Origin of the sequence: Chitinophaga sedimenti (assembly GCF_023156195.1) — a bacterium.
In the GTDB taxonomy this organism is placed as follows: domain Bacteria; phylum Bacteroidota; class Bacteroidia; order Chitinophagales; family Chitinophagaceae; genus Chitinophaga; species Chitinophaga sedimenti.
Window position 1 is genome coordinate 5,419,761 of sequence record NZ_JAKUKA010000001.1, and the last position, 111,760, is coordinate 5,531,520.

A 111,760-nucleotide genomic window follows, 5' to 3' on the forward strand; every position below is an offset into this window, starting at 1 on the left:
TTATCCAGCGCTAAGCGGTAGATGCGCGGATTTTGTGCGCCAGTCGGGTAATCCGGGCGGGTGCGGTCAGAGGAGAAATAGATGTATTTGCCATCGGGCGACCAGAACGGATCGCTTTCGGTAACACCGGTTTTGGTCAGGTTCGTTACTTCTTTCGTAGCGATATTATACAACATGATGTCCGATTCGAAGTTGCGGATCGCGTTAAAGCTGATGTATTTATCGTCTGGCGAAAAGCGTGGTGTGTTGCTGTACAACGCCCAGATCTCATCCGTTACGATGTTTTTGCTCTCGAAAGTTTTGGTATCCATGAGGCGCACTTCGTCGCGGCCACTGAGATATACTGCCTGGCTGCGGTCTTTGTTGAACGACAGTGCACGATTGTTCTTTTTATCAGTTGTCAGTTGTTTGGCTTTACTTTTTCCATCTGCGGAAATCGTATACCAGTTCATATAACCATTCAGCGTTTGGCTGAAAAGCAGGGTGCGATTATCTTTTAGCCAGAATACCTCGCCCGCTCTTTCTGTCGTTTTGGGTAATTGCTGAATGAACTTTCCTTCGATATCGCTCACAAATAGTTCACCACGGCTGATGAAAGCCAGCTTTTTACCATCGGGTGATACGTCGAATGCGGCTACTTTTCCATTCACATCAAACACCTGTTGCTTGCTCAGCGTAAAGTTGCGCGTCATTTTCAACGGCACTTTGGCCGACTGGCCCGAGGCTACATCGTATACATATACCTGGTAGTCTTTCTCAAAAACAACTTTTCCTCCATTGGCCGCTACAGACGGACGTTTGATGGACGTAGTGAATTTTGTGAGCGGCTTCTTGGCGCCTTTGTCAAAGGTGTAAAGATTGTATTCGCCATTCGCTTCGTCGGATACGAAATACACGTTGCCCTTGCGGTCAATGGTAGTCCAGAAGTCTTTACCACGGTAATCTGTATAACGCTTGTACGCTTTGGTCGCAGGAATATAAGACTGGATATCGGGGTTAAAGTCGCCTTTGTAACCTTTACGGTTGCTCATCGACTCACTTTCCCAGGTATCGTTAAAAAGATTTCCCCGGTAGTTGGGTGCTCGGCCAGGTTGTGCACCTGGTTAAAATAATGGTTGAACAGCCGTACCGGGGTGCCGCCGTCAATACTCAGCTTATAGCCGGTGGAGGCGCCTTCACGGCCGGAGCGGATATAAATTGTTTTGGAGTCCCATGCCCAGTTTTCGACTACGTCGCTGGTGCTGTGGAACGTCAATTGTTTTACATCACCGCCGTCGATCGGCATCAGGAATACATCCGCATTACCAAACTGGTAGCCGGTAAACGCTATCCATTTGCCGTCCGGCGATACTTTGGCGCCGGTTTCGCTGCCGGGCATGGCCGTGATGCGAAGGGCCTGTGGCCGGTCAATGTCAGCTTTCCAGAGGTCGCCTTCATAGCTGAAAATGATGGTTTTACCGTCGGGCGTAAGGGTGGGGCTGGTGGTGAAATATGCTTCACTGTTGTTTTGGGCGGCAGCAGCCTGGCATAGGAGCGCGCCCAGAAAGGTTATAATGGTAGTTCTCATTAAGGAGGTTTTACGGGCTCAAAATAAGAAGGAAAGCGGGCAAAACGAAACCGTTCCTATAAATCACGTCCTTCTATCACCTGGAAAAGCGCGTCACGATAAGTATCGCCTATAGGCAGTACGTCTTTCCCGATAAAAATCCGGTTCCGCTCAATGGTGTCGGTCTTTTCGAGCGATACGATGTAGGATTTATGTACCCGCATGAAACGGGGCGCGGGCAGTATCTTCTCCATCCGCTTCATGTTCTGGAGCGTGATGATTTTTTCTGTGGTGGTTTGGATGGCGATGTAATCCTTCAGCCCCTCTACATAAAGAATGTCTGCCAGCTGGAGTTTCACCATTTTGTTATCTGTTTTAACAAAGATGAATCCCGGTGTATCGGTGGCCTTTTCAGCCACGGGTAAGGGCTGCGCGGGACGAATAGCGCCCAGCGCCTTTTGTGCCGCTTTGTAAAAACGATCGTAGGCAATAGGTTTCAGCAGATAGTCCACCACATCATGCTCATATCCTTCGAGCGCATATTGCTCATAAGCCGTGGTGAGCACCACGCGGGCCTTGCCGTGAATGATTTTCATGAACTGCAGGCCATTCAGCTGCGGCATCTGTATATCGAGAAACACGAGGTCTGCATTGCCGCCTTCTACGTATGGCAAGGCTTCCAGCACGTTGGTGGTACTGAAAACCAGTTCGAGGAAGGGTGTTTTGCGTACGTAATCGGTAATTACGTCCAGTGCCAGTTGTTCATCGTCAATTGCAATGCAGCGGAGTTTTTGCATATCTAAGCCAGTTGCAGGTTCAGTTCACAAATATAGTAGTCGTCCTTGTTTTCAATGTGCAGGGTGTGTTTACCGGGGTACAGCAGCGCCAGTCTTCTTTTGATATTGGCAATGCCAATGCCGCCCGTCTGGTCCTTGACGTGGTGGTTGATGCGGTTTTGCACGTACAGCTGTAATTGCAGGCCGTTGACCGTCAACTGGATCATTACCGGGTCGTTGGGGTCGTCCAGTACACCATGTTTGAAGGCATTTTCCACGAACGCGATCAGCAGCAGCGGCGCAATTAACTGACCGGCAACCTCACCTTCCACCAATATATCCGCGTACATATTGTTATTGAAACGCAGTTTCTGTAACTCCACAAAGTTATGCAGGTAGCGGATTTCCTTGTCCAGCGGAGCCTGTTTATCCTCGGTGTCGTATAACATATACCGCATGATTTCGGATAGCTTCAAAATGGCTTCGGGTGCTTTTTCATTATGTTGATAAGATAGCGAGTAGATGCTGTTCAACGTATTAAACAGAAAGTGCGGGTTAATCTGCGACTTCAGGAATGATACTTCGGCCGTCAGGCGCTGTTTTTCGAGCTCGCGCTGTTGCTCGCGTAACACAAACCATTGCTGCGTAAAGCGGATAACGCTGCCGACGATCACCCAGGTGCCGAAGCGGAGATAATTGTCTTTATAATAAAATCCGAGCGTGGTACCATCAAAGTAATTGTGGTAGCCAAACCAGCGGAGGTACAATATTTCTTCCACCAGGTACCGCAGGGAAATCGCACCTAATACCAGGGCCACAACGCCTAATACCCACCAGGCATACTTCTTCTTTGTCAACAACCGCGGGTGCAGCCATTGGTAATTAATATAAAATACTGCCAGTTTAATGATGGTGTAGCCCACTCCCCATATGCTGAATTGCAGGTCCACGCTGATATTCAGGTAGAAGTCGACCAGCAGCACCATAAGGAACAGCAGGATGGCGGATAAGCGTTGTTGTTGCGTTTGCGTCATATGTCAAAAGTACCGGCAGCCTGGTCCCGGCAGCCCTTTTGTTCGACAAACCGCCTTTTCTATCCGACGAACGCCCGGCGGTGCGGTTCGTCGTACGGGCGGGGCAGTTGGTATAAATGGCGGAGTGCGGCCGGGTAAGGACAGGCACCTTTGTACTGTTCTTCAATTTAAAGATTATGAAAGCAATAATTACCCTGCTCCTCGTTTTTTTACAGGTTTATTCTTTTGGCCAGGCTCGCGTAACCGGTCGTGTAACCGGCCCGGCAGCGCCCTATTCTACCATCGCCCTGCTAAAAGCCGGCGATAGCAGCCTTGTAAAGGGCGGACAGTGCGATAGTCTCGGCCGCTTCGCCCTTGCAGCGCCTTATGGCAGTTACAGGGTCGCTGCCGGCAAAACCCGCAGTGCCGTATTTACACTGGACAGTGCGCATCAGCGTATTGAACTGCTGCTGGAACCCGCGGCCACCGACTTGAAAGAGGTGAACGTCAGCGCCAGCAAGCCCTATGTGGAACAGCAGATTGATAAACTGGTGTTAAACGTGGAAAACAGTGTGATGGCCGCCGGTAATAACATATTCGACCTGCTGCTGCACGCCCCCGGCATGCGCCAGGACCAGGACGAAAATTTAGTCATGATGGGCAAATCCGGCGTACAGATTTGGATCGACGGCCGTCCCTCCACGCTTACGGGCGACGGACTGCGCGCCTGGCTGAAGAACCAGCCGGCCGATGTAGTGGCTAAAATAGAATTGATTGCCCATCCTTCCTCGCGGTACGATGCGGCTGGCGGCGCAGGCATTATTAATATCAGGCTGAAGAAAAATGTACAACAGGGCGTTAATGGCAATGTGTACTCGTCATTTTCGATAGGCCGCTACCCCAAGGCCAGCGCCGGTTTAAACATGAACTACCGGAAAGACAAATGAATTTCTTTGGCAACTATAGTTACAGCTATTCAGAATCCTATAACTACCGCACGCAAAGTACCACTACCAGCGGCAAAACCACGATGGATTACGACAACTACTGGCACCCGATCGGTAACTATCATTACCTGAATGGTGGCGCCGATTATAAACCGACAAGCCGTACCACCATTGGATTGCTGGTCAATGGCAACCTTAGCTCCACCAATGCCGTAACCGACGCGAATACGCTGGTATATGACGGCGGCCGCGCACTTAAAGCGGTTTCTAAATCGAGTGACCGTTGGCACCGCCTGGGTTACAACCTGAACCTGCTGCACGAAATCGACTCGCTGGGTAGTACGTTCAACATGGATGCGGATTATTCCCGGTACGATAAAACTTACCGCGAAAGCATTTCCAACGACAACGGCCAGCAGGTGATCGATCTGCGGAATGCAACGCCGGTAAACGTTTCGGCAGCGGCTTTGAAAGCAGATTATGTAAAATACTTTTCTAAAACCCTGCGGGTGGAAATGGGTTTTAAAGTAAACCGGGTACGGACAGACAACGATATCCGCTACGACTCACTGTTACTTGGTAAATGGGAACTGGACGAGAACCGTACTAACCAATTTGTATATACGGAGCAGATACAGGCGGCTTACCTGACTGTTGGCAAGGGATGGAAGAAGTTTTCGATACAGGCGGGGCTTCGTGCAGAAAGAACAGATGCTACCGGTCATTCCATCACACTCGGACAGGAAGTGCAGCGCCGTTACATAGGCTTTTTCCCCAGCCTTAACCTGATGCAGCAAATCAATGATAACAATACCCTTAATTTCAGCTATTCGCGCCGGATCGACAGGCCCTCTTATCAATCACTGAACCCGTTTACCGTGGCAATTGATCCATATAACAGGGAAACCGGTAATCCTTACCTGCAGCCCTCTTACAGCAATACGTTCGAACTGCGCCATGGCTTCCGCCAGTTTTTGTGGACAACGTTGTATTACCGCCGCGGTACCCACGATGTGAACCGCATGTACCAGCAGGATACGGTAAACAATATTCAAACGGTTACCTACCAGAACATCGGCAGCAGCGACTACGGTTACCTGGGCGTGAGCCTGAGCCTGCCCGTGAAAAGCTGGTGGCAGCTGGATTTTAGTGGTGGTGCCGGCTATGCGGCATATCGTTCGGCTACCTTTTCCAATGGTAACTGGGGGCGGAAACCAACCTGGATAATACTTTCACAGTGGCAAAAGATCTCCGGCTGGCAATTAGTATTTTCTATAATACTGCGGCGCCGGGCGCACAGCGCTTACAACGAGCCCAGTATGGTGGCCGCTTCAGCGTAAGTAAACCGGTATTCAAGAAACGTGGCCGTGTTAGTTTAAACGTGCAGGACCCTTTTAATATGCAGCGTTACGATGCGGATATTTATACGAACAACTCCACAATCCGCTGGATTAACCGTTGGGAGAGCAGGAGAGTGGGGGCAAGTTTCTCATGGAAGTTTGGCAGCCAGCAGATTAAAGCGGCGCGCGACAGGAAGAATGGTTTGGGCGATGTAGAAAGCAGGGTGAGTATGTAGGTAGCGTTTAAGTGAGAGACTACCGGGGCCGAGCAGCGCTCCTTCCGCAGGAAAAAAAAGAAGGGGCTGACCAAAGAGTAATGGTCAGCCCTAATTTATTCGGGTACCTGATGGAGACCTGTTATCGTTTATGTGATTCTCAAAGCCTTGGTCAGCCCCCTTTGTTTTATATAACGATGTTGATCATTTTCCCTTTTACGAAGATGATTTTCTTCGGTTCTTTTCCTTCGAGCCATTTTTGTACGATCTCGTTGGCCAAGGCTATTTTGCCGGCTTCGTCGGCTTCCACGTCCAGCGAAATATTAATCGTGGTACGCATTTTACCGTTGATCGATACCGGGTATTCTTTTGCACTTTCGGTAACGTATTGTTCGTTGAATACCGGGTAAGCCGCGTCCAGTATCGATCCGCTGTTGCCGATGAGACTCCACAGTTCCTCGCTGATGTGCGGTGCGTACGGTGTAAGCAGGATCAATACGTTTTCGAGAATGGCTTTTTATGGCATTTGAGTTCGCTTAGTTCGTTTACGCATACCATGAAGGCGCTCACTGCCGTGTTATAACTGAGGCGCTCGGAATCGTCGTCGATTTTGCGAATGGTTTTGTGTAATGTTTTCAGTTCGTCGGCCGTGGGCGCGTCGTTGGTGATGATTAAGCCCTTTTGCTCGTCGGCGAACAGGCGCCAAAGTTTTTTCAGGAAACGGTGTACGCCTTCAATGCCCTTGGTTTCCCAGGGTTTGCTCTGCTCTACCGGACCGAGGAACATCTCGTACATACGGAAGGTATCTGCGCCATATTTCTCTACCAGCGTATTCGGGTTTACTGCGTTAAAGTAACGCTTGCTCATTTTTTCGTTGAGCGTGCCGCAGATGTATTTGCCGTCCTCGAGAATGAACTCGGCATTGGCATAGTCGTGGCGCCATTGTTTAAAGGCTTCGGTGTCCAGCTCCAGGCCGTCGACCATGTTCACGTCTACGTGCAGCTCGTCGGTTTCGTACTTATCTTTCAATCCTGCAGATACAAACTGGTGCGTGCCGCGAACGCGGTATACCAGTCGGCTGCTGCCGGTGATCATACCCTGGTTTACGAGTTTTTTATAAGGTTCGTCGAAACTAATGAAGCCGAGATCGTAGAATACTTTTGTCCACAGGCGGGAGTACAGCAGGTGACCTACCGCATGCTCGGTGCCACCGATGTAAAGGTCCACCTGGTTCCAGTAATCAGTCACCGCGCGGTCTGCAAAGGTGTCGGCATTGTGCGGGTCCATGAAGCGCAGGAAGTACCAGCTGCTGCCGGCGTAACCGGGCATGGTATTGGTTTCGCGCAGACTTCCGTCGGCCAGTTCTACCCAGTCGCGCACGTTCGCGAGCGGACCTTCGCCTTCGGCGCCGGGTTTGTAGTTTTCTACGAAAGGCAGTTCAACGGGCAGTTCATTTTCGGCTACTGCGTAAGGAATCCCGTTTTTGTAAACGATCGGGAACGGTTCACCCCAGTAGCGCTGGCGGCTGAAACCGGCGTCGCGCATTTTATAGTTGATCTGGCGTTTGCCTTTGCCGGATTTCTCCAGTTCGGAAATGACCAGTTCCATGGCCGGTTTCATATCCATGCCGGTGAGGAAATCGCTGTTTACGAGTTTGCCTTCTTTGGTCGGATTGGCTTCTTCGCCGGTGTAGGCGTCGCCTACGATATTGGTAATGTGAATATCGAAGTGTTTGGCGAAGTTAAAGTCGCGCTGGTCGCCACACGGAACGGCCATGATAGCGCCGGTGCCGTAGCCCGCGAGCACGTACTCGGAAATCCAGATCGGGATCTGGCGGCCATTGAACGGATTAAGGGCATAAGCGCCGGTGAAAGCGCCGGTCACCTGTTTTACTTCGGCCATGCGCTCGCGTTCAGAGCGGCTTTGCACATAGTTTTTATATTCGTCGATCGCCGCGCGTTGTTCCGGTGTGGTAATCAGTTCCACCAGGTCGTGTTCCGGCGCGAGTACCGGAAGTCCACGCCGAAGATCGTATCGGGACGTGTGGTGTAGCACACGAGTTGCTGTCCTTCCACATTTTCAATGTCAAAAGAAATCTCTGCACCCCGGCTTTTGCCGATCCAGTTGCGCTGCATGTCTTTCATCGCCTCGCTGTACGCCACCTGCTCCAGTCCTTCGAGCAGGCGATCGGCGTATTCGGTGATGCGTAAAAACCACTGGCGCATTTTTTTCTTTACGACGGGGAAGCCGCCACGTTCACTCACGCCGTTGATCACCTCATCGTTGGCAAGTACGGTACCCAGTTCGGCGCACCAGTTTACTTCGGCGTAAGCGAGGAAGGCAATACGGTATTGCATGAGGATGTCGCGCTGCTCAGCTTCAGAAAAGCCTTTCCAGCCCGCGGCAGTAAAGCGGATAGAGCGGTCGCCCGGGCATTCGTGGTGAGCGTTGCCTTCGTTTTCGAAGATGGCCACGAGGTCGGTAATGCGCTGTGCTTTGTTCAATTTGCGGTTAAACCAGCTTTCGAACAGCTGGAGGAAGAGCCACTGTGTCCATTTATAATAAGCCGGATCACTGGTACGGATTTCGCGTTCCCAGTCGTAGCAAAAGCCGATATTATCGAGCTGGTTGCGGAAGGCGTTAATATTGTTTTCGGTCGTTACGGCCGGATGCTGCCCGGTTTCGATGGCATATTGTTCGGCGGGCAGACCAAAGGCGTCGTAGCCCATGGGGTGCAGCACGTTAAAGCCTTTCAGGCGTTTGTATCGGGCGTAGATGTCGGAGGCGATATAACCGAGCGGGTGACCTACGTGCAGGCCGGCGCCGGAAGGGTAGGGGAACATGTCCAGCACATAACACTTCGGTTTGGGGCTGTTATTCGGCACGCGGTAGGCGTGCGTATCTTTCCATCGCTGCTGCCATTTCTGTTCGATCGCTCTGAAATTGTATTCCATATAACTGAGGTGTTCTGAAATTTACGCGCCGCCCATGCACTGGAACAGCGTTCAATCTATATATTAAAAAATAAAAATGTTAAAATGCCGTTTAAGATGGCAAAAGTAAACATAACTGCTAATTTTTATTATTTTCGCCAATAAACTAAAGATTAATGGCTCAACCCGGAAAATCGTCAGCTAAGAAATCGAAGCCTTCCTACATTTACTCTATCGTCGGCGTAGCCCTCGTGCTGCTTATGCTGGGCGTACTCGGCCTCATCATGATCAACGCCACTAAATTGAGCGTATATTTCAAGGAAAGCATCGTGCTGAACGTTATTTTCAGGGATGATGTACCCGAACAACAGGCGCTGGCTTTAAGGGACACCCTCGCGGCACAGCCATTCACCAAAAATATCAAGTATATCTCCAAAGCGCAGGCGGCGGAAGATTTTAAAAAGGAATTCGAGGACTTTTCTTCTGTGCTGGACTATAACCCACTGTATGCTATCGAAATCAGCCCCAATGCTGCTTATGTAAACCCGGACAGCCTGAAAATAATCGAGCAGCGCCTGACAGCGCGGAGCAATGTGCGGGAAATTTACTATCAGCGTACCCTGGTGCAGCAACTGAACGAAAACGTACGTAAAATAGGCCTGGTACTCACGGTGATCAGCATTGTGCTGGCCATAGTGGTACTGGTGCTCATCGATAATACCATTCGATTGGCGATGTTCAGCAATCGTTTCCTGATTAAAACCATGCAAATGGTAGGGGCAACGCGGGGCTTCATTGCCAAACCGTTTGATGTGCGCAGCATTATCAACGGCGCGGTGAGCGCACTGCTGGCAATTATGGGGCTCATTGCGATCATCTATTTTATGGAAACGCAGGTGCCCGAACTGAAGAATATGCGCGACTTCTTCCTGCTGGGCGTGCTGTTCGTCGGCCTCATCATCCCGGGAATCGGCATTTCTTTCCTGAGCACGCATCGTTCGGTGATGAAATACCTGAAACTGCGGCTCGACGATCTTTATTAATTTTGATAACTTATTCTGAAATAATTATTTATGGCTAAAGAAGCTGCAAAAACAACTACATCTGAAAGCCCGAGAGGCCTGTTCAGCAAAGACAATTACATTTATATGCTGGCCGGCGTAGTGCTGATCATTATTGGTTTCCTGCTGATGATGGGCGGTGGCAATTCCGACGGTTCTTTCGATGCGAAAGACGTGTACAGTTTCCGCAGAATTACCCTGGCGCCAATCGTGATCCTGATCGGCCTGGGTGTGGAAGTATACGCGATCATGCGTAAGCCTAAAGCATAAACCTGAACATATTTCTTATAAATGAAGCCAAAGCGATGAATAGCTCATCGCTTTTGTTTTGATAAGCACTAAAACAGATGAGCATTTTTGAAGCGGTTGTTATCGCCATTGTAGAGGGATTAACCGAATTTATCCCCGTTTCGTCCACCGGGCACATGATTATTGCAAGCGCCATTATGGGCATCAATAAAGATGAATTCACCAAGTTGTTCGAGGTGTGTATTCAGCTGGGCGCTATTTTGGCCGTAGTGGTGTTGTATTGGAAGAAATTTTTCGACTTCTCCCGTTTCCAGTTTTACATCAGGTTGATATTTGCGGTGCTGCCGGCATTGATCCTCGGCTATCTGTTGGGCGATTACATCGATGCGGCCCTGGAAAACCCCATGGTGGTGGCAGTGATGCTCGTGCTTGGCGGCGTGGTGTTATTATTTGTTGATAAGTGGTTCAATAAACCCGAAATCGATTCAGAAGAAAAGATCAGCTACTTCCAGGCCATTCGTATCGGCCTGTTCCAGTGCCTGGCCTTGTTGCCGGGGGTGAGCCGCAGTGCGGCCACTATCATCGGTGGTATGCAGCAGAAAATGACACGCAGTGCGGCAGCAGAGTTTTCGTTTTTCCTCGCAGTGCCTACCATGGCGGCGGCCACCGGGTATAAGATCCTGAAAGGTCATGAGCTGTTGACGGCGAATCCCGAAAACTGGAAACTGCTGGCCATCGGTAATGCCGTGGCGTTTGTGGTGGCCATGTTGGCCATCAAATTCTTTATCGGCACCCTGAAGAAGTATGGATTTAAAATGTGGGGTTACTACCGTATCGTGGTGGGACTGGCCATCATCGCTATTCTGCTGGCAGGTTATTCATTGGAAGTGTAAGCACATCTACATAAAAGCAAAAGCCCCGGAATTCCGGGGCTTTTGCTTTTATCCTTTTACGGCGAGCAATAACTCCAGGTCCGTATATTTTAATTTGAATTTTTCACTGAGGTGATAGTTGGTCAGTGCGCCTTTGTACAGGTAAATGCCATTCCGCACGCCGCGTTTGATCCACACCAGGTTTTCGAAACCACCATCGTCGGCGGCTTCGAGGAGCAGCGGCATCAGCACATTGCTTATCGCCTGCGAAGCCGTACCGGCAAAGCCAGAAGGAATGTTAGGCACGCAGTAGTGCAACACATCGTACTTCTTAAACACCGGGTTTTCATGGGTGGTTACTTCCGAGGTTTCGAAACAACCGCCGCGGTCAATGCTCACGTCTACGATCACGGAGCCGGCTTTCATGTTGCTTACCATGGCTTCGGTGACCACGATGGGCGTTCGCCCGCTTTGAGAAGATAGGGCGCCCACGGCCACGTCGGCCGTTTTGAGCTGATCGGCCAGCGTTTTGGGTTGTATCACGGAGGTGAATACCCGAACGCCAATGTTGTTCTGCAGCCTTTTCAGCTTATAGATATTGTTGTCGAATACTTTTACGGAGGAGCCAAGGGCCATGGCCGTACGGGCCGCAAATTCGCCTACAATGCCTGCACCGATGATCACCACCTTCGTTGGCGGAATACCGGTAACCCCACCCAGCAAAATGCCTTTACCACGATTGCTCGTGCTCAGGTACTGACCGGCGATCAGCATGACCGCGCCACCGGCAATTTCGCTCATCGCCCGTACAATGGGGTAAGTGCCCGCATCGTCTTTCAGGTTTTCGTACGACAGCAACGTGATGCGTTTATCCATCATCTTTTGTACCTGCGGCGCCTTTAACAGTGCCAGGTGGATAGGGGAAATAACGATCTGGTGAGGGTGGAGCAGTTCAATTTCTTCGTCGCTCAGCGGGGCTGATTTAACGATGATCTCGGCCTTGTAAACTTCCTTTTTATCGTACACGATTTCGGCGCCGGCTTCTGAATAGTCGGTATCGTAAAAGTGTGAGCCGTCGCCGGCTTTGTGTTCCACCACAATGTGGTGGCCGTTGTTACAGAGGATGCTCACCGCGTCCGGCGTTAACGCGATGCGGTTTTCCTGAAAAGACGTTTCTTTCGGGATACCGATGAACAGCCGCGGGTTTTTCTGCCGTATGTCAAGCGTTTCTTCCAGAGGGGAATAAGTAAAGCCAGCACTCACAACAGGTTTTTGCCTTTGCTCCATAAACTGTGAAATATTTCGGTAATGTTAGGTCCTGCCAAAGATAAGCTAATTTGTTAAACAGCTGCACCGGCTGTCAGCCGCCTTTTTGATCGGGCAATACTTCGAGGTGCAGGTGTATCGTGCCTTCGGGAAGCAGTTCTTCCACAATCTCCGGCCACTCCACGAAGCTGATGGCGTCCGGCTGGTACAGCGTGTCTTCCACCCCTGCTTCCACAGCCTCCTGTGCGCTTTTCAGGCGGTAGAGGTCCGGTGAAAGATAGAGCGGGCCCGGCCGGCTGCATCGTGGTACCTATATTCGTTTATGATCGAAAAGGTAGGACTGGCGGTGGCGTCTTCCACGCCCCTGGCAGCGCACAGGGCATTGACGAACGTGGTTTTGCCGGCGCCCATTTGTCCGTGCAGTACAAACACCCGTTGTTCGGGGAACTGTTCCCAGAAGCGGGCGGCCGTTTGTCCTATTTCATCGAATGAGAAGATCATTTCCATTCCGCAAAAATACACGCTGGTTGCATTAAAAGTTCGGTCCTTAAAGCCATGGTTTGGTAATTTTGTCGAGGCCGCCCATTGGCCCGCAACCCCGGTGCAAACGAATCAGGCTATGCAAACCATCAACTGTAAGGTGAAAGGGATGAATTGTGCCAACTGTGCGCTTACCATCTCCAAATACCGGAAAAAAAGGGGGTAGACAATCCCGTTATCAGCTTCGCAACAGAGGAACTGAGCTTTTCGCTGCCGGCGGAAGCAGATGTCACGCCGGTGCTGGAAGGCATTAACCAGTTGGGGTATGAGGTGGTGCTACCGGGCGCCGAAGCGATAAAGCAGTCTTTTTATAAGACGCTTGCTTTCAAATTCTTTTTCTGTTTGATATTCACCTTGCCCTTGTTATTGCACATGTGGGTAAGCTGGCACTGGCTGCATAATCATTGGGTACAGCTGGCATTAAGCACGCCCGTATACCTCGTTGGCATGGCTCATTTTGGGCGCAGCGCGTTCCGTTCCTTACGTAACGGGGTGGCCAATATGGACGTACTGGTCACGCTGGGCGCCACGGCGGCTTATTTTTACAGTCTTACCGGTACGCTGCTGCAACTGGGCAGCGACTACCTGTTTTACGAAACCGCGGCCGCCATCATCACCCTCGTTTTCCTCGGCAACCTGCTGGAAGAGCGCTCTGTAAAACAAACCACCACCGCCATCGCCGAACTGGCGCGGATGCAGATTACCACCGCCCGCAAAATTCACGCGGAAAACGGCTCGGAGCATATTCATGAAATTGATAACCGCGAGCTGCGTGTAGGCGACCAGGTACTGGTTAACACGGGCGACAAAATACCAATGGACGGCACTATTTACTGGGGCAGCGGCCATGTGAATGAGTCGATGATTTCCGGGGAAAGTGCGCCGGTGGCCAAAAAGGAAAAGGATAAAGTGATTGGCGGAACGATCCTGGAGGAAGGCAGTATCAAGTTGTTCATCACCGCCACCGGCAAGGATACTGTACTGTCCTATATCATCGAACTGGTAAAACAGGCCCAGGGCAATAAGCCGCCCATGCAAAAGCTGGCCGACCGCATCAGTGCGGTATTTGTGCCGCTGGTGCTCGGGATCGCCGTACTCACGTTCGCCGGCTGGTACTGGATCGGTAACACGCCTTTCAGTAGTGCGATGATGCGGAGTATAGCCGTACTCGTGATCGCCTGTCCCTGTGCGATGGGATTAGCTACCCCCGCTGCCGTCATGGTCGGGCTGGGCCGCGCCGCCCGCAACGGCATCCTCATCAAAGGCGGACATACGCTCGAAATGTTCCGTAACATCCGGCAAATCGTATTCGATAAAACGGGGACATTGACGACAGGTAAGCTGCAACTCGGCGCTTATAAGGCGATTGGGATGGACGAGCAGCAATTCAAAGCGATTGTCATCAACCTGGAAAAATACTCTTCGCACCCGGTGGCTAAGTCCATTACGGCACAATGGAAAGGTGCGGGCGATTATCAGCTGCAACAGGTGCGCGAACAAAAAGGTGTGGGAATGATGGCCAGAGACAAAGCCGGCAACGAATGGCGGCTGGGTTCCTATAAAATGGCCGAAGGGCTCACGGAGGAAAAAGCACACAACATCTACCTGGTAAAAAATAATGAGCTGGCAGGCTGGATCGACTTCACGGACGAACTGCGGCCCGAAGCAGTAACGGTTGTTAGGCAATTAAAAGCCACCGGTATCAAAACAATATTACTGAGCGGCGATATGGCTTCCAAGTGCTACCATATCGCCCAGCAGCTGGGGATCGACGAAGTATATGCGGAGCAGAGTCCCGCCCAGAAGTTGCAGAAGGTGGAAGAACTTATGAAAGTGGCGCCCCTGGCCATGGTGGGCGATGGCATTAACGACGCGCCCGCACTGGCGAAAGCGGCTATCGGCATTTCGCTGAGCGATGCCACGCAGGTGGCTATGCAGAGCGCGAACGTAGTGCTGCTGAACAATCATCTCGGCGCCTTGCCCCTGGCCATGGGATTGGGGAAGCATACCTACATTACCATCAAAAAAATCTTTTCTGGGCTTTTGCGTATAACGTGGTGGCCATACCGGTAGCAGCACTGGGCTTTCTCAATCCTATATTGGGCGCGGCGGTGATGGCGGTATCGGACATTGTACTGGCCATAAATTCCGTACGGTTGCGGTTCAAGAAAGTGTTGTAACATTGCGTACTTAATCTTTCGTTACCGCCATGATGATCTATTGGATCGATATTATCGGCACGTTCACGTTCGCCATATCCGGCGCGCTGGCTGCCTGGGACAAAAAAATGTACCACGACCTTTTCGGCGTGTTTTTTACCGGCTTTATCACGGCCATCGGTGGCGGTACTCTCCGCGATGTTACGCTGGGCGTGCATCCCATCGCCTGGGTAAAGGATGCTTATTACATTCTCGCTATTTCAACGGGTGTGCTGCTCACTATCTTTTTCAGAAAACGTCTGCAGCAGTATCGCAAATCATTATTATTGTTCGATACGATCGGCATTGGTTTTTACACGATCCTCGGGGTGGAAAAGTCCCTGCAATTCGGTGTAAATCCTTTAGCGGCGGTTATCCTGGGTATGATGTCGGCCATCTTTGGCGGGGTCATCCGTGATATGATGGTGAACGAAATTCCGCTCATCTTTTCACGGCAGATCTACGCTACGGCTTGCCTGGCCGGCGGTGTTATATTTGTTTTACTGCGCCAGCTGGGCGTTCCGGAGAACGTGAATGAAATTGTGGGCATCATTACCGTCATTTCCATCCGCATCATCTCTCTAAAGAGAGGCTGGTCGCTGCCACATCTCAGCAGGAACAGCTGATATTCCGCATTGCGTAAATTGTTTTCCTGAATGTATAAAGGGTTTTCCGGGAGATAAGGTTTCTTTGTAACCGATAACACGCATACATTGTTTATTACTCCCGAAAACCCTGGTCCTGACTTTATACCTGACGTATAGCTTGCACGGCAATACAACCGTTCCATATGGAGCGGTTTTTTTATCCGCTGAAAGTTTCTGTATTTTTAAGCCGCTTTGGCTTCACCTGTTTCCATACTACAAAAATACTGGGGTACGATCAGTTCCGGCCCTTACAGGAAGATATCGTGAACTCCGTGCTGAATGGTCATGATACGCTGGCTTTGCTGCCCACGGGCGGAGGAAAGTCCATTTGTTTCCAGGTGCCGGCCATGATGCTGGATGGCATTTGCCTGGTAGTAACGCCGCTCATCGCCCTGATGAAAGACCGGTACAAAACCTGGAGAAGCGCGGCATTCCCGCCATGGCTATTTATGCCGGTATGTTTTTTAAGGATGTGGAAAAGGTGATGGACCTGGCGCGGAATGGCAAAATCAAGTTTTTATACATTTCGCCGGAGCGCCTGCAAAGCCCGAATTTCCAGGCGCATTGTGCTACGCTGGATGTAGGACTCATCGCCGTGGACGAAGCGCACTGTATTTCGCAATGGGGCTACGATTTCCGGCCAGCCTATCTGAAGATCGCAGAAATCCGCAGCTATTTTCCCGAAGCGCCCATATTGGCTTTAACGGCTACGGCTACGCTAAAAGTGAGGGAAGATATTTGTGAGAAACTCGAGTTCGACAACGGCAAGGTTTTTACCAAGAGCTTTGTACGCAGTAATCTGTCTTATAGCGTTTTTGAAGAAGAGGCGAAACTGAACCGCATCCGGCATATCCTGGACAGGGTACCCGGCAGTGCAGTGGTCTATTGCCGCAACCGCCGGCATACTAAAGAAATAGCCACGCTGCTGCAGTCGCAGGGCATCAGCGCGGATTATTACCATGCCGGTTTACCCGCCGCAGAACGCGCCAGCAGGCAGGAAGAATGGATTACCGGTCGTACCCGCGTAGTCGTATGTACCAACGCTTTTGGCATGGGGATCGACAAGCCGGACGTACGTTCGGTGATCCACTATGACGTACCGGACAGCCCGGAGGCCTATTACCAGGAAGCCGGCCGCGGCGGCCGTGACGAGCAAAAGGCGTACGGCATCCTGTTATATACGCAACAGGAACTGGCCGAAATGAAAGCCCGCATTCCACTGCAATTCCCGCAGCTGGACGAGATCCGCGAGGTATACCAGGGGGTGGTGAACTATTTGCAGGTGCCGATCGGCAGCGCCGAAAATGTGTATTTCGACTTTGATATTAATGACTTCGCGCGCAAGTTCGGCCTGAACATTACCGTGGCCTACAGCGCTATGCGCATTCTCGAACACGAAGGCATCGTGCAGCTGAGCGAAAGCGTGTACATGCCTTCGCGCGTGGAGTTCATTACCAATAAAGAAACACTATGGGAGTATGAGCGGCATGGCTCCAACCTGGAACCGTTGATTAAAGCGCTGCTCCGCACCTACCAGGGGATATTCGATAATCCGGTACCCATATACGAAAAGCAGCTCATGCGCATCCTGCGTGCCGATGAAGCTACGATCCACGATTGGTTGCAGCGCCTGCACCGACAGGGGATTATCCGTTACCAGCAACGTAAAGACGAACCGCAGCTCTGCTTTTGCAGGAGCGCGTGCCCGTACAATACCTTCGTATAGACATGCTTCGCATTGCCGAACGCCGCCGCATATACGAAGCCAAGATCGATGCGGTACAGCACTACGCCACGAACCAGGAGCTTTGCCGTACACAATCGCTGGTCAGCTATTTTGGGGAAAGCGATGCCACGCCCTGCGGTGTTTGCGACATCTGCCTGAAGAAAAATCCGGCGGCCTGAGCGCCCCGCAGTTTGATAAAATAGCGGTACTGGTGCTGGAGCAACTGGAGCAGCCTTTAACGTTTGCCTTACTGGTGGAAGCATTGCCCGGCATAAAGGACGACTTGCTACTGGATACGGTGGAGTTTATGTTATCGGAGGGGATGATCGTACGGGACAAAGACGGGGTGATCGGGCGGAAATAAAAAAGCCGCCCCGGGTACCGGGACGGCCACGAAAATCAGAACTTCACGACAACACCTTCTGCGCTGCTCTTAAAGCCAGCCTCAATCTCTCTCACCACATCAATGCCCTGCTCGGGTGTTACCGGGTTGGGTTTACCTTCTGCCAGCGCGCCATACACGTCTTCATAGAAGCCCATGTAGTTTCCATTCGTAGATGGCAGGTATTTCTTCACTACCTCGCCATTGATCTCGGTATGGAGCAAACCCCATTCGTACTGGGCTTCCGCACCCCAGTCCGCGCCTTCGGGCAGCAGCCCTTTCAGCAGTAACGCTTCCTGTACGTCGGATTTCGACTTGATGAAGGAACCTTTGCGGCCATGCAGAATATACGCCGGGAGCGGTTCACGCACGAGGTAACTGCTCTTCAGGCGTACGCGCAGCTGATCGTAGTACAAAATCAGTTCGAAGTAGTCATCCACCAAAGAGTCTTTACGGATGATGCGCACGTCGCCGAATACGGCTTTCGGGAAGCCGAAAAGCTGCAAAGCCTGGTCAATCAGGTGTGAGCCAAGGTCGTACAGCACGCCGGTACCGGGTTGTGCTACTTCTTTATGTTTCTTATAACTCAGTTCTTCTTTAAAACGATCGTAGTGGAATTCCGCTTCCAGCACATCGCCTACAAGTCCTTCCTGCACTACTCTTCGGATGATCTTAAAGTCGCTGTCATAGCGGCGGTTTTGGTAAACGATCAGCATCAGGTTTTTCTCCTTCGCCAGTTTGGCGAGTTCCCGGCCCTCGGCGGAATGCACGGTGAACGGCTTTTCAACGATCACGTGTTTGCCGGCCATCAGGGCGGCTTTGCTGTATTCGTAGTGCGTGCTGTTAGGCGTATTGACTACGATCAACTGCAGGCTTTTATCGTCGATCATTTCGGCCACGCTGCCATACACCTTCACTTCGGGAAAGCGTTGCTGGGCCTGGCGTTTGCTGCGCTCCACGATGGCAGTGAATTCAAAACCCGGGTGCAGATGAATAAAGGGGGCGTGGAATACATAACCGCTGTGTCCGTAGGAGCACAGACCGGTTTTAATGGGTACGTGCATGCGTTCTGTTCTTTTTAGCAAGATAAAAATTATTAAAACCAGCTGCTCTTCTTTTTACTGCTGCTGCGCCCACCCAATCCCAGCGCGCCTAACAGGCTGCGGGTAATGATGTTGGCGGCCGTTCTGCCGGCCTGCCGCGCCGCACTGCTCGTGAGCACCTGCTCCAGGATACCTTTTTCTTCCTTCTGCTTTCCACTGGTTTTAGCCGGCGCCTCTTCCGCTGCTTTGGCGGATTTTTCAGCCGCTTCCTCCAGTTTAGCGGTCAGAATTTCGTAAGCGCTGTCACTGTCGATGTCTGGTTGTATTTTTTAACGAGTTTGCTGCTGTTCACCAGTTTGTCCAGCTCCGCGTCGGTCAGTATGTCCATACGACTGCGGGGCGACGTGAGCATAGTGGCGGCCAGCGGGGTAGGTGTGCCTTTTTCGCTGAGGCAGGTCACCAGCGCTTCGCCAATACCGATCTGGGTAAGCAGCTCGTCGGTTTTGTAGTATTCGGAAAGCGGGTAGTTTTCCGCCGTTTGTTTGATGGCTTTGCGGTCTGCGGCAGTAAACGCGCGCAGCGCATGCTGAACCTTCAGGCCCAGCTGTCCGAGTACCGAAGGCGGCACGTCCATCGGGTTCTGTGTGCAAAAGAAAATACCAACACCTTTTGAGCGGATGAGCTTTACAATGGTTTCGATCTGCTGCAGCAGCGCCTCGCTGGCTTCCTGGAAAATCAGGTGTGCCTCGTCGATGAACATCACCAGTTTCGGTTTGTCCAGGTCGCCTTCTTCGGGCAGGGTGGCATATAATTCCGCCAACAAGCTCAACATAAAGGTGGAAAACAGTTTCGGCTTGTCCTGTATGTCCGTTACCCGAACGATAGAGATCACGCCACGGCCGTCGTCGCTGATGCGCATCAGGTCGTCCACTTCAAACGAAGGTTCGCCAAAGAACTGTTCCGCGCCTTCCTGTTCGAGTGCGATCACTTTACGCAGGATGGTGCCGGTAGAGGTGGTAGATATCTTCCCATACTCTTTTTCTACCTCCGCTTTGCCTTCGCCGCCAAAGTACTGCAAAACCTTCTTGAAATCTTTCAGGTCGAGCAGCGGCAGTTTGTTGTCGTCGCAATACTTAAAGATCATGGCCACAAGGCCCGACTGGGTATCATTCAGCTCCAAAATTTTAGATAACAGCACCGGCCCGAATTCACTTACCGTAGCCCGCAGCCTTGCGCCTTTGTCATGGCTTAGCGACAGCAGCTCCACAGGGTAAGCGGTCGGAACGTAAGTCCCGCCTATCTTCCGGTATCTTTCTTCGATTTTTGGGTTGATGGCGCCGGCTGCTGCGATACCGCTCAGGTCACCTTTGATGTCCATCATCAAAACGGGGATGCTGGCATCGCTCAAACCTTCGGCAATCACCTGCAGGGTTTTCGTTTTACCGGTACCGGTAGCGCCCGCAATGAGGCCGTGGCGGTTCAGCGTTTTCAGCGGCAGGAGCACGTCCGCGCCGGTCACCACTTCCCCGTCGAGGATGGCGCAGCCCAGTTTAAAGTGTTCACCTTTAAACGTGTAACCCTTTGGATGTATTCGAGAAAGGCTTCTTTATTAGCCATAGCGAAAGTTTTAGGGAGATGTGGAAAGCATACGGCAGTCGTTGGGGGACTGCCGTACTGGTTATTTTTTCAGCGCGGTCTGGGCATCGCTGATGGCAGTTTTGATCTTTTCTTCCACCACTTTCACTTTTTCCAGTTCTGCGTGCAGGTATGCTTTTTCGCTGCATCGTCTTTTCCTTCCATGTCCATGTCATATGCGTGCATCCAGCTGTCCATGGCGGCGTTGGCTGAATCCAGCCCGATCCTTGCTTTGGTGAACGCATCGACCGCTTTACCCGATTTCTTGTCGGCAGTGATCGCGCTGTCCAGTTCTTTTTCAGGCTACGCATTTTCATGGTGCCCACCATGCCTTCGTCGTGACTGTTCATCACTTCTTCCGACAACAGTTTTACAGAATCTACCTGCGCCTGTTCACTGGTCACGGTGGTATCCTTACCTTCTGTTTTTCCACCCTGCTGGCAGGAGCTGAAAATGGCCAGCATCAAAGCTGCACCGGTAATCATCATTTTTTGCATCGTATCGCGTTTTACAGTTCTTCGTCCCGCTCCAATAACAAAATTGAGTTCTGCGGAACGATATAATATTTTTCGCCCTGGTATTCCACTTCTGTGGATCCACCCACTAAAAAGATGGCCAGATCGCCTTCGCGGGCTTGCAGGGGAATATACTTCACTTTTTCTTCCTCCGGTTTCCAGCTTTCGTCGGGCTCCGATGGAACGGGGATCGCGTAACCGGGACCGGTCTTGATCACGTATCCCTGTTGTGTTTTTTCCCTTTCGGCCACGCCGGGTGGCAGGTATAGGCCGCTGGCGGTACGGTCGCTCGGTGTGGTCGGTTTTATCAGCACCCGGTCGCCCACCACGATCAATTTCCTCAATTTGTTATCAGGTGTAATATGCATAGCCAGTTTACAGGGCGCTCAGGGGGAATGCTTCTCCCAGGCGGATCCCTTTTTCAGTTTGTTGCAGCACGCCACATTCATTGATGGGGTCATGCTCAAAATAAAGAATGTATTTTTTGTCCAGTGCTTCCTGCAAAAAGCTTTTCTTTTCATCGAGGGTAAGCAGCGGGCGTGTGTCGTAGGCCATCACGTAGGGAATGGGAATATGTGCCGCGGAGGGCAGCAGGTCCGCCATATACACAATGGTCTGGTCTTTATACTTGATCTGCGGCAGCATCATGGCGTCCGTATGGCCGTCCACGAAACGGATGCTGATGTCATCGGTAAAGGCAATGCCTTCTTTCGAGGTCACAAATTCCAGCTGGCCGCTTTGTTGTATCGGTAAAATATTTTCTTTTAAGAAAGATGCCTTTTCCCGATCGTTCGGTTGTGTAGCCCATTGCCAGTGCCTTGCATTGCTCCAGTAGCGTGCGTTTTTAAACGCGGGAACGAATGTATTGCCCTCGCGCCGGGATACTGCCGCCGCAGTGGTCGAAATGCAGGTGGGTGAGGAATACATCGGTAATATCATCGCGATGGAAACCGTGTGCTGCCAGCGATTTCTCGAGCGTATCATTGCCATGCAGGTAGTAGTGCCCAAAAAACTTTTCGTCCTGTTTATCGCCGATGCCGTTATCGATCAATATTAAACGTTTGCCGTCTTCGATGAGCAGGCAGCGCATGGCCCAGGTGCAAAGATTGTTATTGTCCGGTGGATTCAGTTTCTGCCAGATGGTCTTCGGCACTACGCCAAACATGGCGCCGCCGTCTAATTTGAACATCCCGGTATTGATGGTGTATAATTTCATGCTGTCGCTGTTTGACTCTCTACTGCTAATTTACGTTGTTTGAGCAAAGCAGAGAACAGCCATATTAAACCGATGCTGAAAAACACGATCAGTACGAGTACGGAGTTGCGCATCGACTGCGTAACCTGTTCAATGAACCCGAAGGAGAACGTACCGATCACGATGGCCAGTTTCTCCGTTACATCATAATAGCTGAAAAACGAAGTGGTGTCTTTGGTTACCGGGATCAGTTTGGCGTACGTAGAGCGGCTGAGTGACTGGATACCGCCCATTACAAGGCCTACCAGTCCCGCGAGAATGAAGAACTGTGTTTGCGTATGCGTAAAGTACGCGCCGGTGCAAACGCATACCCAGAGCAATACTACAGCGATCAATACCTTGAAGTTGCCGAACTTTTCGGAGAACTTCGCCATGGCCCAGGCACCCAGGATGGCCACCAGCTGTATCACCACTACGGTGAAGATGAGCATCTGGTCTTCCATCTGCAGTTCTTTTTTACCGAAGATGGTGGCGGCGAGCATCACGGTTTGTACGCCCATGCTGTAAAAGAAGAAGGCGCGCAGATAGGTTTTGAGTACAGGCATTTTCCGCACCTGGAAGTATACCTTCTTCAGTTCCACGAAACCATCTTTGAAGATGTTGCCCTTTGGCTGGTCCTTCGCGAAGTGGCTCGGCAGGCGTTTAAATGTAATCTGCGCAAAGCTGAACCACCAGATGCCCACCAGCAAAAATGTAAGCGTGATGGCGGTGGTAGTATCGATGCCGAAAGGTTTTACCGCGACGAGGAAGAAGCCTACCAGTTGCAGGATCACACTGCCAATGTAGCCGTAAGCGTAACCGCGTGCACTTACACGGTCGCGGTCTTCCACCGGTGCAATTTCGGGGAGATAGGAGTTATAAAATACCAGGCCGCCGGAATATCCCAGCGTGGCGATAACGAAGCAGATCACACCGTACTCCAGGTACCAGGCGCCGATCATGCTTTCGCGGAAGAAGAATAAAGATGAGCAGCCCAGTGCACCGATGGTACAGAAAAAGCGCAGGAAGCCCTTTTTGTTGCCGCGTGTATCGGCGATAGACGATAAGATGGGCAAACAAAGCACCACCAGCAGGTTGGCGAACGACAGGGCATAAGTGTACAGCGAAGAGTTGAGTACATTGAGGCCAAAGAAGTTTACATAGTCATTGGTGGCTTCGTTTTTGTAATGCCTACAAAGTAGGCCGGAAAAAAGGTAGTTGTAATGACCAGGTTATACACCGAGTTGGCCCAGTCGTACATGGCCCAGCCGTTAATGACTTTTTGTTGCTTGTGCTCATAGGTTAAAAGCGTGGAGGGTTTGCAATCCCGGGCGGAAAAATACACAATCTCCCGGGAAAGCGCGTGTTTCCGGGTCTATATTTAACAATTTGGGAAGATGTGCTATTTGTAATCTGTGATTCGCAGCAGCTGCTGGCAGAAGTTGTATTCGTCGGGGTCATTAGAGCTGACGATCACGGTGCGTTGCATGGCATGTTCCGCTATGAGCCGCTGGTAAAGCGCTACACCCTCGGCGTCCAGGTTGGTGCAGGGTTCGTCCAGCAACAGGAGCGGCACATCCGAAAAAATGGCCGGGGCTAATTTGGCGCGTTGCTTCATCCCGGAGGAAAAGTTACGCACCTGTTTATTGACCGCTTTTTCCAGTCCCACGGCTTCCATGATCTGCCCGGGCTTAAAACCGGGTATAAAACGTTTAAAGGTCTGGTGAAAGTCGAATATCTCCTGCAAGGTAAATTCTTCCACCAGTTCGAGGTATGGAGCAGCAATGGCGCTGTGCCGGAACAGGTATTCCTGTTCCAGCGCAGCGCCATCATGGGTATAAACTAATTTTCCTTCGTTATGATGAAGGTGACCGCTGATCACCTGCAACAGCGTTGATTTTCCGGAACCGTTGTGGCCCAGGATAGCGTACTGCTGCCCTTCGCTGAACGTATGCGTTACACCGCGGAATATCCAGTCGTAATTGAACCGTTTTCCAACGTTGTTAAGCGAGATCGTCATTGGACTTGGTGCTGTAACCTCTCATAATACCACGGCCGGAATCGCGGATGAAAGAAAGGATTTCATCCCTTTCGTCCGTAGCCGGAAACTCGGCTTCAATGATGCGGATGGCTTTGGATATATTATTGCCTTTTACGAAAATGATGCGGTAAATGTCGAGGATGTGGTTGATCTTTTCCAGGGAAAAGCCGCGGCGTTTGAGGCCCACGGAGTTAACGCCCACATAGCTTAATGGCTCACGTGCGGCCTTTACGTAAGGCGGTACATCTTTACGTACCAGCGAACCTCCTGTTACAAACGCATGGTCACCGATTTTACAGAACTGCTGTACGGCTACCATGCCCGCCAGCACTACGTGACTACCCACTGTAATGTGGCCGGCCAGCGTCGTGTTGTTGGAGAACACGCAGTAATCGCCTACTTCGCAGTCGTGTGCAATGTGGCTGTAAGCCATGATCAGGCAGTTGTTGCCGATGCTGGTCTTCCATTTATCTTTGGTACCGCGGTTAATGGTTACATACTCACGGATGGTGGTGTTATTGCCTATTTCTACTGAAGTCTCTTCGTTGGCGAATTTGAGGTCTTGCGGAATCGCAGAGATCACGGCGCCCGGGAAAATGCGGCAATTGCTGCCGATGCGCGCGCCTTCCATGATCGTCACATTGGAACCTATCCAGGTCCCTTCCCTATCTCTACGTTTTTGTGGATAACGGTAAAAGGATCGATTTTAACATTGGGCGCAACTTTGGCGTCCGGATGTATGTACGTAAGCGGATGGATCATTAAGCTGTTTTTTACCTTATCTTGATTTGATGATTTGTGCAATGAGATCGGCTTCGGTAGCCACTTTATTGCCGATGAAAATCGTTCCGCGCATCTCCACGATACCGCGACGGATAGGACTCAGCAATTCCATCTTCATCACCAGTGTATCGCCGGGCAGTACTTTCTGTTTAAACTTACAGTTATCGATTTTCAGGAAATAAGTATCGTAATTTTCCGGGTCCGGCACGGTATTCAGCGCCAGCATGCCACCCACCTGCGACAATGCCTCGATCTGCAACACGCCCGGCATTACCGGGTTGTTCGGGAAGTGACCCTGGAAGAAGTACTCGTTAAAGGTAACATTCTTAATGCCCACTACCATATTGTCCGTGAGGTCAATGATCTTGTCGACCATCAGGAACGGGTAACGGTGGGGCAGGGTGCGCGCAATGCGGTTGATGTCAAACACGGCAGGCTGGTTCGGATCGTAGATGGGAACATCCTTCGCGTGTTTATTCTTTTGATATATGCCTTGATCTTTTTAGCAAACTCCACGTTCGAAGCGTGGCCTGGTCTGTTCGCAATGATATGCGCCTTGATCGGGTAGCCAATCAGCGCCAGGTCACCTACTACGTCCAGCAGCTTGTGACGTGCCGGTTCGTTCGGGAAACGGAGCGAAATGTTGTTCAGGATGCCTTCGCGCTGAACGCTCATTTTGTCGCGGTTGAAGATCTTCGCCAGGCGGTCCAGTTCTTCTTCCGTCATCGCTTTATCAACTACTACGATCGCGTTGTTGATATCGCCGCCCTTGATCAGGTTGTTGGCTACCGGTACTCCAGCTCGTGCAAGAAGCAGAAGGTACGGCAGGGCGCAATTTCCTTTTTGAAATCGTCCATGTGCTTCAGGTTCGCGTGCTGGGTGCCCAGCACTTGCGAATTGAAGTCGATCAGCGTGGTGATGCGGTAGTCCACAGACGGTAAAGCCACCATTTCCACTTTCTTCACATCATCATAATAGCTGATGTTGGTATCGATGGAATAGTAGATCTTTTTGGCATCCTGCGGCTGTATGCCTATTTCTTCGATGATATCGATAAAGGGTTGCGAACTGCCGTCCATTATAGGAATTTCCGGACCGTTCAGTTCTACCAGTACGTTATCCACGCCACAACCTACCAGTGCTGCCAGTAAGTGTTCTACGGTGCTCACCCTGGCGCCGTTGTGCTCAAGGGTTGTGCCGCGTGCGGTGTCTACAACGTAGTCCACATCCGCTTTTACTACCGGCTGGTCCGGCAGGTCTATGCGTTGGAACTTGATACCAAAACCGGCAATGGCCGGCTTAAGGGTCATATTCACATGGGCGCCGGTATGTAAACCAACGCCGGATATTGTAACCTGGCTCTTAAGGGTTTGCTGGTTGGGCAACTGCGTATTTTCCATCATCATAATTAATAGCTATAAAAACGTTCCTTACAAATGTTTAAACACCTTCTCTTTCGGATAGTAATTGCTTAACCATATCCTCGAGTTCTTTCACTCTTTTTTCCAAATCCGGCAAATTTCTAAAAATTGCCTGACTTTTCAGTGAACTTTTATAATCAAACGCCGGTGAACCGGTGAGCGATTTATTAGGATCTGTAATTGATTTAGATAATCCGCTCTGGGCATTGATCTTGGTGCCATCCGCAATCTGGATGTGCCCAACGATACCCACCTGGCCACCGATAATACAGTTACGGCCTATTTTGGTGCTGCCCGAAACGCCGGTTTGTGCTGCAATAACAGTGTTCTCGCCGATTTCCACATTGTGCGCGATCTGGATCAGGTTATCCAGTTTTACGCCCGAGTGAATGATCGTAGAGCCCATGGTAGCCCGGTCGATGGTTGTGTTGGCGCCGATTTCCACGTTATCGTGCACCACCACGTTGCCGATCTGCGGCACTTTCTTGTAGCTGCCATCCTGCTGCGGTGCAAAGCCAAAGCCGTCACCACCCAGTACGCAACCCGCATGCAGAATTACATTTTTGCCGATCTGGCAAAAGTCGTATACTTTAACACCCGGAAACAAACAAGTGTTATCCCCGATCTTCACATTATCGCCCAGGTATACGCCGGGATATATTTTTACATTATTGCCGATCGTTACGTTTTCGCCCAGGTAGGCAAAGGCGCCAATATATACGTTTTCGCCCATTTTCACCGAAGCGGGAATGTGCGAGGGCTGCTGGATGCCTTTTTTATCGCCCGCCATCTGGTTGTATTTTTCCAGTAACAGGGCAAAGCTGCTGTATGCGTCCTTCACGCGTATAAGCGTTGGCGTTATAGGACGCTCCACCACCAGGCTGTCGTTTACAATTAATATAGATGCTTGCGTAGTGTAGATAAATTCTTCGTATTTCGGGTTGGCGATGAAACTCAACAGCCCTTCGCCCGCCTCTTCAATTTTAGCGATGTTGTGTACTTTAACGTCCGGATTTCCTTCCAGCTTTCCATTCAGAATGGTAGCCAATTGTAATGCGCTAAACTGCATAGTTATAATTTGAAATGTTACCTACCAGGCCATCACCGGATAATATAAACGTAATATATAACGTGTTAATTCTTTTATAAAACGTTGTTAGCCTAGATTTTCGGATGACAAATGTAGAATTTTTTTATCGGTATAGCCAATGTATGGCTGATTAATGCATTATCTATCGACGAAATGTCCTTAAACGTGCCATCTTTAAAAAGTATATTGATTTTCTCGTCCGTCATGTTATAAGCGCGCAGCGTGGCGTCGTCGGCAAATACGAAATAGTCGAGTTCGGCGCCCGTAAAGCCCCAGGCCGCCGCTACTTTGCTTTTCAGCACGCCGATCGTCTCCGGGTCAAAAGCCTCGTTACTAAGTACCACGCGGAACAAATCCCTGTTTATCAGCATCTTGCTAAGTGTGCTCAACACCCTGTCCGGGTGCCCCGCCCAAGCTTTAATAGCGCCCATCACGTCGTAGTCGTCGAGCAGCACAAACATGGCCAGGCATTCCGGATCCTGCTCGAACTTGCTCTTACTCACCTTGTTATATAAGAAATAGCGCAGGGCGGGGGAGCAGAACAGTTCCTGGCCGCTTAAGGCCAGTTGTTTCGCGCGGGACAGTACTTTGACCAGCATGTTTTCCGCACTCAGTACGGTTTTATGCAGGTATACCTGCCAGTACATCAGCCGGCGCGACACAATAAATTTTTCTATGGAATAGATCCCTTTTTCCTCTACCATCAGCTCGTCATGGTGCACTGTCAGCATTTTAATGATACGGTCGTAGCCGATCACGCCTTCCGATACGCCGGTAAAAAAGCTGTCCCGGTTCAGGTAATCCATCCTGTCTACATCTAACTGGCTGGAAACCAGCTGATGAAGGAACTTCTTATGATAAATGCCGTTAAAAATCTCAATAGTGAGGGTTAATGCGCCGTCCAATTCTTTATTAAGCGCTTCCATTAACAGGCGGCTGATTTCCTCGTGCGACACCCCTCCACGATCGAGTGTTCCGGGGCGTGCGAGTAGGGGCCATGCCCGATATCATGCAGCAAAATGGCCATTTTAGCCGCCAGTTCTTCCTCTTCGGTGATCTCGAACCCTTTGCCTTTTAATTCTGATAAGGCGCAGCTCATGAGGTGATACGCGCCCAGGCTGTGATGAAACCGGGTGTGCATAGCACCCGGATATACCGTTTGGGCAAGCGCCATCTGGTGAATCCGACGCAAACGCTGGTAATATGGGTGCGATACTATTTTGAATATCAAGGGGTTGTCGATGGTGATGAAACCATATACCGGATCGTTTATAATTTTACGTTTGCGTTCAGCCATTCAATAACTTTTTCGGAAGCGGTACAAAGCTAACGTACTAATCGTTCATACCCCACTTTTTTAATGATATGACGCTTGTGTTAGAAAATACCCCTACCTGTTTTTGCGTTCTTTCTTTTTTATTGGATGAGCACGGTGACATCGGGGAATGGTTTTTGACGAAATGGACGTAAATTTAAAATCACATATATAAAGACCGAATGAGCAAAATCAACATACTTTGGGTGGATGACGAAATTGAATCGCTTCGCTCGCAAATCATGTTCCTCGAAAACAAAGGCTACCAGGTATCGGCTCTTACCAATGGCTACGACGCACTGGAGTTCCTCAGGGAAAATATTGTAGACGTGGTGCTGCTCGACGAATCCATGCCCGGCATTACCGGCCTGGAAACTTTGGGCAAAATAAAGGAAATAGACCAGCAGATACCCGTAGTGATGATCACCAAAAATGAGGCGGAGAACGTGATGGACGAAGCCATCGGCTCACAGATCACCGATTATCTTATTAAGCCGGTAAACCCTAACCAGGTATTGCTCTCGCTCAAAAAAATCATCGACAACAAGCGCCTGGTGTCCGAAAAAACCACCACGGCCTACCAGCAACAGTTCCGCGAACTGTTCATGGCGCTCAATGATAATCCCGACCACCGCGGCTGGGCAGACATCTACAAGAAACTGGTATACTGGGAAATGGAAATGCAGAAAGCCGATTCGGAATCCATGACCGAAGTGCTGGCCTCGCAGAAAGCCGAAGCCAATACGGAATTTGCCAAATACATTGCCCGCCATTACGCCGACTGGCTCAAGCCTAACGCGAAAGACGCACCGGTGCTGTCGCATACGCTGTTCCGCGACAAGGTGTTTCCTTACCTGGACCCTAACGTTCCCAACTTTTTTATATTGATCGATAACCTGCGGTACGACCAATGGAAAACGATCATGCCCATCTTTTCCGAATCGTTCCGCGTGGTGGAGGAAGATACTTTTTACAGCATTTTACCCACATCTACCCAATATGCCCGTAACGCCATATTTGCCGGCATGCTGCCTGTAGACATAGAAGCGCGCTTCCCGGAAGAGTGGAAAAACGACGATGAAGACGGCGGTAAGAATCTTTTTGAAGAGAAATTCTTCGCGGGCCAGCTCCAGCGGCTGCGCCACGATATGCGTTTCTCTTATACCAAAGTGGTGAACCATAATGATGGTCAGCACCTCGTGAACAACATTCACAACATGATGAACTTTCCGCTGAACATTATCGTGTATAACTTCGTGGATATGCTCAGCCATGCCCGTACGGAAATGGAAGTGCTGAAGGAGCTGGCGGGCGATGAAACGTCTTACCGCTCTATTACGGCCAGCTGGTTCGAGCATTCGCCGCTGCACCAGGCGCTGAAGAAGGTAGCGGATAAAAAGATCAACCTGATCGTGGCTACCGATCATGGCAGCGTAAGGGTGAAAACGCCCGTTAAAGTGATCGGCGACAAGCAAACCACCACCAACCTGCGTTACAAACACGGCCGCAACCTTAACTACGATCCCAAGGAAGTGCTGGCATTCCGCGATCCGAAAGATGCCGGGCTGCCGCGTCCCAACGTAAACTCATCGTACATTTTTGCACGGGAAGACGGGTACCTGTGTTATCCCAATAACTATAACTATTTCGTGAACTATTACCGCAATACCTTCCAGCACGGCGGCATTTCTCTTGAGGAGATGATTGTGCCCGTGGCGCGGATGGTGAGCAAATAAGCCTTTTGTTACATTTGCAGCATGAATCTGAAAGTCACACCCAACAATCTGGCGAAGCTGGAAAAGATTTTCGAGGAGTCAAAGTACCAGATCCGGTACGAGAAAGGCACGTTCATGTCCGGCTACTGCGTACTCGAGCATAAGAAAGTAGTGGTGGTGAATAAGTTCCTCACCCTAGAGGGGCGTATTAACACGCTGCTGGACATTTTGCCCAATATCAGGTAGATCCCGACTTTATGAGCGCCGAGTCGCAGAAGCTATACCAGCAGGTGCTGGACAGCAAAGCGATTGCCGATGCCGAGAACGCCGCGGCAACCGAAAATGCAGACGAAAACCCCGCTACAGAATAAGTTGTGAGCAACATCCAGATTACATTTTTAGGAACGGGAACATCCCAGGGCGTGCCGGTAATAGCCTGCCCCTGCGAGGTGTGCGCTTCGAAGAACCCGAAGGATAACCGCCTGCGCAGCAGCATCCTGGTGGCATCGGAAGCGGGCAATATTGTAGTGGACACCACGCCGGATTTCCGCTACCAGATGTTGCGCGCCAACATGAAACACCGGAGTGCGTGCTCATTACCCACAGTCATAAGGACCATATCGCCGGTATGGACGATATCCGCGCGTTCAACTATTTCCAGAACCGCCCGATCGATATTTATGCGAGCGACTTTTCGCAGAACGTGATCATCCGCGAGTTTTCGTACGCCTTTGCGGATTTTAAATACCCGGGCATTCCGGAAATCAACCTCCGCACCATTCCCGACGATCCCTTTTCGATTAATGGCCTGCACATCACGCCCATTAACGTTATGCACCATAAAATGCCGGTGACCGGTTTTCGCTTTGGTGACTTTACCTACATTACCGATGCAAACTACATTGCGCCGGAGGAAAAGGAAAAGATCAAAGGCTCAAAAATACTGGTGCTCAATGCGCTACGCCACGAAAAGCATATCTCGCATTTTACCTTGAATGAGGCCATTGAAATTGGCCGCGAGCTGGAAATACCGCAATTGTATCTTACCCACATCAGCCACCAGCTTGGCTTGCATGACGAGGTGGCGAAGTCGCTGCCCGATGGTGTGGCGTTGGCATACGACGGTTTACACATCGAAATTTAGCGTACATTCATATCGCTAAATTTGTTAACCCATGCTTCGAAAATTTATTCGGGAGTACCTCGACTTTTCCGCGCGCGAACGTACCGGCGTGCTGTTGTTATTGCTTTTTATGTTGATGATCTACGCCGTGCCTTATGTGGCGCCGTATGTCCTTACCAGGCCCATTGTCGATACTGCCGCGTTCGAACGGGAGGTCGCGCTGTTCCTGGCAAGCCGCCCGGCGAAAGAAACGCCGCCCGCGGTTAAAGCGCCTCCGGCATAAAGCCGGTCATGGCGCCCTTCGATCCCAATCATGTATCAAAAGAAGACTGGATGAAAATGGGGATAAAGAGCGTACTGCCCGCGCCATCTCGAACTTTACAACAAAGGGCGGTCGCTTCCGGAAACCGGAAGATTTGCAGAAAATATACACGCTGTCCCCCGAGGACTATCAACGCCTGCTGCCGTATGTACGCATTGCTGAAAAGCGGGATACCATTTACAAAAAGACCTGGGAACCCCGCCGGGGGCCGGAAGCCGTTGATGTAAACGCGGCGGATTCCGCAGCCTGGGAGCAGTTGCCCGGCATCGGCCCGGGATTTGCGAGGAGGATTGTGCGGTTCCGGGAACGACTTGGAGGCTTCTACTACCCGGAGCAAGTGAAAGAAACCTATGGCCTGCCTGATTCGGTTTTTAATAAAATTCAACCTTTTCTTCGCATGGGTAGCATTTCTCTAAGGAAAATCGATCTCAACCAAACAGATGAGAAATCTTTAGCACAACATCCATACATCAACACGAAACTGGCGGTACAGATTATCCGTTACCGTAGTGTTCACGGGCCTTTCAGGGCGCTTGAAGAGTTGAAACAGCTGCCATTGGTGGATGATATTATTTATCGTAAACTTGAAAATTACATCACGATCAATTAAACCACTTTTCCTGTTATGAATTTTGAGCCTACGGAAATGCAACAACAGATCGCGCAGATGATAAGGGATTTCGGAAAAACGCATATGCAACCCCACATTATGGACTGGGATGAAAACCAGACCTTCCCCATCGATCTTTTTAAACAACTCGGCGGCCTGGGACTCATGGGCGTACTTGTGCCCGAAGCGTACAACGGCGCCGGACTCGGTTATCTCGAATACGTAACCGTGGTAAGCGAAGTTTCCCGGATTTGCGGAGCAATAGGCCTGAGCGTAGCCGCCCATAACTCGCTTTGCACCGGCCATATTCTTCAGTTTGCGAATGAAGAACAGAAAAGAAAATACCTGCCTAAACTCGCCACCGCCGAATGGATCGGTGCATGGGGACTCACAGAGCCCAACACCGGCTCCGATGCCATGAACATGAAATGTGTGGCTAAACAGGACGGCGACCATTGGGTGCTGAATGGTACCAAATGCTGGATCACGCACGGTAAAAGCTGCGACGTGGCGGTGGTGATTGCCCGTACCGGCGAAGTGCGCGACAGTCACGGTATGACCGCCTTCGTCGTGGAAAAAGGCACGCCGGGTTTCAGCGGTGGTAAAAAGAAAATAAGCTCGGCATGCGTGCCTCCGAAACCGCCGAAATGATTTTCGACAACTGCCGTATCCCGGCCGGCAATGTGCTGGGCGCAGTGGGAGAAGGCTTCATCCAGTCGATGAAAGTGTTGGATGGCGGCCGCATATCTATCGCTGCCTTGTCGCTCGGTATCGCGAAAGGGGCGTTCGATGCGGCCTGCAAGTATGCGCAGGAACGCCATCAGTTCGATAAACCTATTGCTTCCTTCCGGGCATTTCCTTTAAATTGGCGGATATGGCCACGGAAATAGAAGCGGCCGAACTGCTCACCCTGCAGGCGGCGGATATGAAAAACCGTAAGGTACCGATGACCAAGGAAGCGGCCATGGCCAAGTACTATGCATCAGAAGTGGCCGTGAGAGCGGCTAACGAAGCGGTGCAGATATTTGGTGGTTATGGCTACACGAAGGACTTCCCGGTAGAGAAGTTTTACCGTGATGCGAAACTCTGCACCATTGGCGAAGGCACTTCCGAAATACAAAAGATCGTAATTGCAAGAGAAGCCCTCAAAAAGTAGCGAAAACGTTTGCACAGTTTTAATGTGAAGGCCGGTGGGATTTCCACCGGCTTTTTCTATCTTGCCCGTCTCAATCAAACAGTTATGGAATTCGAAGAACAGTTAAACCGTATCTTCCCCGAAGCAAACGCTATCCCGGAAGCCTTCCGCCTTTCCAACGAAATGCACCAGCGCGAATATTTGTCTGGCGGCGAAATGAAACCCTGGACAGGTGATGTACACACCGTATTGTCTCCCATCTGTATAAAAACGGCCGAAGGCCTGCAACGAAAGGTGATCGGTTCCTATCCGCTCTGCGGGCAGGAAGAAGCCATGGCAGCCCTCGATGATGCCGAAAGGGCGTACAACAATGGCCGTGGCGAATGGCCCACTATGTCCGTTTCCGAAAGGATCGGCTGTGTGGAAAAGTTCACCGGCAAAATGATTGAAAAGAAAGACGAGGTGGTAAAACTCATTATGTGGGAAATTGGTAAATCGTATGCCGATTCGCAAAAAGAGTTCGACCGTACCGTTGAATATATTCACGCCACTATCGACGCGCTGAAGGAACTGGACCGCAAGTCATCGCGCTTCGAGCAGGAGCAGGGCATTATTGGCCAGATACGCCGCAGCCCCCTGGGTGTGGTGTTGTGTATGGGGCCCTTTAACTACCCGCTCAACGAAACCTTTACCACGCTGATACCGGCACTGATCATGGGTAACACCCTGCTCTTTAAACCGCCGAAGCACGGTACATTATTGCATTACCCGCTGCTGGAAGCGTTCCGCGCCTGTTTCCCCAAAGGCGTGGTGAACACGATTTACGGTCGCGGTAATGTGATTATTCAGCCGCTGATGGAATCTGGCAGAATAAACGTGCTGACGTTAATCGGCTCTTCCAAAGTGGCGAATCAGCTGAAGAAAATGCACCCGAAAGTAAACCGGCTCCGCGCCATCCACGGGTCTTGATGCAAAAAATGCCGCGATCATTACAGAAAAGGCGGATATTGACTGGCGGTGCAGGAATGTGTACTGGGCTCCCTGTCCTTTAACGGCCAGCGTTGCACGGCGATCAAGATCATATTCGTACACCGTAAAGTGGCCGATCAATTCCTGACGAAATTGTCGGCAGCCATTGAGCAACTCCCTTTTGGTATGCCCTGGGAGAAAGGCGTGGCGCTGACGCCGCTACCCGAACCGCAGAAGCCTGCGTACCTGCGGCAGGTAATCGAAGACGCGGTGAAACACGGCGCTAAAGTGATCAACAAACACGGCGGCGCCACCAATGAATCGTTCGTGTATCCGGCGGTGTTATACCCGGTAAATTCACAGATGAAGATGTACAGCGAAGAGCAGTTTGGCCCGGTGATCCCGGTGTTGCCGTTCGACGATATCGAAACACCGATCGAGTATTTGATCGAATCGAGCCACGGACAGCAGGTGAGCCTGTTCTCGAACAACGCCGCGGAACTCGCGTCGCTGATCGACCCGCTGGTGAACCAGGTGAGCCGCGTGAACATCAATTGTCAGTGTCAGCGTGGTCCGGATATCTTCCCTTTCACCGGGAGAAAAGACTCCGCGGAAGCCACTTTGTCTGTTTTTGACGCGCTGCGCGCATTTTCGATCCGTTCACTGGTGGCCACAAAGCAAACGGAGCAAAACAAAGCGCTCATCAATAAGATTGTTAGTGATCAAACATCTAACTTTTTATCAACAAAATATATATTCTAATTAATCGCATGTTATAAAGTGTCACGATATCAAACGTGACACTTACTTTACAAGCGAAAAATAATTACATGTTAGTGTGATGGTTTTCTGTAAAGAGAACGTTAAATTTGGGTTAATTACTTTCCTTACCAATTTATCAACCTAACAAAACCACGAAAACATCGAGAAAAAATCTACTCCAAAGAAACAGGCTGTAAATCTTTTACAGCCTGTTTTATTTTATAGCTAGCGCAGTAATTTCCCCGGGCAAAAGCCATACATCTTCTTAAACGCCGCCGAGAAATGGTTAGGGGTACTGTAACCGAGTAACTCCGCGGTTTCATTCACATTCATGTTTTGCGTCATCAGCATATCGCGCGACAACTGCATTTTAAGTTGATGTGCGTAACCGAAAACCGTTTGCGCAAACATCATCTTAAATCCTTTTTTCAGTTTGAATTCGTTTAACCCGAATCGCTGGCAAAGCAGTTTGAGGCTGAGATTATCGTCGAGGAAGTGCTGTTGCACATACGCCTTTACGCTATGCATGGCGCTGATGTCGGCGGGCTTCAATTGATAGTGCGGGCGTGGGCGACGCACAGGTAGAGCCATTTCGGTGAAAAATTTGTAATGCGCGGTACCGGCATGTAAGTAGGAGTAGGGAGCGCTAACGTTTGTTGTTGTCTGGGGTGTCATTGTAAATCCGTTTTACGTATTTGTTAATCCGTTGTACGTACCCGTTGGCAGGGTACGCCGGGATATTTTTGCAGGGTAAAATTAGTTGGAAGCCATGGTTCGGAAAATGATAAAATGGATGGGCATTTTGCTGGCGGCAGCCCTGTTAGCGGTTCTGCTGGCGCGCGTCCTGAGGTTGTACGCCGGTTGGCGCGGCTGAATGCCCCTATTACCGGGCGTTGTCCGTAGTAATACGGAACTGGTGCGTTTGGATACATCTACGTAAAGCCGTAAAACCAGGAGAGGCGGGTAATGAATATGATAATCGGCTTTTAAATAGGATGGCCGGCTGAAAGAGTCAGCCGTATCTGAAGAACCAATGTATGGGCGGTCTTGAAAGGAGGCCGCCCTTTTTTATGCGCGTTTCGATCCGTTATTCGTACATCTTACTCCCCGTTTCGTACCACTCACACAAAAGCCGACCGGTAATTTTGTACCGTTAAAATTGCATACCCCATGATAAGGAAGATTCTCAAATGGACAGGCATTACCCTTGCCTCGCTGCTCGTAGTCATCATCGCCGCCTGGCTCGTCGCTTATTTCAATGTGCGTGGCCGGCAGAACAAAGTGTACGAAGTAAACCTCCGCGAAATAGCGATACCTACCGATTCGGCTGCTGTTGCCGCAGGTAAACGGGTGTTTGAAATGAAGGGCTGCGGCGGATGCCACGGCGCTAAGCTCGAAGGGCATACAGAGCTCGATGATCCCCTGGTAGGCCGCTTCTCCGGTCCCAACCTCACCCGTGGTAAGGGCGGTGTGGGCAACGACCGTACGGATGCCGACTGGCTCCGGGCATTGAGGCATGGTATTAACAAGGAAGGCAAGTCCCTGTTCATCATGCCTTCGTATGAATATTATAAAATGTCGGACGAAGATATTGCCAGCGTAATCGCGTTCATTAAGGCGCAGCCGGCGGTAGACAGTGATCTGCCAAGGGATAAACTGGGTCCGCTGGGTATCGTGCTCTCCGCACTTGACAAAGTGCCCTTCGCACCGGCCGAAATGATCGATCATGAATATGTATCGAAGCCAGTCGTGAAAAAGGAAGTAAGTGCGGCTTACGGAGAGTACCTGTCAATGTCATGCACCGGTTGTCACCACCCGGACTTTAAGGGCGGAGAAAGTCCCATTCCGGGCGGCAAATTCGTGGCGGATATATCAGCCTCGGGAAAACCTGGTAAATGGTCACATTCGCAGTTTATAGCCGCTTTACGCACGGGAAAAACACCTGAAGGTAAAGAACTCAATAATGCGGAAATGCCCTGGAAAATGACCGCCACTTATACGGACGATGAGCTTACGGCCCTGCATTTGTACCTGCAAACTATCAAGTAACTTAGAGAGAGGCTAAGTAAAATGGCAAACAAAAAGGCGGCTCCTGCGAGCCGCCTTTAATTTTTTAATCGAGGAAATCGTCTTCCTTGTTTTCCTGTTTGGGTGCGCCCGACAGGCCATTGAACCAGGTATCTACGTTGCCGGCCAGCATGGGCGGCAGTTTGCTCTTCACGAAATCCTTTACTGCCTCGATAGCCTTTTCTGCCTGTTCCGCCGAAATACCGGCGCTCTCCTGTACTTGTTGAATCAGTTCCTGCATGGAAAAATGTTTTTAGGGTGTTGGTAAAAAACAAATGCCGGCATTACCCGGCATTTGCATATTTATCTGGGTAAGATATTAAGCTACTTTCAGTTTCACCAGGGTACTCTGCTCCAGTTTTTCCTGTGCGTAAGCGCGGGTGAGTACAAAGGTGGTTTCGTTGCTCGAAGGCAGTTCGAACATCGCATCGCTGAGCACCACTTCGCAGATAGAGCGCAGGCCACGGGCGCCGAGTTTGAACTCCATTGCCTTGTCTACGATATACTCTACTGCGTCGTCCTCGATCTGCAGGTCGATACCTTCTACTTTGAACAGTTTGCGGTACTGCTTCACCAGCGCGTTTTTAGGCACGGTAAGGATTTGCATCAGCGCGTCTTTGTCCAGCGAGTTCAGGTAAGTTACCACCGGCAAACGTCCGAGCAGCTCCGGGATAAGCCCGAAGGTTTTCAGGTCCTGGGAATTTACATACCGCAGGATATGTTTCTTCACTTCTTCTTCCCTGTCCTTGTTTACGTTGAAACCGATGGAGTGGGTCTGAATACGGCGGCTGATGATACGGTCTACACCGTCGAATGCGCCACCGCAGATGAAGAGAATATTTTGAGTATTTACTTTGATGAGTTTTTGCTCCGGGTGTTTACGACCGCCTTGCGGGGGAACCAGCACCTCGGTACCTTCCAGCAGTTTCAGCAGGCCCTGTTGCACACCTTCGCCGCTCACATCGCGGGTGATGGACGGGTTATCGCTTTTACGGGCAATTTTATCCAGTTCGTCGATGTACACGATACCGCGTTCGGCGGCTTCCACATCGTAGTTGCATACCTGCAGCAGGCGGGAAAGGATGCTTTCCACGTCTTCGCCCACATAGCCGGCTTCTGTAAATACGGTAGCATCTACGATAGTGAAGGGAACGTTCAGCAGTTTGGCGATGGACTTTGCCAGCAGGGTTTTACCGGTACCGGTTTCGCCTACCATGATGAGGTTGGATTTTTCAATCTCCACTTCATCGTCGCCTACCTGTTGGTTCAGTCTTTTATAGTGATTGTATACGGCTACCGCCATGATTTTTTCGCATCGTCCTGACCGATCACGTACTCATCCAGGAATTTCTTGATTTCCATCGGCTTGGCCACTTTCGGCACAAAGTGCGAAGCGGTCGCCTTCTTGCTGCCTTCTGGTGAAACAGCTCCTGTTCTATAATCTCTCGGGCATTTGACACACAATTCTCACAAATATGTCCGTCTGCGCCCGCAATCAGTATTTGCACCTCATCTTTAGAGCGGTTACAGAACGAGCATCTGATCTTGGAATCTTTCATCTATTAGTTTTTAAGTTTGCCCCCGGGGTGGGGAGCTTACAAAATTACGCATTTTTCAGTTAGATGACTGTTAAAATGACGCGCGGCGAATGGGGGCGCCGTAAATAAAAAGTCCCGGCGTAACCGGGACTTTTCAATATTACTGCGGATTTTCGGCCGCTTTCTTTTTAGGATTTTTGTCGAGTACGTCATCGATAATGCCGTATTCTTTTGCTTCGTCAGCGGTCATCCAGTAGTCACGGTCACCATCTTTCTCCACTTTTTTAACGGGCTGGCCGCTGTGGGAAGCGATGATTTCGTTCAGCTCTTTCTTCAGTTTGATGAACTCACGCGCAGTGATTTCGATATCTGAAGTTTGGCCTTCCGCACCACCGTGGGGCTGGTGAATCATTACACGGGCGTGTTTCAGGGCGGTACGTTTGCCTTTGGTGCCTGCTACCAGCAGTACAGCGCCGAAAGAGGCGGCCATACCGGTACAGATAGTGGCGATATCGGGCGTTACCAGCTGCATGGTATCGTAAATACCTAAACCGGCATAAACGGAACCACCAGGGCTGTTAATGTACATCTGAATGTCGCGTGTACGGTCTGTTGATTCGAGGAACAGCAACTGAGCAGTGATCACGTTAGCCACGTAGTCGGTAACGGGGTCGCCCAGGAAAATAATGCGGTCCATCATCAGCCTGGAGAATACGTCCAGCTGAGCAATCTGCATCGGGCGCTCCTCGATGATATAAGGAGTCAGCGAATTGATCTGGTGTTTGGCATAACTGTCAACCACCAGGCTGCTGATGCCGCGGTGCTGGATCGCATATTTTCTGAATTCGTTATTAATGTTCATGATGGTGATGTTTATGAGGCAATTTTACAAATTCTTCTGCAGTGATATCCTCGTTTTTCACTTTCACCTGAGTCTCCGCCCAATCGAACAGTTTGGTCGTAATCATTTCGCGGTAAGTCTGATCCACTTGTTTTTCGTCCTGTAACAGACGCTCCATGTAGCTGTCTAACCACTCGGGGCCTCACCGGCGCCGCCTACCTGGCCAAAGTAGCCCATGATTTTGGCTTTCATGTTTTCTTTCAGTTCATCGAAAGAAACTTCCAGTTTATTATCGCGGATCAGTTTGTCGCTGATGAGTGTCCAGCGCAGCTGATGGTCGAAGTTCGGGTATTCTGCGGCTGCTTCTTCAGCAGTCTTCGGCTTTTCGCCGCCAGTTTGCAACCAACGAAGCAAAAATTCTTTTGGCAGTTCGATCGGTGTTTCGTGCACCAGGGTTTCGAACAAATCGTTGTGCATGTGGTTTTTAGCTTCCTGCGCCCAGTATTTCGTCATCTCTTCTTTCAGTTTTGCACGGAAAGCGTCTTCGGTGGTGATATTCTGGCCGGGATAAACTTCATTAAAGAAGGCTTCGTTCAGTTCTCTTTTAGCGATCAGACCAACTTTGGTGATGGTCAGCGTAAAATACTTTTTCGCAGCGTCTTTATCAGCGGCATCCAGGCCCAGATCCTTCAAAATCCATTCCAGTCTTTCTTTATCGAAAGCTTTAGACAGCTGAATTGTGAGGGTATCGTTCACCTTTTTGCCCTGCAGTTTCTCCTGGATAGCAGCAGTAAAGTTTTTAACGAGGAGGGAGTTCTCCTTTTTGATGCCACCTTCGGTCAGGGTTCCTTTTGAATCCGACTCATCAAATGTAACGGTTATTACGTTATCTTCTGATGTTACACTTTCAGGTTCGCTCATTTCGCCACCTTTTAAGCGCATACGGTCAATTTCTTCATTCACCGCTTCTTCGGTAGGAGTTACGTTATATTTGGTGAGGGAAGTTTTGGCCAGCAGGGGAGCTACCTCAAATTCAGGTTTCAGACCTACTTCAAATTCGAAGTTGTATTCAGCAGGAGCGTTATGATCAAAGTTTACGGAATTGGTTTCCAGAGGAAGCGGTTGACCGAAAATCTCAAGTTTCTCTGTTTGCAGGTAGCCAGTCAGCTCTTTCTCGATGGTCCTGATTACTTCGTCGGCGAACAGCGCCTGACCATGCATTTTTTTAATCATGCCGGCAGGTACCATGCCTTTACGGAAACCAGGGATGTTGGCCGTTTTCGAAAAATGCTTTAAAGCCTTGTCAAAGTTCGGAAGATAATCTTCCTGGCTCACTTTCACAGTGATCTTATCATTCAATAAACCAATGTTTTCTCTGGTTACAGTTGCCATTTTGTTATATAATATTAATAATTAAAACACGTGTTTTGTTCTGGCCGGTGATACACCTGCACGAAGATTGTGCCATGAGCCTGCAGGGAGAGTGGACCCTGCCTTTTAGCAGGTTTAAGTGCCCTGCCCCTGTTTTTGAGGGCGAATTTGGCATGAAACTGAAAAAAGTGCGGGTGATAGGACTCGAACCTACATGCCGTGAAGCACCAGATCCTAAGTCTGGCGTGTCTACCAATTTCACCACACCCGCATTTTATAAGAACATATTACCCCTGTAAAAAGGGTTTGCAAAGGTATTGTTTTTTAGGAATTATAAAAATTATTGCCATCGCACCGAAATCGTTGATTGATAATGGTCTTTTTCGTAATATGTAGATGCATTTACCTTCACCGGGATTACTGTATAAGTGTCCAAATGGAACCTTTACAGAACTTTCGTAATTTTGATACGTATGGATACAGCGGTTGTTAAAAAATATAATCTCGACGAAGAACAGGAAAAGAAAGAGATCGTCCGGCACTACCGGGCCCTGATGCGCGCACTCAAACCCCGCTTCATTAAAGGCGGCGACCGCGAAGCCGTGCGTACCGCCTTTGAAATGGCCGCCGATGCCCATCGGCACATGCGCCGCAAATCCGGGGAACCTTACATCCTGCACCCCTGGCCGTAGCCCAGATATGCGTGGAAGAGATAGGCCTCGGCGTACGCTCCGCCATCTGTGCCCTGCTGCACGATACCGTGGAAGATACCGAGGTAACGCTCGAAGACGTGGAGCGCGAGTTCGGGGGAAATCGCCCACATCGTTGACGGGCTAACCAAAATCAGCAACGTGATCGATGGTAACAACAACTCGTCTACCACCACGGCACAGGCCGAAAACTTCAAGAAAATCCTGCTTACCCTGGCCGATGATCCCCGGGTGATCCTTATTAAGCTGGCCGACCGTATGCACAACATGCGTACACTCGACAGCATGGCCCGCGAAAAGCAGCTGAAAATAGCCTCCGAAACGGTGTTCATTTACGCGCCGCTGGCCCACCGCCTTGGTTTGTACAACATCAAGAGCGAGATGGAAGACCTGGCGATGAAGTATACCGAACAGGAAACCTACCGGGAAATCGCGAAAAAGCTGAAAGAGACCAAACGCGAACGCACCCGCTACGTCAATGAATTCATTAAGCCGATCAAGGAAGTACTGCAGGAAGAAGGGTTCAAGTTCGAAATTTACGGACGCCCCAAATCCATTCACTCTATTTCCCATAAGATAAAAACCAAGGGGGTGAAGTTCGAGGAGGTGTACGACCTCTTCGCCATCCGCATTATCATGGACAGCGCCATTGAAAAGGAGAAGTCCGATTGCTGGAAGGTATACTCGATCATCACCGACTTTTACCATCCCAGCCCCGAGCGCACGCGCGACTGGCTCAGCAACCCTAAAAGCAATGGTTACGAGGCTTTGCACGTAACGGTGATGGGCCCCAACGGTAAGTGGGTAGAGGTGCAGATCCGCTCCAAACGCATGAACGACTATGCCGAAAAAGGGCTGGCTGCGCACTGGCGTTATAAGGAGGGCAGCAGCAATGTGCAGGAGTCCAAATTCGATCAGTGGTTTACCCAGATCCGTGAGATCCTGAACAACCCGGATTCCAATACGCTCGACTTTCTCGCCGATTTCAAGAGCAACCTGTTTACCGAAGAGATATATGTATACACGCCGAAGGGAGACCTGCGTATTTTGCCCGTAGGCTCTACCACGCTCGATTTTGCATACTCGATCCACTCCGCGGTAGGTAATAAATGTATTGGCGCCAAGGTGAATTACAAGCTGGTGCCGCTCAGCCACAAGCTGCGCAGTGGGGACCAGGTGGAAATTATCACCACCAATAAACAAAAGCCATCGGACGACTGGCTGAACTTCGTCATCACCGCCAAGGCCAAAACGAAGATCAAGGATGCGCTGAAAGAGGAAAAAGGATCGTGGCCATGGACGGCAAGGATCAGCTGGAACGTAAGCTGAGTCACCTGAAGGTGCCCATGAGCCAATACAACATCAATGAAGTAACGCAGTTTTATAAACAATCTTCGCCGCTGGATCTCTACTACCAGATTGCGGTGAAAAACATTGACCTGAGCGAGCTGAAGGGCTTCTCAGTGCTCGGCGACCGCCTTGACCCGCCAAAGCCGGTGAAGGCGCCGGAGCCTGAGCACGTGGAGGATTCGCATAGCAAACACCAGAAGAAGGACGCGGAGCTGATCATTTTTGGCGAAAGCTCGGACAAAATCGCGTACAAGCTGGCGAATTGCTGCCGCCCTATTCCCGGCGACGACGTATTCGGCTTTGTAACGGCCAGCGAGGGCCTCAAGATTCACCGGACGAACTGTCCGAATGCCGCGCAGTTATTGGCCAATTACGGTCACCGCGTGGTGAAGACCAAGTGGGTGAAGAATCGCGAGATATCGTTCCTTACGGGCCTGCGCATCATCGGTATGGACGATGTGGGCGTGATTCACAAGATCACGAACATCATTTCCGGCGAGCTGAAGGTGAACATCGCCGCGCTCACGATCGAGAGCCGTGAGGGCCTTTTCGAGGGCCGGATCAAGGTGTTCGTACACGATAAAGAGGAGCTGGAAGAGCTGCTGCAGCGCCTCAAAACGCTGGACGGCATCCAGGCCGTCACGCGCTGGGAAGAATAAATACCAGATTGCCATATTTAAGAGGGGGCGGGGCCGCAGGGTTCCGCCCTTTTTTTTGGTAACGGGGCACCGTCCGTCCTAATATGTTTGCAAGCGTAGGTTGACGGCGCACACCCGACCCGTCATCATATGTTTGCAAGCGTGTGAGGACGGAGTTGTCCGAAAGCCGTCATTGCGACGCGCGAGCGGAAGCAACCCTCGTGCTTCCCCTCCGCATCAGTAAAGACACGCTGCCAATAATCACTGATGCGAAGACTGCACACGAAGATCGCTTCACTCCGTTTGCGATGACAGTAAGGATGACGGTACGGATGAGGCTAGTTATGACCTGGATGGAGGAAATTCCGGGCACTGATAGGATTTTACCGAAAACGCTCAAAGCATAGGTAAAGCATGGTGAAAGCATGGTGAAAGCATGGTGAAGAGGTGGAGGAGATGGTTAATATAGTACAGGGATCGTAAGAGGATCCTAAGAGCATCCTAACTGAATGGTAACTGAATCTCTAGTGTTTTAGCGCTATTCAGCTACATTTTAGTTACAGTTAGTTACGATCCTCCCGGGATGGTCTAAGGATTTGGCGTCAAAGATCCTTCGACGATCCTTCGGTGATGATTCGGTGTTGTTCGGTCGCGACGCGGCTTTGACGGGCTTTAACCGAAGGATGACCGAAGGATCACCCAGGGATGACCGAAGGATTATAGGGGGTACCCCGATTTCACCCCCACTTTTAAGCGCATTCACCACAATTTTGGACTGCATTCACCACCAATTGCTTTTTAAGGTTACCTGGGTGCGCTACTTTTGGCTGAGAAGAGAGGGACTGTTGAAGGGAGTGACACAAACGGCGGCCGGGTAAAGAACAGCTATTGGGGCAAAAATTTCTTTTTACTTCTCCTTTTGCAGCTTTCGCTTATTTTTGCCTTTCGTTTTAAAAACCGCACAAGAAATATTTAAATTTTAAAGTATCATGGTAGATGTATTGTTAGGTCTGCAATGGGGCGACGAGGGCAAAGGCAAAATCGTTGACTACTTCGCAGGCAAATATGACGTGATTGCCCGTTTCCAGGGTGGCCCGAACGCAGGGCATACGTTGTATGTTGAAGGCCGGAAAATTGTTCTACATACTATTCCTTCCGGAGTTTTCCATTCCAATACCATCAACCTGATCGGCAACGGCGTGGTGCTGGACCCCGTTACCTTCAAAAAAGAGTGCGAAAAAATCGCCGCTGAGGGTGTGGACCTGAAGAAAAATCTCTTTATTTCTGAGAAAACGCACATCATTGTACCTACGCACCGCGCGCTGGACAAAGCTTCCGAGCAGGCTAAAGGCAAGGAGAAAATCGGTTCTACCCTGAAAGGTATTGGTCCTGCTTATATGGACAAAACCGGGCGTAATGGCATCCGTGTGGGCGATGTAATGTCACCCAATTTTGAAGAATCTTACTCTAAACTGAAGGCGAAGCACCAACAATTGCTGGCGAACTACGACTTTAGCGAAGATATCAGCGAGTGGGAAAAGGAGTTTTTTGAGGCCGTAGAATTCCTGCGTACCATGAACGTGGTAAATGGAGAGTACTTCCTGAACAAACTGCTGAAAGATGGAAAGAAGGTACTGGCAGAAGGTGCACAGGGTTCGATGCTGGACGTGGACTTCGGTACCTATCCGTTCGTAACATCGTCCAATACGATCTCTGCGGGTGTTTGTACCGGTTTAGGTATTGCACCACAATGGATTAAAGAAGTAATAGGCGTAACCAAAGCATATTGTACCCGTGTAGGCAGCGGTCCGTTCCCGACAGAACTGGAAGATGCTACCGGCGGAAACACTGCGCCAGGTTGGCGGCGAGTTTGGTGCAACAACGGGCCGTCCCCGCCGCTGTGGCTGGATTGACCTGGTAGCACTGAACTATACCTGCATGCTGAGCGGCGTTACCGAACTGGTAATGACCAAAAGCGATGTACTGGATGCGTTCGACGAAATTGAAGCTTGCGTGGCTTATGGCATCGACGGCAAGGAAACAAAAGAACTGCCTTTCCAGCTTAATGGTCTGGCAATCAATCCTGTGTTGAAGAAGTTCCAGGGCTGGAGCAGCAAAACAGCAGATAGCAAAACTTATAGCGAATTGCCGAAAGAAATGAAAGAATTTCTGATATTCGTGGAAGAATACCTGGGTGTACCTGTAAAGTTCGTGTCTAACGGCCCTGGCAGGGATCAGATACTGGAAAAATAAGTCCAAAAAAGTACGAAAAAAATAAGGGAAAAAAATTTGGCAAAAAAAAAAATTCTGTTAAAACTTTACGCTAGAAACATATAAGTTACACTCATTATGAAATCAAAATCTGATAAAGAAAAAGAGACCAAGAAACCTACTTCGCCGAAGCCCGCCCCGGCAAAAAAGCTGCTGAAAAGCCGAAAAAGAAGTAGACGAGGATGAGGACGACGAGGACGATGAAGAGGAAACTCCGAAGAAGTCTGCTGCTTCCAAAAATCAGATAAATCCGCATCCAAATCACGCCGTAAAGACGATGATGATGAAGATGGAGATGATGAAGAGGAAAGTGATGATTTAGGTGATGACGAAGATGATTCCTGGGGTAAGGCCGATGACGATGATTATGATCCGGACTTTGAGGAATTTGACATGCCAAAGGCAAAGGCGAAGCGTGGCCGCCCAAGTACTAAAAAGGGTGACGACGATGATGATTTAGGTATTGACGACGAGTTTAAAGACATGTTCAACGATCGTTACGACGACGATGACGACGATGATTTTTAATCATTAAATAGCTAGGATATCAGGACGTTCCATAAATTTCCCGTAAACAACCTGACCGAATTTAAACGACAAATGTTGAGCTGGGGTAACCGGTTCAACATTTGTTGTTTTCTGGACAGCAACGCATACCAGTTTCCCCACAGCGAGTATGAAGCCATACTGGCCGCCGGTTCCGTAGCCAGTGTAAGCTGCGAGGCCGGAGATGCCTTTGAGACCCTGCGCGATTTTCATGAGGAACACCAGGATTGGCTGTTTGGCCACCGGCATACGACCTCAAAAATGAAACGGAAGCCCTCACTTCAGAACTCCCCGACTTTAAGAATTTCCCTGACCTGCACTTTTTGTGCCCGACATACTCATGTTCCTCCGCGACGGGGAAGTGGAAATCGGCGGGCATAATGTGAACCGGAAGTTTGCGAATTCTATCTATGAAGACCTGTTGGAACTCGGCCCTGAAAAGGACGGCAAGAAAGAAAAACTGCCCCCTTTACAGCTACGCGTAAACGAAAAGTATTACCCGGAGGCGGTGAAATCGATCCAGGAGCATATTGCCAAAGGCGACTGTTACGAGCTGAATTATTGTATAGAGAGCTACGCGCAGGGAATTGCCCTGAAGCCGTTGCCTCTCTTTAACCAGCTAAACGCCTTGTCGCCCGCGCCATTTGCAGCTTATTATAAGAATGAAGATCAGTACCTGCTCTGTTCCAGTCCCGAACGCTTTTTGAAAAAGAAAGGCGATCAGCTGATATCGCAGCCCATCAAAGGCACGGTAAAACGTTTGCCCGACCCGGCGGCAGATGCAGCCGCAGCGGCAGCTTTGCAGAACAGCCAGAAGGAACGTTCGGAGAACGTGATGGTGGTCGACCTCGTGCGGAACGACCTGGCGCATACGGCGCTGCAGGGTACCGTAAAGGTGGAGGAACTGTATGGTTTGTACGCATTTCCGCAGGTACATCACCCGGTATCTACGATAACGGCTACACTGGATCCAAAGTACCACTTTACCGATGCGATCCGGCATGCATTCCCGATGGGATCTATGACCGGCGCGCCTAAAGTAAGGGTGATGGAACTGATAGAGCAGTACGAAAAAACAAAGCGGGGACTGTACTCCGGCTCCGTAGGCTATATAACGCCGGAGGGTGATTTTGACCTGAACGTGGTGATCCGCAGTATTTTATACAACGCGGAGAGCCAGTACCTGAGTTTCCAGACCGGGTCGGCCATTACGGCTTACAGTGATGCGAAGAAAGAGTGGGAAGAGTGTATGCTGAAGGCCGAAGCCATGCGGAAGGTGCTGGGATACGAGGAATAAATTCGTCTGAAGAGATTGCGACGGTGTATACAGTTGGGTATACACGTTTTTTTTATGCTACTTCTTAGGAAAGAGCTGCTCCATGGCCTTGTCAATAGTAGGATAGGAGAACTGGAAACCGGTCTGCTGTATTTTTTCGCTGGAGGCTTTTACGCTCTTCAACACTTCCACGCTCATTTCGCCCAGTGCTATTTTTAACGCAAAAGACGGTACGGGTAGGGGGATGAAGCTGCGGCCCTTGGCGGCATGCGCCATGGCCAGCACCAGGGTTTTATGCTTTACGGGAAAGGGAGCTACGGCATTATAGGGGCCGCTTTCCAGGTCTGTATTGACGATTGCGTTAAAGTACAGCCGCACCATGTCCTGTATATGAATCCAGCTGATATACTGCTCGCCGCTGCCAAGAATAGTGGCGAAGCCGAACCGTAAGGGCTTGTAGAACTCTTTGAGGGCGCCGCCGTCCGGGCTTAACACGATCCCTGTCCGGAGCAGGATAACCTTTTACCGAGACTTTCGATCTGCCGCACGCTCTGTTCCCACGCCTGGCAAACCGTGCCCAGGAAATCGCCGGCGGGTGCATCGGTTTCGCGGAAGGGGCGGTCTTCGTCCTTCGTTTCGCCGTAGTAGCCGGTGGCCGAAGCGCTGATGATTGTTTTTACTTTATTGGGCTGGGTTTTCAGCAGCTGGTACAGGAAATTGCTGGCCTGCACCCGGCTGTCGATAATCTGCTTTTTATAGGTATTGGTCCACCGATGCTCGGACACGCCCGCTCCCGCCAGGTGAACAATATGGTCGGCCTGCTGCAGCACGCCCGCTTCCAGCACGCCTGCGGCAGGGTCCCAGTGCGCATGGGAAAGATGATCATTATCTGAATAACCGGGTTTCCGTGTCAGAATCACCACCTTATAGCCCCGTTCCAGCAGCCACGCCGAGAGCGCTCTGCCTATCAGTCCCGTACCACCGGTAACCAATATTGTTTCCATGCCGTTGTATCTTTTTTAAATTTTAACTAAAAATACACAATAAAAGCGCAGCTTTGGAATTATACAAGTATCGATCCACGTAAATACATTTAAGAGGAATAGCCTTTGCAAAACGTAAATTTTCGTGTAGGTTTGGTTGTGGAAGAACCTGTGAAAGGTAAGGACCTATTTCCCCGTATCATAAAAACAAAACTCGCAATGCGCAGCTTATTTCGTTTACAGTTGGCCGCCCTGCTGCTTTTTGCCGGCACGGCTGCGGCGCAGAAGGTCACCTATTCCGAACCGGAGAGAGATGATTACAAGACCACGGAATTTGAGATCCTGGGTAAAATCGGGGGAAACATCCACGGTATATAAGGCTGACAAAGGCGAGTACGCCATTTCGGTGTACGATAACGGCATGCAGCTGAAAGACCGTGTTAAATATGACTTTCTTCTAAAAAACTGATTACGGTCGATTTTGTAGCCTATCAGAATAAAGCGCTGATGTTGTACCAGTTCCAGCGCAGGGACGTCGTATACAGCTTTTGTGCGAGGATCAACTCGGAAGGGCAATTCGATAAAGCGCCCATCATGATCGACAGTACGCACATCGGTAATTTAACCAAAGAGAACAAGGTTTATTCCGTGGAAGTGTCGGAAGACAAGCAGCGGATCATGGTGTATAAAATCAACCAGGACCGGGAAGATAACCACGTGTTTTACACATTCCTGTACGACAGTGCCTTCGCCCTGGTAAACAACAGCCGCCTGTCGCTGCCGATGGAAACGAAAAAGAGCTTCCTCAGCAACTTTAACTTAACGAACGAAGGTGATCTGCTGTTCACCAAACTGGAGCGCACAAGTAACCGGGATTACATCATCAATGGTAACTTGATCCTGAAACGCCCGACAGTAGATGCTTTTGAAGTGGTTCCTTTTGAGTTGAAGAATGCCCTGCTCGATGAAGTGAAAATGAAAATCGACAACCCGGACAAACAGGTGCTGATCACCGCCTTTTATTATAAACAGAAGCGCGGTAACGTGGAAGGCCTGTACATTAACCGGATGGACTATGCTAACCGCCGCATGATGATGGAGAAAATGTCGCCTTTCAGCGCGGAACTCAAAGGCAGTGCACGCGGAGAATCTTCTACTGCAGCAGCTTTTAACGACTACTTTATCCGTAAGATCGTGAATACCAGCGATAACGGCTTTTTGCTGACCGCTGAGTCTTATTATACTTCCAGCCGCTACCAACCCTGGAACCGCTGGAACTACCTGTATGGTCCTTATGGCGGCTACGGCCCCTACGGCGGTGGATGGGGCGGCTATTCTCCCTATTATTCCCCTTATTCCAGCTACTATAATCCCCGGAGCTGGAACGATCAGCAGGGCACCCGTTACCACTATGATAACGTAGCGGTACTTTCGTACAACGCCGACGGTGAATTAAGCTGGAGCAATTTTATCAATAAGTCGCAGTTCGACGACGGCGCCGATCTGTACCTGAGTTATATGCTGGTAAACGTGGGCAGCGAGCTGCGTTTCCTGTTTAACACCCTGGACCGCAGGAATTATGTACTCACCGAAAACAGCATTGGGCCGGACGGCAAGATCAACCGGATGCCTACCCTGCGCAACTTGGACAAAGGCTTCATCTGGATGCCGCGTTACGGCAAGCAGATCGGGGCGCGTACGGTGGTGATCCCAACGATCTACAGGAATTATATTTGCTTTGCAAAAATTGAGTTTTAATCACACCTTTGCATCGTGATAAAATTTTTCCGCTCGGGTAATCCACTGACAGTGTTGCTGTTGCTGGTGTATACCATCTTTATCAAGTTTTACTATATCCTGCATCCCCAAACCTACATGGCGGATGGGAGCGAGGGCATATTGTACCGGCTTATTACGGGCTGGTTTGACCGGCTGGTGGCTGGTAACGCGGTGTTTTACACCATGTTGGCCATCCTGTTACTATTTTTGCAGGCATTGCTGTTAAACCGCATTGTCAATTATCACCGTCTCTTTTCCAAGCCTAACCACCTGCCGGCGATGTGTTACATCCTGTTCACGTCGCTATACCAGGGCTGGAACGTGTTCAGCGCAGCGCTGCTGGTCAATACCATCATGCTCTGGATCATTTCCAGCATCACGGAATTATACAACCGTTCTTCCGCGCGCGACGTATCGTTTAACATCGGTTTTGCACTAGGTATTGCGGGATTGATTTATCCGCCCGCGGTGCTATGCTGCGCCCTGCTGTACGCCGGTTTGCTCACGATGCGCGCCTTCCGCCTGGCGGAATGGATCATTGCGTTGCTGGGGCTTATTTGTCCCGCTTACCTGTTGGGAACTTACCTTTTCCTCGCCGATAAAAATGTTTGGGAGGTATTACCCAGGCTGGGCCTGGAAATGCCTGTGATCAATGATTATAAAGTGTGGGGCGCGCTGATCGCCAGCGTATTGTTCTTTGCGCTGGGCTGGCTGCTGCTGCAGCGTACGTTTAAGAAAATGCTGATCCAGGGCCGTAAAATATGGGCGGTTCTGGCTATTTATGTGATCATCGCCATGCTCGTACCCTTTTTCAGCCTCCATTTTTCCCCGGCCAACTGGGTGCTGGCGCTGTTGCCGCTGAGCATGTTCGCGGGTAACGTGTTCTGGTCCATCAACCATAACGGGTTGGCTAACACGGGCCATTTCATTGTGCTGGCCTATGCCATCGTGATGCAGTATTTCAGCCATTGATTTGATAAATGGCGGTTGCTGTGGCCGTTCTGCCGTATTGCAAATTGTTAAAACGGGATGAATGGTGATGGAAAATTCCTCCAATGGAAGTAAATTTGTAATCTTTTCCGAAAAGGAAGCAATTAAAACATAGAAATTAGATCAAATATGAAGTTTGGCGTAGTTACATTTCCGGGTTCCAACTGTGATCAGGACATGATTGATGCATTAAGGTACGACCTGAACCAGGAGGTAATCAACCTTTGGCACAAGGAGAAAGACCTGAGCATGTTCAGCACCCAGGACTGCATTTTGCTGCCGGGTGGTTTCTCTTACGGTGATCACCTGCGTTGCGGTGCTATTGCCAAATTCAGCCCTATCATGCAGAGCGTGGTGGAATTTGCGAATAAAGGCGGTCGTGTGATCGGCGTATGTAACGGTTTCCAGATCCTGTGCGAAGCAGGTTTGCTGCCGGGCGTATTGCTGCGTAACCAGAACCAGCAGTTCATTTGCAAAAACGTATTCCTGAAAAGCGAGAACACGACTACTGCTCTTACGAAAGACGTGACCGGTCGTCCGCTGATGATTCCCATTGCCCATGGTGAAGGTCGTTACTACGCAGACGAAGCTACGATCGAAGAGCTTTTCAAAAACAACCAGGTGATATTCCGCTATTGTGATGAGTTTGGCAACATTATTGAACATGCTAACCCGAACGGGGCATTGCGCAATATCGCCGGCATCAGCAACAAAGGCAAAAACGTATTTGGGATGATGCCGCACCCTGAAAGAGCAGCCAGCTCAATCCTCGGTAATACCGACGGGCAGTTGATCTTCCAGAGCCTCATCAATAATAACTAGATAAACAGCAAACCAATCAAATCAACCAACCAGAAAAAAAAAGTAGCTATGAAAAAATTGTTCACCGCCCTGTGCCTCTTTATCTTGCCCCTGCTGGCATCTGCACAGGAAGACAATCCGGTTAAATGGACTTTCTCCGCTAAAAAGCTGGACGCTCAAACCTATGAGCTGACCGCTAAAGCCACTATCGAAAAAGGCTGGCACCTGTACTCCCAGTTTACTGGCGAAGGTCCTGTGCCTACCGCATTTACTTTCGCTAAAAAAACCCCTGCTTACGCTGGACGGTAAAGTGAAAGAAGTGGGTAAAATGAAAACAGAATTCGATCCTAACTTTAAATCCGACATGAAGTTTTACGAATCAAACGTAAGCTTCGTACAGAAAATTAAAGTGAAAGGTAAAGCGAACGCGCAGGCAAAAGGTACCGTGGAATTCATGGTGTGCGATGACCACCAGTGTCTGCCTCCTACCGAAGTACCGTTTACGGTTAGCCTGAAATAGTACGAATAAAATCTACTTAAAAAATAACCGGGAACGAGTTCTGTAAAGGGACTCGTTTCTTCGTTTTATCTCTATAACAATCTGTTAAGTCTATATTCTATATGAAGTATATATTACTGCTGATAGCGAGTGTGGGGCTGTTATTCGGCCAAAGTGCGAGTGCGCAGGAGACTCATAATATTTTCCTGGTCCTACTCCGCTGAAAAGAAAGGCGAGCAGGCTTATACACTGCATCTGAAAGGCACGATCGCCCCGGGATGGAAAGTGTTTTCCAAAGCTGCCGGCGACGACTTTGTACCGGTACTGGAACTCGACAGCGCCAGCCAAACACACTGGACCGTTGAAGGTTTCACCGAGAACGGCGCCGCGAAAGCCGAGCATAACGATGTGGTTGAAATGGACATCAAGTACGGAGAATGAAGTGGAGTTTGTCATCGAAGCGAAGAACACCAGCGAAGGACAGGCCTCCGGTGTGATCAATATCTTCGCCATCAACGGGCAGGAAATTGTTGGCCCCGAAGCGGTGCCTTTCCGTTTCAAGCTGAATGCTGATGGTACCGTGGTGGGTGATAATAACACCATTGCCGCTGTAGAAGATCCCAACCAGGACCCAACCCGCCGTCCTAACATCGACATGAAAAACCCCGTACGCAACATTGGCGGCATCGACAACGGTCAGGGTAAAGGCCTGTTCGCTATTTTCGGACTTGGTTTCCTGGGCGGCCTGATCGCACTGATCACTCCCTGCGTATTCCCGATGATCCCGATGACGGTGACCTTCTTCACGAAGAGCGCACAGGGTAAAAAAGGCGTATTTAACGCAATGCTGTATGGCTTCTTCATTTTCGCTATCTATGTGCTGTTAAGCCTTATTTTCTACATTCCCGGCGTTAGCTCTGACCTGCTGAATAACATTTCCACCAATATTTACCTGAACACTTTCTTCTTCGTGGTGTTCGTCATATTTGCGATATCGTTCCTTGGTTTCTTTGAAATTTCACTGCCGAGCAGCTTTGCCAGCAAAGTGGATTCCAAAGCGAACATGAGCAGCGTGGTAGGTATCTTCTTCATGGCCGTTACCCCGGCACTGGTATCGTTCTCCTGTACCGGCCCTATCTTGGGTTCCCTGCTCGTGAGCGCACTTACGACTGATGGCGGTCCCATTCAGCTGACCATGGGTATGGGTGGTTTCGGCCTGGCCCTGGCCCTGCCGTTCGCATTGTTTGCCCTGTTCCCGGGTATGATGACCAAACTGCCAAAATCCGGCGGCTGGCTCGATACCGTGAAGAAAGTACTGGGCTTCCGGAACTGGCGCTGGCTTTCAAATTTTTATCCAACGCCGACCTGGTAGGCCACTGGGGTATTCTTAAAAGAGAAATATTCTTTGGTATCTGGACACTGATCGCCCTCGGTTTTGTAGCCTACCTGTTAGGCTGGTTGAAACTGCCGCACAGCTCACCCGTTCAGAAATTCACCCCCGGCCGTATCGGCACCATCGTAGTATTGCTCGCATTTACCGGTTACTACCTGATCCCGGGCATGCTGCCGATAGATTATACCAACCGTGGCCTGATCAGTGGCTTCCCGCCGCCGCAGAGTTACAGCATTTATAACAGACATCACGGTGTAAAACCGAATGTGGTGAATAACTATGAAGAGGCATTAGCGCTGGCTAAAAAAGAAAATAAGCCCATTTTGCTGGATTACACCGGCTGGGCCTGTGTAAACTGCCGTAAAATGGAAGAGGAAGTATGGCCTGAAGCCGACATCCGCAAACTGATCGAAAAGGAATACATCCTGGTGTCGCTGTACGTGGATGACAGCAAGGGGCTGAAAGAAGACCAGTTCTTTGCCTACAAAACCAAAGACGGGCAGAAGGATGTGAAAACCGTAGGTGGCAAATATGCCAGGATGCAAGTGGTAAACTTCGAGAACCAATCGCAACCGATGTATGCGGTGATTAGTCCGGACGAGAAGCTGATGACGCTCCCGGTAGCTTATACGCCTAATGTGAAAGAGTATCTGAACTGGCTGCAGGCTGGTGTGGATGCCTTCAAAACAGGCAAGTAACGATAACGCGAAAAGCCGGATGAAAAAAACATCCGGCTTTTTTTTGTAATTCCGAAAAAGCAGCTACATTTGCAACCTCGAATGACGGGGGATTAGCTCAGTTGGTAGAGCGCTTGCATGGCATGCAAGAGGTCAGCGGTTCGACCCCGCTATCCTCCACAAGAAAAAGCCGGATCATTTGATCCGGCTTTTTTCATTTTATCAACTTGAAGGTTGCGGGCAATACACCTGTTATTTGATAAGCTGCTCACTGATTCGGTAGTAATCAAAGTCTGCATACCCTCCAGCCGTTTTGGTAGCGTAGTTGAACAAGCCAAAACGGTAACCCATAAAGTGCGGTATCGTGTAAGCCATATTCAACCGTTCGCCTAATGACTGCCATTTTTTCCGTCCGTACTGTAAAAGAAATTGGCTTTGTCTGCTCGATTTGTAAAATCGCAATCCGCCCGCAGGTACACCAGGTTGCTGTTCAACGGCACCCGGGCTACTTCTGCGGGACGCCCGGATCCGGCGCTGACCATCACCAGGTAGCGGCCATCAGCTTCGGCTTTAACACCAATCCATCCGAAGTTTTGCTGTAACAGTAACAGTCCCGCATGATCGCCTTCTTTCATACCCGTTACATCCAGCAATGTACTGGCGGTAGCGGTTGGACCGAACGTGCGCTGTGTTAAAGTGTTGCGGGCGAGCAGCAGCGAAGTATCTATACGGCTGGTCGTCAGGCGCAGATAGCCTTTACGCGCACTAAGCGACCAGTTGTTGTTATCTGGCTGATGGTTCCACTGCCATACCAGCGGCAGCGGTTTGGCGTTCTTTTACGGCTGAATTCGTCGGAGGCCACGACACTGGTATCATACCTTTGCCTGGCGGCAGGTTTAGGTGATCGGGCACCTTTCCGTTTTCGCCTAATACCGGCCAGTTCTGTTCCCATTGAACGGGAACCAGGTAGGGAATGCGCCCTACCGCTCCGTAATCACGGAACAAAAAAGAAAACCACTCGCCTTGTGGCGTACTGATTAATCCTCCCTGTGCCACGCCTTTGTCCTGTAAAGCTACACGCCCTTCCCAGGGGCCGGGCAGTTTAGCGGCACGATGTATAGTTACCGTACGCATGCCTCCTCTCGGCCAGCAAATATTGAAAAGGTAGTACGTATTGTTTATTTTGAACAACTGCGATCCTTCTGCAGGCAGGCCGACATTGGGTCCGGCAGGAGCGCTGGCATCCTCGATGAGTACCCGTGGAGCGCTCCCTGGAAGGAGTCCGGACAAGTTGGGTGCCATCTCGGTGATCATTATTTTGCCGCTTCCGTACACCATGTAAATTTTACCATCGTCGTCGAAAAATAAAGAGTGGTCATGTAGTGCGGGCTTAAAACTGACCTTTTTCCATGGGCCTTTTTCTATATCCCGAGTTGAATAGATATACGTTTTCCCGGTAGTGCCGGCAAATGTGCTTACATAAAATACGCCGTTGTGATAACGTAGACTGCTGGCCCAGGATCCGCTCCCATAAGCACTTTTGCCTTGTGCTAAATTTAACGCGTCTACATCGTCGAGCACGTCGTACGCGTAAGATACCAGCCGCCAGTTGACGAGGTCTTTTGACTGCATGATGGGGACGCCGGGGCTCATGTGCATGGTTGTGCTGCTCATATAATACGTGTCGCCCACCCGTATCATGGAAATGTCCGGCACATCTGCATAAATGATAGGATTGGTCGCCTTTGCGCTTGGTGCAGGCGTTGGTAATGGGTTTTGCGCCTTGCCGATAACTCCGCAACAGAGCGTCAGCGCGTAAACAAGGGCTGTCTTTTTAAATGTCATTCCACTTAATTTTTTGTAGCTGTGTGTAGCATTGAATCGAGACCTATATCGCTTGTATACTGAAATGCAGCAACGGGTAAGGCTTTCCCAATCCATCTACATCCGATCGCCCCACCTGCACAAATCCCATCTTCCGGTAAAACCCAACCGCCTGTTCATTCTGCTCATTTACATCCACCTTTTTTATCTGCAGTTCGATCGCGAACTGCGCCAGGAGTGTTCCATACCCTTTGCCCCGCGATTCCGCTTCTATAAAAAGCATCTCCGTGGTGTCGCCTGCAATACCCAGTACACCCGCAATGCGATCTTCTCCAATTACATATAAGGTCAGCGATGGCAGTACTTCTCCGGGAATGATCGACTTAAAATATTCAAAGTCTGTTTTAGCCAGAAAGTGGTGTGTGGCCAGGACCGATGATTCCCACACGCGCATGATCTCGGGGTAATCTGCTGTAGTTGCTTTTCGTATAAACATGTCATTTAAGTTTTCCGCTGCTATCCCAATGTTCATTGGCCGATAAGGATAGGCGGGCGAGCGTGCTACCGTCCCAAACCATTGATTTCCCCTGAAAGCTGTAGAGAGGAATAGTTTCACGTTAGAAAGTTAGCAAACAAAAATGCCATTTTCCTAAAGTAGCGGGAAAACTTTCATTTTAAATTGATAAAAAAGTATTGAAGATATGGTAGTATTAGATTTAGTTTTGAAGACGTGTTATCCCGGATAGTGAGCAAATCTAAAAGATGCAAATTCCCGTTATCGAAGCCTCAGTAAGCGACTGAACCCTTTTTCCTTCATATTTCTCTGCTGTGAACGGATGTAATAAACATCCGCAATTATTGTATTCCACGGTACCATTAAAAGCCTTAATAAAATCACATGAAAAACACGCTACACAGATTACTCTTTACGGTAATGCTTGCAGCCGCCCCTACGCTGTTACTGATGGCGCAGGGCTACAACTGGAGCCAGTTGCGGATTGGCGGTGGTGGCAGAGTTACCAGTATCAAGGCACATCCCAAAGTGCCGAACCTCTTTTTATTACTACGGACGTGGGTACCTGTTACCGCTGGAACCATGGCGCACAGCGCTGGGAAGCCTTGCTGGTCGGTACAAAGGTGCCCGTAAACTACTGGACCTGGGAAGTGTCGCAGATTTGCGGCGACCGGTATTTGATCCGCAGGACGTAACCGGCAACATCCTGTACGCCACCGTGCAAAACGGTGCGGGCAGCGGTCCCGGACTGGGCAGCGATACCCGCGGTACGGTGCTTAAGTCTACCGACCGCGGTGAAACCTGGACCGATTGCGGGTTACAGGTTGAAGTAAAGCCTAATAAAGACCAGGACATTACCGACAGGCTCGCCGTAGATCCGTTAAACAGTAACGTGATCTGGCTCACCACGCGTGCGCACGGCACCTGGCGCAGTACTGCTGCCGGCGCTCCGGGCAGCTGGTCGCAGGTAGCGGGCATCAATCAAACATTGGGTGGCCGCTTTATTAAGTTTGATATCAGTGCCGGAACGGTTAGCGGCGTTACTAAAAACATGTTCATCGGCACCACCGGAGGCATGTATCAAAGCACCGACGGCGGCGCCACGTTCACACAGATGGTGGGCGGTCCGACTTCCTTGCTGAGGGCGAGTATCGCTAAAGATGGCGTTATGTTCGTTACCACGTACAGCGCCACTGCCAATGGTGTTTGGAAATGGAGCGGTGGTAGCTGGTCTACCGTTTCGCCCGATCCGGCGCGCATTTACAAATCGGTGATGGTAAACCCCGATAATTCTAATGAGGTAATAGCAGCGTCTTCCGGCAGCTGGTCAGCGGAATTGATGTGGCGCAGTACTACGGGCGGCAACCTTGGAAGCTGGAGCCTGATGTCGCATACGCGCGACAAAACAGAGGCGCCTCATTCCGAGATGAGCACCGGGGCTGGCAACATCGGCTTTTCTATCGATATGATCGCCTTTGATCCTTTTAATGCCGGTCATGTTTGGTTTTCGGATATGATCAATGTAAGCCAGACCACTAACGTATGGGCGCCAACAGTAGCCTGGAAATTACGCGTGACAGGCCTCGAAGAAATTTTCGTAACAGGGCAGATGGTTGCGCCACGCGTTGGCCGCGCCCTGCTGAATACTGCCACCGGCGATGTCGGCGGTTTTGATCATACCTCACTGACAGAGCCGCCTGCAAGGGGCATGTCCAGCTACATCGCAACCAGCAGCAGCATTAATATAACGGCGGTTGATATACAGGCAAGTGATCCTAATTTCATTGTACGCTTTGGCAGTGATGGCTGGAACGGCCCGCCCATTGGCGCTTACTCCACTAACGGAGGTGTTAGTTACACGCGCATTACTACTTATCCAACCGCGAATGCGCGTGGTCGTGTGGCCGTTTCCGCAACCAGCAGGAATTTTGTGTGGGCGCCACAGGGCGGCCCTTCCTATTGGTCTAACACGCTTGGCGCTACCTGGACGGTTTGTAACGGTCTGCCAGGCGGCATTGTGCCGGCCGGCGATATTTATTCGATTTATGCGGGACAGGTGCCCATTGCGGCAGACCGGGTAAGCGGTAATATTTTTATGCTTATTCCCGCGGTACCATTTATGTGAGCAGGACACCGGCCGCAACTTCTCTGCCCGTGCGAGCAATTTGCCCGACGATGCCGGTGTAGCATCTTACGCTCACCTCGAAGCAACACCGGGTATTTCCGGAGATATATGGTTCTCGCATAGCGGTGGTTTGTTCCATTCGGTAGATACCGGCCGAACGTTCGTGCGTGTGGCCGCTGCGCAAATCCCCAACCCTAAATGGCTGACGGTAGGTCGCAGCGACACTACTGCGGGTTCGCATCCCGTATTGTTCGTACACAACTCCAATAGTGTAGTAAACGGCAATACCTTTGCAATCCATCGCTCGGACGATAACGGTGTTAGCTGGACAGAAATTCTGCAACGAGTGCCCGGCGTGGTGTTGAATATGTGTGCCGATCAGCAGGGGCGCGTGTTTTTCGGTACATATGGTAACGGTCTGTTTGTGGGCGTACCCACAGCCGGCCCGGTAACGGGCGTCAGCATTAATCCACCTGCAGATACGTTGGTGGAAACCGATTCTGTTAGGTTGGCGGTAACATTAAGCCCGCTATATCCCGATAACCGTAACTACAGCTTCAGTTCTACTAACCCTTCGGTAGCCAGCGTAGATGCAAACGGCTGGGTAAAAGCATTGTCGGCCGGCACGGCGGGCATTGTGGTAACTACCCAGGATGGCGGTTTAAAAGATACCACGCTGATTACGGTAACGCCCTTCGTGCACATCACCAGCGTAACATTGGATACCGCCGTATACATGGGCCTGGGTAATACAACAAACCTTGTTGCGAAAATACTACCGGTGGATGCGACCAATAAAAAAATAAACTGGTCTTCTTCCGACAGCTCCCGGGTGAAAGTGAGCGCAGGCGGTATTATCACCGCGTTAAAACTGGGACAGGCGACCATCACCGCTACTTCGGCAGATGGCGGACTGAGTGCTGCCATCACGATCTATGTTAACACCATCTCCGCTGCGATCAATATGGGCGACACCGCGGTAGTCGCCAACTTCCGCCGTGATCCGCGTCCGTTCTCCGGAACTGGAACGGCCGGACAACCAACGCGATTAACAGAACGGGGCTTACCAATCCGGCGCCGGAGGCGGTCTATAAATCAGCGCTCTTCGGTATGGATAACGGCTCGGTGTATAACCTGTCCGGGCTGGTGCCGGGCGGCACTTATACCGTGCGTTTGCACTTTGCTGAAATCGACGCCAACGTTGGTAACGGTGGCAGACGTTTTAACGTGTATGTAAACAATGCGAAGAAGATCGATTTGTTCGATGTATTTGCCGCGGCCGGTAACGCACGGTACAAGGCGGTAATCCGCGAATACCAGGTAAATGCAGGTAATACAGGTGTTATCAGCGTGAAGTTGGAGCCTTACACCGGCAGCTCGATGATCAATGGTATTGAGATCGTGATGAACACGGTGGACAGTGTAACCCTCGCTGGCACCACTGCATCCGTAGGAGTGAACGATACTGTGCGCCTTGTGCCAACAGTATGGCCGGCCATCGCCAGTAACAAAGGCGTTACCTGGACTACCTCGAACGCCGCTGTGGCCACTGTTTCCCCGACCGGTCTCGTAACCGGAACAGGGGTGGGCAATACTTACATTTACGTAATCACCAACGAAAGTCAGAGGCGCGACTCGGTGCTGGTTACCGCCGATAGCATCCTGGTAGACAGCGTACGCCTGTCCGCCAGCAAAGACACGGTCGGTATCCGCAACACGCGTCAGCTTACCGCAACAGTGTTCCCCGCGAATGCTTCCGATAAAACAGTGATTTGGGCTTCTGCTGATACGAACATCGTGAAAGTTAGTACCAGTGGGCTGCTTACAGGTGTAAGCGCCGGTACGGTGAACGTGACGGCTACTACCCGACAGGGCAGTAAAGTGGCCACTACCAGCGTGCTGTCGGTCTTAGTGCCAGTCACCCAGGTTAATTTAAGTAAATCGGCATTGTCCATCGGTATGGGCGATTCTACGGTGATCACGGCGACAGTAGCTCCTTCCAATGCGAGCAATACATTGGTCACCTGGACGTCGTCCAATACAGGCATTGTTACCGTGAGCGCCACCGGTAAAGTATTTCCGGTTGCACCCGGCACGGCCAACATTACCGTAACCGCGCAGGATGGTCAGGGCGCCAGTAAAGTGCTGCCTGTTACCGTAATGCCGCTCTACACCTGCGGCGCTATTACTAACGGCGGCTTCGAAAGTGGTTTGTTGAACTGGGCGCGTACCGGTAACTCTTATATCACGGAAACAGCGGCAGACGTACACGGCGGTACGAGGGCGCTCGTGATCAACGGCGATGGTGCGGCGCATAATTACAATGCACCGCTGCTCGTACCGGCCAACCGTAAAATCACGGTAAGCTTCTGGGCAAAGACCGGTGGTTCCAATCCATATTGGGCAGGCGCCGGTTTCGATATCCTCGATTCGCTCGGTAATAAAATAGGCAATGCAGCGGTAACTATCCCCGTTGCCACGTCAACGTACACACGCTTTACGATCACCGCCAATACCCCGGCTAACGCGAAATCGCTCGGGTTATGGGTGTCGAAGGCCGGCCCGCAAACGGGGCTGCTGTTCCTCGATGATTTCTGTGCAACAGTAGATGCTACTTCCATTACCCTGAATGCAGATAGCGTAAAACTGGCTATCGGCGGCACGCGCAAGCTCTCCGCCGTTGCATTGCCCGCGAATGCTACGTACCCCGGTGTGATCTGGAATTCTTCTAACACCGGCGTGGCCACCGTAGATACGGCCGGCCTTATCACCGGTGTCGGACAAGGTACCGCGTTTATCATCGCCACATCGGCAGACGGACTGGTGAAAGACACTGCCTTTACCGAAGTGCTGCACCGCTTTATCGGCGTGAATTGCGGCGATACCACCGTAGGCCCTTTCCTGGCGGACCATTCATATACCGGCGGCAGCGTGAATGCACCTTACCCGGTTACTTCGTTTAATACGAATTATCCTTATGCAGGACCGGCGGCGCTGTATCCGAAGCGTCGCTATGGCAACTGTTCCTACAACTTTACCGGGCTTACGGCCGGCGCATCTTATACCGTAAGATTGCACTTTACGGAACCTTACTGGACGCAGGCCGGTAAACGTACGTTCAGTGTAAAAGCCAATGGTACATTCGTTATTACCAATCTCGATATCTACGCTGCTGTTGGACAGTACAATGTGTTGGTACGTGATGTACCAGCTACTGCGGATACAGCCGGCAAGTTGAAGCTGGAGTTCATAACGGTAATAGATAATGCCGCTGTAGCCGCAATCGAGATACTGGGCTACAATGAAAGTCTGCTCATGAGCAATGGCCTGAGTATGGCTCCCAAACGGGAAGAACCGCTGTTGTCGGGCGTGTTGGTTGTGACGCCGAATCCCGTTTCCGGCAATATCCGCTTCCTGCTGAAAGGCCGGAGGCTGATAATGAACAACTACAGGTAACAGTAATCGACCTGCAGGGCAGGGAGGCTTACCGCAGCCGTATCACATCTTCCAAAGCCCCCGCCCAGCATGAGTTGCTGACTGGCGGCCGGTTAAAGAAGGGGGTGTACATCTTGCAGGTACAGGGTAAAAATTTCAGGAAAACGACCAGGGTGGTAATCCTCTAACGCCACTTCCTATAAAAGCCGGGAGAGCGCATGCTTTCCCGGCTTTTTCTTTTAGGTAGACGCCCCGATACAATCCTTTATTGTTGCGATTTCTGGTATTATAATGCCCGCGGAGCGTATGCGTCCCTGATATCGATTTGCAGCAGCTACATCTAAATCTGGATAAAGAAGGAGTAAAGATTTGAAGCCCGCACCGCCAGTTACCGGGCATCTAAATAAATTTATTTTCAGTTGAAAGGCCGTCTCCGGGGGGACGGCCTTTTTTATTTATTAGTCTATAAAAATAGTAGGCTTTTAGAATTATTCAATTTATATTTGTCTACAGATTCGGTAGACTAAAGAGGCGGCCGGCAGTAATATCTCCTGAAACACTGTCAGGAGGCCGCTTGACCGTGCAGCCCGGGATTAACCTTAATCAATAAAAAAACTCAATTAACTATGCGAACATCATTGCTAACTGTTTTGCTTTTCCTGTTAACCCTTGGAGGCGCAGTAGCGCAACAAACTATTAAAGGTATTGTGAAAGATAATAAAGGTGCAATTGTATCGGGTGCTACCATTTTGCTGCAAGGCTCTACCAACCACGCTATCAGCGATGAGGGAGGGGAGTTTACGATCGTTACCTACAAGCCTTTTCCGGTAACACTCCGTGTTAGTTACATCGGATATAAAACGCAGGAGGTTCCGGTGACGGCTGTTCCGGTTGCTCCTGTTCCCATTACACTGCAGCCCGACGATGCACTGTCTGAAGTGGTGATTACTTCGCGCCGCCGTACAGAAACCGCGCAAGATGTGCCTATTCCTATTTCGGTGATAGGTGGCGCACAGGTGCAGGATGCGGGCGCATTTAACGTGAATCGCCTGAAAGAACTGATTCCCACTGTACAATTATATTCTTCCAATCCGCGTAACACTACGCTCAACGTGCGTGGCGTGGGGTCTACGTTCGGTCTTACCAATGATGGTATTGATCCTGGTGTAGGGTTTTATGTGGATGGTGTATATTTTGCCCGTCCGGCAGCAACTACACTTGATTTTATTGATATTGAGCAGATAGAAGTGTTGCGTGGGCCGCAGGGCACCCTGTTCGGCAAAAACACCACGGCCGGCGCTTTCAATATCACTACTGCGAAACCTTCGTTTAAACCGGGCGCCAGCTTCGAAGCCAGTTATGGCAACTATGGCTACATCCAGGCGAAGGCCGCGGTAACCGGTCCCCTTACGAAAAAACTTGCCGGCCGTATTTCGTTTTCCGGCACCCAGCGCGATGGGCTGATCGATAACGTGGCTACCGGCCGAAAAGTGAATGATATCAATAATCTTGGCGCCCGTGCACAATTGTTGTACGCCATTAACGATAATATAAAAATCACCCTCACTGGCGATGCCACGCAGCAACGTCCGGATGGTTACGCACAGGTGGTTGCCGGTGTGGTAACTACGCAGCGCGCAGCTTACAGGCAGTTCAACGCGATTATCGCAGATCTGAATTACCAGTTGCCAAGCCTTAACGCTTTTGATCGTAAAATTGATCACAATACCACACGGAAGTCGGGTAATGACCTCGGTGGCGTTTCATTGAACCTGGATGCGAAAGTGGGCAAAGGCACCCTGACCTCCACCACCGCCTGGCGCTACTGGAACTGGGATCCCTCCAACGACCGCGACTTCACCGGTTTGTCTGTACTGCAATTATCGCAGGCCACTTCTAAACACAAACAGTGGACGCAGGAAGTGCGTTACGCAGGCGACCTCACCCGCAGTCTGAGCGCGGTGGTAGGCGTGTTCGGCATTTGGCAGGACCTGGTGACGGACCCTTATCATGTGGAAGAATCCGGCAGCGCGCAGTGGCGCTTTTCCCAGAGCTCCACGAGCGAGCTTTGGAAAACGCCGGGGCTGTTCGACGGTTATGGCATCAGGACTAATTCAAGGCTGAAAACCTTTGGCGGCGCGGTGTTTGGTCAGCTCGACTGGGCTATTATCCCGCAACTGCACGTGTTGCCGGGTTTACGCTATAACTATGACCGCAAGAAAGTGGACTACGATCGTAAAACATACGGCGGACTGCAAACTACCGATCCGGCTTTGATCGCATTGAAAAATGCGGTATATACCGATCAGGCGTTTAATGCGGATGTGGATGAAAGCAATGTGTCCGGACAAATCACCGTGTCTTATCGCCCGAATCATAAAATCAATGGTTTTGCTACTTTCTCTACCAGCTATAAACCAGTGGGCGTAAACCTTGGTGGTCTGCCTACTACAGGTGGTAAAGTAATGATCGAGCTGGCGAAGATCAAACCGGAATATGTAACGCATTATGAAGTGGGAGTTAAATCCTCACCGGCTAAAAACGCTACGGTGAACGTGGTGTATCATCATACCGACATCAAAGATTACCAAACGAACGTACAAACCGCTGAAGTGGGTGTGAACCGCGGTTATCTTGCAAATGCGGAAAAGGTACGTGTACAGGGCGTAGAGCTGGATGCGAACTGGAAACCCAGCCGTTTTGTATCGCTGTACGGCGCGCTGGCTTTTACAGAAGGCAAATATGTAACGTTCAAAAACGCACCGGTGCCTTTGGAAGAAACGGGCGGAGCAAGTGCGTTTAAAGATATTTCCGGTGGCGATTTGCCCGGTATTTCCAAATGGGCGGGTTCTTTTGGTGGCGAAGTGACCACGAATAAAGGGAACTTTCTCGGTCACCGTGCTAATTTCTTTTTTGCTTTGGAGGGATATTACCGCTCTGATTTTTCATCAAGCCCATCTCCTTCCAAATACCTTAACATTGATGGCTATACATTGCTGAATGCGAGACTGGGCTTCCGTACCGCGGAAGGACTTTCGGCCTTTGTCTGGGCGCGCAACCTGTTTAATAAAGATTACTTTGAACAATTACTGCCTGCGGCCGGTAATGCCGGTCATTATGCAGGCGTAATCGGCGACCCGCGCACAATTGGCGTTACCTTGCGCTATGTGCTGAAGTCGCAGGACTAACGACGGCTGCTGAATAATGACCCTATAAAAAATAAAAAGCCCCGCACTGCGAGGCTTTTTATTTTTCGTATATTTAAATCTCCCCTCCAATTTTCCTGAAGCAAGTTGATCTCCAGTAGCGCTGTTTAAACAATCACCGCTATGGATAACCTGCATGAGCTGGAGCAGTCTGCTTACGACCTCCTCGGCAAATTATGGGACAATCTCGTGGAGAAACACGGCGAGGAGTCCCACGTACCAACATCTGAAAAGAACGCGATTACCCGCGCTTACACTGAGTTGCAGCAAGCCGCCGGCGAAGGGGCTGGTGCGGTACAGGCATTTCTTCATCAGTGGCAGCCACGCCTCAATGAGCATGCGGCGGCGGAGCCACATGCATCTAAAAAACAAAAACGAAACGATGTGCTGGATCGTATTAAGGGGCGCCTGGATACGATTATCCGGCCGAAGGACGATCACTGATCTGCCTTTTCGCGGAACTGTACGCGCTGATCGGGCAACTGTCTTGGCGTTCACAGTATCGCCGTCTTCTTTGGCCGATGCGGCGATCCATCCGCAAGCAGCAGGGGAGTGGCTAATGGATCAGAAGTATAAATCAACCTCAAAAGCCTCCACAGGTGTGGAGGCTTCAATAGTTAGGGATAAGAGGTATAAAAAATCTTACAACGTCTCAGTTAATACAGCGGTTGGAAAAAAACGCTCAATCACATCGAGCAGTTTGTCCACGGTTAGCGGTTTGTTCAAAAAGCCGCGGATGTCTTCAATGCCATTGGCTTTGCGTTCATCGTCCGGGTTAAGGCTGGTCGTGAGCATCGCGATCACGATCTGCGCTTTTTGTGCCTCGGGCAGCTTGTTGTACTCTTCCAGGAATTCCCAGCCATTCATAGCGGGCATGTTAATGTCGAGAAACACAATGCCGGGTTGTAACTTGCGCGGACTGTCGGCGAATTTACCGGTACCGGTGAGGTACTCCAGGGCTTCCTCTCCATTGGTGACCACTTCTACGTGAACGTCTATCTGTGCTTTCTTAATGATCATGGAGTTGATAAAATTGGTGGCATGGTCATCATCCACCAGTAAAATGCACTCCAGTCCGTCAATTTTCTTCATTATAAATGGTGTTCTAATCCATGATGGTAAAGTGGAATGTGCTGCCCTGGCCGGGTTGTGAGTAAACGCCAATGACGCCTTTGTGCAGTTCCACAATTTTTTTACAATGCGCCAGCCCGATGCCTGTTCCCTCATATTGCGAGCGGTTATGCAACCGCTGGAAAATAACGAACACCTTTTGCTGATGCATGGGTTCAATACCGATACCATTGTCGCGCACCGAAAACTTCCAGCCGCCTTCTATTTTTTCTGCGGAGATGTATACTTCGGGTGGTGTATCTTTTTTCGCGAATTTGATGGCATTGAGGATCAGGTTCTGGAACAGCAGTTTCAGTTCAGATTCAAACGCGGTAATGTTGGGCATCATTTCAAAATAAATCTGTGCCCCACTTTCCTGTATCACCAGGTCCAGGTCGTCGCATATCAGCTTTAAAATATTGCCGATGTCTACCGTTTTCATGGCCGCGTTACGTCCCAGCCTGCTGTAGTCCAATATATCTTTGATCAGCTGCCGCATACGCGAAGCCGCATCATAAATGAATTTGAAACTGCTGGCTACCTGCTCGTCCGGGTGCTTCAGGTACGAATCGGAGAGCAGCTCGATCAGGCTTGTGATGGTGCGCAACGGTTCCTGCAGGTCATGGGAGGTGATATAGGTCAGCTCTTCCAGCTCCCTGTTTTTGGAGCGCAACATCTCGTTATAACTCTTCAGCGCGTCTTCCCCCTTCTTTTTATCGGTGAGATCGCGGGTTACTTTCGTGAAGCCGAGTACTTCCCCATTTTCGCCGTGAATGGCAGTAATAGTAATGCTCGCCCAGAAATGAGTCCCATCTTTTCTTACACGCCAGCCTTCAGCCTGCGCCTTGCCGTTTTCGCGGGCCACGCGCAATAGTTCGTCGGGCTTATTGACGTATTGCTCTTCCGGCGTATAAAAATTACTGAAGTGCCGCCCTACAATTTCGCGGGCAGTATACCCCTTAATCCTTTCCGCGCCGGCGTTCCAGTTGGCGATGAAGCCTTTGGGGTCCAGGCGTAGAATGGCGTAATCTTCTACTTCGGCAATGAGGCTGTATTGCAGATCTTCCGCGCGGCGAATTCTTTCCAGCGCCTCTTTTTTCTCCTGCAGGTTGCGACCTATCAAAACGAAGCCTGTCAGTTGGTTTTGTTGATATACGGGTGTAAGCTGGAGTTGTCCCCAAAGCGTAACGCCATTTTTGATGATAACCCAGCCTTCATACACGCTCTTACCGAGCTGACGCGCCTGCGTCAACAGGTTATCATGCAGCAACGCTTCCCGGTTTTGGTGCGTGTGCAGGATGCTGTAATTCCAGCCTGTTATATATTTTGCGGTATAGCCGGTGATTGTTTCCCCTCCCTTGTTCCAGGATTGAATTACACCATTAGTATCCAGCAATGCAATGAGGACATCATCCACCTCTTGCAAATATTCATAGAAAAGAGTATCACCTGACATAAACGGCTCATGCGCCCATATGGGCCTTTGGCTATGGTTTTCGTGCTGTGTCTGACAAAAGAATCGGAGGGAACAAAAAGGAATGAATAATTACACTATATGTACGTGTTTGTATTTTATCCGGATTCTCATTACTGCAAATTTATATAAATAAACCGAAAAGATGTGAGGAATCCGAACATGATAGCCCCGGATACCGCAGACATGTTGCAGTACAGCCAATGTTAACAAATTATGATAACCTGGCAGAAAAGATTAAATTGGGCCGTTCAACCTAATAGGCCGATCTAGTATGCGTATTTATCAACATTTAAACCTGCGCCACGTATTATGAAAAGAGTTTCCTTAAAAGACGTGGCCAAAATGGCGGGAGTATCTAAATCCACCGCTTCGTTCGTACTGAACGGAAAGGCGAAAACAATGCGCATTAGTGAGGCCCTGGCTGAAAAAGTGATTGCCGTAGCGGAAAAGGCTGGTTATCAGCCGCATCAACTCGCGGTAAGCCTGCGTACGGGGCAGTCGAAAATACTTGGCCTTATCGTGGAAAGTATTTCTGGTAGCTTCTTTGCCTCCCTCGCTAAAATTATTGAGGATGAGGCGGAGGCTTATGGTTACAAGGTGGTGTATTGCTCCACCGAGAATAATGCCCTGAAAGGCAGGGAGTTGATCCGTATGTTATCGCAGCGCCATGTGGATGGTTTCCTGATTACGCCTACGATCGGCATGGAGAAGGACATTAAGAAACTGGTATCGCTGGAAAAGCCGGTTGTATTGATGGATAGCTACTTCCCGGAAGTAGAATCGTCTTATGTGCTGGTAGATAACGCCAGGGGTGTGAAGCAGGGCATGGATCATTTTTTCAAAAAAGGATATAAGAAGATAGGTTTCGTAACCGTGGATATTGACCTCGTGCAGATGAACGAACGCATGCAGGCTTACCACGAATCGCTGGCGGAGCACGGTGTTCGGGCTAACAAGAAGTTGATTTTGCGGGTGCCGTATAACGGCGACAAAGCCGATGCGATTGCGCAGATCAATGCTTTCCTGAAAAACACCCCGGGACTGGATGCCGTATTTTTTGCCACGAATTACCCGGGTATCCGGGGGTGGAGAGCATTACCAACCTGGGCCTGCGCATGCCGCAGGACATTGCCATGATCTGTTTCGATGATCATGACCTGTTCAGGCTTTATCCACCTGGCATCACGGCCATTCAACAGCCAATTGAAGGTATTGCTAAAACGGCCATGCAACTGCTGATGCAGCAGATGGATAAAAACCGTAACGGCGCCATGTTTAACCAGGTGGCGCTGGAACCGCATTTCGTGGAACGCGGCTCTGCCTGAGCACCCAAAACGGAATTTTTTTGCAAACGGGCTTTGAATAATTGAAATATATTCTAATTTTACAAGGCAGAATACCAATTGGTTGGGTACAATAGACGTAAAAAGTCAGGACTTGCAGTAAGGATGTATTTGAAGCATCTTTTTTAAGCCACGATTGCTAAACCGGTTTTGCCGAACGATTTCTCAACATAACCTATGCCGGCAGGAAATTTTCGCGATAAGAGATAACGCTTTGTTTAGTATAAATAACGGATTTGCGGGGTCAAAATTCCCGCAAATTTTTCAGGATAAAGCTAAAACGTTTTATGATCAGCGAAACGCCAGTTGTGCAATGTATAACGTAGACGGCAACACTTTTCTTCCTCATCAACTGAAATTGGCGGCTTTACGCCGATGTATATAAGATCGTTTTTTTATTGTTCACTATTCATTTAAAGCAACAAAGGGCCTTTCAAGGCTCTTTTTTTTTGCTGATAATTTCCCGGTTATGTAGCGCATCGTCCCCGTTTTTTCTTCACGTATATAATCCGCTTACTAGATCAGTTTGCTGGCAAGGAATTTGTTACATCACGACAACCTTATGCGCGCAGGCAAAGCAAATATGAATGATGTATGTAATTTGAAATGCTTTGCTGTAGCCAATTCTGGTGTAGTAGTAGAAAAAAAATAAGTTAGCATAAAAAGAAAAAATTTTTACTTTTATCATGATAATTAGATCAGTGAACTGATCATTTGTTTTGAGAAAGGAAACCACAAAGCTCACGGAACCATGTTAGTGAAAGTAACCGAAGTGAATGTTTAAATAGAAACTAAACGCACAAACCATATCAATTTACTTTCCCGGATAACATTGCAGGATACACGTACAAGACCCGACAGCGTCTTTTTTTTGGAATGTATAGCAAAAACGATTTAGCCATACCTTCTACTGATAAACGCCGTTTTGTGTTTCCGCACATTGATTATTAAACGTATTGCCTGTAACGCCATGCAGGAAGGAAGCAATCTTTTTTCTAAACTCGATAAACCATGTATTAAAACAGAGAACTAAACGGAATAACCAGAAACGCAACGCACATTTTTTAACGCATATCTTCTTGAACCGGTTTTGCAGCAAACCTGCATGACTGGCCATTCCATGCACTGTTAGCATGTTGAGCGGGCCCGGTGCAGAAGGAATTTTCAACATCTAAATCAACACAAACATGGAGAAGAAATCCACGCTTCTTAGGCGGGCGGCCTGGCAGTCATTGCTGCTGATGCTGTTATCGTTTCACGTATTTGCACAAAACAGGCAGGTGTCCGGTAAGGTGACCGATGCAAAGGACGGCTCGCCACTGCCCGGGGTAACCATCCAGATAAAGGGCACTACCACGGGCGCCCAGACCGGTGTGGATGGTACGTTTAAGCTGGAGGCGCCACCCACGGCCACAACGCTCGTTTTTTCCATTATTGGTTACGAAACCAGGAAGTCGCCATTACCGGCGAACCCATGAACATCAAGCTCGGGGCTTCTGTGAAGTCGCTAAAAGACGTGGTGGTGATCGGTTATGGTACGCAACGTCAATCGGAGGTAACATCTTCTGTGGCCACGGTAAAGCCCGAAGATTTTAACCAGGGCGGCTCCCGCAATCCCCCCGGACCTGGTGCAGGGCAAAGTAGCCGGTCTGAGTATTACGCGCGCAGGTGGTAACAACCCCAACGGCGGCGTATCTATCCAGCTTCGCGGCGCCAGTACGCTATCGGCCGGTTTGCAGCCGCTGATCGTTATTGATGGCGTGCCGGGCGGTAACCTCGATCTGCTGCAACAGGACGATATCGCATCGTTTGACGTACTGAAAGATGGGTCTGCTGCTGCGATTTACGGTACGCGTGCGAGCAATGGTGTAATCCTTATCACTACCAAAAGAGGAAGAGCAGGTGAGCCTTCTTATTCCTATTCCACGTATGTGCAGCGCGACCAGGTGGCGCAGGTGCCGGATATGCTGAGTGCAACGGACTACCTGAAACTGCCGGGTACCACCGACCTCGGTGGCCGCATCAAAATGTATGACCTGCTGCTGGATAAAAAGAACATCAGCCAGTATCATAATTTTTCTGCCGCCGGTGGGTCCGCGAACAGCAATTATCGCGCTTCTATTTATTATAATGACCAGAACGGTATTTCTATTGATAACGGCCGCAAGCAGTATGGTGGTCGCCTGAATGTGAACCAGACCGGTCTGCAGGGTAAACTGACCATGCAGATGAACGTGGCGGCTAATTTTAACAAGGCAAACCTGAACGGCGGCCAGGGCGGCGACTTTGAACAGGCCGTACAACGTAACCCCACCGCACCGATCTTTAACGCGGATGGCACCTATCTCGAAACAAATGCCTTCAATAACTACAACCCGCTCGCCCGTTTGCAGCAAACGCTCAACAACCGCGATCAGCAAACTATTTCAGGGGATGTGAAGTTTACGTTGGAATTATTGAAAGGGCTGAAGTTATCCGGTACTGGCGCATTAATCCGCAACAGCTGGAACGATCGTGAGTATCGCACGAAAGCATCGGTCATCGCAGATTGACTATAATGGCGGCGGTTATGCTTCCAAATTTAACCAGATTGACCTGAATAAAACGTTTGAAGGCGTACTGGATTACAGCACCACTATTAATGAACACCATAACATCACGGCATTGGCAGGCTACAGCTACCAGTACTTTACGTCGGAAATCTTCAGTGCAAATAATAACGGCTTCCTGACAGATGCTTTCCAGGACTGGAACCTGGGTGCAGGCAATGCCATTACGAACAATGCGCTGAAACGCCCGGGTTTAACTTCCAGCAAGGAAGATAACACGCTGGTGGCCTTTTTCGGCAGGTTAAGTTATGCATACAAACAGAAGTACATGGCGCAGGTAGTGGTGCGCCGCGAAGGTTCATCCCGTTTTGGCGCCAACAATAAGTGGGGTACTTTCCCCGCAGCGTCTATCGGCTGGGCAATTAATAAGGAAGATTTCCTGTCGGGAATCCAGGATATTAATCAGTTGAAACTCCGTTTAGGCTATGGCGTTACCGGCCGCCAGGACGGTGTGGCTAACTATGGTTCCCTGGTAACACTGAGCACCGGCGGTCAGTACCTGCAAAACGGTAACTGGTCGCAAACCTACGGCCCATCTGTAAATCCTAACCCCAACTTGAAGTGGGAGCAGAAACGTGAATGGAACTTTGGTATTGATTACGGATTTTTCAATAACAGGTTATCGGGTTCACTGGACCTCTACCAGCGCAACACCGTGGACCTGCTCGCACAATACAGAGCCCAGCAGCCGCCTTACATCCATGACCAGTTGTTTACCAATGTTGGTGAAATATCGAATAAAGGTATTGAGCTGACCATCGCCGCTACGCCGGTTTCTACAAAGGATTTCACCTGGAATACCGACGTAACGTTCACTTACCAGACTAACAAACTCGAGTCTTTATCGAACGACCTGTTTAAAGCTACGTACTTTGAATATGGCTCGCTGCCCTCACCAGGCGCACTTGGCAACTCGATCCGCGTGCAGGAAGGTCAGCCCCTGGGTAACTTCTACGGCAAACGTTTCGCCGGCTTCGACACCGACAGCACCTGGTTATTCTTCAACGCAAAAGGCGAAAGGGTAGGCGCCGACCAAATCACCGCCGAAGATTATACGGTAATTGGCAACGGTATTCCTAAATACCTCGCCTCCTGGGGTAACACCCTCAAGTACAAAAACTTCGACCTCACCGTGTTCTTCCGCGGTAAGTTCGGGTTTAATATCCTGAACCTGCAGGACCTGTACTTCGGTAATGTCAAATGGTTGCCGAACAACGTACTGCGCAGCGCCATCACTAAAAATGCACGTTTGAAAGATGATCCGCAGTATTCCGATTACTACCTGGAAAACGGCAGCTTCGTGAAGCTGGATAACGTAACACTGGGCTACAACTTCAAACTGAAAACAAAATACATTACCAACCTGCGCCTGTATGCATCGGGTCGTAACCTGGCCACCTTTACCGGTTACAGCGGCCTTGATCCGGAGCTGGAAGATAACGGTCTGACCACGAGCATCGACAACCGCGGCTTCTATCCGCGTACGCGCTCTTACACCGTGGGGTTGAATGTAGGTTTCTAACAACGATTTGAAAAACTTAGATTATATGAAAAAACTACTCATATTCCTGGCTGCCGCAACGGGTTTCGCATCTTGTACGAACCTCGACGAAAATGTGTACAGCAGGATCAATGCTGATAATTTTTACCACAACAAAGGCGAGGTGCTGGCGGCCGTTACGCGGCCGTACACCCACGCCAATGCATGGGCTGCGCCTACCGGGCAAAACGGTTACTGGCGTTTGAGTGAACTCTCGGCCGACCAGCTGGCGTGGCCGCAGAAAGGCCGACACGGTTACGATGGTGGCGACTGGATCCGCCTGCACTACCACACCTGGGTGCCACTCGAAGGTACCATCGAAAATGCCTGGCGACTGATGTTCTCCGGTATGGGCTTTTGTAACAACACGCTGAAAGATTTGTCAAACGTGGATTTTGCTTCCATTGGCATGACGGAAGCGGAGAAGGGAGCACTGATGGCGGAAACCCGCGTACTGCGTGCCTGGCATTATTTAAAGTTGATGGACCTCTTCGGCAAACTACCCATTGCCACGGTTCCCGGTCAGGGCTTTAACCCGGAAACGACCGAAAGGCCGGAAGTATTCGCCTGGATTGAAAAGGAAATTCTCGATAACCTCGACTCCCTGCCCGTACTGAACGCAGAAGGCGCCGGCCGCATTACGAAAGCTGCTGGTCTGGCGATGCTGGCGGAAATGTACATTAACGCGCAGGTATGGACTGGCACGGAGCGCAACGCAGATTGTATCGCCATCTGCAACCGTATCATCAACGGTGAAGGCGGTGCACTTACCGGCAGCGCCCCCAACTGGAAAGTGATATTTTCAAGCCATTCAATAATGTGAACCACCGTTCTACAGAAAACCTGTTCCAGCTGGCGTACGACCTGCGCCAGGGTGATTTCAACTTTGGATGGAACGGCGATTTCTGGCACTACAGGCAGCGTGAAATTTACGCGGCAGACAGGGACGGCAATAATGGTATTGTCGTGATCCCGAGTGCATACGACGCGTTTGAAGATAATGACCTGCGCAAAACCGGCTGGATGCTGATTGGCCCACAAACGAATAAAACAACCGGCAATCCCGTACTCGGCACGGAAGAATACAGCGGCAAACCACTGGTATTTGTGAAGGAGATCCGTCGTAATTCAGAAGGAGAAACCGGTGCGGGTGGTATGACCAAAGGTGAAGAGAACAGCGGCGCGCGTTTCGCGAAATATGTACCGGGCGAATTAAGCGATGAGGTGAACTACTGGGGCAATGACTTTGTACTGTATCGTTTAGCCGATATCGTACTCTGGAAAGCGGAAGCGATCATGCGCTCCAATGGCGGTACGGCAAATGCGGAGGCGGTAACCCTGGTGAATTCTGTTCGCCAGCGTGCTTTCCGCGCCGAAGATTGGGGCACCGAGGCATACAATACGTCGACGCTTACTTTAGACGAGCTATTGGCAGAACGGGGAAGAGAGTTTATCTTTGAAGGCAAACGCCGCCAGGACCTGATTCGTTTTGGTAAATTTACAACCAATACCTGGTGGGATCATACGGCGTCTACGCAAGCTAAGTGGAACCTGTTCCCGATTCCGCAGAATCAACGGGCACTGAATCCGAACCTTGGGCAGAACGACGGATATGAATAACTAAGTGAATGAATGAAAGATAAAAAAACACCGTGTGTCGGGCTGCGCGCCCTGGCCACGGTGTTAGTATTTTATTAAACCTAAAAGAGAAATAACCTAAGCATGAAAAAATTCGGATGGCTGCTCTTATCCCTGGGTGTAATGAGCGCAAAAGCGCAAATCGTTACTAAAGTGGAAGATCCCGTTGAATGGATTAACCCGCTCATGGGTACCGACTCCAAAGTTTCCCTCTCCAATGGCAACACTTACCCGGTAATTGCTTTGCCATGGGGGATGAACTTCTGGACCCCGCAAACCAATGTAATGGGCAATGGCTGGACTTACCAGTACGCTGCCGATAAGATCCGCGGTTTTAAACAAACGCACCAGCCTTCGCCCTGGATGAACGATTATGGCCAGTTTGCCATTATGCCAGTGGTAGGTAAAATGAAATTTGATGAAGATAGCCGCGCTAGCTGGTTTTCTCACAAAGCAGAAGTTGCAAAACCTTATTACTACAGCGTTTACCTGGCCGATGCCGACGTAACGACCGAGATAGCGCCTACCGAAAGAGCCGCCCGTTTCCGCTTTACTTACCCGGCGGCAGATAGCGCGTTTATCGTGGTAGATGCTTACGACAGGGGATCTTACATCAAGGTAATTCCTTCAGAAAACAAGATTATTGGTTATACCACCCGCAACAGCGGCGGCGTACCGAAGAATTTTAAAAACTTCTTCGTGATTTATGCCGACAAACCTTTTACGGTTTCCAAAACCTGGAACGGTAAAAACAGGGCGATCGCAGGCGATACACTGGAACTGACCACCAACCACGCCGGCGCTATCGTTGGTTTTAAAACGAAGAGAGGCGAGCAGGTGAACCTGAAAGTGGCATCTTCCTTTATCAGCTTTGAACAGGCGGAACTGAACCTGAAACAGGAGCTGGGCAACGATGCTTTCGATGTGGTAAAAGCGAAAGGCAAAGCTGCCTGGAATAAAGAACTCTCCCGGCTTGCAGTAGAAGGCGGCACCATTGACCAGGTACGTACTTTTTACTCCTGCCTCTACCGCACCTTGCAGTTCCCGCGCAAGTTCTACGAGCTCGACGCCAACGGCAAAGTAATGCACTACAGCCCCTACAACGGCGAAGTGTTGCCCGGCTACATGTTCACCGACACCGGTTTCTGGGACACCTTCCGTGCGCTGTTCCCGTTCCTGACACTGATGTACCCGGAACTGAACAGCCATATGATGGAAGGTCTGGCCAACGCTTATAAAGAAGGCGGCTGGTTACCTGAGTGGGCAAGCCCCGGTCTGCGCAACGTAATGATCGGCTCCAACAGTGCGGCGATCATTGCCGATTCTTACCTGAAAGGCATCCGCGGTTATGATATTAACACACTGTACGAAGCGATCCTGAAAAACACCGAGAACGAAGGTCCGCTGACGGCTGTTGGCCGCAAAGGCGTGAAATACTATAACGAGCTGGGTTATGTGCCCTACGATGTAAATATCAACGAGAATGCTGCCCGTACGCTGGAATATTCGTACGATGATTTTACGATTCATCAACTGGCGATCGCGCTGAAACGTCCGGCGGAAGAAATCGCCCGTTTCGAGAAACGCAGCCAGAACTGGAAGAACCTGTTCGATCCCGAGCACAAGTTGATGCGCGGTAAAAACAAGGATGGTAAGTTCCAGGCGCCGTTCAATCCTTTCAAGTGGGGGATGCGTTTACTGAGGGTAACAGCTGGCATTACACCTGGAGCGTATTCCAGGACATTGCGGGTTTGGCGGAAAAAATGGGTGGCAGAAGCGGTTTTGTGCAGATGCTGGATTCCGTGTTCAACATGCCCCCGGTATTCGATGACTCCTACTACGGCGGTACTATCCACGAGATCCGTGAAATGCAGATCATGAACATGGGGCAGTACGCGCATGGTAACCAGCCGATCCAACACATGCTGTACCTGTACAACTACGCCGGTGAGCCCGGAAGTCACAGTTCTGGATCCGCGACGCGATGAACAGGCTGTACAAAGCCACCCCCGACGGATATTGCGGTGATGAAGACAATGGCCAGACTTCTGCGTGGTACGTGTTCTCCGCCATGGGCTTTTACCCGGTAACACCCGGTACGCAGCAATATGTGCTGGGAACACCATTGTTTAAAAAACTAACTGTAACTTTACAGGACGGTAAGAAGTTTGTTATCAATGCACCAGCCAACAGCGACAAGAATTTCTACATTCAATCCGCTACCTTCAATGGCAAGGCGTATGATAAAAACTGGATCGGCCATGCTGACATTCAAAAAGGTGGTACCCTCGACCTGAAGATGGCGGCTACGCCAAATAAACAAAAAGGTACTACAGAAGCGGCTTTCCCGTATTCTTTTTCTACCTTTACGACTCGAAAGTAAAAACTCATTATAGTCCCGGCCGCCGTGCCGGAACGTAAAGTTGTTCTTCTTGGAACATAGATCACAATAAACATTCTGGGGCCTCCTGTCTAGGAGGCCCCGTTTTTTTGTCCTATCTCCTGATTATAATCAGTATAAAAATTAAAATATTGTTATGTTGATGGGCAGTATACCCCGGCGGAATTGGGCAATTCCCGCAAATTGTGCTATTTTGGAAATGAAATGTTTGTTCAGGGATCCCGGTGTCCGTACCCATACCCGACAACCATGCTTTATCAACAATCCCGAGAAACCGAATGCCGAAAGAAATCAAAGCTATCAAGTGCCCGCATTGCGGGAGCGTAAAACACACCGCCATTAAGGAGGATCATTATCGCTGCGAAAATTGCCATACCGAATATTACCTAGATAGCGACGACATATACATTCATCATACGGTAACGCACCGCCCGGAAAATAACTTTGGCGGGCAGCCCTACGCCAACAGGCCGGTCCTGCCGCAGAAAGTCGCGAAGTATGTGTTGCTTGGTTTTATATTGACCACCGCCATCGCCGGTGCCACCATCTTTTGGGCACCGGCAGGGATAGCAGCACCCCGAAATATGCCATAAGCGAAGCCGCAGACGACCGCGAAGAGCGCTACACCACCGGAGCAGTAAAAGTCTTCCGGTGGCCGGTCCTGCCCAGGAGCCGCGTTTCTGGTAGTTGGCAGCAGGAACTACATGTATGCCAAAGGGGAGGCTAAAAATGGTGTTTACGTGGGTTTTCACGACCCGGTGAAACAATCGGAGCTCAAAGCGATTAAGCTGGACGTACCGGGTGCCGGCACGTCTACCGATGTAAAGCTGCGCCGCTTCGGCAATGGCGAAGTGTATGCGATCATAGACAAGTCGAAAATATTTAAGATAGATGTGGCTGCGCAAAAGGCCACCGATGTGAGTACGGGCTTTTACAAAGACCAGCCGCTGTTGCAGGCAGGCGTGGCTACCGTGGAGTTCCTGTACGATAACTACGGCGATGGCCTTGCGGTGATGACCAACGATGGTAAAAGTCTGTTCTACTACCCGCTGGCAAACAAAGTATACACGAAAGACGAAATGAATAAAGCGCAGGAAGGGTTTAAGACCTTGCTGCCCAATGCAAAGGAGCAGGTATACTATACGTTTTCCCGCAGCAGCAGCGACTTCCCGGACGAAAAGATCCAGTTGCTGCGCATCGTATACAAGGAAAACGCCGGCGGACCGCGCTGGCAGGTAACCGGCCCTTCGTGGGGCAAAGATTACCAGGTGCGCGGATCGGGCATTTATGTAGGCAACATCCCTTTCAAAAGGTATTGATTTCCGAGCGGGAAAAAAACCGGGGCAGGATTGTATCCTATAAGGATATTACCCCCGACAGGTTGTACTTTTCGCCCAAGGTACTGTTCTCCGATGCCAATGACCTGCTGATTTGCTTTAAAGCAAATGCAGCACCCACTACCCCATATACATTGCAATGCCTGCATCCAGAAACCGGCGCTATCAAATGGACAACGCCCCTGGCGGAAAAGAAAGACCTGGATGAAGTGATGCGGTATAAAGACGGCTTCGTGGCGGTTGATTATCACGACGCGTATGTATTTAACACCAGCGGTAAACTGGTAAGTCATTACGAAACTAAATAGCCATATCCCAGGCCCGCATCCGCCGTATTGCCGACGTTACCGCTGATGCCCGCGCTGCCGCCGAAGGCGGTCTTGGTTATGTGGATATGGAAAAGCTGAAGGCCCTCCGCGACGCAGCTGCCAACGAAGGCGGCCTGGCAGGTGCAGGACTGCAATTCGGAGCCGGGCTGGAACTTGGTAAAACCATGCTCGATAAAAAGGATACGAACGTTGATCCCGTGCAGCAACTACAGAAGCTAAAGCTGCTTTTGAACGAGGGGATCATAACACAGGAGGAGTTTGATACGAAGAAAAAGAGTGGTTAAGTAAGATGTAATTTCATGTCAACATAAAAAGGAAAAGCCCCGGCATTACGCTGGGCTTTTTTTTCGTGTCTACTACTTCTAATGGTTACAAGAAGAGTTTCTTATTGGGCTTGGAACTCATGTAGAACGTGAGTTTGCCGCCATTCATGATGTCTGCGTGGGTGATGGTGGCTTTGCTGAGCGCCTGTCCATTCAGCTCCACTTTTTGCACGTACACGTTTTTGTCGCTTTGATTTTTTGCTTCCATGGTGAACGTTTTGCCATTCTCCAGCTGGATAGTGGCGCCGTCAACCGCCGGGCTGCCAAGTGAGTACTGGTCGGAGCCGGGAGCGATGGGGTAGAAGCCCATGGTGGTGAAAATATACCATGCGCTCATTTGTCCGCAGTCGTCGTTGCCGCCCAGGCCATCCGGTGTAGGACGATACATCTTTTTCAGGATCATGCGCACGCGCTCCTGGGTTTTCCAGGGCTGGTCGGTCCAGTTATAGAGGTAGGCGGTGTGGTGGCTTGGTTCGTTACCGTGCACGTAGTTGCCGATGATGCCGTCGCGGGTAATATCTTCGGTTTCGGCAAAGAACTCGTCGGGCAGGTGCATGGTGAACAGCGAGTCGAGGTGGATGGCGAATTGCTTTTTACCACCCATGAGGGCGATCATTTCGGCGGGGTATTGCGGAACGTAGAGGCTGTAGTTCCACGCGTTGCCTTCAATGAAGCCCTGGCCGTGGGTTTTAAGCGCATCAAACTCCTTGCGGAATGTGCCGTCGCTCATTTTGGGACGCATGAAACCGGTGCTGGCATCGTATACATTTTTCCAGTAACCGGAACGTTTGATGAATTCGTCGTAAACGTCTTTACGCCCCAGCTTTTGCGCCATTTGTGCAATGGCCCAGTCATCGTATGCATACTCCAGCGTTTTGGATACGGACGACCCGTTTTTATCTTCCGGCACATAACCGAGCGACATATAATATTCCAGTCCGTCGTATTTCTTGTAGCGGGCGGTGGCTACGCAGGCGTCGAGCGCTTTGTTGGCGTCGAACGGTGCATTGCCTTTCACTACCGCGTCTGCAATTACAGATACGCTGTGGTAGCCGATCATACACCAGTTTTCATTGGCGTAGTGCGACCATACCGGCAGCATTTTCTGCACGCTTTGGTCAAAGTGCGCCATCATGGACTGTACCATGTCGGCGTTGCGTTTGGGCTGTACCACGTTGAAGAACGGGTGCAGGGCGCGGTAAGTATCCCAGAGTGAGAAGGTGGTGTAGTTGGTGAAGCCGTTAGCTTTGTGTACGTTCATGTCAGGCCGCGGTAGCTGCCGTCGGTGTCCATATAGGTGGTGGGGCCCAGGAACGTATGGTATACAGCGGTGTAGAAGTTTTTCTTTTCATCAGTATTATTAGTGCGGATAGCGATCTTTTGTAGCTCTTTCTCCCACAGGTTTTGCGCATCTGCTTTTGCCTTTTCGAAGTTCCAGTGCGGAATTTCTGCTGCCATATTAGCGAGGGCGCCTTCCTGGCTTACGGGGAGAGTGCGAATTTGATCTTTACTTTTTCCCCTTCTTCCGTATCGAAATCGAACCAGGCGCGTAACTGGCGGCCGGCCATTTCAGGAAAGTTCTGCGTTACATCAAACTTGCGCCAGAAGCCTTTATACACGTCGTTGGTGTAGCTGCGGTGGCCGTATTGTTTGATGGGCTTAGAGAATGTCATGGCAAAGTATACGGTGCGGGTACGCGCCCAACCGGCCGTTTGGCGGTATCCGGTAATCAGTGTATCGTTTACCACGCGGACGAACGTCCAAACATTCTTATTCTCGTAGTTGTAGATGCCCGCCATGAAATCGAGGATGATGTGGGCGTTCTGCGACTTGTGAAAAGTATATTGATGGAAACCCACGCGGTTGCTGGCGGTCAGCTCTGCCTGGATGTCGTGGTCGTCCAGTTTCACTTTGTAATAACCGGGTTCCGCTACCTCATTGGCATGCGAAAAGGCCGAGCGGTAGCCGCTTTTCGGATCGTTGGCCGTACCGGGGTTCAGTTGCAGGGCGCCGGTGGTGGGCATGATCAGGAAATCGCCCAGGTCGGAGTGCCCCGTACCGCTAAAGTGCGTGTGGCTGAAGCCGGTGATGGTTTTGTCGTCGTACTGGTAACCTGCGCAATAACGGTATACATCCGGGTTGTATTTACCATTCATTTCGTAAGGAATGGTATCCGTATCCGGGCTCAGTTGCACGGCTCCGAAAGGCACGGTAGCGCCGGGGAACACGTGTCCCATTTTTTGGGTGCCGATGATCGGATTTACGTAAGAAACCAGCTTTTCGCCTGTTTGGGCGTTGGCCGGGTTCATAAACCCTGACGTCATTAGCAGCAGGGTGAAAAGTTGTTTTCTCATGCTGGCATTGGATTTTTGACTATGAAAGTGTCCATTTTTTTGGTTGGTTTTTGTGCTCGTCACCCCACTAAGTTAAACCGGTTTAGCATCAATAGCAATAAGGGTTTCCATTTTTTTATTTCAGGAGGTTGCGGATCATTGAAATTGTCTTGTGGGGCGGGTTTGGCGGGGTTAAAAAAGGAACATCCTGCCTGGCAATGAAGCCCGGGCAGGATGTTGCCATTATAGAATGGGTGGTTATGACCTAAATATTGCCGGCAGGCTGTACCTTCAATGCAGGCCGTTCAAGGTCGTTTTTAGTAAAGCCTTTTGCCGGTTTCCACATCGAAAGGCTCAGCAGGAGTAGGCCCAGCACCAGTAATATGATGATGGACGCGCCATGTTGTGTGAAGTTCTGTCGGATGTTCTGCATGTTCATACGCCTCGGTTTGTAGTACAAATATAAGCATATTTGCTATTTAATCTATAGTGTTAGTAGGGTTTGTGGAATAAATGTGCAATTAGCCGGCAGCGGGTTTACTATTGGGCCGCATATGCTCCCTTCAGTGGACGTGCATAGCTGTCATTTCGAGGCACGGCAGCAGCCATTCTCCACCTTCAACAAAAGGGCAACGAAATGGTAACGAAAGGGCAGATGGGGGTAAGGAAGGAGTTTTCCGGTAAATTAGCGTCAGTTTGGGTATATACATCCTCTATGCATCCTATATGCTCGTGCGCTGAAACCCTTGCTGGTGGTGAAGGGGCATATAGGAACCATATAGGATCCATATAGGATCTTTACACAATACCGCCAACATAGCGGACTTCGTTTAGGCAGTACGGATAAAGGGAGTGACCAAAGGACGCTAAGGGAAACTCTTAAGATGATATCAATAAAATGTTAGCTGTTATCCCTGAATATATTTTCGATCACTTCTTTTAGTTCTTTCGATTGCAATGGTTTTTGAGTAACCGCACTACCAGCGGATTGGCGTTGGTGCGGCTGATGTCGCCAAAATCCAGGGACGACGATACCATGATGATATAGCACTGTGACTTTATTTTCTGCGGGTACGAGTCGAAAGAGCGCAGGAACTCGAACCCGTCCATTTCCGGCATTTGTATATCCAGCAATATGACGGTAGGCGGAATATGTGGCAGTGTGATGTTGGACGAAAGGTATTCCAGGGCCTTGTTCGCGTTGCTGAACGAGAGCACAGTCCTGCTGATCTGCTGAAGGGTGATTAACCTTTCATGCAGCAACAAATCGATATCATTATCATCGATCAGGATGACGCGGAGGTCAGGAATCGAATTCATTTCTGTTAGGAATGGTTATTTCAAATTGAGTGCCTTCGCCATATCTGGAATCTACGGTAATGGTGCCGCCAATTTTCGTCAGGGCCTCTTTCACGATATATAAACCGATTCCGCTTCCAGGTTTGTTGTTATTCTTGGAACGGAAAAACATCTTGAAGATGTTATTCAGGTGCTCGCTCAGGATGCCAATACCATTGTCTTCGATGCGGATAGCGGCTTTATGCGGCTCAACTTTTACAATAAGGTTCACGGTCGGATTTTCCTCTTCGGGTTTCTGGTATTTTACCGCGTTGGAAATCAAGTTATTCAGGATCACGCTAATGCGGAATGTATCGCCTTTGAATTCTACTGGCTGATCTACTTCCACATTAAAATTAATAGCTGTGTTCTGGTGTTTGAAGGTGTCGGTACAATCCCTGATCAGGTTATTGAAGTCGATCTGCTCAAATTCCAGCTCCAGCCGGGAGTTACGGTAGTATTCTATTATTTTTTGTATGAACCCGTCCAGCCTCGTTACGCACATTTCGATCATGTTCATGTAGCCATTGGGGTCGGTTACGCTGTTATCGAGGCGCGAGAGGTTAATGATGCCGAGTACAGACATCAGGGGCGAGCGAAGGTCGTGCGACGTGGAATAGATAAAGCGGTTCAGCTCGTCGTTCGTTTTTTCCAGTTCTACTATCTTCTCTTTCAGCTGCTTGCGGGCTGAGTAAATTTCGTAAGCATTGTTGATGGTCCGGTGCAGTTCCTGCTCATCCCAGGGCTTCTTGATGTAGGAATAGATGTGACCTTTGTTGATGGCGTCAATAATGTCCTCAACATCGGTATAACCGGTGAGCAGTATGCGGATGGGGTCGGGCAGTACGGTCTTTATCTCGTTAAAAAATTCCACACCCGTGGTAGTGGGCATTTTTTGGTCGGCGATAATGATATGAACGTCTATCCCTTTCAATACCTGTTTGCCTTCGGCCGCGGAATTGGCTATGTAAATTTCATAGTTACGCCGGAAGCTCGCCATAAAGGCGTTCAGGTTATGAACCTCATCGTCGATATACAATATTCTGATACGATTGTTTTTCATCAAAGGGCTTGTTGAGACGAATGGTTCGAGATATTTAAAGGTAAATATATAATAAATTCTGCTCCTTTACCAGGTTGACTCTCTACTAAAATCTTACCGTTGTGCTTTTCAATGATGCTGAAAACAATGGAAAGTCCCAGTCCCGTGCCTTCTCCTACGTCTTTTGTCGTAAAAAACGGGTCGAATATCTTTTCTTTTACCTTATCGGTCATGCCTATACCGGAGTCTTTGATGCCAATACTCACCTGGTTGGCTTCTTTATGCAGCCTGGTTGTGATCGTCACGGATTCGTCGCCCTGTTCGGGCTTCATCTTAATGGCATTCAATGCGTTATTGATGATATTGAGGAAAACCTGGTTCAGTTTGCCGGCATAACATTCCACCTTTGGCAGTTCGCCGTAGTCGCGGATTACTTTTACATGTGGCGGAATGGTGTTACGCAGTAATACGAGCGTGGAATTGAGCCCTTCGTGGAGGTCTACCTGTTTCAGGTCGCTCTCATCCAGGCGGCTGAAAGTGCGCAGCCCGCGTACGATCTCAGCGGTACGGGCAGCGCCGTCCTCTATACCGGTAATAAGGGTATCGATCTCGTTATGCACGTAGTCGATATCAATTTCCTGTTTAAAACGCTGGATTTCCTGCAACGTCTGCGGCATCTTCTCCGGCGCCACCGTTTCCATGTTCGTACTTGCGCAGCAGTGATCTCAGGTCGGCAAAGTCGAGTTTCAGCGGTTTAATATTGGAGGTAACGAAGTTAATGGGGTTATTGATCTCGTGGGCAATGCCGGCCGTTAACTGACCGAGCGATGCCATCTTCTCGGCTTCCACCAGTTGGGTCTGGGCCGATTTCAGGTTGCTGAGCGCCTTGTTCAGTTCTTTATTGGAAGATTGCAGTTCTTCAGTACGTTCCTGCACCTTGGCTTCCAGTACGGCGTTCTGTTCTCTCACCAGCTGCTCGTTTTCCTGCGATACCTGCAGCGCCAGGGCGGCCGATTCTTCTTTTTCTTTCCGGTAGATGTTGATCTTGTTGGCCAGGGCAAAAGACAGCAGGGTAACTTCCGCCGCCGATCCCACCTGCAGGGCATAATAGGTAAAGTCGTTATATGGCAGCAGGTTAAAGTTGCGCATCACGAATATGATCACACTGGTCAGGAAAATGCCCCAGGCGATCAGGAAATACCTGGCCGGTTTAAACCCGGTCCGGTGCACTTTTACGCCTACAAAAATAGCGGTGAGGGAGCCTACCATCGCTACCGCCTGCACCCACACCTGCGCCACCATGTAAGCGTCCATGAACATCGGGATGAAACAAAGGATGTAAAACACGGTTACCGTGTGCAGTAATTTATGTCCGAGGGGATAACGCTCCCGCGAATGTAAAAACGATTGTATGAACAAGGCGGCGGTTATCCCGTTCAGGATAGGAATAAACACGGTATCGTGCCGTACCAGCCAGGTGTTATTGGGATACAGGAACCGGAACGTGTATCCCTGCTGCGATGCCTGTGTTAATCCCACGCACACGATATAGGCCACGTAAATGAGGTAGCTGCTGTCGCGCGTGGTCAGGAATATAAATAAATTATACAGCGCCATTACCAGGATGATGCCCAGGTAGATGCCGAATATAAAATTACGTTGGGTATTTTTCTGGTTGATGACCGTTTCGGTAGAAAGATAGATGGGGAGCTGCGCTTGTTCGTCTGCCTTTACAGAAAGATAGTAGTGGCGGGTTTCTCCATCGGGTATGTTGAGGCGGAATATATAGTTCTGGTGATTGAATTCTCTGTCGCTATAAGGTCTGCTGGTGCTCATTTCCTTTTTAACGAAGCCGCCACCGTGCTGTTGTTCGTAGAGTACTACCTGGTCCAGCGTGGGATATTCGAGTTCCAGCAGTAATGTTTCGCTGCCCGTACGGTTTTCTACGGAAAAGCGGGCCCAGTGTGTATAGGGGGTGATCATGAGGTTGGGTACGTCCTGGCCGGAGGCCCGGAACACCTTTTCCTGCACCTGTTCTATGGTGAGTTTGTTGGTGTGGTCTGCATAAAGTTCCAGCCACTTCCCGATTTTCATCAGTTTGGCATTGTCGGTAACCACGATGGGACCACTGGCGCTGGCAGTGCCGGCGGAGCAGACCACGAATAACAAAAAGAGGACAAGGCGCTTTAGCATCATATAAGGATAGGAACGAAATTTTAAAGACCGCTGTAAATTATGGATTTCTGCCAATATTGTTTCACAATACTGGCAGTACGTTGGCATGTTCAGAACAGGGCGGGGGATATCAGGCGTCTTTTTTATCGCTTACGGTGTCTTCCACTTTAGCGGCATCATCTTCATAGCTGCTTACATCCAGCTGGTAATATACTTCAAATATGCCTTTGGGACCGGTTTCTGTTCTTACCTGGTTAGGCTGCCTGCGCAGTTCGCGAATCAGTGTTTTTTCTGACTCATCGGCCGTTTGCAGTACATGCAGGTCGTTAATCACCATGGCGGTAGCAATGAAATCATCTTTCGGGTAATAGAAGGTGCCTTCATTTCCCAGCGAGGTATCGATGACCGCACCCACCCTGCGCGCCATGCGGGTGGTAATGGGAGCACACAATACGTGAACCCGGTCTACCGGCAGCTGCGTCATCAGCGCCACGCATACGCGGGAAAGGATCAGGCTACCAATACCCATGCCGGCAACCTCCTTGGAGTTCCACATGCCGCAAATTTCGGCGCTGCCCCGGTGTACGTCCGCATAAATCTTCGGATCGTATTTGCCGATAGCGGTTTCAATGGGTAAGGGTATCACGCCGTCTGCCAGCTGCACACGTGCGCCACCATAGGTTTTCTCCCCTGTTTCATCTTCCACTATCACTACGATGGTGTTTTTGTGTTGCAGCCAGTCAACATTGCCAGAAGTGATCTTGGCAATGCCGAAGTGAATTTCCAGTAGCTTAGTATGCCCTTCATAAAAGCGCATACAGGCTTCCGGGTCTTCTGGCGCAATAAAAGCTCTTACCTTGATCGTAAAACTCATTGGTTGCTCGTTTAATTATTAATGCGCGAGATGTTATTTGATTATCTGTTCGAAGTCTACATAGTATCTTCCCGAAGCGGTAAGCTGGCCTAAAAGGATCCGGCGCACGGTATCCGCAACCATTGCCCCTCCTAAAACGACAGAAGAGGCCAGTTGGGGCCATGTCGTAATGGTTTTTCCTATTTCAGCGAGTGATTGCTTCATCCTCGGCGACATATTATGCATGTCTACCATAGGACCAAGGATCGGTACTTTTTCCTCATTAGACAGGTTTTTCAGTGTTTTTACATCAATATCCGGGATAAGTCCGTGCATCATCGGGTATTCCGGGTCCAGTCGTACCGCTCAATATCCAGCATGCCCCGATCGTTCATTTCCATCACTACCGGCAGTTTCATGGCCTTGGCCTTAATGCGGCTGATAATTTTTATATCGATGCCGTCGCATTCTTCTATGAGCAGATCGGAGCCTCCGAGTATATCGTCGAGGTTGTCGTCGGTGGCGCCTTCGTTAAAGCAGGTGACTTTAATGAAGGGGTCCAGTTCTACTATTTCCCTGGCGGCAATCACCACTTTCGGGATGTTCAGGTTATGGATGCCCGTCCTGATCCGGTTCATGTTAGATAGTTCCAATGCATCGAAGTCTGCCAGGCGCAGTTCGCCGCACAGGCGCTCCATGACCGGGGTAAGGGCGATGGACTGCCCAACGGAAAGGCCGATGATCGCCAGTTTTTTTGTGGACAGCAGGTCGCGCTCTTCTTTGGTGATTTTCTGCATGTTACGGGCGGTGCGGAGTTCTATAAACTCGGCCTCGTCTACAATATGCACAACGCGGCGCGCCCAGGGATAATATACCCATACGCCATAGGCTTCGGTGGGTGTATCGCCGAGCTTGTCTGCCACCAGCGCGGTAATTTCCTCCGGTGTAAGTCTTTTGGTGGGATGTTGGATTTTAACCAGTTCCCTCAGTTGGACGTCCAATTCATCGTATACATGAATCTCCTCCTGCTGTTCGAGCAAGGTAATCAGGGCCTGTTTCTGTGCGGTATTCCCCAGGCGGTAAAATGCCGGGGTGTATCCAAGCTCTTGGTGTTTGTCTCTGTTGACGCGATTCTGGATCATCTTACTGCCTTGCGGCGCTTTTATCTTAATAATATGTTATGCTCTTACGTTTTACTAAATTGGGCTAATCTAACGCTCCCAGAATTATTCCAAAACTATTACTCTTTTCGATTTATCACCGCCTTATGAGCGGCCATTTATAATTTAAATATAAATGGTTAAAAAACGGAATGTATACCGCTCTTTATCACAGCGCAGTGTGTTAGCACTACGCGCTAAAATCTTAAGAATAAAATATTGGTGCGATAACCGCTGCGGCGTTAATCGCTGATGTTGTTGTATTAATTAATAAGAGCAAATCAAAGTCTTAACAATCACAAGAAGAGTAAACAAACGACCTATTATCGAATGCCCGGGGAAAGCGATCATCAGGTTTCAACTCCTGAGCACGGCTAATAACGCTCGTAACCTGCTGCTGAGGCAAGAAATGGTTAAAACAGTTGAAACAATTAGGTGTACTACTACCATAGGTTATGTAGTAGGCTTCACCAGGGACAAATAGCTTCATTGCTAAAATCGATTAAAAACTTAACTGCTACACAAGAATGATAAAGTAAAATAGCAATTAATTTCAAATTATACTATAATATTCTATTAGATTTCTTGTAATTATAACAATAAAAGCGAATATGGGTTAAATTCTTAGTGGGTTTAATCATGAATTAATTTATGATGCGTTTCGAATGATTGGTGTAAAATTTGTGCATAGAACTGCCTGATCCTTTAGATTTGTAATATCAACATGCTTTAATAGCCTTTAATATGGATAAAAGAGAATTTCTCAAAATTGCAGGTATTGCGGGCGCCGCTGCGGTGGTAAGTCCCAAAGGCTTATTTGCCCAGCCTGCCACGGGCGCCGCTATTCTTGATCAGAAAGCGCCTTTTACCCTGCCCGAGCTGCCCTACGCCTATGGCGCACTGGAGCCGAGCATCGATAAAATGACGATGGAGATCCACCACGATAAGCACCACGCCGCCTATGTGAAGAACCTGAACGACGCCCTGCCGGGTACGCCCTTCGCTTCTCTCAGCCTGGAGCAAATCCTCGCTAAGGTGACGGAAAAGGACAAAGCCATCCGCAACAATGGCGGTGGTCACTATAACCATAGCCTTTTCTGGACTATTCTCGGTGCGAAGCGCACTTCTCCCTCCGCTAAATTTGCGAAAGCGTTAGAAGCTTCGCTCGGCCCCTGGGAGCAGCTGCAGACCAAATTCAACGATGCCGCCAAAGGTGTTTTCGGCTCCGGCTGGGCATGGCTCATTGTGAAAAAGGATAAATCACTTGCCATCACATCTACGCCTAACCAGGACAATCCCCTCATGACACAGATCGTGAAAGAAGCGGGTACGCCTATCATGGGCCTCGACGTATGGGAACACGCTTACTACCTGAAGTACCAGAACAAGCGCCCTGACTACATTGCAGCCTTCTGGAACGTAGTAAACTGGGCGGAAGTAGAAAAACGCTACGAAGCGGCGATTAAGTAACCGCTTCGTTAAAATACAAAGCCCCCTGACGCGGAATGTGGCAGGGGGCTTTTTTATGTCGATATTTTAAAACTTGCGTTTAAAGAACACGAAGCCGTTCTTTTCACCGGTGAGCTCAGGCTCGGGTGGTGAATGTATTTGTCTTTATGATTGATGCGGCAGATGAAGTATACCGGTTTATCCATCGGCCCCGTGAGCAGCCACTCTTTATCATACTGGTGCGGATTGCTGTGCGGCTGTTTCCGGGAGTAAAACAGGTGCGCGTAGCTATGATAGTTCAGCGGATATACGTATACATCTTTACCTGCAAAGGATTTGAAGTATTCGATCGCTGCGTTCTGCGAGTACAATTCAACTTTTGGTACAAAGTGCGCCATGGTTACCTGTATCAATATCAGCGAACTGAAGAACAGGGTGAACAACGCCGGTTTGATTTTATTGCGCAGCAACAGCACGCCACCCACGATCACAGCTACGATGTAAAACAGTCCGAAGCCTGTTTCTGCAAAACTCGGGCACATCCGCTTCCAGGTTCGCACGGGCAAACTTATCGCCAATGTGCGGGATCAGTTCGGCTTTGTATAACCCTACCAGCGGCAGCAGGGCAATGAGCAGTCCGAGTAAGCAACCGATAAAGATCAGCAGGCCCACCTGCCATTTGCGCAAACTCAGTTTACCTTCGGCCAGGCGGTATACAAACAGCGCGGCCAGGAAACTCAGCGGGAAGTAGCAGAGTGACGAGTAGTGTACGATTTTGGTGGTAACGATCGAGAAGAGCAGGAGCACCACGAAAAACAGTATCCACATCCATCTTTTCAGATCTTTTAATTCTGTACCCTCGCTGGTATAGATCGATTTACCGCTGCGGCGGCCACGGATCCAGCCCAGTAAAAATATGCTTGCAGGGAAACAGCCGACCAGCAACACGATCCAGTGGTAAAAAAACGAACCGCCATGACCCGCATCCGGGGTGCTGAACAGGCGTACCTGGTAAACGAGGAACTCGTTCACGAACCACCAGCCGTGCGAAATAATCTCGTAACCGAACCACAGGGCGGGGATCAGCGCTGCAAATACAGTGATCAGCAGCAGGTGTATCCATTTAATTCCAATGCGGAATTTATTGAGTATCCAGTAGGAGAGGAGGCACAGCACGCAGATGATGATCGCGGCCGGCCCTTTCGTAAGTACCGCGAGTCCGAGCATGGCGCCGCTCAGGATAGCCATACGTAAAGGCTTGCCGCTCCAGTTGATTCGGTAGGCAAAATATACAGAAAGGAAAATGAACAGGTTAAAAGTGGGATCAATGATGCCCGACTTAAAATAGAAATGGGGCAGCCAGGACCCTGCGTACACAAGCGTCCACCACCAGGCAAACTTTTCGTCGACCAGCTTTTTGCCGATAGCAAAGAAGCTGAGCAGGGTAGCGATACCTACCATAGCGTTGGGAAAGCGGGCAGCGAATTCATTTACGCCAAAGGCTTTCATGCTCAGCACCTGCAGCCAGATAAACAATGGCGGCTTTTCCCAGAAGGGGCGGAAGTCGATCTGCACCTGGGTGTAGTTACCAGTGGCAATCATTTCCCGGGCAGCCTCGGCAAAATTGATTTCGTCCCAGTCAAACAGATGTACTGCGCCCAAGAAAGGAATGAAAAGCAAAGCGGCCACCAGGGCAATCAACAGGTACTTCATGAAGGATTCGTATTTAAAAAAGCGTTAGGCCGTTGCGTTGAGCGTGCCGGTCGGAATGCCCGGTGCCTGGTTGCTGATACAGCCGGAACTCGGAGTTCTTCCTTTTATTAATTCGAAGGCGGTAAATATGGCCAGGCAGCTGCCTGTTCCGATAATACTGCCAATGTAAACATCCTCAAAAAAGTGCTGGGCCAGGTAGATGCGTGACCAGGCCGCTGTTAACGCCAGTACGAAGGCTACGGCTGCCAGCGTTTTGTTACGCAGCGCCAGTGCCAGGAAGCAGAACATGCCAAAGGCGGTGGCGGTGTGTCCGGACGGGAAGCTTAGCGATTTGTGCACCCGTACCCGTGGATACGGTGTGAATCAGACTCGTGTCCTCAAAATACGCCATCGGGCGCGGAGCACCCATATGGTGTTTGATCAGCTGCACGATCAGTGCAACCATCAGCAGGGTAAGTCCTCCCATCAGGAACAGTTTCCATTTGCGCATCACCAGCAATACGGCCAGCAGGATGCCAAATGCCCAGCCATCGCCCAGCCAGGTGAAAACCGAAAAGAAGTAATCTCCAATGGGCGCATGCGCCTGGTTGATCCCTAAAAATAGTTCCTCTTTCGTAAAGAACATCATTTGCAATGTGCCGCCAATGGCCAGCCAGAGCATAAAGGGCAGGAAGAAATATGAGTTTTCCCGCACCAGTGTTACCAGTGTTTTCAAGGTAGAGCGTTTTTCAGTTGTAGGTTGTAGGTTTTTGCTCGTACGCCTCTAAGTCAATCTCTAAAGTCTATTCTTCTATTTTAAGCTGTCGTTTACTGTTATAAATTTTTTTGATCTTTTGCCATGAACGGAAATAGAATTCCTTGTTGAATAACTGGGAATCGTTCATTGCCTTGTATACAAGGAACGCGGCAATCGGCATCAGTACTATATTGGAAAGCCACATACCGCTCCAGGTCATCATCACACCACCGCGGGCCATTTTCTCCCCAATCATAAAGAAAATATTGAATACCACAAAGAAAATCACCGCAAATACAAGAGGGGTACCCAATCCGCCTTTGCGGATAATGGAGCCCAGCGGCGCACCAATGAGGAACAATACTACACAGGCAAAGGCCAGGGTAAACTTACGCTGCCACTCTACTTTGTGCAACAGCACCTTGCCATGTTGTTCTTTAAACTCTGATGCCAGCGAACCAATGTTCGTCTGCGCCTCGCGGATACTCTGTTCTGCCCTGTCCAGTGTATAACGCCGATCTTTCTCCGGTATTATCTGCATGAAGCTGTCGGCTTTCAAAGCGGGTGGCTTTTCCATCCAGCCGGTATCTTTCCAGCGGTAAAAGCCATATCGTGAACTTACATAAGCGTTTACCCTTTGCTGGTAGCCCTTTTCCACTTTTTGCAGGGAGTCGATGGCTATGTCCAGCTGCCGTACATTCAGCATCTGCTGGTTATCCTTAAAGTTCTCTTCGTCCGTACTGTTAAGTGCGAACTCGCTGAGGTCAAATGCTTTCTTGTATCGCTTAAAACCCTGGCGCACCAGCTGGTTTTTTTCTGTGGACGTGCCATTACTGCGCTCCTCGTACCGCCAGCCATTTTCCAGGATGAAGTACAGGAAGCGTTTATCGTCCGAAATCTGCATCACGCCTTTTTCGGCCATGGTGAGGTTGTCGTACCCGCCACCACCATTCTGGTCGTAGATCATTACCTGGTGAATGGTTTTATTGTCGGGGTCCTTGCTGGCTACCTTAATCGTATAACCGTTGATTTCCGTATAAAACACACCGGGCTTGATGTTAAAGGCTGGTTTGGAATTGGTGATGCGCCACAGCAATGATTTGGATTTGAGGTTGGCGACCGGAATCACATAATTCGAAAACAGGAAGGCGAACAGGGCGATGCCCATACATACGATGAGCAGGGGGCGGATAAAACGCAGCAGGGAAATGCCGGCCGATTTGATCGCTACCAGTTCAAAACTCTCGCCCAGGTTACCGAAGGTCATGATGGAAGACAGGAGTACCGCCAGCGGGAGGGCCAGTGGTACGAGACTGGTGGTGGTGTACAGCAGCAGCTGTAAGATCACCGTGGTTTCCAGGCCTTTACCTACCAGGTCGTCGATGTATTTCCAGAGAAATTGCATGATCAGCACGAACAGCGTTACAAAAAATGTAGCGATGAACGGGCCCAGGAAGGCTTTTATGATCAGTTTGTCGAGTTTCTTCACCAGTCTGTTTATGTTTGGGCGGTGGCATGAAAGCCGGCCGCAATAGGCTATTTTTGCGATCACAAAGTTAACACGAATCCTCCAAGGAGCGTGTACAGAAAGCTAAAATACCGTTAATTTATTTCGGACAAAACTATGGAGCAATTTGGGTTAACACCGCAGGAGCGGAATATCGTCACCAATGCTGATTGGATTTTTCAGAAACTGGTTATTACGGACAAGGTGTATACGATGTTTGGTGCGCTGCACGAGCGGCTGGCGGCGCATCCGTGCACGGCCTCCTTTCCGTTTCCGGAGGGCTGCCTGCAACGGGGCGCTAAAATATCCAAAGGAGAGCGTTACCGCGATCTGCCGTATGTGATACTCGACTATCCGCGGAGTTTCGCCGGGCATAGCATCTTCGCATTCCGCACCATGTTCTGGTGGGGACGTTTTTTCAGCTGTACGCTGCATTTAGCGGGGGATGAAAAGATAAAGTACGAGAAAAGTCTGCTCGCAGCCAGGGAATTGCTGGCGGCTAACGGGTTTTTCATCTGCGTAAACGAAAGTCCGTGGGAGCACCATTTTGAAGAAGATAATTACCGGCCTGTAGGGGAACTACCTTTACAGGTATGGGAAAATAACATTCTCGGGCGGCCTTTTGTGAAGTTCGCAAAACGTTATGAACTCGATTTGTGGGAAAACTTATTACCAGGCGCGGAGAACGATTATACAACGCTGCTGGGCCTGCTGGATGAGTGGTCGTAGTCAGGTTAAAATCAGTTGCCGATGCGGTGGAAAAGGTCTTTAATCTGGTAATCCCATAGCTGGCTCTGGTCCGCTACTTCCTTCTTTTCTGCAAAATCCTTGATGATCAGAATTGTCTGGTTGGTAACGTCCGAGATGCGGATGCGGAACTCAAAAAATTCTTCTTTGGGGGCATGCAGCCAGTGTAAACGGATGAACTCTTCTTCCTCCTGCTCCAATACTTCCGCTTCTTCTGCAGAACCATTCCAGGAGAAGGAAAAACATTATCCCTGAAATCTACTTTGTCCGCGAACCATTCACGGAGACCAGCGGGGGTCGATAGAAATTCATATAAGATACTTGGAGAGCACCGTACCGGATATTCTAACTCATATTGCACTTTCTTTGACATTGCTCGGATTTATTAAAAGATCAAATTCATCTATGTTGCAATTATAGAAAAATATTTAGTCTATCAAAATTATTTTTGAATTTTTTTAAGATAATAAGTCACTCATTTTCACTGCGAATTTATCACCTGATATTACCCTTTTCTCTTATAGTTAAAGATTTCTAAACGCGATAAACGGAGTATATACACTTAATCCGTAAATTGCGTGTAGTAAGCAATGTTGACCAATCCCCTCCTTTACTGTAAACGAATTCAGCCGTGCGTTTGCAGAAAAAACAAGCTTCAATCGATTTTGATTGAAAAAGGTCTAAAGAGACAATATTTTTTTGGGTGACGTCTAAAAAAGTTATTTTTGTTCAGCATTCTTCTAAAGTTAACATTTTATTAACCTGTAACTGTTCCGTTTGCTATGTCAATGCGCCAACTAAAAATCACCAAATCTATTACCAACAGGGAGTCCCAGTCGCTGGAGAAATATCTTCAGGAGATTGGTAAAGTAGATTTAATTACACCCGAAGAGGAGGTGAACCTGGCGATCCGCATCAAACAGGGCGACCAGCGGGCTTTAGAGAAACTGACCAAAGCTAACCTGCGTTTCGTTGTATCCGTTGCCAAACAGTATCAGAACCAGGGGCTGTCCCTCTCCGATCTGATTAACGAAGGCAACCTCGGCCTTATCAAAGCCGCACAGCGCTTCGACGAAACCCGCGGTTTTAAATTCATTTCTTACGCTGTATGGTGGATTCGCCAGTCGATTCTCCAGGCTCTGGCAGAGCAATCCCGCATTGTACGTTTACCGCTGAACAAAGTTGGTCTTTCCAACAAAATCAGTAAGGCATATTCTCAACTCGAACAGGAATTTGAACGCGAGCCGTCTCCGGACGAACTGGCTACTATCCTGGAAATCAATACAGAAGAAGTAGAAGCCACGCTCGGCGTTGCCGCCCGTCACGTATCTATGGATGCGCCTTTCATTGATGGTGAAGACAACTCCCTGCTGGACGTACTCGAAAATCCGAATGCCTCCAGCGCCGATGAGGAACTGGACCACCACGACTCTCTCCGCCGCGAAATTGAGCGCTCACTGTCTACGCTTACCGATCGTCAGAAAGACGTGATTATCCTGTACTTCGGTATTGCTGTAGAGCATCCGATGTCACTGGAAGATATCGGCGAAAAGTTTGGCCTTACCCGTGAAAGGGTGCGCCAGATTAAAGACAAGGCAATCACTAAACTGCGTACTACTTCCCGCAGCAAACTGCTGAGAAATTACCTTGGCAGCTGATAAGCGGTACCACAATTGCATTTTCTTTCTGAAAAAACATATTTTTGCAGACCTTATAATGGTGAATATCCTGATATTCACCATTTTTCATTAATACCGGTGCTGCCGCCAAACCGGCAGCCTTACAATAAAACCACAAACAATGTTCGAATCATTATCGGAGAGGCTGGACTCGGCGTTTAAACAGCTAAAAGGTGAAGGACGCATTTCCGAGATCAACGTAGCAGCCACTGTGAAAGAGATCCGCCGCGCCCTTGTGGATGCGGACGTGAACTTTAAAATAGCCAAGGATTTTACCGACAGGGTAAAGGAAAAGGCACAGGGCGAAAAGGTACTTACTTCCATTTCCCCGGCCAGCTGATGGTGAAAATTGTGAAGGACGAGCTGGTGGAGCTGATGGGCGCTACCGAAGTGGAACTGGAGCTGAAGGCAAATCCTACCGTGATCCTGATCGCAGGTTTGCAGGGTTCTGGTAAAACCACCTTCTCGGGTAAACTCGCCAACTTCCTCAAAACAAAAAAGAATAAGAAACCCCTGCTGGTTGCGGCGGATATTTACCGCCCGGCGGCGATCGACCAGCTGAAAGTGCTCGGCGGTCAGATTGGGGTGGAAGTATACTCCGAACCGGAGAATAAAAATGCGGTGCAGATTGCGGAAAATGCGATCAAAGAAGCCAAATCGAAAGGGTACAATGTCGTTATCATCGATACCGCCGGCCGTTTGGCCGTGGATGAGGTGATGATGGCCGAGGTAGCAAATGTGAAAGCGGCTGTTGCCCCGCACGAAATCCTGTTCGTGGTAGACTCCATGACCGGTCAGGATGCCGTTAACACCGCCAAAGCGTTTAATGAACGCCTCGACTTCTCCGGCGTAGTGCTTACCAAACTTGATGGTGATACCCGCGGTGGTGCGGCGCTGACCATCAAATACACCGTACAGAAGCCCATCAAGTTCGTGAGCATGGGCGAAAAGCTGGATACCCTCGACGTGTTCTATCCCGAACGTATGGCGCAGCGTATCCCGGGCATGGGTGATATTACCACCCTCGTGGAAAGGGCGCAGGCACAGTTCGACGAGGAGCAGGCGAAGAAACTTGAGAAAAAGATCCGTCAGAATAAATTTGATTTCGACGACTTTAAAGAGCAGCTCGGCCAGATCAAAAAAATGGGTAGCCTAAAAGACCTGCTGGGTATGATCCCCGGTTTAGGCAAGGCGGTAAAGGACCGGACATCAGCGACGATGCTTTTAAGGGCATCGAGGCGATGATTAACTCCATGACACCGGCAGAGCGCGCCGATCCGGACCTGATCGAAGGCAGCCGCCGCAAACGTATTGCGAAAGGCGCCGGTAAAGATATACAGGACGTAAACCAGTTCATGAAGCAGTTTGAGCAGATGCGCCAGATGATGAAAATGATGAACAAAATGCCAGGGGGCGGAAAAGGCTTCAAAGGCATGGGAATGGGACGTTAAGAACGGCCTGAACAGAAATGAACAGGATAATTTTGTAAAAATGGCGATTGTATTTTGGGAAATATTAATTTTCAACTTACATTTGCTGCCCGATAGAAACAATATTTGTTCACTCGCAAAAAATAATTCGACTTATTTATGCCAGTAAAGATCCGTTTACAGAGACATGGCGCAAAAAAGAGACCTTTTACTTCATCGTAGTAGCCGATGCGCGTGCGCCACGCGACGGTAGTTCATCCAGAAAATTGGAACTTACAATCCGCTGACTGTTCCTGCTTCCATCAACATCGACACAGAGAAAGCGCTGCGTTGGTTGCAGAAAGGTGCTCAACCTACAGATACCGTTAGAAGAATCCTTTCTTTCAAAGGTGTACTGTACCTGAAACACCTCCTGCGTGGTGTGAAACTGGGCCTGTTCGACGAGCCTACTGCTTACAAAAAATTCGAGCAATGGCAGGCTGATCACGAGCAGAAAGTTTCTGCACGTCGCGAAAGCCAGAAGAAAGCAAGAGTTGCTGCTCCTGTTGTAAGGAAAGTAGAAGAAGCACCTGCTGCTCCTGCTGAGCCAGCTGCTGAAGGCGAAGCTGAAGCTTAGTTTTTACAGATAACATATTACAAAAAGGGAGGTTTGCTCGCAAATTCTCCCTTTTGCTTTTTGGCGACCGCCGTTTTATGAGTAATTATTTCAGCATAGGTAAAATATCTGCCGTTTTTGGACTCGAAGGCGAGGTAATCCTTAAACACAGCCTCGGGAAAAGAACTTTCCTGAAGGGAGTGGAGGTGTTATTCCTGGAAGAACGTAAGGATAGTTTTATTCCTTATTTCCTGGAAAAAGCCAAACCGAAGGACCATGAAAACGTGTATGTGAAGCTGGAGGGGGTAAATACCCCGAAGCGGCACGTAAAATACTGCAGCGGGGTGTTTACCTGTCGGATGTTGATTTTAAAGCGCAAACGGCCTCCTCGGCCCCTTTGTCGTTATTGGGTTTTAACGTCCGGGATGCACATGAAGGCGCGCTGGGAGTGATAGAAGAGATCATCGAACTGCCTATGCAGGTATTGGCGAGGATCACTTTGGACGGTAAAGAGGTGTTACTGCCTATTAACGACCAAACCCTGCGGAAGGTCGATAAAAAAGAGCAGACCGTTCACTGGACCTGCCCGAAGGTTTGCTGGACATTTATAAATAGCAGATTATGCGAATAGATATCATCAGCGTGCTGCCCGAACTGCTGGAAAGCCCGTTTTCACATTCCATTCTGAAGAGAGCGAAGGCAAAGGGCCTGCTGGAAATAAACGTGCATCATCTGCGCCAGTATTCTACTTTTAAGCATAACCAGGTAGACGATTACCAATTTGGCGGCGGCGCCGGCATGGTAATGATGATGGAGCCGCTGGTAAACGCTATCGAGGATCTGCAAAAGCAGGTGACCTATGACGAGGTGATTTACCTGACACCAGATGGTAAGACGCTGGACCAGCGCATGGCCAACACCTTATCACTGAAAGGCAACCTGCTCATGATCTGCGGCCACTACAAAGGCATCGACGAACGTTTCCGGGAGCATTTTGTGACCATGGAGATCTCCATAGGCGACTTTGTACTGTCGGGCGGCGAATTGGCCGCTGCAGTGCTGGTGGATGCCATTGGGCGGCTGTTGCCCGGCGTGCTGAACGACGAAACCTCCGCCCTGTTCGACTCTTTCCAGGATAACCTGCTCGCCCCGCCGGTATATACCCGTCCCGATGACTTCCGGGGCTGGAAGGTACCGGAGGTATTATTGAGCGGCGATCACCGGAAGATAGATGAGTGGCGGCATGAGGAAGCATTGAAAAGGACGAAGGAACGTCGTCCAGACCTACTAAAAAAACATTAATAACCAATGGATTATAAGGGTAAGAAGAAAAAAGTGGGAAATTTCTCGCAAAAATATCACCGGTTGTGAATATTGTTTCTTACCTTTGCCGTCCTTAAATAATTGAAAGATGAACGCAATTTCTTTTGTTCACGAGCAGCTGACTGCCAAAAAACAATTTCCGAAGTTTAAAGCCGGTGACAACGTTACCGTTAACTATAAAATCGTTGAAGGTACCAAAGAACGTATCCAGTCATTCAAAGGAGACGTGGTGAAGATTCAGGGTACAGGCTTTACAGCTTCCTTCACTGTTAGAAAGATTTCTGACGGTATCGGTGTTGAAAGAACTTTGCCTTTGTATTCACCCAACATTGACTCTATCGTACTGAACAAAGTAGGTAAAGTTAGAAGGGCTCGCCTGTTCTACCTGCGTGAGCGCGCTGGTAAAGCTGCCCGTATTAAAGAGAAAAGGGTTTAGTATATATACAGGGAAAATTAGTGATAACGGGAGCCCGTTGGGTTCCCGTTCTTTTATGTCCGGCGCTGTCGTAAGGCAGCGTTCTGCGTTTCTTAAATTAGACTTAAAGTGCGTGCATAAACTCGGAAAAACCGATTTAATGTCTATCTTTGTTAGCTAACGTTATAAATCTGAGAAAATGACTTCAATAGTTGCAAAAACACCGCTTTTACTGTTCCAGGACCTGGGTATGACTGAGATTCTGCTGATCGCACTGGTAGTACTGCTGATGTTTGGCGGTAAGAAAATCCCTGAACTGATGCGTGGTCTGGGTAAAGGTATCCGTGAATTCAACGATGCGAAAAACAACGTTCGCAACGAGATCCAGGATGGCATGAAAGAGCCTTCTAACACAACTTCTGAGCAGAAGTAATTTTTAAATATTCCTCCCCGGAGTTTTTCTTTTTGCAAATCTCCCATTGTAGATTTTAACTGATTTGGGTTTGTCTGAATTCAGCAGCATATCGTCTTTTCAGGAAGCGCTCTATGCCGGAAATACTACCTGTGAAAATGCCGTACGCCAGTATTTGGAGCGCATAGAGCAGTTCCGTCATCTAAATGCTTTTATTGAAGTTTTTGCCGAAGAGGCCCTGGAGCGCGCACGTTCCCCGGATATCCGTGTCCGGAATGGCGAAAAACTGGGTCCGCTGGCGGGTGTAGTAACAGGCATCAAGGATGTTATTTGTTATAAAGACCACCAGGTAAGTGCGGCTTCCAATATTCTGAAAGGTTTTACCTCTTTATATTCCGCTACAGCTGTTGAACGACTGCTGGCAGCGGATGCTGTCATTATAGGCAACCTGAATTGTGACGAGTTTGCGATGGGGTCTACCAATGAAAATTCCTCCCATGGTAAAGTGCTGAACGCTTTGGATACTACCCGCGTGCCGGGCGGTTCGTCTGGCGGGTCCGCAGTGGCCGTTCAGGCCGATCTTTGCCTGGTAAGCCTGGGAAGCGATACTGGTGGTTCCGTTCGCCAGCCAGCTGATTTTTGTGGTATTATCGGGCTGAAGCCAAGCTATGGCCGCATTTCACGATACGGTCTCATAGCTTACGCCTCTTCTTTTGATCAGATAGGCATTTTTGGCAGGAATATTGCAGATGTAGCCGCGGTTCTACAAGTGATCGCGGGTCCCGATACTTATGATAGTACAGCCTCGCAAACAGATGTGCCTGATTATCAATCGTATCTTCAAGACAATAAATCCTACAAAATCGCGTATTTAAGGGATGCATTGGACCATGAAGGTCTGGACCCGGAGATGAGAGCCGGCTATGAGCAATTCTTTGACAATCTGAAAGCAGCTGGTCACACCGTGGAAGCGGTTGATTTCGAATACCTTGACTACGTTGTTGCCGCTTATTATGTTTTAACTACAGCAGAAGCGAGCTCTAACCTGTCGCGGTTCGATGGTGTAAAGTACGGTTATCGTACGCCCACCGGGGGACTTGAACTGAACGACTTTTACAAAAAAGCCGGTCGGAAGGGTTCGGAAAAGAGGTAAAAAGGCGTATATTGCTAGGGACTTTCGTTCTTAGCGCTGGATATTACGACGCTTACTTCACCAAAGCGCAACAAGTGCGCCGGATGGTGGTAGAAAAATGAACGGGATTTTGTCGGGTTATGATGCTATCCTATTGCCAACAGTTCCGAGCACCGCTTTCAAAATCGGAGAAAAAATGGAAGACCCGATTGCCATGTACCTTGCCGACATTTATACGGTACTTGCCAATCTTACAGGGGTTCCTGCGATATCAATACCTTTACAACGGCATTCAAACGGGATGCCTTATGGGATTCAGATCATAGCGAAGCACTTTGACGAAGGTCACTTGTTACAGATAGCCAATAATCTGTTGCAATAAGCAACAAGTAACTATAGTTTTAAAATATAACTCGTATGACGAAAGTCTTTTTACTCATGTTATTGCCGATAGTGGGCGCCGTAGCGTCTGTATCTGCAAAAGATGGGGTAAATGAGATCGCGCCGCAACAAGTGGTTGCCGCCGCCGATACAGCTGTATTGCTTAAAAAAGGTCATTTACCCAAGGACACCGTACGTCCATCTTACGCAACAACGCCTTTAAAACAGGCAGCGGCATCTTTGCCGTCAACTATCCGTAGCCCGAAGGTTTACGAACAGGTAAACAATCACTACGTTACCGGTTACATCAACGATTTTGCTACGCGGTACAGCAATCACTTACAGGTAATGATTACCAAAAGTGAGCCATACTTTGTGATGATCGAAAAAGTGTTCAAAGAGCACGGTGTTCCGGAGGAAATGAAGTATCTCGCACTCATTGAATCTGGCTTTAACACCAATGCACGCTCGCGTGTGGGCGCTGTAGGGGCCTGGCAGTTCATGAGCGCTACCGCCCGCGTTTTTGGCCTCAACGTAGGCAAGAAAGTAGATGAGCGTAAAGATTTCTACAAATCGACCGTTGCTGCCGCCAAATATTTGAACGAGCTGAACGGTCAGTTCGACGATTGGTTATTGGTTGTGGCTGCTTACAACTGCGGAGCCGGCGGCGTAATGCGCGCTCAGAAAATGAGCGGCAGAGACGACTTCTGGGGCATCCAGTACTTCCTTCCGGCAGAATCCGGGAATCATGTATATAAATTCATCGCTACCGGTTACATTCTCGACAGGTTCAATACTTTCTTTGGTGTAGGCGACGATAAGCCAACGCCTGTTGCCATTGCGGCCCCGGCATTGCCCGCAAAACCGCTTACCGATGAGGAGCTGTATAACACCGTAGTATTCACCATCACCGGTAAATACAAACTGGAAGCTATCGCCAAGAAACTGCAAATCGAGAATGAAGACCTGCAACGCCTGAACCCGAACTTCTACGAAAGCCTGGCCGGTGCTGACAACAGCTACGAACTGCGCATCCCGAAAGATAAAATGAAGGAGTTCCAGGCAGAGAAAGAAGAAATTCTGAAAGAATCACTGCAGATTGCGCTGGACGACAAAGCATCTTCTGTAGATCGCAGCAAATTCCCGGCTCCCGTGGCCAAACCTTCTACCACTGCGGCGGCTCCGAAAACTACTGTGGCTAAAAAGCCGGTAGCAGCCGCTAAAAAGAAACCGGTAGCTAAGAAAAAGCCGGCAACTAAAAAGCCAACAACAAAGACTGCAACAGTTAGCAATCCGAAACTGAAGTAAGTTTTTAGTGAGATAAAAAAGGGCTGACCAGCAATATGGTCAGCCCTTTTTTATGCGTATATCTTCCGCTTCGATAATTTTCTCCATCCTGGACAATTTTTCCTCCATTTGGATCAATTTTCAGGGCCCCGGCGGTTCTATCTTTGTAATAAGCCGGTAGCTGTAATAGCCTCAGTTTACCGGATTTATTACCGGTAAGCGGACAGCGGGCGGAAACTTCAGGCTATGGGGCGCGGCATACTGACATCTCAAAAAAATCTCCATGCAAACATGTGTTGCATGGAGATTTTCCTTACGATGAAGTATGTTATTATAATGCTATGGCCGCTTTGCGTCTCGTGGCATAGTTGACTGTGTCCAGGATAGGACCGGTCATAAAGGTAGTGGCGAGGGCCATGAGTACCATCATCGCGAAAATCTGCGGGGTGAGGATGCCCATATCGTAACCAATGTTGAGCACCACCAGTTCCATAAGGCCGCGGGTGTTCATGAGCGCGCCGATGGACAGCGCTTCGGGCCATGACTGGCCTACCAGCTTCGCGGCCAGTGTACTGCCGCCGAATTTGCCGCCTACGGCTACGACCATGATCATAGCGAAAACGCCCCAGAGATGACCTTCGTTCAGCAGGCCTACTTGTGTACGCAAACCCGTGAAAGCGAAAAATATCGGTAATAAAATGAGAATGCTTACATCTTCCAGTTTATCGGCCAGCATCTGTTTGATGTTCATTTCTTCGGGCATGATCACGCCGGCAAGGAAGGCGCCAAACAGCATGTGGATGCCGATTACTTCGGCCACATAACCGCCAATAAGCAGCGTGAAAAACGCGAGGGCAACGTTACGCTGGCTCATTTTTTCACCGCCTTCTTCCGGCTGTTTTACCATGCGTTTTTTCAGCCATGGTTTGATGATGTACAGCATGCCGAACACGAATACTACCGCCAGCGCGATGGTAATAAGGGCGCCTGCGATAGAACCTGCCTGTGCAATGGCTACCACGCAGGCCGGGATACACCAGGCCGTTACATCGTCGGCCGCGGCGCAGGTGATGGCCAGGGTACCGAGCGGGGTGCCGGTGAGTTTACGTTCCTGTACAATACGCGCCAGTACGGGAAAGGCCGTGATGCTCATGGCAATACCCATAAATAAGGCAAACGGCAGGAAATTCACATTGGCAGGTGCATGTTGCTGGAAAATAAAGTAGGCGAGTCCTACCCCAAGGAAAAAAGGCACCACGATACTGGCATGACTGATCATTACTGCATCATGTGCTTTGTTACGAATCTTTTGTATATCCAGTTCCATGCCCACGATGAACATGAAGAACGCGAGGCCTATCTGGCTGAGGAATTGTAAATTATTAAGGCTTGTTTTGGGAAATAAGGTGGCCATACCTTCGGGCCACAACAGGCCGAACAGCGAAGGGCCTAATACCACACCGGCGATAATTTCGCCCACCACCGCAGGTTGGTTTATTTTACGGGCCAGGGTACCGAACAGTCGAGATACGGCAAGGATCAATACGATCTGTACCAATAGCAGGGCCAACGGTTGTTGCATGTGATGGCTGAATTCGGACAGGATGCTGTGTCCGGGGAGGGCTTCACAGGCAGTTCGGTAACTGCCGGAAGAATGTCGTGCTGCAGCAGTTCACCTTTGGAAATAATAAACCAGATCAGGAGGCCGAACACCCCGATGATCAGCGGGTAGAACAAGTAACTTTTCTTCATACACGATAGTTCAGTGCGAAAGATAAAAAATATATTCCCTGAATCCGCGCCAGGCTGCAAAATCACCTCGGGGTAACCTTTCGTAGCATGAAGGAATTGTAATAAATTTGAGGATATGAGTAACGAGAAACTGAGAGTGGACAAATACCTGTGGTCCATTCGCATTTTTAAAACCCGCACAATGGCCGCCGCGGCCTGCGATAGTGGAAAAGTGAGGCTAAACGGCGCACCAGTAAAGGCGGCAAAGACAGTATCACTGGGCGACCAGTACGAAATAAGGACAGAGGCCCGAAAGTGGAAAATCGAAGTAACCGGTTTGCTGCATACCCGCCAGGCTTACGCCGAAGCGATCAAGTACTACGTGGACATTACCCCCGAAGAGGATCAGCTGGCGAACCAGCGGATGGCTTCGAGCTTTAACACGGGTAAGCGTCCGAGTAAGATCGGCCGGCCTACGAAAAAGGAACGCCGCGACCTGGACGGCTTTATGGAGGTGGAACCGGAAGAATAATCGTCATTTCTTCGCCTTTTCTATTAATTTCGCACATTCTAATTATTAAATCGATGCCAAAAACGCAAAGCGATGTATTATCCGCCTCCACACTGGTGAAAGTAGCGGAAGAATTTGGTACCCCTGTGTACATCTATCATGCTGAGAAAATAAAAACGCAGTATAATAAGCTGAAGCAGGCTTTCAGCAAGTCGGACACCCGTTTCTTCTATGCTTGTAAGGCGCTGACCAATATCAACATCCTTCGTTACATGAACTCGATCGGTTGCGGACTGGATACGGTTTCGATCCGGGAAGTAGAGTTGGGTTTACGGGCTGGCTTCGATCCGAAGAACATCATTTTTACACCCAACTGTGTTGATCTGAGCGAGATTATCGCCGCTAAAGAGCTGGGCGTAAATCTCAATATCGATAACATTTCCATCCTGGAGCAGTTTGGCAACAAGTTCGGCGGCAGCTATCCGATCTGCATCCGCCTGAACCCGCACATCATGGCGGGCGGTAACTTCAAGATTTCTACCGGTCACGTGGACAGCAAATTCGGCATTTCAATTCACCAGATCCGCCACATTGAGCGTATCGTTAAGTCGACCAAACTGAAAGTAACGGGCCTGCACATGCACACTGGTTCTGAAATTAAGGACGTGGACGTGTTCCTGCGCGGCGTGGAAATCATGTTCGAAATGACCGAACACTTCCCTGACCTGGAGAGCATTGACCTGGGCAGCGGCTTTAAAGTTGCCTACCAGCCCGGCGATCCGGAAACCGACATCGACCTGCTGGGTGAAAAACTGACAGAGGCATTCAATAATTTCGCTAAAAAATACAAACGTCCGCTGCAACTGTGGTTCGAACCAGGAAAGTACCTGGTGAGCCAGGCAGGATATTTCGTGGTAAAAGCGAATGTGATCAAACAGACCACTGCTACGGTGTTTGTTGGGGTAAACTCCGGGTTTAACCACCTGATCCGCCCCATGTTCTACGACAGCTTCCACCTGATCAAGAATATTTCGAACCCGAGCGGTACCGAGCGGATTTACACCGTGGTAGGTAACATTTGCGAAACCGACACGTTTGGCTGGGACCGTAAAATTACCGAGGTACGCGAAGGAGATCTGCTGGTATTTTATAACGCGGGCGCCTATGGCTTTGAAATGTCTTCCAACTTCAACTCGCGCCTTAAACCAGCGGAAGTGTTGGTGAAAGATGGTAAAGCACACCTGATCCGTAAGCGCGACACGATCGACGACCTGCTGAAAAACCAGGTAGAAATACCATTCTAATGGACACGGAAAGTTTGCACGGGCAGTTAGCCAGTCAGGGTTACACGCTTCACGCGCAGTTCACTTTCCGCGAAATGCTGGAACCCGTACGCGAAGGATTACAAACGCGCAATGGTTTCAGGAATGGTTTTATACTGATTATTTTCTTCTTTATGTTGATAACAACTGCTTCAGTCGCCAGCTCGCTGGTCCTGAAGCAGTTGTCGTTTAACGGGGTGGTGTACCGCCTATTTCTCGGGGTGGTGTTTACCTTTGTACTGATCCCTTTACATGAATGGCTACACGGACTGGCTTTCCGCTATTACGGTGCACGGGATGTGCGGTACGGTGTAGTGTGGCGGTATTTGATGTTTTATGCGGTGTCGCACCTGCAGGTATTGGGCGCGCGGCAGTATTACCGCATAGGACTGGCACCGTTCGTGGTGGTTACATTAGGTGGCCTGATCACGTACTTTTTCTGTGGGCCGGCCCTGCAATTAACGATCTTAAGCCTGTTAAGTTTCCACACACTTTGTTGTGCGGGTGATTTTGGATTATGCGCCTATTTTCTCAAATATATTGATAGCGAACCCCTTACGTTTGATGATGCTGGTACGGGTACTACTTATATCTACCTGAAAAAATATTCGGAATCTTAATTTTGTGTACCTTTGCATTTACACACTTCACTGTTAGAACAGATCTGATTAGTTTTCCTACCGGCTGCTACTTGTAATGCTTTAGAGAGGTACGCATACTACCTGGCATTTTTATTTTTGTATATATGAAAACGTTGACTGCACATCCCGCGCTTTTCAAAGACGATCTGTTGGTTGATACGCAGGTTTCTTTCGTCCCCTTCCTCAGGTTCCTGAAGGATAAGGTCGCGAGTTCCGCTGGTGCAACCGCATCTTTCTACCAACTCATAATTGATAAGTTTGAGAGCAAACCTGAATTGCTCGGCCCCCGGATATCAAAAACAATGACGAAAAGTACCGCGATTACTTTGACTGGTCATTTCAACGGTATTTCCGATCACCAATAACGAAAAGCAGGACATCTACGCTATCGGTATGCCCTACCGGTTTATGCTGTTTCACTACAGCCAGATGTTCCACGATACCTTCTCCCTTCATGGGGATGAGCTGAAAGCCGTGCCTGCCGGCATGTCGTTGGAAAAGGTGAAAAAGGACAAACTCGTATGGTTGTATAAACTCATACTGGAACGCCTGTACGATTTTCCGGTGAAGCAGGAGAACGAAATGATCCATGGCATCGTGAACCCGGTGACCGGCGTTAAGCGCTATGTAAAAGTGTTTATCGATTCGCGCTTTGTGGATATTAAGGTGAAGGGCGAATTACCTGTATTTGATTGTGGCGAGGCCTGCAAAATGGCGCTGAAACAGCGTAGTATTACGCGTTTACAGGAACTGTTACCACTGGAAATGTTCCAGCTGGAAGGCTTCGTGGTATGGTCGGTGCAGGACGTTACCGAGCAGGAAGTAATGACGGGCATTAAAAACATGGTGCTCGACCTGCGTGCTGGTAATGAAGAGCATAACTATTTGCAATTGCAGGATTACCTGCAATCGCTGCTCGCACTCAAAGATGTGCGTGTAAATGTGATGCCCTTTTTAAAGGTAAATAATAAATGGGTGATTGAAGAATGCTCGGTTAGCTCCAGTATTCTGATGGGCAACGCGCGCAACGAGGGTGAGCGGCAAAGCCTGTATTTACAGTTGCTCGAACATCTTACGCAAACCAAAGAACCGCTTGTGCTTTCCAAAGTTACCCGCGACGTGGCGCAGGTATATGGTTTCATGAAATATCTTCCCCTGAATGGAGTAAACAGCTACATATTATTACCGGTACATCACGAAAACGATATGCTCGGCGTGTTGGAAATTTCTTCCGCCGTAGCCGAAGAACTGGACTACGATGTGATGTTGCAGCTGATGCCCGTGTACCCGAGTATCGCACTGTTACTGCGCCGCTCGCGCCAGATCGCCAGCGAACGCATACAGGAAGTGATCAAAGAGAAGTTTACCGCCCTGCAACCTGCGGTGGAATGGAAGTTTACGGAAGCGGCCTGGGATTACCTGGCCAATGAATCCCGAGGAGATAGGCAATATTCGTTTTGAAGGCGTGCAGCCATTGTACGGCGCCGTCGATATCCGTAATTCGAGTATTGAACGTGGCGCCGCCATCCGCGAGGATTTGCGGGAACAGTTGCAACTGATCGCGCAAACGTTCGACAGCATCAATGGACAGATAAAATTGCCGTTGCTGGAGGAACTTCAGTATAAGAACAATGTGCTGCTCAACAGCATCGGCGACACCCTGTTCGCAGAGGATGAGGTGCGCATCAATGATTTCCTGGACCAGGAAATTGCGCCAACACTACAGCACCTGTACGAAGGTTATCCGCAGTTGAAAACGGAACTTGAAAATTATTTCGCTCATGTAGATAAGGATAGTGGCCACGTATTTCATCACCGCAGGGAGTATGAGGATAGTCTCAGCCAGATCAATACCGCCGTGAACGCGTACCTGGAAAACGAGCGGGAAAACGTACAGGAATCTTTCCCGTGCTACTTTGAGAAATACCGGACAGACGGTGTGGAGTACAATATTTACATTGGCCAGTCTATTGCACCGGATAAAAAGTTTGACCTGCTGTACCCGTAACCTTCGCCTGTGGCAGCTTACATCGATGGCGGCAATCGCGCGTGAAACACATAAATTGTCTCCAACGTTAAAAGTGCCGCTGCAAACCACGCAACTGATCCTGGTGCACAGCAACCCGATCGAGATCAGCTTCCGCAAGGACGAGCGCAGGTTTGATGTGGAAGGCGCGTACAACATCCGTTACGAGATCATGAAAAAGCGGATCGATAAGGTGCGCATCCGGGAAACGAAACAGCGGTTAACGCAGCCGGGCACTATCGCACTCGTATATTCATATGCGCGCGAGGCGGAGGAGTATCGCAAATACATAGAATTCCTTCAGAATAAAAATATTTTGAAACCTGGTATTGAAATGCTGGAGCTGGAAGAGCTGCAAGGCATCAGCGGCCTGAAGGCGATGCGGGTAGAGATTAATTTTGATGCATGATAAGAAAGCTGACGTGGTTAACTTGTGAAGGGACAGCTCTCTGAACAATACAACAGTTTGCATAAAGAAGCCCCCGGCATTTGCTTGCGTCGGGGGCTTTGTTTTTTATCTTTTCTGCTAGAATTTAAATCCGAGCGAGAAGTAGGGCAGCAGTCCTTCTTTTGAATGCGCCAGTTCCGCCGTAATAATGAACAGGTTTATGGGAGAAAGGTAAAAACCGCCACCATAGCCATCATGCCATGAGCTGGACTTTTCATCCGGCATCCACACGCGACCTACATCGTTGAAGCCAATGAGCCCAACCGATGCAGGCAGTACCCGCGAAGAGAACTGGAATAACTTCAGGCGGAATTCGGTATTGTTGTACGCCATGGTACGGCCTGCGAATCGGCCGTTGCGGAAGCCGCGCAGGTTGGTGTTGCTGCCGAGCGACAGGGCCTGGTAGTATTCATAACTACCCCAGGTATGCCCACCACCGAACCGCGTTACTACGACAAAATTGGCCGGCACGCGGAACGACATGTACACGCTCATTTCCGATTTTACCTGCGAGTAATTCTTACTGTAATCGCCCACACCCAAATTTCCCGTCAGTGTGGTGGTCCAGTGAATACCGCGCGATGGAATGACCGGATTATTACGGGTATCGATCTCCAGCTGCAATTTGCCCCCTGCGTGGTATTTGTTCTGGTTGATGCTCATGGAGTCCAGCCCGTTATCATTAAAATCGTTAATGTAACGGTTGTCGTTATCCTCCTTATCAAAAGAATAAATATTGAGCGTTGGACCGTAAGCGAAACTCACTTTATTGCCCAGCCTTGTTTTCAGCAACACGTCCGCATTGTAAAAGTTGAAGCGCGTGCGGTAGTACTGGATCGGTTTTTCGGTTATCTCTTTATCAAACCTGGTATCGTTACCCAATCCAAAAAAGTTGATCGTGTTGTGGGGCGCGCGTATGCGGCCATCGAGCAACAGGTCGGTTTTTCCGATAACGTCCGTGAACTCGCCATTGTAGTGGAAGTTATACGCCTGCGTCGCGACCGCATGG

Annotated in this window: 128 protein-coding genes, 2 tRNA genes and 11 pseudogenes (2 of these 141 only partly in view); 79 read left to right on the forward strand and 62 right to left on the reverse strand. The window is 49.7% G+C overall.

Annotation, left to right across the window (positions count from 1 at the left end; all coding sequences use genetic code 11):
* The 4 genes in view from MKQ70_RS31150 to MKQ70_RS31165 are tightly spaced (at most 56 nt apart) and all read right to left on the reverse strand, a layout consistent with a single transcriptional unit that may run on beyond the window.
* Positions 1–1,031: the start of a S41 family peptidase gene (locus MKQ70_RS31150; protein WP_248078434.1), read on the reverse strand. It extends 1,606 nt beyond the left edge of the window; only the first 1,031 of its 2,637 coding nucleotides appear in the window; the start codon lies at positions 1,029–1,031; its stop codon lies off the left edge, out of view.
* Positions 1,028–1,567: a hypothetical protein gene (locus MKQ70_RS31155; protein WP_248078436.1), complete on the reverse strand. Its 540-nt coding sequence runs from the start codon at positions 1,565–1,567 to the stop codon at positions 1,028–1,030. The genes MKQ70_RS31150 and MKQ70_RS31155 overlap by 4 nt, the downstream gene beginning before the upstream one ends.
* 56 nt (positions 1,568–1,623) lie before the next feature.
* The gene (locus MKQ70_RS31160; RefSeq protein ID WP_248078438.1) at positions 1,624–2,343 is read right to left on the reverse strand and encodes a LytR/AlgR family response regulator transcription factor; all 720 of its coding nucleotides are present in this window, start codon (positions 2,341–2,343) and stop codon (positions 1,624–1,626) included.
* A 2-nt stretch (positions 2,344–2,345) separates the two neighbouring features.
* Positions 2,346–3,356 carry a sensor histidine kinase gene (locus tag MKQ70_RS31165; RefSeq protein ID WP_248078440.1) on the reverse strand — a complete coding sequence of 337 codons (1,011 nt, stop codon included), beginning with the start codon at positions 3,354–3,356 and terminating at the stop codon, positions 2,346–2,348.
* Positions 3,357–3,532: 176 nt separating this feature from the next.
* On the opposite strand from MKQ70_RS31165, the gene MKQ70_RS31170 reads away from it, so the two are divergent.
* Complete coding sequence (locus MKQ70_RS31170; RefSeq protein WP_248078448.1) at positions 3,533–4,282, forward strand: TonB-dependent receptor; 750 nt, start codon at positions 3,533–3,535, stop codon at positions 4,280–4,282.
* Between the two features lie 350 nt (positions 4,283–4,632).
* Positions 4,633–5,858 (forward strand): annotated as a pseudogene (locus MKQ70_RS31175) (outer membrane beta-barrel family protein).
* Between the two features lie 166 nt (positions 5,859–6,024).
* Here the strand turns inward: MKQ70_RS31175 and MKQ70_RS43500 are convergent.
* The 3 genes from MKQ70_RS43500 to MKQ70_RS43510 are packed head-to-tail and all read right to left on the reverse strand — an operon-like array spanning position 6,025 to position 8,791.
* Positions 6,025–6,333 (reverse strand): class I tRNA ligase family protein, encoded by a 309-nt coding sequence (locus MKQ70_RS43500; RefSeq protein ID WP_248078450.1) that lies wholly within the window; start codon positions 6,331–6,333, stop codon positions 6,025–6,027.
* Positions 6,330–7,892, reverse strand: coding sequence for a class I tRNA ligase family protein (locus MKQ70_RS43505; RefSeq protein WP_308199274.1), 1,563 nt, complete (start codon positions 7,890–7,892; stop codon positions 6,330–6,332). Before MKQ70_RS43505 ends, MKQ70_RS43500 begins: the two co-directional genes overlap by 4 nt.
* A complete protein-coding gene (locus MKQ70_RS43510; RefSeq protein ID WP_282456892.1) occupies positions 7,814–8,791 on the reverse strand; it encodes a class I tRNA ligase family protein in 978 nt (325 codons plus the stop codon). Before MKQ70_RS43510 ends, MKQ70_RS43505 begins: the two co-directional genes overlap by 79 nt.
* 155 nt (positions 8,792–8,946) lie before the next feature.
* On the opposite strand from MKQ70_RS43510, the gene MKQ70_RS31195 reads away from it, so the two are divergent.
* The 3 genes from MKQ70_RS31195 to MKQ70_RS31205 all read left to right on the forward strand — a co-directional run bounded on the left by MKQ70_RS31195 (position 8,947) and on the right by MKQ70_RS31205 (position 10,973).
* Complete coding sequence (locus MKQ70_RS31195) at positions 8,947–9,813, forward strand: cell division protein FtsX (protein ID WP_248078452.1); 867 nt, start codon at positions 8,947–8,949, stop codon at positions 9,811–9,813.
* A 30-nt stretch (positions 9,814–9,843) separates the two neighbouring features.
* A complete protein-coding gene (locus tag MKQ70_RS31200) occupies positions 9,844–10,101 on the forward strand; it encodes a DUF3098 domain-containing protein (protein ID WP_248078455.1) in 258 nt (85 codons plus the stop codon).
* 77 nt (positions 10,102–10,178) lie between these two features.
* Positions 10,179–10,973, forward strand: a complete 795-nt coding sequence (locus MKQ70_RS31205) for an undecaprenyl-diphosphate phosphatase (RefSeq protein ID WP_248078458.1) — start codon at positions 10,179–10,181, stop codon at positions 10,971–10,973.
* Between the two features lie 48 nt (positions 10,974–11,021).
* On the opposite strand, the gene MKQ70_RS31210 is transcribed toward MKQ70_RS31205, so the two are convergent.
* The 3 genes from MKQ70_RS31210 to MKQ70_RS40160 all read right to left on the reverse strand — a co-directional run bounded on the left by MKQ70_RS31210 (position 11,022) and on the right by MKQ70_RS40160 (position 12,740).
* Positions 11,022–12,215 carry an alanine dehydrogenase gene (locus MKQ70_RS31210; RefSeq protein WP_248078459.1) on the reverse strand — a complete coding sequence of 398 codons (1,194 nt, stop codon included), beginning with the start codon at positions 12,213–12,215 and terminating at the stop codon, positions 11,022–11,024.
* 97 nt (positions 12,216–12,312) lie between these two features.
* Positions 12,313–12,453 carry a hypothetical protein gene (locus MKQ70_RS40155; RefSeq protein ID WP_308199275.1) on the reverse strand — a complete coding sequence of 47 codons (141 nt, stop codon included), beginning with the start codon at positions 12,451–12,453 and terminating at the stop codon, positions 12,313–12,315.
* A gap of 17 nt (positions 12,454–12,470) precedes the next feature.
* Positions 12,471–12,740 (reverse strand): tRNA (adenosine(37)-N6)-threonylcarbamoyltransferase complex ATPase subunit type 1 TsaE, encoded by a 270-nt coding sequence (locus MKQ70_RS40160; protein ID WP_308199276.1) that lies wholly within the window; start codon positions 12,738–12,740, stop codon positions 12,471–12,473.
* Between the two features lie 132 nt (positions 12,741–12,872).
* Here MKQ70_RS40160 and MKQ70_RS31220 point away from each other — a divergent pair, with 132 nt between their 5' ends.
* From MKQ70_RS31220 to MKQ70_RS31245, 6 genes and pseudogenes are all read left to right on the forward strand, one after another.
* Positions 12,873–14,831: a heavy metal translocating P-type ATPase gene (locus tag MKQ70_RS31220; protein ID WP_248078462.1), complete on the forward strand. Its 1,959-nt coding sequence runs from the start codon at positions 12,873–12,875 to the stop codon at positions 14,829–14,831.
* A gap of 136 nt (positions 14,832–14,967) precedes the next feature.
* A complete protein-coding gene (locus tag MKQ70_RS31225; RefSeq protein WP_248078464.1) occupies positions 14,968–15,582 on the forward strand; it encodes a trimeric intracellular cation channel family protein in 615 nt (204 codons plus the stop codon).
* 164 nt (positions 15,583–15,746) lie between these two features.
* Positions 15,747–16,753, forward strand: a pseudogene (locus MKQ70_RS43945) (RecQ family ATP-dependent DNA helicase); the annotation flags it as partial.
* A 279-nt stretch (positions 16,754–17,032) separates the two neighbouring features.
* Positions 17,033–17,329 (forward strand): hypothetical protein, encoded by a 297-nt coding sequence (locus MKQ70_RS43950; protein ID WP_504909806.1) that lies wholly within the window; start codon positions 17,033–17,035, stop codon positions 17,327–17,329.
* 2 nt (positions 17,330–17,331) lie between these two features.
* Positions 17,332–17,508, forward strand: coding sequence for a RecQ family zinc-binding domain-containing protein (locus MKQ70_RS31240; RefSeq protein ID WP_248078471.1), 177 nt, complete (start codon positions 17,332–17,334; stop codon positions 17,506–17,508).
* Entirely contained in the window at positions 17,472–17,693 is a 222-nt protein-coding gene (locus tag MKQ70_RS31245; protein ID WP_248078474.1) for a hypothetical protein, read from the forward strand. Before MKQ70_RS31240 ends, MKQ70_RS31245 begins: the two co-directional genes overlap by 37 nt.
* A gap of 35 nt (positions 17,694–17,728) precedes the next feature.
* Here MKQ70_RS31245 and MKQ70_RS31250 read toward each other — a convergent pair whose 3' ends face one another.
* From MKQ70_RS31250 to MKQ70_RS31325, 15 genes and pseudogenes are all read right to left on the reverse strand, one after another.
* On the reverse strand, positions 17,729–18,775 hold the full coding sequence (locus MKQ70_RS31250; RefSeq protein ID WP_248078476.1) for a Gfo/Idh/MocA family oxidoreductase: 1,047 nt from the start codon (positions 18,773–18,775) through the stop codon (positions 17,729–17,731).
* A 32-nt stretch (positions 18,776–18,807) separates the two neighbouring features.
* Positions 18,808–20,276 (reverse strand): annotated as a pseudogene (locus MKQ70_RS31260) (helicase HerA-like domain-containing protein).
* Between the two features lie 43 nt (positions 20,277–20,319).
* Complete coding sequence (locus MKQ70_RS31265) at positions 20,320–20,877, reverse strand: hypothetical protein (protein WP_248078482.1); 558 nt, start codon at positions 20,875–20,877, stop codon at positions 20,320–20,322.
* 20 nt (positions 20,878–20,897) lie between these two features.
* Positions 20,898–21,272 (reverse strand): co-chaperone GroES, encoded by a 375-nt coding sequence (locus MKQ70_RS31270; RefSeq protein ID WP_248078485.1) that lies wholly within the window; start codon positions 21,270–21,272, stop codon positions 20,898–20,900.
* A 7-nt stretch (positions 21,273–21,279) separates the two neighbouring features.
* Positions 21,280–21,831, reverse strand: a complete 552-nt coding sequence (locus MKQ70_RS31275) for an MBL fold metallo-hydrolase (protein WP_248078488.1) — start codon at positions 21,829–21,831, stop codon at positions 21,280–21,282.
* Positions 21,749–22,120 carry an MBL fold metallo-hydrolase gene (locus tag MKQ70_RS31280; protein ID WP_248078490.1) on the reverse strand — a complete coding sequence of 124 codons (372 nt, stop codon included), beginning with the start codon at positions 22,118–22,120 and terminating at the stop codon, positions 21,749–21,751. The genes MKQ70_RS31275 and MKQ70_RS31280 overlap by 83 nt, the downstream gene beginning before the upstream one ends.
* Positions 22,117–23,274 (reverse strand): annotated as a pseudogene (locus MKQ70_RS31285) (MFS transporter); the annotation flags it as partial. The gene MKQ70_RS31280 and the pseudogene MKQ70_RS31285, both read right to left, overlap by 4 nt.
* Positions 23,275–23,540: 266 nt before the next feature.
* Positions 23,541–24,158 (reverse strand): ABC transporter ATP-binding protein, encoded by a 618-nt coding sequence (locus tag MKQ70_RS31290; RefSeq protein WP_248078493.1) that lies wholly within the window; start codon positions 24,156–24,158, stop codon positions 23,541–23,543.
* On the reverse strand, positions 24,142–24,810 hold the full coding sequence (gene lpxA, locus MKQ70_RS31295) for an acyl-ACP--UDP-N-acetylglucosamine O-acyltransferase (protein WP_248078495.1): 669 nt from the start codon (positions 24,808–24,810) through the stop codon (positions 24,142–24,144). Before lpxA ends, MKQ70_RS31290 begins: the two co-directional genes overlap by 17 nt.
* Before the next feature lie 147 nt (positions 24,811–24,957).
* Positions 24,958–25,392, reverse strand: a complete 435-nt coding sequence (gene fabZ / locus MKQ70_RS31305; RefSeq protein ID WP_248078500.1) for a 3-hydroxyacyl-ACP dehydratase FabZ — start codon at positions 25,390–25,392, stop codon at positions 24,958–24,960.
* Positions 25,338–25,688, reverse strand: a complete 351-nt coding sequence (locus MKQ70_RS40165) for a UDP-3-O-acyl-N-acetylglucosamine deacetylase (protein ID WP_282456894.1) — start codon at positions 25,686–25,688, stop codon at positions 25,338–25,340. The genes fabZ and MKQ70_RS40165 overlap by 55 nt, the downstream gene beginning before the upstream one ends.
* 59 nt (positions 25,689–25,747) lie before the next feature.
* A complete protein-coding gene (locus MKQ70_RS40170) occupies positions 25,748–26,368 on the reverse strand; it encodes a UDP-3-O-acyl-N-acetylglucosamine deacetylase (protein WP_282456895.1) in 621 nt (206 codons plus the stop codon).
* A gap of 34 nt (positions 26,369–26,402) precedes the next feature.
* Complete coding sequence (gene lpxD, locus MKQ70_RS31315) at positions 26,403–27,452, reverse strand: UDP-3-O-(3-hydroxymyristoyl)glucosamine N-acyltransferase (RefSeq protein ID WP_248078503.1); 1,050 nt, start codon at positions 27,450–27,452, stop codon at positions 26,403–26,405.
* 92 nt (positions 27,453–27,544) lie between these two features.
* Positions 27,545–28,429, reverse strand: coding sequence for an HD domain-containing protein (locus tag MKQ70_RS31320; RefSeq protein ID WP_248078506.1), 885 nt, complete (start codon positions 28,427–28,429; stop codon positions 27,545–27,547).
* Entirely contained in the window at positions 28,399–28,770 is a 372-nt protein-coding gene (locus MKQ70_RS31325) for an HD domain-containing protein (protein WP_248078508.1), read from the reverse strand. The genes MKQ70_RS31320 and MKQ70_RS31325 overlap by 31 nt, the downstream gene beginning before the upstream one ends.
* Positions 28,771–28,970: 200 nt before the next feature.
* Here MKQ70_RS31325 and porX point away from each other — a divergent pair, with 200 nt between their 5' ends.
* The gene (gene porX, locus MKQ70_RS31330) at positions 28,971–30,524 is read left to right on the forward strand and encodes a T9SS response regulator signal transducer PorX (RefSeq protein ID WP_248078511.1); all 1,554 of its coding nucleotides are present in this window, start codon (positions 28,971–28,973) and stop codon (positions 30,522–30,524) included.
* A gap of 21 nt (positions 30,525–30,545) precedes the next feature.
* Complete coding sequence (locus tag MKQ70_RS31335; RefSeq protein ID WP_248078514.1) at positions 30,546–30,749, forward strand: hypothetical protein; 204 nt, start codon at positions 30,546–30,548, stop codon at positions 30,747–30,749.
* Here the strand turns inward: MKQ70_RS31335 and MKQ70_RS31340 are convergent.
* Positions 30,742–31,041, reverse strand: coding sequence for a hypothetical protein (locus MKQ70_RS31340; RefSeq protein ID WP_248078517.1), 300 nt, complete (start codon positions 31,039–31,041; stop codon positions 30,742–30,744). The two genes, MKQ70_RS31335 and MKQ70_RS31340, sit on opposite strands and share 8 nt — an antisense overlap.
* 51 nt (positions 31,042–31,092) lie before the next feature.
* On the opposite strand from MKQ70_RS31340, the gene MKQ70_RS31345 reads away from it, so the two are divergent.
* The 6 genes and pseudogenes from MKQ70_RS31345 (at position 31,093) to MKQ70_RS31365 (ending at position 35,424) form a co-directional block, all read left to right on the forward strand.
* Positions 31,093–31,647 (forward strand): MBL fold metallo-hydrolase, encoded by a 555-nt coding sequence (locus MKQ70_RS31345; RefSeq protein ID WP_248078520.1) that lies wholly within the window; start codon positions 31,093–31,095, stop codon positions 31,645–31,647.
* 31 nt (positions 31,648–31,678) lie between these two features.
* Positions 31,679–31,909, forward strand: coding sequence for a hypothetical protein (locus tag MKQ70_RS31350; protein ID WP_248078523.1), 231 nt, complete (start codon positions 31,679–31,681; stop codon positions 31,907–31,909).
* A gap of 133 nt (positions 31,910–32,042) precedes the next feature.
* On the forward strand, positions 32,043–32,558 hold the full coding sequence (locus MKQ70_RS31355; RefSeq protein ID WP_248078526.1) for a ComEA family DNA-binding protein: 516 nt from the start codon (positions 32,043–32,045) through the stop codon (positions 32,556–32,558).
* Between the two features lie 84 nt (positions 32,559–32,642).
* Positions 32,643–33,209: an acyl-CoA dehydrogenase family protein gene (locus MKQ70_RS40175; RefSeq protein WP_282456896.1), complete on the forward strand. Its 567-nt coding sequence runs from the start codon at positions 32,643–32,645 to the stop codon at positions 33,207–33,209.
* A gap of 68 nt (positions 33,210–33,277) precedes the next feature.
* Positions 33,278–33,714, forward strand: a pseudogene (locus MKQ70_RS40180) (acyl-CoA dehydrogenase family protein).
* A gap of 195 nt (positions 33,715–33,909) precedes the next feature.
* Positions 33,910–35,424 (forward strand): annotated as a pseudogene (locus MKQ70_RS31365) (NADP-dependent glyceraldehyde-3-phosphate dehydrogenase).
* A gap of 225 nt (positions 35,425–35,649) precedes the next feature.
* On the opposite strand, the gene MKQ70_RS31370 reads toward MKQ70_RS31365, so the two are convergent.
* Entirely contained in the window at positions 35,650–36,099 is a 450-nt protein-coding gene (locus MKQ70_RS31370) for a helix-turn-helix transcriptional regulator (RefSeq protein WP_248078530.1), read from the reverse strand.
* Positions 36,100–36,594: 495 nt separating this feature from the next.
* Between MKQ70_RS31370 and MKQ70_RS31375 the strand changes: the two genes are divergently transcribed.
* A complete protein-coding gene (locus tag MKQ70_RS31375; protein WP_248078533.1) occupies positions 36,595–37,473 on the forward strand; it encodes a c-type cytochrome in 879 nt (292 codons plus the stop codon).
* 64 nt (positions 37,474–37,537) lie between these two features.
* Here the strand turns inward: MKQ70_RS31375 and MKQ70_RS31380 are convergent, their stop codons facing one another.
* From MKQ70_RS31380 to MKQ70_RS31410, 7 genes are all read right to left on the reverse strand, one after another.
* Complete coding sequence (locus MKQ70_RS31380; RefSeq protein WP_248078536.1) at positions 37,538–37,732, reverse strand: HU family DNA-binding protein; 195 nt, start codon at positions 37,730–37,732, stop codon at positions 37,538–37,540.
* A 78-nt stretch (positions 37,733–37,810) separates the two neighbouring features.
* A complete protein-coding gene (gene clpX / locus MKQ70_RS31385) occupies positions 37,811–38,794 on the reverse strand; it encodes an ATP-dependent Clp protease ATP-binding subunit ClpX (RefSeq protein WP_248078539.1) in 984 nt (327 codons plus the stop codon).
* A gap of 25 nt (positions 38,795–38,819) precedes the next feature.
* A complete protein-coding gene (locus tag MKQ70_RS43515; RefSeq protein WP_248078541.1) occupies positions 38,820–39,050 on the reverse strand; it encodes a ClpX C4-type zinc finger protein in 231 nt (76 codons plus the stop codon).
* Between the two features lie 139 nt (positions 39,051–39,189).
* Positions 39,190–39,891, reverse strand: coding sequence for an ATP-dependent Clp endopeptidase proteolytic subunit ClpP (gene clpP, locus MKQ70_RS31395; RefSeq protein ID WP_248078544.1), 702 nt, complete (start codon positions 39,889–39,891; stop codon positions 39,190–39,192).
* Positions 39,881–40,048, reverse strand: a complete 168-nt coding sequence (locus MKQ70_RS31400; RefSeq protein ID WP_248078547.1) for a hypothetical protein — start codon at positions 40,046–40,048, stop codon at positions 39,881–39,883. Before MKQ70_RS31400 ends, clpP begins: the two co-directional genes overlap by 11 nt.
* 8 nt (positions 40,049–40,056) lie before the next feature.
* A complete protein-coding gene (gene tig / locus MKQ70_RS31405) occupies positions 40,057–41,262 on the reverse strand; it encodes a trigger factor (protein WP_248078550.1) in 1,206 nt (401 codons plus the stop codon).
* Between the two features lie 168 nt (positions 41,263–41,430).
* Positions 41,431–41,512, reverse strand: a tRNA-Leu gene (locus MKQ70_RS31410).
* Between the two features lie 202 nt (positions 41,513–41,714).
* Here MKQ70_RS31410 and MKQ70_RS31415 point away from each other — a divergent pair.
* The 7 genes from MKQ70_RS31415 to MKQ70_RS40205 all read left to right on the forward strand — a co-directional run bounded on the left by MKQ70_RS31415 (position 41,715) and on the right by MKQ70_RS40205 (position 46,738).
* A complete protein-coding gene (locus MKQ70_RS31415) occupies positions 41,715–41,933 on the forward strand; it encodes a hypothetical protein (protein ID WP_248078553.1) in 219 nt (72 codons plus the stop codon).
* A gap of 11 nt (positions 41,934–41,944) precedes the next feature.
* Positions 41,945–42,070, forward strand: a complete 126-nt coding sequence (locus MKQ70_RS40185; protein ID WP_282456897.1) for a hypothetical protein — start codon at positions 41,945–41,947, stop codon at positions 42,068–42,070.
* A gap of 22 nt (positions 42,071–42,092) precedes the next feature.
* Positions 42,093–43,280: a RelA/SpoT family protein gene (locus MKQ70_RS41675; RefSeq protein WP_248078556.1), complete on the forward strand. Its 1,188-nt coding sequence runs from the start codon at positions 42,093–42,095 to the stop codon at positions 43,278–43,280.
* Positions 43,247–43,960: an ACT domain-containing protein gene (locus tag MKQ70_RS31425; RefSeq protein ID WP_248078558.1), complete on the forward strand. Its 714-nt coding sequence runs from the start codon at positions 43,247–43,249 to the stop codon at positions 43,958–43,960. The genes MKQ70_RS41675 and MKQ70_RS31425 overlap by 34 nt, the downstream gene beginning before the upstream one ends.
* Positions 43,961–44,928: 968 nt before the next feature.
* Positions 44,929–45,852: an adenylosuccinate synthetase gene (locus MKQ70_RS31430; protein WP_282456898.1), complete on the forward strand. Its 924-nt coding sequence runs from the start codon at positions 44,929–44,931 to the stop codon at positions 45,850–45,852.
* Entirely contained in the window at positions 45,770–46,192 is a 423-nt protein-coding gene (locus tag MKQ70_RS40200) for an adenylosuccinate synthetase (protein WP_282456899.1), read from the forward strand. The genes MKQ70_RS31430 and MKQ70_RS40200 overlap by 83 nt, the downstream gene beginning before the upstream one ends.
* A 411-nt stretch (positions 46,193–46,603) precedes the next feature.
* Positions 46,604–46,738: a hypothetical protein gene (locus MKQ70_RS40205; protein WP_282456900.1), complete on the forward strand. Its 135-nt coding sequence runs from the start codon at positions 46,604–46,606 to the stop codon at positions 46,736–46,738.
* Positions 46,739–46,741: 3 nt separating this feature from the next.
* Here the strand turns inward: MKQ70_RS40205 and MKQ70_RS31435 are convergent, their stop codons facing one another.
* A complete protein-coding gene (locus MKQ70_RS31435) occupies positions 46,742–47,005 on the reverse strand; it encodes a hypothetical protein (RefSeq protein WP_248078561.1) in 264 nt (87 codons plus the stop codon).
* 76 nt (positions 47,006–47,081) lie between these two features.
* Between MKQ70_RS31435 and MKQ70_RS31440 the strand changes: the two genes are divergently transcribed.
* Positions 47,082–48,053: an anthranilate synthase component I family protein gene (locus tag MKQ70_RS31440; protein WP_248078564.1), complete on the forward strand. Its 972-nt coding sequence runs from the start codon at positions 47,082–47,084 to the stop codon at positions 48,051–48,053.
* Between the two features lie 57 nt (positions 48,054–48,110).
* On the opposite strand, the gene MKQ70_RS41680 is transcribed toward MKQ70_RS31440, so the two are convergent.
* Together MKQ70_RS41680 and MKQ70_RS31450 are read right to left on the reverse strand one after the other, a co-directional pair.
* A complete protein-coding gene (locus tag MKQ70_RS41680) occupies positions 48,111–48,527 on the reverse strand; it encodes a DUF1731 domain-containing protein (protein ID WP_248078567.1) in 417 nt (138 codons plus the stop codon).
* Entirely contained in the window at positions 48,521–49,036 is a 516-nt protein-coding gene (locus MKQ70_RS31450; protein WP_248078570.1) for an NAD-dependent epimerase/dehydratase family protein, read from the reverse strand. The genes MKQ70_RS41680 and MKQ70_RS31450 overlap by 7 nt, the downstream gene beginning before the upstream one ends.
* Positions 49,037–49,234: 198 nt before the next feature.
* Between MKQ70_RS31450 and MKQ70_RS31455 the strand changes: the two genes are divergently transcribed.
* The 10 genes from MKQ70_RS31455 to MKQ70_RS31500 all read left to right on the forward strand — a co-directional run bounded on the left by MKQ70_RS31455 (position 49,235) and on the right by MKQ70_RS31500 (position 55,334).
* Positions 49,235–49,393 carry a hypothetical protein gene (locus MKQ70_RS31455; protein WP_248078573.1) on the forward strand — a complete coding sequence of 53 codons (159 nt, stop codon included), beginning with the start codon at positions 49,235–49,237 and terminating at the stop codon, positions 49,391–49,393.
* Positions 49,394–49,522: 129 nt separating this feature from the next.
* A complete protein-coding gene (locus tag MKQ70_RS31460; RefSeq protein ID WP_248078576.1) occupies positions 49,523–50,773 on the forward strand; it encodes a hypothetical protein in 1,251 nt (416 codons plus the stop codon).
* A gap of 15 nt (positions 50,774–50,788) precedes the next feature.
* Positions 50,789–51,766, forward strand: a complete 978-nt coding sequence (locus MKQ70_RS31465) for a DUF6427 family protein (protein ID WP_248078579.1) — start codon at positions 50,789–50,791, stop codon at positions 51,764–51,766.
* Positions 51,767–51,913: 147 nt separating this feature from the next.
* Positions 51,914–52,606, forward strand: a complete 693-nt coding sequence (gene purQ / locus MKQ70_RS31470) for a phosphoribosylformylglycinamidine synthase subunit PurQ (protein ID WP_248078582.1) — start codon at positions 51,914–51,916, stop codon at positions 52,604–52,606.
* 48 nt (positions 52,607–52,654) lie between these two features.
* Positions 52,655–52,894, forward strand: a complete 240-nt coding sequence (locus MKQ70_RS31475) for a hypothetical protein (RefSeq protein WP_248078583.1) — start codon at positions 52,655–52,657, stop codon at positions 52,892–52,894.
* Positions 52,895–52,913: 19 nt separating this feature from the next.
* Positions 52,914–53,105 carry a protein-disulfide reductase DsbD domain-containing protein gene (locus tag MKQ70_RS31480; protein WP_248078585.1) on the forward strand — a complete coding sequence of 64 codons (192 nt, stop codon included), beginning with the start codon at positions 52,914–52,916 and terminating at the stop codon, positions 53,103–53,105.
* A gap of 159 nt (positions 53,106–53,264) precedes the next feature.
* On the forward strand, positions 53,265–53,525 hold the full coding sequence (locus tag MKQ70_RS31485) for a hypothetical protein (protein ID WP_248078587.1): 261 nt from the start codon (positions 53,265–53,267) through the stop codon (positions 53,523–53,525).
* Positions 53,497–54,456, forward strand: a complete 960-nt coding sequence (locus tag MKQ70_RS31490) for a cytochrome c biogenesis protein CcdA (RefSeq protein WP_248078589.1) — start codon at positions 53,497–53,499, stop codon at positions 54,454–54,456. Before MKQ70_RS31485 ends, MKQ70_RS31490 begins: the two co-directional genes overlap by 29 nt.
* Before the next feature lie 86 nt (positions 54,457–54,542).
* A complete protein-coding gene (locus MKQ70_RS31495; protein WP_248078591.1) occupies positions 54,543–55,175 on the forward strand; it encodes a thioredoxin family protein in 633 nt (210 codons plus the stop codon).
* A gap of 86 nt (positions 55,176–55,261) precedes the next feature.
* A tRNA-Ala gene (locus MKQ70_RS31500) sits at positions 55,262–55,334 on the forward strand.
* A 72-nt stretch (positions 55,335–55,406) separates the two neighbouring features.
* Here MKQ70_RS31500 and MKQ70_RS42950 read toward each other — a convergent pair.
* Genes MKQ70_RS42950 through MKQ70_RS31515 form a run of 4 tightly spaced genes read right to left on the reverse strand, consistent with a single transcriptional unit; the run spans position 55,407 to position 57,474 of the window.
* The gene (locus tag MKQ70_RS42950; protein WP_372490047.1) at positions 55,407–55,529 is read right to left on the reverse strand and encodes a beta-xylosidase family glycoside hydrolase; all 123 of its coding nucleotides are present in this window, start codon (positions 55,527–55,529) and stop codon (positions 55,407–55,409) included.
* Positions 55,530–55,543: 14 nt separating this feature from the next.
* Positions 55,544–55,975 (reverse strand): beta-xylosidase family glycoside hydrolase, encoded by a 432-nt coding sequence (locus MKQ70_RS31505; RefSeq protein WP_308199576.1) that lies wholly within the window; start codon positions 55,973–55,975, stop codon positions 55,544–55,546.
* Positions 55,938–56,999 carry a glycoside hydrolase 43 family protein gene (locus MKQ70_RS31510; protein ID WP_248078594.1) on the reverse strand — a complete coding sequence of 354 codons (1,062 nt, stop codon included), beginning with the start codon at positions 56,997–56,999 and terminating at the stop codon, positions 55,938–55,940. The genes MKQ70_RS31505 and MKQ70_RS31510 overlap by 38 nt, the downstream gene beginning before the upstream one ends.
* Before the next feature lie 43 nt (positions 57,000–57,042).
* Positions 57,043–57,474, reverse strand: coding sequence for a GNAT family N-acetyltransferase (locus MKQ70_RS31515; protein WP_248078596.1), 432 nt, complete (start codon positions 57,472–57,474; stop codon positions 57,043–57,045).
* Between the two features lie 402 nt (positions 57,475–57,876).
* Between MKQ70_RS31515 and MKQ70_RS31520 the strand changes: the two genes are divergently transcribed.
* The 7 genes and pseudogenes from MKQ70_RS31520 to MKQ70_RS31545 all read left to right on the forward strand — a co-directional run bounded on the left by MKQ70_RS31520 (position 57,877) and on the right by MKQ70_RS31545 (position 66,702).
* On the forward strand, positions 57,877–58,125 hold the full coding sequence (locus MKQ70_RS31520; RefSeq protein ID WP_248078599.1) for a hypothetical protein: 249 nt from the start codon (positions 57,877–57,879) through the stop codon (positions 58,123–58,125).
* A gap of 28 nt (positions 58,126–58,153) precedes the next feature.
* Entirely contained in the window at positions 58,154–59,617 is a 1,464-nt protein-coding gene (locus MKQ70_RS31525) for a WD40/YVTN/BNR-like repeat-containing protein (protein WP_248078601.1), read from the forward strand.
* A 367-nt stretch (positions 59,618–59,984) separates the two neighbouring features.
* Positions 59,985–60,536: pseudogene (locus MKQ70_RS31530) on the forward strand (Ig-like domain-containing protein); the annotation flags it as partial.
* Positions 60,537–60,664: 128 nt separating this feature from the next.
* On the forward strand, positions 60,665–63,073 hold the full coding sequence (locus MKQ70_RS41685) for an Ig-like domain-containing protein (RefSeq protein WP_248081778.1): 2,409 nt from the start codon (positions 60,665–60,667) through the stop codon (positions 63,071–63,073).
* Positions 63,074–63,084: 11 nt separating this feature from the next.
* On the forward strand, positions 63,085–63,240 hold the full coding sequence (locus tag MKQ70_RS42955) for a T9SS type A sorting domain-containing protein (protein WP_372490162.1): 156 nt from the start codon (positions 63,085–63,087) through the stop codon (positions 63,238–63,240).
* Between the two features lie 438 nt (positions 63,241–63,678).
* A complete protein-coding gene (locus MKQ70_RS31540) occupies positions 63,679–66,240 on the forward strand; it encodes a TonB-dependent receptor (protein ID WP_248078603.1) in 2,562 nt (853 codons plus the stop codon).
* A gap of 141 nt (positions 66,241–66,381) precedes the next feature.
* Positions 66,382–66,702, forward strand: coding sequence for a hypothetical protein (locus MKQ70_RS31545; protein ID WP_248078606.1), 321 nt, complete (start codon positions 66,382–66,384; stop codon positions 66,700–66,702).
* A gap of 198 nt (positions 66,703–66,900) precedes the next feature.
* Here the strand turns inward: MKQ70_RS31545 and MKQ70_RS31550 are convergent, their stop codons facing one another.
* Positions 66,901–67,350 (reverse strand): response regulator, encoded by a 450-nt coding sequence (locus MKQ70_RS31550; RefSeq protein WP_248078608.1) that lies wholly within the window; start codon positions 67,348–67,350, stop codon positions 66,901–66,903.
* 13 nt (positions 67,351–67,363) lie between these two features.
* Complete coding sequence (locus MKQ70_RS31555; protein WP_248078611.1) at positions 67,364–68,785, reverse strand: sensor histidine kinase; 1,422 nt, start codon at positions 68,783–68,785, stop codon at positions 67,364–67,366.
* A 369-nt stretch (positions 68,786–69,154) separates the two neighbouring features.
* Here MKQ70_RS31555 and MKQ70_RS31560 point away from each other — a divergent pair, with 369 nt between their 5' ends.
* The 13 genes and pseudogenes from MKQ70_RS31560 (at position 69,155) to MKQ70_RS31620 (ending at position 80,326) form a co-directional block, all read left to right on the forward strand.
* Positions 69,155–69,982: a LacI family DNA-binding transcriptional regulator gene (locus tag MKQ70_RS31560; protein WP_248078614.1), complete on the forward strand. Its 828-nt coding sequence runs from the start codon at positions 69,155–69,157 to the stop codon at positions 69,980–69,982.
* Complete coding sequence (locus MKQ70_RS31565; RefSeq protein ID WP_248078617.1) at positions 69,961–70,170, forward strand: substrate-binding domain-containing protein; 210 nt, start codon at positions 69,961–69,963, stop codon at positions 70,168–70,170. The genes MKQ70_RS31560 and MKQ70_RS31565 overlap by 22 nt, the downstream gene beginning before the upstream one ends.
* A 1,205-nt stretch (positions 70,171–71,375) precedes the next feature.
* A complete protein-coding gene (locus tag MKQ70_RS31570; RefSeq protein ID WP_248078619.1) occupies positions 71,376–71,666 on the forward strand; it encodes a carboxypeptidase-like regulatory domain-containing protein in 291 nt (96 codons plus the stop codon).
* Positions 71,663–71,863, forward strand: coding sequence for a hypothetical protein (locus tag MKQ70_RS31575; protein WP_248078622.1), 201 nt, complete (start codon positions 71,663–71,665; stop codon positions 71,861–71,863). The genes MKQ70_RS31570 and MKQ70_RS31575 overlap by 4 nt, the downstream gene beginning before the upstream one ends.
* Entirely contained in the window at positions 71,817–72,740 is a 924-nt protein-coding gene (locus tag MKQ70_RS31580) for a TonB-dependent receptor plug domain-containing protein (protein ID WP_248078625.1), read from the forward strand. The genes MKQ70_RS31575 and MKQ70_RS31580 overlap by 47 nt, the downstream gene beginning before the upstream one ends.
* Entirely contained in the window at positions 72,703–74,319 is a 1,617-nt protein-coding gene (locus MKQ70_RS31585) for a TonB-dependent receptor domain-containing protein (protein ID WP_248078639.1), read from the forward strand. Before MKQ70_RS31580 ends, MKQ70_RS31585 begins: the two co-directional genes overlap by 38 nt.
* Positions 74,320–74,344: 25 nt before the next feature.
* Positions 74,345–75,160: a RagB/SusD family nutrient uptake outer membrane protein gene (locus MKQ70_RS31590; protein ID WP_248078641.1), complete on the forward strand. Its 816-nt coding sequence runs from the start codon at positions 74,345–74,347 to the stop codon at positions 75,158–75,160.
* The gene (locus tag MKQ70_RS31595) at positions 75,157–75,957 is read left to right on the forward strand and encodes a RagB/SusD family nutrient uptake outer membrane protein (RefSeq protein WP_248078644.1); all 801 of its coding nucleotides are present in this window, start codon (positions 75,157–75,159) and stop codon (positions 75,955–75,957) included. Before MKQ70_RS31590 ends, MKQ70_RS31595 begins: the two co-directional genes overlap by 4 nt.
* 141 nt (positions 75,958–76,098) lie before the next feature.
* A pseudogene (locus MKQ70_RS31600) lies at positions 76,099–78,358 on the forward strand (GH92 family glycosyl hydrolase).
* Between the two features lie 242 nt (positions 78,359–78,600).
* The gene (locus MKQ70_RS31605; protein WP_308199282.1) at positions 78,601–78,969 is read left to right on the forward strand and encodes a transposase; all 369 of its coding nucleotides are present in this window, start codon (positions 78,601–78,603) and stop codon (positions 78,967–78,969) included.
* Between the two features lie 111 nt (positions 78,970–79,080).
* Positions 79,081–79,695, forward strand: a complete 615-nt coding sequence (locus MKQ70_RS31610) for a hypothetical protein (protein ID WP_248078650.1) — start codon at positions 79,081–79,083, stop codon at positions 79,693–79,695.
* A complete protein-coding gene (locus tag MKQ70_RS31615; protein WP_248078652.1) occupies positions 79,692–80,021 on the forward strand; it encodes a hypothetical protein in 330 nt (109 codons plus the stop codon). Before MKQ70_RS31610 ends, MKQ70_RS31615 begins: the two co-directional genes overlap by 4 nt.
* Before the next feature lie 86 nt (positions 80,022–80,107).
* Positions 80,108–80,326, forward strand: coding sequence for an SHOCT domain-containing protein (locus MKQ70_RS31620; protein ID WP_248078655.1), 219 nt, complete (start codon positions 80,108–80,110; stop codon positions 80,324–80,326).
* Between the two features lie 85 nt (positions 80,327–80,411).
* Here the strand turns inward: MKQ70_RS31620 and MKQ70_RS31625 are convergent.
* The 10 genes and pseudogenes from MKQ70_RS31625 to MKQ70_RS31675 all read right to left on the reverse strand — a co-directional run bounded on the left by MKQ70_RS31625 (position 80,412) and on the right by MKQ70_RS31675 (position 89,248).
* Positions 80,412–81,823: pseudogene (locus tag MKQ70_RS31625) on the reverse strand (GH92 family glycosyl hydrolase).
* Between the two features lie 23 nt (positions 81,824–81,846).
* Positions 81,847–82,719, reverse strand: coding sequence for a hypothetical protein (locus MKQ70_RS31635; protein ID WP_248078664.1), 873 nt, complete (start codon positions 82,717–82,719; stop codon positions 81,847–81,849).
* Between the two features lie 244 nt (positions 82,720–82,963).
* Positions 82,964–83,137, reverse strand: a complete 174-nt coding sequence (locus MKQ70_RS31640) for a hypothetical protein (protein ID WP_248078667.1) — start codon at positions 83,135–83,137, stop codon at positions 82,964–82,966.
* 500 nt (positions 83,138–83,637) lie between these two features.
* Positions 83,638–84,018 (reverse strand): response regulator, encoded by a 381-nt coding sequence (locus MKQ70_RS31645; RefSeq protein WP_248078668.1) that lies wholly within the window; start codon positions 84,016–84,018, stop codon positions 83,638–83,640.
* Entirely contained in the window at positions 84,002–85,099 is a 1,098-nt protein-coding gene (locus MKQ70_RS31650; RefSeq protein ID WP_248078670.1) for a sensor histidine kinase, read from the reverse strand. The genes MKQ70_RS31645 and MKQ70_RS31650 overlap by 17 nt, the downstream gene beginning before the upstream one ends.
* Positions 85,099–85,770, reverse strand: coding sequence for a sensor histidine kinase (locus tag MKQ70_RS31655; RefSeq protein ID WP_248078672.1), 672 nt, complete (start codon positions 85,768–85,770; stop codon positions 85,099–85,101). The genes MKQ70_RS31650 and MKQ70_RS31655 overlap by 1 nt, the downstream gene beginning before the upstream one ends.
* Positions 85,721–87,238 carry a 7TM diverse intracellular signaling domain-containing protein gene (locus MKQ70_RS31660; RefSeq protein WP_248081780.1) on the reverse strand — a complete coding sequence of 506 codons (1,518 nt, stop codon included), beginning with the start codon at positions 87,236–87,238 and terminating at the stop codon, positions 85,721–85,723. Before MKQ70_RS31660 ends, MKQ70_RS31655 begins: the two co-directional genes overlap by 50 nt.
* A 145-nt stretch (positions 87,239–87,383) precedes the next feature.
* Positions 87,384–88,127, reverse strand: coding sequence for a hypothetical protein (locus MKQ70_RS31665; RefSeq protein WP_248078674.1), 744 nt, complete (start codon positions 88,125–88,127; stop codon positions 87,384–87,386).
* A 33-nt stretch (positions 88,128–88,160) separates the two neighbouring features.
* Positions 88,161–88,445 carry a hypothetical protein gene (locus MKQ70_RS31670; RefSeq protein WP_248078677.1) on the reverse strand — a complete coding sequence of 95 codons (285 nt, stop codon included), beginning with the start codon at positions 88,443–88,445 and terminating at the stop codon, positions 88,161–88,163.
* Positions 88,442–89,248: a ThiF family adenylyltransferase gene (locus tag MKQ70_RS31675; protein WP_248078680.1), complete on the reverse strand. Its 807-nt coding sequence runs from the start codon at positions 89,246–89,248 to the stop codon at positions 88,442–88,444. Before MKQ70_RS31675 ends, MKQ70_RS31670 begins: the two co-directional genes overlap by 4 nt.
* Before the next feature lie 762 nt (positions 89,249–90,010).
* On the opposite strand from MKQ70_RS31675, the gene MKQ70_RS31680 reads away from it, so the two are divergent.
* Positions 90,011–90,736: a superoxide dismutase gene (locus tag MKQ70_RS31680; protein ID WP_248078683.1), complete on the forward strand. Its 726-nt coding sequence runs from the start codon at positions 90,011–90,013 to the stop codon at positions 90,734–90,736.
* A gap of 53 nt (positions 90,737–90,789) precedes the next feature.
* Here MKQ70_RS31680 and MKQ70_RS31685 read toward each other — a convergent pair whose 3' ends face one another.
* The 5 genes from MKQ70_RS31685 to MKQ70_RS31705 all read right to left on the reverse strand — a co-directional run bounded on the left by MKQ70_RS31685 (position 90,790) and on the right by MKQ70_RS31705 (position 94,653).
* On the reverse strand, positions 90,790–91,206 hold the full coding sequence (locus MKQ70_RS31685) for a hypothetical protein (protein ID WP_248078685.1): 417 nt from the start codon (positions 91,204–91,206) through the stop codon (positions 90,790–90,792).
* Complete coding sequence (locus MKQ70_RS31690; protein ID WP_248078688.1) at positions 91,172–92,428, reverse strand: ArnT family glycosyltransferase; 1,257 nt, start codon at positions 92,426–92,428, stop codon at positions 91,172–91,174. Before MKQ70_RS31690 ends, MKQ70_RS31685 begins: the two co-directional genes overlap by 35 nt.
* Before the next feature lie 24 nt (positions 92,429–92,452).
* Complete coding sequence (locus MKQ70_RS31695; RefSeq protein ID WP_248078691.1) at positions 92,453–92,716, reverse strand: phosphatase PAP2 family protein; 264 nt, start codon at positions 92,714–92,716, stop codon at positions 92,453–92,455.
* Complete coding sequence (locus MKQ70_RS31700; RefSeq protein ID WP_248078694.1) at positions 92,685–93,143, reverse strand: phosphatase PAP2 family protein; 459 nt, start codon at positions 93,141–93,143, stop codon at positions 92,685–92,687. The genes MKQ70_RS31695 and MKQ70_RS31700 overlap by 32 nt, the downstream gene beginning before the upstream one ends.
* 67 nt (positions 93,144–93,210) lie before the next feature.
* Entirely contained in the window at positions 93,211–94,653 is a 1,443-nt protein-coding gene (locus MKQ70_RS31705) for an LptF/LptG family permease (protein ID WP_248078697.1), read from the reverse strand.
* Between the two features lie 135 nt (positions 94,654–94,788).
* Here MKQ70_RS31705 and MKQ70_RS31710 point away from each other — a divergent pair, with 135 nt between their 5' ends.
* Positions 94,789–95,400, forward strand: a complete 612-nt coding sequence (locus MKQ70_RS31710) for a hypothetical protein (protein ID WP_248078699.1) — start codon at positions 94,789–94,791, stop codon at positions 95,398–95,400.
* 11 nt (positions 95,401–95,411) lie between these two features.
* Here MKQ70_RS31710 and MKQ70_RS42960 read toward each other — a convergent pair.
* Positions 95,412–95,791 (reverse strand): annotated as a pseudogene (locus MKQ70_RS42960) (START-like domain-containing protein).
* Between the two features lie 415 nt (positions 95,792–96,206).
* Between MKQ70_RS42960 and MKQ70_RS31725 the strand changes: the two are divergent.
* The 12 genes and pseudogenes from MKQ70_RS31725 to MKQ70_RS31775 all read left to right on the forward strand — a co-directional run bounded on the left by MKQ70_RS31725 (position 96,207) and on the right by MKQ70_RS31775 (position 104,093).
* A complete protein-coding gene (locus tag MKQ70_RS31725) occupies positions 96,207–97,076 on the forward strand; it encodes a sigma-70 family RNA polymerase sigma factor (RefSeq protein WP_248078705.1) in 870 nt (289 codons plus the stop codon).
* Positions 97,077–97,218: 142 nt separating this feature from the next.
* Complete coding sequence (locus tag MKQ70_RS43520) at positions 97,219–97,437, forward strand: signal recognition particle receptor subunit alpha (protein WP_248078708.1); 219 nt, start codon at positions 97,219–97,221, stop codon at positions 97,435–97,437.
* A complete protein-coding gene (locus tag MKQ70_RS31735; protein WP_282456903.1) occupies positions 97,437–98,342 on the forward strand; it encodes a signal recognition particle protein in 906 nt (301 codons plus the stop codon). The genes MKQ70_RS43520 and MKQ70_RS31735 overlap by 1 nt, the downstream gene beginning before the upstream one ends.
* The gene (locus tag MKQ70_RS43525) at positions 98,339–98,548 is read left to right on the forward strand and encodes a hypothetical protein (protein ID WP_282456904.1); all 210 of its coding nucleotides are present in this window, start codon (positions 98,339–98,341) and stop codon (positions 98,546–98,548) included. Before MKQ70_RS31735 ends, MKQ70_RS43525 begins: the two co-directional genes overlap by 4 nt.
* A gap of 313 nt (positions 98,549–98,861) precedes the next feature.
* Positions 98,862–99,143 (forward strand): hypothetical protein, encoded by a 282-nt coding sequence (locus MKQ70_RS40235; RefSeq protein WP_282456905.1) that lies wholly within the window; start codon positions 98,862–98,864, stop codon positions 99,141–99,143.
* Between the two features lie 77 nt (positions 99,144–99,220).
* On the forward strand, positions 99,221–99,574 hold the full coding sequence (locus tag MKQ70_RS31745) for a ribosome maturation factor RimM (protein WP_248078711.1): 354 nt from the start codon (positions 99,221–99,223) through the stop codon (positions 99,572–99,574).
* Positions 99,571–99,753: a ribosome maturation factor RimM gene (locus MKQ70_RS31750; RefSeq protein ID WP_248078724.1), complete on the forward strand. Its 183-nt coding sequence runs from the start codon at positions 99,571–99,573 to the stop codon at positions 99,751–99,753. The genes MKQ70_RS31745 and MKQ70_RS31750 overlap by 4 nt, the downstream gene beginning before the upstream one ends.
* On the forward strand, positions 99,744–100,424 hold the full coding sequence (gene trmD, locus MKQ70_RS31755; protein ID WP_248078727.1) for a tRNA (guanosine(37)-N1)-methyltransferase TrmD: 681 nt from the start codon (positions 99,744–99,746) through the stop codon (positions 100,422–100,424). The genes MKQ70_RS31750 and trmD overlap by 10 nt, the downstream gene beginning before the upstream one ends.
* Before the next feature lie 109 nt (positions 100,425–100,533).
* Positions 100,534–100,881, forward strand: coding sequence for a 50S ribosomal protein L19 (rplS, locus tag MKQ70_RS31760; RefSeq protein ID WP_248078730.1), 348 nt, complete (start codon positions 100,534–100,536; stop codon positions 100,879–100,881).
* Positions 100,882–101,059: 178 nt separating this feature from the next.
* Positions 101,060–101,293, forward strand: a complete 234-nt coding sequence (locus tag MKQ70_RS31765; RefSeq protein WP_248078732.1) for a Sec-independent protein translocase subunit TatA/TatB — start codon at positions 101,060–101,062, stop codon at positions 101,291–101,293.
* Between the two features lie 154 nt (positions 101,294–101,447).
* A pseudogene (gatA, locus tag MKQ70_RS31770) lies at positions 101,448–102,786 on the forward strand (Asp-tRNA(Asn)/Glu-tRNA(Gln) amidotransferase subunit GatA).
* Between the two features lie 35 nt (positions 102,787–102,821).
* Positions 102,822–104,093, forward strand: a complete 1,272-nt coding sequence (locus MKQ70_RS31775; RefSeq protein WP_248078734.1) for a lytic transglycosylase domain-containing protein — start codon at positions 102,822–102,824, stop codon at positions 104,091–104,093.
* 310 nt (positions 104,094–104,403) lie between these two features.
* Here the strand turns inward: MKQ70_RS31775 and MKQ70_RS31780 are convergent, their stop codons facing one another.
* Positions 104,404–105,654 carry a cation:proton antiporter domain-containing protein gene (locus MKQ70_RS31780; protein WP_248078737.1) on the reverse strand — a complete coding sequence of 417 codons (1,251 nt, stop codon included), beginning with the start codon at positions 105,652–105,654 and terminating at the stop codon, positions 104,404–104,406.
* Complete coding sequence (locus MKQ70_RS31785; RefSeq protein ID WP_248078740.1) at positions 105,612–105,824, reverse strand: hypothetical protein; 213 nt, start codon at positions 105,822–105,824, stop codon at positions 105,612–105,614. Before MKQ70_RS31785 ends, MKQ70_RS31780 begins: the two co-directional genes overlap by 43 nt.
* Positions 105,825–105,939: 115 nt before the next feature.
* On the opposite strand from MKQ70_RS31785, the gene MKQ70_RS31790 reads away from it, so the two are divergent.
* The 7 genes from MKQ70_RS31790 (at position 105,940) to MKQ70_RS31820 (ending at position 110,712) form a co-directional block, all read left to right on the forward strand.
* Positions 105,940–106,335: an RNA-binding S4 domain-containing protein gene (locus tag MKQ70_RS31790; RefSeq protein WP_248078744.1), complete on the forward strand. Its 396-nt coding sequence runs from the start codon at positions 105,940–105,942 to the stop codon at positions 106,333–106,335.
* 53 nt (positions 106,336–106,388) lie between these two features.
* A complete protein-coding gene (gene lysA / locus MKQ70_RS31795; RefSeq protein WP_248078747.1) occupies positions 106,389–107,618 on the forward strand; it encodes a diaminopimelate decarboxylase in 1,230 nt (409 codons plus the stop codon).
* Positions 107,618–108,256: a DUF3267 domain-containing protein gene (locus tag MKQ70_RS31800; protein WP_248078749.1), complete on the forward strand. Its 639-nt coding sequence runs from the start codon at positions 107,618–107,620 to the stop codon at positions 108,254–108,256. Before lysA ends, MKQ70_RS31800 begins: the two co-directional genes overlap by 1 nt.
* A gap of 125 nt (positions 108,257–108,381) precedes the next feature.
* The gene (locus tag MKQ70_RS31805; protein WP_248078751.1) at positions 108,382–108,642 is read left to right on the forward strand and encodes a hypothetical protein; all 261 of its coding nucleotides are present in this window, start codon (positions 108,382–108,384) and stop codon (positions 108,640–108,642) included.
* A 28-nt stretch (positions 108,643–108,670) separates the two neighbouring features.
* Positions 108,671–109,738, forward strand: coding sequence for a hypothetical protein (locus MKQ70_RS31810; RefSeq protein ID WP_248078753.1), 1,068 nt, complete (start codon positions 108,671–108,673; stop codon positions 109,736–109,738).
* Positions 109,704–110,285 (forward strand): hypothetical protein, encoded by a 582-nt coding sequence (locus MKQ70_RS31815; protein ID WP_248078756.1) that lies wholly within the window; start codon positions 109,704–109,706, stop codon positions 110,283–110,285. Before MKQ70_RS31810 ends, MKQ70_RS31815 begins: the two co-directional genes overlap by 35 nt.
* Before the next feature lie 55 nt (positions 110,286–110,340).
* A complete protein-coding gene (locus tag MKQ70_RS31820; protein ID WP_248078759.1) occupies positions 110,341–110,712 on the forward strand; it encodes a hypothetical protein in 372 nt (123 codons plus the stop codon).
* Positions 110,713–110,829: 117 nt separating this feature from the next.
* Here MKQ70_RS31820 and MKQ70_RS31825 read toward each other — a convergent pair whose 3' ends face one another.
* A protein-coding gene (locus MKQ70_RS31825) for a BamA/TamA family outer membrane protein (protein ID WP_248078769.1) crosses the window boundary here: on the reverse strand, positions 110,830–111,760 show its 3' portion. 1,712 nt of this gene lie beyond the right edge of the window; the window shows 931 of its 2,643 coding nt (coding positions 1,713–2,643); its start codon lies beyond the right edge, outside the window — the gene reads right to left on this strand; it ends in the stop codon at positions 110,830–110,832.

What these genes read in the sequence shown, in the direction of transcription:
- MKQ70_RS31155 (WP_248078436.1), bottom strand. Translation starts at nt 1,567, where the DNA reads ATGAGAACTACCATTATAACCTTTCTGGGCGCGCTCCTATGCCAGGCT.
- MKQ70_RS31160 (WP_248078438.1), bottom strand. Translation starts at nt 2,343, where the DNA reads ATGCAAAAACTCCGCTGCATTGCAATTGACGATGAACAACTGGCACTG.
- MKQ70_RS31165 (WP_248078440.1), bottom strand. Translation starts at nt 3,356, where the DNA reads ATGACGCAAACGCAACAACAACGCTTATCCGCCATCCTGCTGTTCCTT.
- MKQ70_RS31170 (WP_248078448.1), top strand. Translation starts at nt 3,533, where the DNA reads ATGAAAGCAATAATTACCCTGCTCCTCGTTTTTTTACAGGTTTATTCT.
- MKQ70_RS43510 (WP_282456892.1), bottom strand. Translation starts at nt 8,791, where the DNA reads ATGGAATACAATTTCAGAGCGATCGAACAGAAATGGCAGCAGCGATGG.
- MKQ70_RS31195 (WP_248078452.1), top strand. Translation starts at nt 8,947, where the DNA reads ATGGCTCAACCCGGAAAATCGTCAGCTAAGAAATCGAAGCCTTCCTAC.
- MKQ70_RS31200 (WP_248078455.1), top strand. Translation starts at nt 9,844, where the DNA reads ATGGCTAAAGAAGCTGCAAAAACAACTACATCTGAAAGCCCGAGAGGC.
- MKQ70_RS31205 (WP_248078458.1), top strand. Translation starts at nt 10,179, where the DNA reads ATGAGCATTTTTGAAGCGGTTGTTATCGCCATTGTAGAGGGATTAACC.
- MKQ70_RS31225 (WP_248078464.1), top strand. Translation starts at nt 14,968, where the DNA reads ATGATGATCTATTGGATCGATATTATCGGCACGTTCACGTTCGCCATA.
- MKQ70_RS43950 (WP_504909806.1), top strand. Translation starts at nt 17,033, where the DNA reads ATGCCTTCGCGCGTGGAGTTCATTACCAATAAAGAAACACTATGGGAG.
- MKQ70_RS31240 (WP_248078471.1), top strand. Translation starts at nt 17,332, where the DNA reads ATGCTTCGCATTGCCGAACGCCGCCGCATATACGAAGCCAAGATCGAT.
- MKQ70_RS31250 (WP_248078476.1), bottom strand. Translation starts at nt 18,775, where the DNA reads ATGCACGTACCCATTAAAACCGGTCTGTGCTCCTACGGACACAGCGGT.
- MKQ70_RS31265 (WP_248078482.1), bottom strand. Translation starts at nt 20,877, where the DNA reads ATGATGATTACCGGTGCAGCTTTGATGCTGGCCATTTTCAGCTCCTGC.
- MKQ70_RS31270 (WP_248078485.1), bottom strand. Translation starts at nt 21,272, where the DNA reads ATGCATATTACACCTGATAACAAATTGAGGAAATTGATCGTGGTGGGC.
- MKQ70_RS31275 (WP_248078488.1), bottom strand. Translation starts at nt 21,831, where the DNA reads ATGTATTCCTCACCCACCTGCATTTCGACCACTGCGGCGGCAGTATCC.
- MKQ70_RS31280 (WP_248078490.1), bottom strand. Translation starts at nt 22,120, where the DNA reads ATGAAATTATACACCATCAATACCGGGATGTTCAAATTAGACGGCGGC.
- MKQ70_RS31290 (WP_248078493.1), bottom strand. Translation starts at nt 24,158, where the DNA reads ATGACGATCTCGCTTAACAACGTTGGAAAACGGTTCAATTACGACTGG.
- lpxA (WP_248078495.1), bottom strand. Translation starts at nt 24,810, where the DNA reads ATGGAAGGCGCGCGCATCGGCAGCAATTGCCGCATTTTCCCGGGCGCC.
- MKQ70_RS40165 (WP_282456894.1), bottom strand. Translation starts at nt 25,688, where the DNA reads ATGACGGAAGAAGAACTGGACCGCCTGGCGAAGATCTTCAACCGCGAC.
- MKQ70_RS40170 (WP_282456895.1), bottom strand. Translation starts at nt 26,368, where the DNA reads ATGATGATGGAAAATACGCAGTTGCCCAACCAGCAAACCCTTAAGAGC.
- lpxD (WP_248078503.1), bottom strand. Translation starts at nt 27,452, where the DNA reads ATGCAGTTTAGCGCATTACAATTGGCTACCATTCTGAATGGAAAGCTG.
- MKQ70_RS31325 (WP_248078508.1), bottom strand. Translation starts at nt 28,770, where the DNA reads ATGGCTGAACGCAAACGTAAAATTATAAACGATCCGGTATATGGTTTC.
- porX (WP_248078511.1), top strand. Translation starts at nt 28,971, where the DNA reads ATGAGCAAAATCAACATACTTTGGGTGGATGACGAAATTGAATCGCTT.
- MKQ70_RS31335 (WP_248078514.1), top strand. Translation starts at nt 30,546, where the DNA reads ATGAATCTGAAAGTCACACCCAACAATCTGGCGAAGCTGGAAAAGATT.
- MKQ70_RS31350 (WP_248078523.1), top strand. Translation starts at nt 31,679, where the DNA reads ATGCTTCGAAAATTTATTCGGGAGTACCTCGACTTTTCCGCGCGCGAA.
- MKQ70_RS40175 (WP_282456896.1), top strand. Translation starts at nt 32,643, where the DNA reads ATGCAACCCCACATTATGGACTGGGATGAAAACCAGACCTTCCCCATC.
- MKQ70_RS31370 (WP_248078530.1), bottom strand. Translation starts at nt 36,099, where the DNA reads ATGACACCCCAGACAACAACAAACGTTAGCGCTCCCTACTCCTACTTA.
- MKQ70_RS31375 (WP_248078533.1), top strand. Translation starts at nt 36,595, where the DNA reads ATGATAAGGAAGATTCTCAAATGGACAGGCATTACCCTTGCCTCGCTG.
- MKQ70_RS31380 (WP_248078536.1), bottom strand. Translation starts at nt 37,732, where the DNA reads ATGCAGGAACTGATTCAACAAGTACAGGAGAGCGCCGGTATTTCGGCG.
- clpX (WP_248078539.1), bottom strand. Translation starts at nt 38,794, where the DNA reads ATGGCGGTAGCCGTATACAATCACTATAAAAGACTGAACCAACAGGTA.
- MKQ70_RS43515 (WP_248078541.1), bottom strand. Translation starts at nt 39,050, where the DNA reads ATGAAAGATTCCAAGATCAGATGCTCGTTCTGTAACCGCTCTAAAGAT.
- clpP (WP_248078544.1), bottom strand. Translation starts at nt 39,891, where the DNA reads ATGAACATTAATAACGAATTCAGAAAATATGCGATCCAGCACCGCGGC.
- MKQ70_RS31400 (WP_248078547.1), bottom strand. Translation starts at nt 40,048, where the DNA reads ATGGAGCGTCTGTTACAGGACGAAAAACAAGTGGATCAGACTTACCGC.
- tig (WP_248078550.1), bottom strand. Translation starts at nt 41,262, where the DNA reads ATGGCAACTGTAACCAGAGAAAACATTGGTTTATTGAATGATAAGATC.
- MKQ70_RS31415 (WP_248078553.1), top strand. Translation starts at nt 41,715, where the DNA reads ATGGATACAGCGGTTGTTAAAAAATATAATCTCGACGAAGAACAGGAA.
- MKQ70_RS31425 (WP_248078558.1), top strand. Translation starts at nt 43,247, where the DNA reads ATGGACGGCAAGGATCAGCTGGAACGTAAGCTGAGTCACCTGAAGGTG.
- MKQ70_RS31430 (WP_282456898.1), top strand. Translation starts at nt 44,929, where the DNA reads ATGGTAGATGTATTGTTAGGTCTGCAATGGGGCGACGAGGGCAAAGGC.
- MKQ70_RS40200 (WP_282456899.1), top strand. Translation starts at nt 45,770, where the DNA reads ATGCTACCGGCGGAAACACTGCGCCAGGTTGGCGGCGAGTTTGGTGCA.
- MKQ70_RS40205 (WP_282456900.1), top strand. Translation starts at nt 46,604, where the DNA reads ATGCCAAAGGCAAAGGCGAAGCGTGGCCGCCCAAGTACTAAAAAGGGT.
- MKQ70_RS31435 (WP_248078561.1), bottom strand. Translation starts at nt 47,005, where the DNA reads ATGCCGGTGGCCAAACAGCCAATCCTGGTGTTCCTCATGAAAATCGCG.
- MKQ70_RS31450 (WP_248078570.1), bottom strand. Translation starts at nt 49,036, where the DNA reads ATGGAAACAATATTGGTTACCGGTGGTACGGGACTGATAGGCAGAGCG.
- MKQ70_RS31455 (WP_248078573.1), top strand. Translation starts at nt 49,235, where the DNA reads ATGCGCAGCTTATTTCGTTTACAGTTGGCCGCCCTGCTGCTTTTTGCC.
- MKQ70_RS31460 (WP_248078576.1), top strand. Translation starts at nt 49,523, where the DNA reads ATGTTGTACCAGTTCCAGCGCAGGGACGTCGTATACAGCTTTTGTGCG.
- purQ (WP_248078582.1), top strand. Translation starts at nt 51,914, where the DNA reads ATGAAGTTTGGCGTAGTTACATTTCCGGGTTCCAACTGTGATCAGGAC.
- MKQ70_RS31475 (WP_248078583.1), top strand. Translation starts at nt 52,655, where the DNA reads ATGAAAAAATTGTTCACCGCCCTGTGCCTCTTTATCTTGCCCCTGCTG.
- MKQ70_RS31480 (WP_248078585.1), top strand. Translation starts at nt 52,914, where the DNA reads ATGAAAACAGAATTCGATCCTAACTTTAAATCCGACATGAAGTTTTAC.
- MKQ70_RS42950 (WP_372490047.1), bottom strand. Translation starts at nt 55,529, where the DNA reads ATGGCTTACACGATACCGCACTTTATGGGTTACCGTTTTGGCTTGTTC.
- MKQ70_RS31510 (WP_248078594.1), bottom strand. Translation starts at nt 56,999, where the DNA reads ATGACATTTAAAAAGACAGCCCTTGTTTACGCGCTGACGCTCTGTTGC.
- MKQ70_RS31515 (WP_248078596.1), bottom strand. Translation starts at nt 57,474, where the DNA reads ATGTTTATACGAAAAGCAACTACAGCAGATTACCCCGAGATCATGCGC.
- MKQ70_RS31520 (WP_248078599.1), top strand. Translation starts at nt 57,877, where the DNA reads ATGAAAAACACGCTACACAGATTACTCTTTACGGTAATGCTTGCAGCC.
- MKQ70_RS31540 (WP_248078603.1), top strand. Translation starts at nt 63,679, where the DNA reads ATGCGAACATCATTGCTAACTGTTTTGCTTTTCCTGTTAACCCTTGGA.
- MKQ70_RS31545 (WP_248078606.1), top strand. Translation starts at nt 66,382, where the DNA reads ATGGATAACCTGCATGAGCTGGAGCAGTCTGCTTACGACCTCCTCGGC.
- MKQ70_RS31550 (WP_248078608.1), bottom strand. Translation starts at nt 67,350, where the DNA reads ATGAAGAAAATTGACGGACTGGAGTGCATTTTACTGGTGGATGATGAC.
- MKQ70_RS31560 (WP_248078614.1), top strand. Translation starts at nt 69,155, where the DNA reads ATGAAAAGAGTTTCCTTAAAAGACGTGGCCAAAATGGCGGGAGTATCT.
- MKQ70_RS31565 (WP_248078617.1), top strand. Translation starts at nt 69,961, where the DNA reads ATGCCGCAGGACATTGCCATGATCTGTTTCGATGATCATGACCTGTTC.
- MKQ70_RS31570 (WP_248078619.1), top strand. Translation starts at nt 71,376, where the DNA reads ATGGAGAAGAAATCCACGCTTCTTAGGCGGGCGGCCTGGCAGTCATTG.
- MKQ70_RS31575 (WP_248078622.1), top strand. Translation starts at nt 71,663, where the DNA reads ATGAACATCAAGCTCGGGGCTTCTGTGAAGTCGCTAAAAGACGTGGTG.
- MKQ70_RS31590 (WP_248078641.1), top strand. Translation starts at nt 74,345, where the DNA reads ATGAAAAAACTACTCATATTCCTGGCTGCCGCAACGGGTTTCGCATCT.
- MKQ70_RS31610 (WP_248078650.1), top strand. Translation starts at nt 79,081, where the DNA reads ATGTATGCCAAAGGGGAGGCTAAAAATGGTGTTTACGTGGGTTTTCAC.
- MKQ70_RS31620 (WP_248078655.1), top strand. Translation starts at nt 80,108, where the DNA reads ATGGAAAAGCTGAAGGCCCTCCGCGACGCAGCTGCCAACGAAGGCGGC.
- MKQ70_RS31635 (WP_248078664.1), bottom strand. Translation starts at nt 82,719, where the DNA reads ATGAGAAAACAACTTTTCACCCTGCTGCTAATGACGTCAGGGTTTATG.
- MKQ70_RS31640 (WP_248078667.1), bottom strand. Translation starts at nt 83,137, where the DNA reads ATGAACATGCAGAACATCCGACAGAACTTCACACAACATGGCGCGTCC.
- MKQ70_RS31645 (WP_248078668.1), bottom strand. Translation starts at nt 84,018, where the DNA reads ATGAATTCGATTCCTGACCTCCGCGTCATCCTGATCGATGATAATGAT.
- MKQ70_RS31650 (WP_248078670.1), bottom strand. Translation starts at nt 85,099, where the DNA reads ATGAAAAACAATCGTATCAGAATATTGTATATCGACGATGAGGTTCAT.
- MKQ70_RS31665 (WP_248078674.1), bottom strand. Translation starts at nt 88,127, where the DNA reads ATGAGTTTTACGATCAAGGTAAGAGCTTTTATTGCGCCAGAAGACCCG.
- MKQ70_RS31670 (WP_248078677.1), bottom strand. Translation starts at nt 88,445, where the DNA reads ATGATGCACGGACTTATCCCGGATATTGATGTAAAAACACTGAAAAAC.
- MKQ70_RS31675 (WP_248078680.1), bottom strand. Translation starts at nt 89,248, where the DNA reads ATGATCCAGAATCGCGTCAACAGAGACAAACACCAAGAGCTTGGATAC.
- MKQ70_RS31680 (WP_248078683.1), top strand. Translation starts at nt 90,011, where the DNA reads ATGGATAAAAGAGAATTTCTCAAAATTGCAGGTATTGCGGGCGCCGCT.
- MKQ70_RS31690 (WP_248078688.1), bottom strand. Translation starts at nt 92,428, where the DNA reads ATGAAGTACCTGTTGATTGCCCTGGTGGCCGCTTTGCTTTTCATTCCT.
- MKQ70_RS31695 (WP_248078691.1), bottom strand. Translation starts at nt 92,716, where the DNA reads ATGTTCTGCTTCCTGGCACTGGCGCTGCGTAACAAAACGCTGGCAGCC.
- MKQ70_RS31710 (WP_248078699.1), top strand. Translation starts at nt 94,789, where the DNA reads ATGGAGCAATTTGGGTTAACACCGCAGGAGCGGAATATCGTCACCAAT.
- MKQ70_RS31725 (WP_248078705.1), top strand. Translation starts at nt 96,207, where the DNA reads ATGCGCCAACTAAAAATCACCAAATCTATTACCAACAGGGAGTCCCAG.
- MKQ70_RS43520 (WP_248078708.1), top strand. Translation starts at nt 97,219, where the DNA reads ATGTTCGAATCATTATCGGAGAGGCTGGACTCGGCGTTTAAACAGCTA.
- MKQ70_RS31735 (WP_282456903.1), top strand. Translation starts at nt 97,437, where the DNA reads ATGGTGAAAATTGTGAAGGACGAGCTGGTGGAGCTGATGGGCGCTACC.
- MKQ70_RS43525 (WP_282456904.1), top strand. Translation starts at nt 98,339, where the DNA reads ATGATTAACTCCATGACACCGGCAGAGCGCGCCGATCCGGACCTGATC.
- MKQ70_RS31745 (WP_248078711.1), top strand. Translation starts at nt 99,221, where the DNA reads ATGAGTAATTATTTCAGCATAGGTAAAATATCTGCCGTTTTTGGACTC.
- trmD (WP_248078727.1), top strand. Translation starts at nt 99,744, where the DNA reads ATGCGAATAGATATCATCAGCGTGCTGCCCGAACTGCTGGAAAGCCCG.
- rplS (WP_248078730.1), top strand. Translation starts at nt 100,534, where the DNA reads ATGAACGCAATTTCTTTTGTTCACGAGCAGCTGACTGCCAAAAAACAA.
- MKQ70_RS31765 (WP_248078732.1), top strand. Translation starts at nt 101,060, where the DNA reads ATGACTTCAATAGTTGCAAAAACACCGCTTTTACTGTTCCAGGACCTG.
- MKQ70_RS31775 (WP_248078734.1), top strand. Translation starts at nt 102,822, where the DNA reads ATGACGAAAGTCTTTTTACTCATGTTATTGCCGATAGTGGGCGCCGTA.
- MKQ70_RS31780 (WP_248078737.1), bottom strand. Translation starts at nt 105,654, where the DNA reads ATGCAACAACCGTTGGCCCTGCTATTGGTACAGATCGTATTGATCCTT.
- MKQ70_RS31785 (WP_248078740.1), bottom strand. Translation starts at nt 105,824, where the DNA reads ATGAAGAAAAGTTACTTGTTCTACCCGCTGATCATCGGGGTGTTCGGC.
- MKQ70_RS31790 (WP_248078744.1), top strand. Translation starts at nt 105,940, where the DNA reads ATGAGTAACGAGAAACTGAGAGTGGACAAATACCTGTGGTCCATTCGC.
- lysA (WP_248078747.1), top strand. Translation starts at nt 106,389, where the DNA reads ATGCCAAAAACGCAAAGCGATGTATTATCCGCCTCCACACTGGTGAAA.
- MKQ70_RS31800 (WP_248078749.1), top strand. Translation starts at nt 107,618, where the DNA reads ATGGACACGGAAAGTTTGCACGGGCAGTTAGCCAGTCAGGGTTACACG.
- MKQ70_RS31805 (WP_248078751.1), top strand. Translation starts at nt 108,382, where the DNA reads ATGAAAACGTTGACTGCACATCCCGCGCTTTTCAAAGACGATCTGTTG.
- MKQ70_RS31810 (WP_248078753.1), top strand. Translation starts at nt 108,671, where the DNA reads ATGCCCTACCGGTTTATGCTGTTTCACTACAGCCAGATGTTCCACGAT.
- MKQ70_RS31815 (WP_248078756.1), top strand. Translation starts at nt 109,704, where the DNA reads ATGAATCCCGAGGAGATAGGCAATATTCGTTTTGAAGGCGTGCAGCCA.